At 63.7% G+C, this 111,474-nt stretch carries 113 protein-coding genes and 4 pseudogenes (2 of these 117 running past the window's edge); 55 read left to right on the top strand and 62 right to left on the bottom strand.

Going from position 1 to position 111,474, the window contains the following annotated elements; translation table 11 throughout:
• The first annotated feature begins 21 nt into the window (after positions 1-21).
• On the top strand, positions 22-4,449 hold the full coding sequence (locus QME24_RS04975) for an NEL-type E3 ubiquitin ligase domain-containing protein (RefSeq protein WP_280091481.1): 4,428 nt from the start codon (positions 22-24) through the stop codon (positions 4,447-4,449).
• Between the two features lie 206 nt (positions 4,450-4,655).
• Positions 4,656-5,207, top strand: a complete 552-nt coding sequence (locus tag QME24_RS04970) for a DUF4174 domain-containing protein (RefSeq protein WP_009682785.1) — start codon at positions 4,656-4,658, stop codon at positions 5,205-5,207.
• 53 nt (positions 5,208-5,260) lie between these two features.
• Here QME24_RS04970 and QME24_RS04965 read toward each other — a convergent pair whose 3' ends face one another.
• Positions 5,261-6,109: a shikimate dehydrogenase gene (locus QME24_RS04965; protein WP_009682786.1), complete on the bottom strand. Its 849-nt coding sequence runs from the start codon at positions 6,107-6,109 to the stop codon at positions 5,261-5,263.
• Positions 6,106-6,555, bottom strand: coding sequence for a type II 3-dehydroquinate dehydratase (gene aroQ, locus QME24_RS04960; protein ID WP_029884970.1), 450 nt, complete (start codon positions 6,553-6,555; stop codon positions 6,106-6,108). The genes QME24_RS04965 and aroQ overlap by 4 nt, the downstream gene beginning before the upstream one ends.
• 237 nt (positions 6,556-6,792) lie before the next feature.
• On the opposite strand from aroQ, the gene QME24_RS04955 reads away from it, so the two are divergent.
• The 3 genes from QME24_RS04955 to QME24_RS04945 are packed head-to-tail and all read left to right on the top strand — an operon-like array spanning position 6,793 to position 12,401.
• Complete coding sequence (locus QME24_RS04955; protein ID WP_054905225.1) at positions 6,793-8,046, top strand: TolC family protein; 1,254 nt, start codon at positions 6,793-6,795, stop codon at positions 8,044-8,046.
• Positions 8,039-9,238 (top strand): efflux RND transporter periplasmic adaptor subunit, encoded by a 1,200-nt coding sequence (locus QME24_RS04950; RefSeq protein ID WP_154211001.1) that lies wholly within the window; start codon positions 8,039-8,041, stop codon positions 9,236-9,238. The genes QME24_RS04955 and QME24_RS04950 overlap by 8 nt, the downstream gene beginning before the upstream one ends.
• Positions 9,239-9,254: 16 nt before the next feature.
• A complete protein-coding gene (locus tag QME24_RS04945) occupies positions 9,255-12,401 on the top strand; it encodes a CusA/CzcA family heavy metal efflux RND transporter (protein ID WP_232892480.1) in 3,147 nt (1,048 codons plus the stop codon).
• Between the two features lie 947 nt (positions 12,402-13,348).
• On the opposite strand, the gene cysS is transcribed toward QME24_RS04945, so the two are convergent.
• Entirely contained in the window at positions 13,349-14,731 is a 1,383-nt protein-coding gene (cysS, locus tag QME24_RS04940; protein WP_009682157.1) for a cysteine--tRNA ligase, read from the bottom strand.
• A 9-nt stretch (positions 14,732-14,740) separates the two neighbouring features.
• Entirely contained in the window at positions 14,741-16,444 is a 1,704-nt protein-coding gene (locus QME24_RS04935; protein ID WP_280091523.1) for a glutamine--tRNA ligase/YqeY domain fusion protein, read from the bottom strand.
• A 248-nt stretch (positions 16,445-16,692) separates the two neighbouring features.
• On the opposite strand from QME24_RS04935, the gene QME24_RS04930 reads away from it, so the two are divergent.
• Together QME24_RS04930 and QME24_RS04925 are read left to right on the top strand one after the other, a co-directional pair.
• Entirely contained in the window at positions 16,693-17,193 is a 501-nt protein-coding gene (locus tag QME24_RS04930; RefSeq protein WP_110675979.1) for a peptidylprolyl isomerase, read from the top strand.
• The gene (locus QME24_RS04925) at positions 17,190-17,912 is read left to right on the top strand and encodes a UDP-2,3-diacylglucosamine diphosphatase (RefSeq protein ID WP_054904397.1); all 723 of its coding nucleotides are present in this window, start codon (positions 17,190-17,192) and stop codon (positions 17,910-17,912) included. The genes QME24_RS04930 and QME24_RS04925 overlap by 4 nt, the downstream gene beginning before the upstream one ends.
• Before the next feature lie 99 nt (positions 17,913-18,011).
• On the opposite strand, the gene QME24_RS04920 is transcribed toward QME24_RS04925, so the two are convergent.
• The gene (locus QME24_RS04920) at positions 18,012-20,321 is read right to left on the bottom strand and encodes an acylase (RefSeq protein WP_280091522.1); all 2,310 of its coding nucleotides are present in this window, start codon (positions 20,319-20,321) and stop codon (positions 18,012-18,014) included.
• A 196-nt stretch (positions 20,322-20,517) separates the two neighbouring features.
• Here QME24_RS04920 and QME24_RS04915 point away from each other — a divergent pair, with 196 nt between their 5' ends.
• Positions 20,518-20,892 (top strand): hypothetical protein, encoded by a 375-nt coding sequence (locus QME24_RS04915; RefSeq protein WP_054904395.1) that lies wholly within the window; start codon positions 20,518-20,520, stop codon positions 20,890-20,892.
• A gap of 36 nt (positions 20,893-20,928) precedes the next feature.
• On the opposite strand, the gene QME24_RS04910 is transcribed toward QME24_RS04915, so the two are convergent.
• On the bottom strand, positions 20,929-21,117 hold the full coding sequence (locus tag QME24_RS04910; RefSeq protein WP_003248064.1) for a hypothetical protein: 189 nt from the start codon (positions 21,115-21,117) through the stop codon (positions 20,929-20,931).
• A 151-nt stretch (positions 21,118-21,268) separates the two neighbouring features.
• Here QME24_RS04910 and QME24_RS04905 point away from each other — a divergent pair, with 151 nt between their 5' ends.
• From QME24_RS04905 to QME24_RS04890, 4 genes are all read left to right on the top strand, one after another.
• On the top strand, positions 21,269-21,727 hold the full coding sequence (locus tag QME24_RS04905; protein ID WP_192439984.1) for a hypothetical protein: 459 nt from the start codon (positions 21,269-21,271) through the stop codon (positions 21,725-21,727).
• Positions 21,728-21,976: 249 nt separating this feature from the next.
• On the top strand, positions 21,977-22,357 hold the full coding sequence (locus tag QME24_RS04900; RefSeq protein WP_029884845.1) for a Mor transcription activator family protein: 381 nt from the start codon (positions 21,977-21,979) through the stop codon (positions 22,355-22,357).
• A gap of 59 nt (positions 22,358-22,416) precedes the next feature.
• Entirely contained in the window at positions 22,417-23,124 is a 708-nt protein-coding gene (locus QME24_RS04895) for a DUF2589 domain-containing protein (protein ID WP_054904393.1), read from the top strand.
• Between the two features lie 84 nt (positions 23,125-23,208).
• Entirely contained in the window at positions 23,209-23,763 is a 555-nt protein-coding gene (locus QME24_RS04890) for a DUF2589 domain-containing protein (RefSeq protein WP_009682168.1), read from the top strand.
• Between the two features lie 19 nt (positions 23,764-23,782).
• Here QME24_RS04890 and QME24_RS04885 read toward each other — a convergent pair whose 3' ends face one another.
• Genes QME24_RS04885 through QME24_RS04875 form a run of 3 tightly spaced genes read right to left on the bottom strand, consistent with a single transcriptional unit; the run spans position 23,783 to position 29,899 of the window.
• The gene (locus QME24_RS04885) at positions 23,783-27,457 is read right to left on the bottom strand and encodes a translocation/assembly module TamB domain-containing protein (RefSeq protein ID WP_280091521.1); all 3,675 of its coding nucleotides are present in this window, start codon (positions 27,455-27,457) and stop codon (positions 23,783-23,785) included.
• Entirely contained in the window at positions 27,454-29,196 is a 1,743-nt protein-coding gene (locus QME24_RS04880; protein WP_280091520.1) for an autotransporter assembly complex family protein, read from the bottom strand. Before QME24_RS04880 ends, QME24_RS04885 begins: the two co-directional genes overlap by 4 nt.
• 52 nt (positions 29,197-29,248) lie before the next feature.
• The gene (locus QME24_RS04875) at positions 29,249-29,899 is read right to left on the bottom strand and encodes a GNAT family N-acetyltransferase (protein WP_009682173.1); all 651 of its coding nucleotides are present in this window, start codon (positions 29,897-29,899) and stop codon (positions 29,249-29,251) included.
• Between the two features lie 162 nt (positions 29,900-30,061).
• Between QME24_RS04875 and xthA the strand changes: the two genes are divergently transcribed.
• The gene (gene xthA, locus QME24_RS04870; protein WP_054904390.1) at positions 30,062-30,874 is read left to right on the top strand and encodes an exodeoxyribonuclease III; all 813 of its coding nucleotides are present in this window, start codon (positions 30,062-30,064) and stop codon (positions 30,872-30,874) included.
• 69 nt (positions 30,875-30,943) lie between these two features.
• Here xthA and QME24_RS04865 read toward each other — a convergent pair whose 3' ends face one another.
• Together QME24_RS04865 and QME24_RS04860 are read right to left on the bottom strand one after the other, a co-directional pair.
• Positions 30,944-31,696, bottom strand: coding sequence for an anti-sigma factor (locus tag QME24_RS04865; protein WP_192439981.1), 753 nt, complete (start codon positions 31,694-31,696; stop codon positions 30,944-30,946).
• Complete coding sequence (locus QME24_RS04860; RefSeq protein ID WP_009685428.1) at positions 31,693-32,214, bottom strand: sigma-70 family RNA polymerase sigma factor; 522 nt, start codon at positions 32,212-32,214, stop codon at positions 31,693-31,695. Before QME24_RS04860 ends, QME24_RS04865 begins: the two co-directional genes overlap by 4 nt.
• Before the next feature lie 128 nt (positions 32,215-32,342).
• Here QME24_RS04860 and QME24_RS04855 point away from each other — a divergent pair, with 128 nt between their 5' ends.
• The 5 genes from QME24_RS04855 to QME24_RS04835 all read left to right on the top strand — a co-directional run bounded on the left by QME24_RS04855 (position 32,343) and on the right by QME24_RS04835 (position 36,146).
• A complete protein-coding gene (locus tag QME24_RS04855) occupies positions 32,343-33,389 on the top strand; it encodes a catalase family peroxidase (protein WP_192439980.1) in 1,047 nt (348 codons plus the stop codon).
• On the top strand, positions 33,386-33,919 hold the full coding sequence (locus QME24_RS04850; RefSeq protein WP_192439979.1) for a cytochrome b: 534 nt from the start codon (positions 33,386-33,388) through the stop codon (positions 33,917-33,919). The genes QME24_RS04855 and QME24_RS04850 overlap by 4 nt, the downstream gene beginning before the upstream one ends.
• Before the next feature lie 72 nt (positions 33,920-33,991).
• On the top strand, positions 33,992-35,197 hold the full coding sequence (locus QME24_RS04845; RefSeq protein WP_054904386.1) for an MFS transporter: 1,206 nt from the start codon (positions 33,992-33,994) through the stop codon (positions 35,195-35,197).
• Positions 35,198-35,278: 81 nt separating this feature from the next.
• Complete coding sequence (locus QME24_RS04840; RefSeq protein WP_003248033.1) at positions 35,279-35,824, top strand: cupin domain-containing protein; 546 nt, start codon at positions 35,279-35,281, stop codon at positions 35,822-35,824.
• A 4-nt stretch (positions 35,825-35,828) separates the two neighbouring features.
• Positions 35,829-36,146 (top strand): hypothetical protein, encoded by a 318-nt coding sequence (locus QME24_RS04835; RefSeq protein WP_154211170.1) that lies wholly within the window; start codon positions 35,829-35,831, stop codon positions 36,144-36,146.
• On the opposite strand, the gene QME24_RS04830 is transcribed toward QME24_RS04835, so the two are convergent.
• Positions 36,083-36,697, bottom strand: a complete 615-nt coding sequence (locus tag QME24_RS04830; RefSeq protein ID WP_280091519.1) for a 2-hydroxychromene-2-carboxylate isomerase — start codon at positions 36,695-36,697, stop codon at positions 36,083-36,085. The genes QME24_RS04835 and QME24_RS04830 overlap by 64 nt on opposite strands.
• 26 nt (positions 36,698-36,723) lie before the next feature.
• Positions 36,724-37,455 carry an SDR family NAD(P)-dependent oxidoreductase gene (locus tag QME24_RS04825; RefSeq protein WP_029884833.1) on the bottom strand — a complete coding sequence of 244 codons (732 nt, stop codon included), beginning with the start codon at positions 37,453-37,455 and terminating at the stop codon, positions 36,724-36,726.
• Between the two features lie 89 nt (positions 37,456-37,544).
• Between QME24_RS04825 and QME24_RS04820 the strand changes: the two genes are divergently transcribed.
• A complete protein-coding gene (locus tag QME24_RS04820; RefSeq protein WP_054904385.1) occupies positions 37,545-38,105 on the top strand; it encodes a TetR/AcrR family transcriptional regulator in 561 nt (186 codons plus the stop codon).
• On the opposite strand, the gene QME24_RS04815 is transcribed toward QME24_RS04820, so the two are convergent.
• Positions 38,106-39,140, bottom strand: coding sequence for a bile acid:sodium symporter family protein (locus QME24_RS04815; RefSeq protein WP_280091518.1), 1,035 nt, complete (start codon positions 39,138-39,140; stop codon positions 38,106-38,108).
• Between the two features lie 119 nt (positions 39,141-39,259).
• Between QME24_RS04815 and ampC the strand changes: the two genes are divergently transcribed.
• Both ampC and QME24_RS04805 read left to right on the top strand, forming a co-directional pair.
• Positions 39,260-40,402 (top strand): class C beta-lactamase, encoded by a 1,143-nt coding sequence (ampC, locus tag QME24_RS04810; RefSeq protein ID WP_192439978.1) that lies wholly within the window; start codon positions 39,260-39,262, stop codon positions 40,400-40,402.
• Positions 40,403-40,702: 300 nt separating this feature from the next.
• Positions 40,703-41,035: a hypothetical protein gene (locus QME24_RS04805; RefSeq protein ID WP_029884829.1), complete on the top strand. Its 333-nt coding sequence runs from the start codon at positions 40,703-40,705 to the stop codon at positions 41,033-41,035.
• Between the two features lie 45 nt (positions 41,036-41,080).
• Here QME24_RS04805 and QME24_RS04800 read toward each other — a convergent pair whose 3' ends face one another.
• The 5 genes from QME24_RS04800 to QME24_RS04780 form a co-directional block, all read right to left on the bottom strand.
• Entirely contained in the window at positions 41,081-41,392 is a 312-nt protein-coding gene (locus QME24_RS04800; RefSeq protein WP_054904382.1) for a hypothetical protein, read from the bottom strand.
• 129 nt (positions 41,393-41,521) lie between these two features.
• Positions 41,522-41,710: a hypothetical protein gene (locus tag QME24_RS04795; protein WP_003253897.1), complete on the bottom strand. Its 189-nt coding sequence runs from the start codon at positions 41,708-41,710 to the stop codon at positions 41,522-41,524.
• 137 nt (positions 41,711-41,847) lie between these two features.
• Entirely contained in the window at positions 41,848-42,168 is a 321-nt protein-coding gene (locus QME24_RS04790) for a YbjQ family protein (RefSeq protein WP_009685439.1), read from the bottom strand.
• Between the two features lie 130 nt (positions 42,169-42,298).
• Positions 42,299-43,183 carry an EamA family transporter gene (locus tag QME24_RS04785; RefSeq protein ID WP_054904381.1) on the bottom strand — a complete coding sequence of 295 codons (885 nt, stop codon included), beginning with the start codon at positions 43,181-43,183 and terminating at the stop codon, positions 42,299-42,301.
• 252 nt (positions 43,184-43,435) lie between these two features.
• Positions 43,436-44,047 (bottom strand): FMN-dependent NADH-azoreductase, encoded by a 612-nt coding sequence (locus tag QME24_RS04780; RefSeq protein ID WP_009685442.1) that lies wholly within the window; start codon positions 44,045-44,047, stop codon positions 43,436-43,438.
• 133 nt (positions 44,048-44,180) lie between these two features.
• On the opposite strand from QME24_RS04780, the gene QME24_RS04775 reads away from it, so the two are divergent.
• Entirely contained in the window at positions 44,181-45,083 is a 903-nt protein-coding gene (locus tag QME24_RS04775; RefSeq protein WP_009685443.1) for a LysR substrate-binding domain-containing protein, read from the top strand.
• A gap of 8 nt (positions 45,084-45,091) precedes the next feature.
• On the top strand, positions 45,092-45,436 hold the full coding sequence (locus QME24_RS04770; protein WP_009685444.1) for an MmcQ/YjbR family DNA-binding protein: 345 nt from the start codon (positions 45,092-45,094) through the stop codon (positions 45,434-45,436).
• A 31-nt stretch (positions 45,437-45,467) separates the two neighbouring features.
• On the opposite strand, the gene QME24_RS04765 is transcribed toward QME24_RS04770, so the two are convergent.
• The gene (locus QME24_RS04765; protein ID WP_054904379.1) at positions 45,468-45,881 is read right to left on the bottom strand and encodes a DUF1294 domain-containing protein; all 414 of its coding nucleotides are present in this window, start codon (positions 45,879-45,881) and stop codon (positions 45,468-45,470) included.
• A complete protein-coding gene (locus tag QME24_RS04760; RefSeq protein WP_054904406.1) occupies positions 45,874-46,704 on the bottom strand; it encodes an undecaprenyl-diphosphate phosphatase in 831 nt (276 codons plus the stop codon). Before QME24_RS04760 ends, QME24_RS04765 begins: the two co-directional genes overlap by 8 nt.
• Before the next feature lie 298 nt (positions 46,705-47,002).
• Between QME24_RS04760 and mcpP the strand changes: the two genes are divergently transcribed.
• The 10 genes from mcpP to QME24_RS04710 all read left to right on the top strand — a co-directional run bounded on the left by mcpP (position 47,003) and on the right by QME24_RS04710 (position 57,880).
• Positions 47,003-48,637: a methyl-accepting chemotaxis protein McpP gene (mcpP, locus tag QME24_RS04755; protein WP_192439976.1), complete on the top strand. Its 1,635-nt coding sequence runs from the start codon at positions 47,003-47,005 to the stop codon at positions 48,635-48,637.
• An 86-nt stretch (positions 48,638-48,723) separates the two neighbouring features.
• Positions 48,724-49,290, top strand: coding sequence for a nicotinamide riboside transporter PnuC (pnuC, locus tag QME24_RS04750; RefSeq protein WP_029884823.1), 567 nt, complete (start codon positions 48,724-48,726; stop codon positions 49,288-49,290).
• Positions 49,287-49,856: an AAA family ATPase gene (locus QME24_RS04745; protein ID WP_054904377.1), complete on the top strand. Its 570-nt coding sequence runs from the start codon at positions 49,287-49,289 to the stop codon at positions 49,854-49,856. The genes pnuC and QME24_RS04745 overlap by 4 nt, the downstream gene beginning before the upstream one ends.
• 332 nt (positions 49,857-50,188) lie before the next feature.
• Positions 50,189-50,596 carry a hypothetical protein gene (locus tag QME24_RS04740; protein WP_280091524.1) on the top strand — a complete coding sequence of 136 codons (408 nt, stop codon included), beginning with the start codon at positions 50,189-50,191 and terminating at the stop codon, positions 50,594-50,596.
• 1 nt (position 50,597) lies between these two features.
• Positions 50,598-51,176, top strand: a complete 579-nt coding sequence (locus tag QME24_RS04735; RefSeq protein ID WP_054904375.1) for a hypothetical protein — start codon at positions 50,598-50,600, stop codon at positions 51,174-51,176.
• Between the two features lie 50 nt (positions 51,177-51,226).
• Positions 51,227-52,675, top strand: a complete 1,449-nt coding sequence (locus QME24_RS04730) for a hypothetical protein (RefSeq protein ID WP_054904374.1) — start codon at positions 51,227-51,229, stop codon at positions 52,673-52,675.
• 61 nt (positions 52,676-52,736) lie between these two features.
• Entirely contained in the window at positions 52,737-53,417 is a 681-nt protein-coding gene (locus QME24_RS04725) for a C39 family peptidase (protein ID WP_009685453.1), read from the top strand.
• Between the two features lie 45 nt (positions 53,418-53,462).
• Complete coding sequence (locus QME24_RS04720) at positions 53,463-54,215, top strand: hypothetical protein (protein WP_054904373.1); 753 nt, start codon at positions 53,463-53,465, stop codon at positions 54,213-54,215.
• A gap of 46 nt (positions 54,216-54,261) precedes the next feature.
• Positions 54,262-55,542 carry a hypothetical protein gene (locus tag QME24_RS04715; protein ID WP_029884820.1) on the top strand — a complete coding sequence of 427 codons (1,281 nt, stop codon included), beginning with the start codon at positions 54,262-54,264 and terminating at the stop codon, positions 55,540-55,542.
• A gap of 136 nt (positions 55,543-55,678) precedes the next feature.
• Positions 55,679-57,880 (top strand): sulfatase-like hydrolase/transferase, encoded by a 2,202-nt coding sequence (locus QME24_RS04710; RefSeq protein ID WP_232892168.1) that lies wholly within the window; start codon positions 55,679-55,681, stop codon positions 57,878-57,880.
• Positions 57,881-57,934: 54 nt separating this feature from the next.
• Here the strand turns inward: QME24_RS04710 and ureG are convergent, their stop codons facing one another.
• The 14 genes from ureG to QME24_RS04640 form a co-directional block, all read right to left on the bottom strand.
• A complete protein-coding gene (ureG, locus tag QME24_RS04705; RefSeq protein ID WP_009685457.1) occupies positions 57,935-58,558 on the bottom strand; it encodes an urease accessory protein UreG in 624 nt (207 codons plus the stop codon).
• An 11-nt stretch (positions 58,559-58,569) separates the two neighbouring features.
• On the bottom strand, positions 58,570-59,244 hold the full coding sequence (locus QME24_RS04700) for an urease accessory UreF family protein (RefSeq protein WP_009685458.1): 675 nt from the start codon (positions 59,242-59,244) through the stop codon (positions 58,570-58,572).
• Complete coding sequence (locus QME24_RS04695) at positions 59,244-59,789, bottom strand: HupE/UreJ family protein (protein ID WP_009685459.1); 546 nt, start codon at positions 59,787-59,789, stop codon at positions 59,244-59,246. Before QME24_RS04695 ends, QME24_RS04700 begins: the two co-directional genes overlap by 1 nt.
• 18 nt (positions 59,790-59,807) lie before the next feature.
• Entirely contained in the window at positions 59,808-60,305 is a 498-nt protein-coding gene (gene ureE / locus QME24_RS04690; protein WP_029884816.1) for an urease accessory protein UreE, read from the bottom strand.
• A 10-nt stretch (positions 60,306-60,315) separates the two neighbouring features.
• Entirely contained in the window at positions 60,316-62,019 is a 1,704-nt protein-coding gene (ureC, locus tag QME24_RS04685) for an urease subunit alpha (RefSeq protein WP_009685461.1), read from the bottom strand.
• On the bottom strand, positions 62,016-62,333 hold the full coding sequence (locus QME24_RS04680) for an urease subunit beta (RefSeq protein ID WP_009685462.1): 318 nt from the start codon (positions 62,331-62,333) through the stop codon (positions 62,016-62,018). Before QME24_RS04680 ends, ureC begins: the two co-directional genes overlap by 4 nt.
• A 19-nt stretch (positions 62,334-62,352) precedes the next feature.
• Positions 62,353-62,655, bottom strand: a complete 303-nt coding sequence (locus QME24_RS04675) for an urease subunit gamma (protein ID WP_009685463.1) — start codon at positions 62,653-62,655, stop codon at positions 62,353-62,355.
• Positions 62,656-62,664: 9 nt separating this feature from the next.
• The gene (locus tag QME24_RS04670; RefSeq protein WP_054904368.1) at positions 62,665-63,498 is read right to left on the bottom strand and encodes an urease accessory protein UreD; all 834 of its coding nucleotides are present in this window, start codon (positions 63,496-63,498) and stop codon (positions 62,665-62,667) included.
• 255 nt (positions 63,499-63,753) lie between these two features.
• Positions 63,754-64,668 (bottom strand): tyrosine-type recombinase/integrase, encoded by a 915-nt coding sequence (locus tag QME24_RS04665; protein ID WP_054904367.1) that lies wholly within the window; start codon positions 64,666-64,668, stop codon positions 63,754-63,756.
• 242 nt (positions 64,669-64,910) lie between these two features.
• Entirely contained in the window at positions 64,911-67,178 is a 2,268-nt protein-coding gene (locus QME24_RS04660; RefSeq protein WP_182336391.1) for an ATP-dependent DNA helicase, read from the bottom strand.
• On the bottom strand, positions 67,175-68,824 hold the full coding sequence (locus QME24_RS04655) for a VRR-NUC domain-containing protein (protein WP_054912295.1): 1,650 nt from the start codon (positions 68,822-68,824) through the stop codon (positions 67,175-67,177). Before QME24_RS04655 ends, QME24_RS04660 begins: the two co-directional genes overlap by 4 nt.
• A 125-nt stretch (positions 68,825-68,949) precedes the next feature.
• Positions 68,950-70,311, bottom strand: coding sequence for an aminotransferase class I/II-fold pyridoxal phosphate-dependent enzyme (locus QME24_RS04650; RefSeq protein ID WP_054904292.1), 1,362 nt, complete (start codon positions 70,309-70,311; stop codon positions 68,950-68,952).
• A complete protein-coding gene (locus tag QME24_RS04645) occupies positions 70,311-71,699 on the bottom strand; it encodes a hypothetical protein (RefSeq protein WP_192439973.1) in 1,389 nt (462 codons plus the stop codon). Before QME24_RS04645 ends, QME24_RS04650 begins: the two co-directional genes overlap by 1 nt.
• Before the next feature lie 483 nt (positions 71,700-72,182).
• Positions 72,183-73,205, bottom strand: a complete 1,023-nt coding sequence (locus QME24_RS04640; protein ID WP_054904294.1) for a zinc-dependent alcohol dehydrogenase family protein — start codon at positions 73,203-73,205, stop codon at positions 72,183-72,185.
• A gap of 206 nt (positions 73,206-73,411) precedes the next feature.
• Here QME24_RS04640 and QME24_RS04635 point away from each other — a divergent pair, with 206 nt between their 5' ends.
• The 6 genes and pseudogenes from QME24_RS04635 to QME24_RS04610 all read left to right on the top strand — a co-directional run bounded on the left by QME24_RS04635 (position 73,412) and on the right by QME24_RS04610 (position 77,887).
• Entirely contained in the window at positions 73,412-74,326 is a 915-nt protein-coding gene (locus tag QME24_RS04635; RefSeq protein WP_029884809.1) for a LysR family transcriptional regulator, read from the top strand.
• A gap of 317 nt (positions 74,327-74,643) precedes the next feature.
• Positions 74,644-74,820: pseudogene (locus QME24_RS04630) on the top strand (AbrB family transcriptional regulator); the annotation flags it as partial.
• Positions 74,821-74,841: 21 nt separating this feature from the next.
• Positions 74,842-75,180: pseudogene (locus QME24_RS04625) on the top strand (aromatic alcohol reductase); the annotation flags it as partial.
• 174 nt (positions 75,181-75,354) lie between these two features.
• A complete protein-coding gene (locus QME24_RS04620; protein ID WP_225624672.1) occupies positions 75,355-76,698 on the top strand; it encodes a chloride channel protein in 1,344 nt (447 codons plus the stop codon).
• A 238-nt stretch (positions 76,699-76,936) separates the two neighbouring features.
• Positions 76,937-77,525: pseudogene (locus QME24_RS04615) on the top strand (N-acetyltransferase).
• 2 nt (positions 77,526-77,527) lie between these two features.
• A complete protein-coding gene (locus tag QME24_RS04610) occupies positions 77,528-77,887 on the top strand; it encodes a cupin domain-containing protein (RefSeq protein ID WP_054903858.1) in 360 nt (119 codons plus the stop codon).
• Positions 77,888-77,918: 31 nt separating this feature from the next.
• Here the strand turns inward: QME24_RS04610 and QME24_RS04605 are convergent, their stop codons facing one another.
• The 3 genes and pseudogenes from QME24_RS04605 to QME24_RS04595 all read right to left on the bottom strand — a co-directional run.
• Positions 77,919-78,335 carry a DUF6691 family protein gene (locus QME24_RS04605; RefSeq protein ID WP_009685506.1) on the bottom strand — a complete coding sequence of 139 codons (417 nt, stop codon included), beginning with the start codon at positions 78,333-78,335 and terminating at the stop codon, positions 77,919-77,921.
• Between the two features lies 1 nt (position 78,336).
• Positions 78,337-78,762 carry a YeeE/YedE family protein gene (locus tag QME24_RS04600; RefSeq protein ID WP_054903857.1) on the bottom strand — a complete coding sequence of 142 codons (426 nt, stop codon included), beginning with the start codon at positions 78,760-78,762 and terminating at the stop codon, positions 78,337-78,339.
• A gap of 147 nt (positions 78,763-78,909) precedes the next feature.
• Positions 78,910-79,380, bottom strand: a pseudogene (locus tag QME24_RS04595) (universal stress protein); the annotation flags it as partial.
• Between the two features lie 315 nt (positions 79,381-79,695).
• Here QME24_RS04595 and QME24_RS04590 point away from each other — a divergent pair.
• On the top strand, positions 79,696-79,932 hold the full coding sequence (locus tag QME24_RS04590) for a hypothetical protein (RefSeq protein ID WP_054903856.1): 237 nt from the start codon (positions 79,696-79,698) through the stop codon (positions 79,930-79,932).
• A 338-nt stretch (positions 79,933-80,270) separates the two neighbouring features.
• Here the strand turns inward: QME24_RS04590 and QME24_RS04585 are convergent, their stop codons facing one another.
• The 3 genes from QME24_RS04585 to QME24_RS04575 form a co-directional block, all read right to left on the bottom strand.
• Positions 80,271-81,818 carry a PAS domain-containing protein gene (locus tag QME24_RS04585; RefSeq protein ID WP_232892174.1) on the bottom strand — a complete coding sequence of 516 codons (1,548 nt, stop codon included), beginning with the start codon at positions 81,816-81,818 and terminating at the stop codon, positions 80,271-80,273.
• A 248-nt stretch (positions 81,819-82,066) separates the two neighbouring features.
• Complete coding sequence (locus QME24_RS04580) at positions 82,067-82,249, bottom strand: hypothetical protein (protein WP_009685512.1); 183 nt, start codon at positions 82,247-82,249, stop codon at positions 82,067-82,069.
• 38 nt (positions 82,250-82,287) lie between these two features.
• Positions 82,288-82,425 carry a hypothetical protein gene (locus tag QME24_RS04575; RefSeq protein ID WP_154211174.1) on the bottom strand — a complete coding sequence of 46 codons (138 nt, stop codon included), beginning with the start codon at positions 82,423-82,425 and terminating at the stop codon, positions 82,288-82,290.
• 192 nt (positions 82,426-82,617) lie between these two features.
• Between QME24_RS04575 and QME24_RS04570 the strand changes: the two genes are divergently transcribed.
• Both QME24_RS04570 and QME24_RS04565 read left to right on the top strand, forming a co-directional pair.
• Positions 82,618-83,625 carry a zinc-binding alcohol dehydrogenase family protein gene (locus tag QME24_RS04570; RefSeq protein ID WP_054903854.1) on the top strand — a complete coding sequence of 336 codons (1,008 nt, stop codon included), beginning with the start codon at positions 82,618-82,620 and terminating at the stop codon, positions 83,623-83,625.
• 139 nt (positions 83,626-83,764) lie between these two features.
• Positions 83,765-84,622 carry an SDR family oxidoreductase gene (locus tag QME24_RS04565; RefSeq protein ID WP_054903853.1) on the top strand — a complete coding sequence of 286 codons (858 nt, stop codon included), beginning with the start codon at positions 83,765-83,767 and terminating at the stop codon, positions 84,620-84,622.
• A gap of 28 nt (positions 84,623-84,650) precedes the next feature.
• On the opposite strand, the gene QME24_RS04560 is transcribed toward QME24_RS04565, so the two are convergent.
• Positions 84,651-86,723, bottom strand: a complete 2,073-nt coding sequence (locus tag QME24_RS04560; protein WP_235768817.1) for a PAS domain-containing sensor histidine kinase — start codon at positions 86,721-86,723, stop codon at positions 84,651-84,653.
• Between the two features lie 202 nt (positions 86,724-86,925).
• On the bottom strand, positions 86,926-88,524 hold the full coding sequence (locus QME24_RS04555) for a histidine kinase famiy protein (protein WP_280091812.1): 1,599 nt from the start codon (positions 88,522-88,524) through the stop codon (positions 86,926-86,928).
• 212 nt (positions 88,525-88,736) lie between these two features.
• Between QME24_RS04555 and QME24_RS04550 the strand changes: the two genes are divergently transcribed.
• A complete protein-coding gene (locus QME24_RS04550) occupies positions 88,737-89,960 on the top strand; it encodes a zinc-dependent alcohol dehydrogenase (RefSeq protein WP_054903851.1) in 1,224 nt (407 codons plus the stop codon).
• A 27-nt stretch (positions 89,961-89,987) separates the two neighbouring features.
• Here the strand turns inward: QME24_RS04550 and QME24_RS04545 are convergent, their stop codons facing one another.
• The 3 genes from QME24_RS04545 to QME24_RS04535 form a co-directional block, all read right to left on the bottom strand.
• Positions 89,988-90,512 carry a hypothetical protein gene (locus tag QME24_RS04545; RefSeq protein ID WP_054903850.1) on the bottom strand — a complete coding sequence of 175 codons (525 nt, stop codon included), beginning with the start codon at positions 90,510-90,512 and terminating at the stop codon, positions 89,988-89,990.
• 59 nt (positions 90,513-90,571) lie between these two features.
• Positions 90,572-90,730 carry a hypothetical protein gene (locus tag QME24_RS04540; RefSeq protein ID WP_009685520.1) on the bottom strand — a complete coding sequence of 53 codons (159 nt, stop codon included), beginning with the start codon at positions 90,728-90,730 and terminating at the stop codon, positions 90,572-90,574.
• A gap of 119 nt (positions 90,731-90,849) precedes the next feature.
• Positions 90,850-91,146 (bottom strand): DUF6555 family protein, encoded by a 297-nt coding sequence (locus tag QME24_RS04535; RefSeq protein ID WP_009685521.1) that lies wholly within the window; start codon positions 91,144-91,146, stop codon positions 90,850-90,852.
• A 188-nt stretch (positions 91,147-91,334) separates the two neighbouring features.
• On the opposite strand from QME24_RS04535, the gene QME24_RS04530 reads away from it, so the two are divergent.
• The gene (locus tag QME24_RS04530) at positions 91,335-91,799 is read left to right on the top strand and encodes a hemerythrin domain-containing protein (RefSeq protein ID WP_054903849.1); all 465 of its coding nucleotides are present in this window, start codon (positions 91,335-91,337) and stop codon (positions 91,797-91,799) included.
• Between the two features lie 41 nt (positions 91,800-91,840).
• On the opposite strand, the gene QME24_RS04525 is transcribed toward QME24_RS04530, so the two are convergent.
• Both QME24_RS04525 and QME24_RS04520 read right to left on the bottom strand, forming a co-directional pair.
• Complete coding sequence (locus QME24_RS04525; protein ID WP_054903848.1) at positions 91,841-92,950, bottom strand: Gfo/Idh/MocA family oxidoreductase; 1,110 nt, start codon at positions 92,948-92,950, stop codon at positions 91,841-91,843.
• A 138-nt stretch (positions 92,951-93,088) separates the two neighbouring features.
• Entirely contained in the window at positions 93,089-93,313 is a 225-nt protein-coding gene (locus QME24_RS04520) for a hypothetical protein (protein ID WP_280091286.1), read from the bottom strand.
• A 193-nt stretch (positions 93,314-93,506) separates the two neighbouring features.
• Between QME24_RS04520 and QME24_RS04515 the strand changes: the two genes are divergently transcribed.
• From QME24_RS04515 to QME24_RS04505, 3 genes are all read left to right on the top strand, one after another.
• Positions 93,507-93,650 carry a hypothetical protein gene (locus QME24_RS04515; protein WP_154211175.1) on the top strand — a complete coding sequence of 48 codons (144 nt, stop codon included), beginning with the start codon at positions 93,507-93,509 and terminating at the stop codon, positions 93,648-93,650.
• Positions 93,651-93,741: 91 nt separating this feature from the next.
• The gene (locus QME24_RS04510) at positions 93,742-94,083 is read left to right on the top strand and encodes a hypothetical protein (RefSeq protein ID WP_054903846.1); all 342 of its coding nucleotides are present in this window, start codon (positions 93,742-93,744) and stop codon (positions 94,081-94,083) included.
• A 116-nt stretch (positions 94,084-94,199) separates the two neighbouring features.
• Positions 94,200-95,987 carry a thiamine pyrophosphate-requiring protein gene (locus QME24_RS04505; RefSeq protein ID WP_054903845.1) on the top strand — a complete coding sequence of 596 codons (1,788 nt, stop codon included), beginning with the start codon at positions 94,200-94,202 and terminating at the stop codon, positions 95,985-95,987.
• Positions 95,988-96,065: 78 nt separating this feature from the next.
• Here the strand turns inward: QME24_RS04505 and xth are convergent, their stop codons facing one another.
• The 3 genes from xth to QME24_RS04490 all read right to left on the bottom strand — a co-directional run bounded on the left by xth (position 96,066) and on the right by QME24_RS04490 (position 97,550).
• The gene (xth, locus tag QME24_RS04500) at positions 96,066-96,860 is read right to left on the bottom strand and encodes an exodeoxyribonuclease III (protein WP_054903844.1); all 795 of its coding nucleotides are present in this window, start codon (positions 96,858-96,860) and stop codon (positions 96,066-96,068) included.
• Positions 96,857-97,099 carry a hypothetical protein gene (locus QME24_RS04495; RefSeq protein WP_009685528.1) on the bottom strand — a complete coding sequence of 81 codons (243 nt, stop codon included), beginning with the start codon at positions 97,097-97,099 and terminating at the stop codon, positions 96,857-96,859. The genes xth and QME24_RS04495 overlap by 4 nt, the downstream gene beginning before the upstream one ends.
• Positions 97,100-97,277: 178 nt before the next feature.
• Complete coding sequence (locus QME24_RS04490; RefSeq protein WP_047149911.1) at positions 97,278-97,550, bottom strand: PepSY domain-containing protein; 273 nt, start codon at positions 97,548-97,550, stop codon at positions 97,278-97,280.
• A 178-nt stretch (positions 97,551-97,728) separates the two neighbouring features.
• On the opposite strand from QME24_RS04490, the gene QME24_RS04485 reads away from it, so the two are divergent.
• The gene (locus QME24_RS04485; protein WP_280091287.1) at positions 97,729-98,268 is read left to right on the top strand and encodes a type 1 glutamine amidotransferase domain-containing protein; all 540 of its coding nucleotides are present in this window, start codon (positions 97,729-97,731) and stop codon (positions 98,266-98,268) included.
• A 73-nt stretch (positions 98,269-98,341) separates the two neighbouring features.
• On the opposite strand, the gene QME24_RS04480 is transcribed toward QME24_RS04485, so the two are convergent.
• Positions 98,342-99,229 carry a MerR family transcriptional regulator gene (locus tag QME24_RS04480; RefSeq protein WP_280091288.1) on the bottom strand — a complete coding sequence of 296 codons (888 nt, stop codon included), beginning with the start codon at positions 99,227-99,229 and terminating at the stop codon, positions 98,342-98,344.
• A gap of 153 nt (positions 99,230-99,382) precedes the next feature.
• Between QME24_RS04480 and QME24_RS04475 the strand changes: the two genes are divergently transcribed.
• The 7 genes from QME24_RS04475 (at position 99,383) to QME24_RS04445 (ending at position 104,883) form a co-directional block, all read left to right on the top strand.
• Positions 99,383-99,829, top strand: a complete 447-nt coding sequence (locus QME24_RS04475; protein ID WP_054903840.1) for a PAS sensor domain-containing protein — start codon at positions 99,383-99,385, stop codon at positions 99,827-99,829.
• A 100-nt stretch (positions 99,830-99,929) separates the two neighbouring features.
• Positions 99,930-100,352 carry a nuclear transport factor 2 family protein gene (locus tag QME24_RS04470; protein ID WP_029887149.1) on the top strand — a complete coding sequence of 141 codons (423 nt, stop codon included), beginning with the start codon at positions 99,930-99,932 and terminating at the stop codon, positions 100,350-100,352.
• Positions 100,349-101,101, top strand: a complete 753-nt coding sequence (locus QME24_RS04465) for an SDR family NAD(P)-dependent oxidoreductase (protein WP_280091289.1) — start codon at positions 100,349-100,351, stop codon at positions 101,099-101,101. The genes QME24_RS04470 and QME24_RS04465 overlap by 4 nt, the downstream gene beginning before the upstream one ends.
• Positions 101,102-101,104: 3 nt before the next feature.
• Entirely contained in the window at positions 101,105-102,352 is a 1,248-nt protein-coding gene (locus QME24_RS04460) for an FAD-dependent oxidoreductase (RefSeq protein WP_009685535.1), read from the top strand.
• Positions 102,349-103,158 (top strand): DUF1365 domain-containing protein, encoded by an 810-nt coding sequence (locus QME24_RS04455; RefSeq protein ID WP_054903837.1) that lies wholly within the window; start codon positions 102,349-102,351, stop codon positions 103,156-103,158. Before QME24_RS04460 ends, QME24_RS04455 begins: the two co-directional genes overlap by 4 nt.
• Positions 103,133-104,395, top strand: a complete 1,263-nt coding sequence (locus tag QME24_RS04450; RefSeq protein ID WP_280091290.1) for a cyclopropane-fatty-acyl-phospholipid synthase family protein — start codon at positions 103,133-103,135, stop codon at positions 104,393-104,395. The genes QME24_RS04455 and QME24_RS04450 overlap by 26 nt, the downstream gene beginning before the upstream one ends.
• The gene (locus QME24_RS04445; RefSeq protein ID WP_280091301.1) at positions 104,395-104,883 is read left to right on the top strand and encodes a DUF2878 domain-containing protein; all 489 of its coding nucleotides are present in this window, start codon (positions 104,395-104,397) and stop codon (positions 104,881-104,883) included. The genes QME24_RS04450 and QME24_RS04445 overlap by 1 nt, the downstream gene beginning before the upstream one ends.
• Here QME24_RS04445 and QME24_RS04440 read toward each other — a convergent pair.
• A complete protein-coding gene (locus QME24_RS04440; protein ID WP_082414515.1) occupies positions 104,824-105,003 on the bottom strand; it encodes a DUF2256 domain-containing protein in 180 nt (59 codons plus the stop codon). The genes QME24_RS04445 and QME24_RS04440 overlap by 60 nt on opposite strands.
• Complete coding sequence (locus QME24_RS04435) at positions 105,000-106,526, bottom strand: cryptochrome/photolyase family protein (RefSeq protein ID WP_260779445.1); 1,527 nt, start codon at positions 106,524-106,526, stop codon at positions 105,000-105,002. The genes QME24_RS04440 and QME24_RS04435 overlap by 4 nt, the downstream gene beginning before the upstream one ends.
• Before the next feature lie 8 nt (positions 106,527-106,534).
• On the bottom strand, positions 106,535-106,840 hold the full coding sequence (locus tag QME24_RS04430) for a DUF6482 family protein (RefSeq protein ID WP_054903835.1): 306 nt from the start codon (positions 106,838-106,840) through the stop codon (positions 106,535-106,537).
• Positions 106,837-107,379, bottom strand: coding sequence for a DUF3833 domain-containing protein (locus QME24_RS04425; RefSeq protein ID WP_029887143.1), 543 nt, complete (start codon positions 107,377-107,379; stop codon positions 106,837-106,839). The genes QME24_RS04430 and QME24_RS04425 overlap by 4 nt, the downstream gene beginning before the upstream one ends.
• Position 107,380: 1 nt before the next feature.
• Positions 107,381-107,923 carry a chalcone isomerase family protein gene (locus tag QME24_RS04420; protein WP_280091291.1) on the bottom strand — a complete coding sequence of 181 codons (543 nt, stop codon included), beginning with the start codon at positions 107,921-107,923 and terminating at the stop codon, positions 107,381-107,383.
• Positions 107,924-108,006: 83 nt separating this feature from the next.
• Positions 108,007-109,371, bottom strand: coding sequence for a sensor histidine kinase (locus QME24_RS04415; RefSeq protein WP_054903834.1), 1,365 nt, complete (start codon positions 109,369-109,371; stop codon positions 108,007-108,009).
• Complete coding sequence (locus QME24_RS04410; RefSeq protein WP_054903833.1) at positions 109,368-110,030, bottom strand: response regulator; 663 nt, start codon at positions 110,028-110,030, stop codon at positions 109,368-109,370. The genes QME24_RS04415 and QME24_RS04410 overlap by 4 nt, the downstream gene beginning before the upstream one ends.
• A gap of 2 nt (positions 110,031-110,032) precedes the next feature.
• Positions 110,033-110,674: a hypothetical protein gene (locus QME24_RS04405; RefSeq protein ID WP_235768813.1), complete on the bottom strand. Its 642-nt coding sequence runs from the start codon at positions 110,672-110,674 to the stop codon at positions 110,033-110,035.
• Positions 110,671-111,474 carry the 3' portion of an SDR family oxidoreductase gene (locus tag QME24_RS04400; protein ID WP_054903831.1) on the bottom strand. The gene runs 3 nt beyond the window's last position, so only the last 804 of its 807 coding nucleotides appear in the window; the start codon falls outside the window, past its right edge; the stop codon is at positions 110,671-110,673. Before QME24_RS04400 ends, QME24_RS04405 begins: the two co-directional genes overlap by 4 nt.
• A protein-coding gene (locus tag QME24_RS04395; RefSeq protein WP_029887138.1) for an iron-containing redox enzyme family protein crosses the window boundary here: on the bottom strand, positions 111,464-111,474 show its 3' end. The gene runs 670 nt beyond the window's last position; the window shows 11 of its 681 coding nt (coding positions 671-681); its start codon lies beyond the right edge, outside the window; it ends in the stop codon at positions 111,464-111,466. The genes QME24_RS04400 and QME24_RS04395 overlap by 14 nt, the downstream gene beginning before the upstream one ends.

The following is a 111,474-nucleotide window of genomic DNA, read 5'->3' as shown; positions in this document are numbered from 1 at the left end:
AACGCCATCGCGGAGGCACAGATGCAGGGCAAATCCACTTCACCTTCGAATGCGGTCGACGCGCTTGCCATCGCGCAAGCCTGCCAGGACCATTACATTGCACAGCGGCTGCCGGCCTGGATGGCGAAGCTGACGATGGCCGACTACCGGCTGCTGAGCCAGGCACTGTCGCAGTTGCTGGCTTGCCGGGAAGGGCTGACGCAAGCCCTGGCACAGGTGCGCAACCTGGATGATTTCAGCCGGCCTTTGCTGCAGCAGGCGCTGGCCCGGTTTGGCACCCTGGATGCCGACCGCGTGTGCCTGCGGCAATGGTATTACTTCACGTCGCCGACCATCAGTTATGTGACCGGTCGGCTGCCGGTCGCCGACAGCGATTACTACGATACGCCGCTGCTGGAGGCAGCGCTGGGCAACTTCACCGAGGCCGAGCAGCATGATCAGCCCCGCAAGAATTGCCTGGTGGATGCGCTGGGCGCCACGCGTACTGAGCTATCGGCAACGGCTTTCGTCAGGCTGTGCCGCACGCTGGACCTTGGCCAGCAGTACCAGGCGCACCTGGCGGGTGTTTTTCAGCCAAGCGTGCGCGAGCTGCTGGTTCGCCGCCAACGCTATGGCATGCTGGCCGATGCGCTTGCAGCCAGCGCACAGGGCGTGTTGAGCGCGGCCCAGCTGCACTGGGTGGTGCAACTGTGCATGCATGACACGCTTGGCACCCTCGCGGGATCGCCGGTCAGCGTCCGCCGGCTAGAACTGTTTGGTTGCCGCATGCAGCAGATCGTGGTGCTGGATGTCATTGCCGAGGGGACGTTCTACAACACCAGCAAGTACGTCCTGGTGTATGTACCTGGCGACCCCGCAGGCCCCTGGAGCGTGTGCAACGACCTGGAACACTACGCCCGCCGGGTGCTTGGCAAGCGTTTGCGCAAGAACGACTACCGGCGTTTCTTCAGCCGCTTCGTGCGCCGTCGCGACAGCCAGCGGTTTTTCTCTGCCGTGGGTGAGCGGCTCGACGATGTCACCCACTGGGCGACCCGCAGCCTTGATGAACAGACGCATGCCTATGGTTTACCGCTGTTCGATGCCCTGGCTGATGACTGGATTGGCCAGGTCAAGGATGACGCGGCGATCATCGCCCCGCCAGTGGCGATGCTCGATCGCCAGGCTCAGGCCGAGCATGCCCGCCGTTTACAGGCTGAAGGGCAAACCCTGCTCGGCATCGCAGGGCTTTTCGTGCCCGCAATTGGCGCGGTGATGCTGGGTGTGATGGCCTGGGAACTGCTTGAGCAAAGCTTCCAGGCGGTCAGTGACTGGCAACAGAACGAACGCAATGCTGCGCTGGCCCACCTGCTGAATGTGGGCAAAGGGTTGTTGACCGTCGGTGCAACCGTTGCTGTTGTCGCGGCGGCGCGACGTGCCTGGAGCGTGGTAGACCCACTGGTGCCGGCGCAGCTGCCAGGTGGCGAGGAAAAACTGTGGAACACCGACCTGGAACCCTACCGTTGTGGCACCCCGCCGCCTACCGCAGTGCGGGACGAGCAGGGGGTGTATCGCCTGGCCGAGCGCTGCTGGATCAGCATGGACGGTCACTGGTATGAAGTGGCGTGGCGCAAGAACGATGAACAATGGCAGTTGCTCCCTTACCAGGGCTATGCCCCCTTGCTCCGCCACAATGGCGCCGGTGCGTGGCGGCTGTGGTGCGAGCAGCCCGCCGAATGGGCAGACGCGCGCCAGCTGTTCCGCCGCCTGGGCAAGCCCTACAGCGACCTCGATGACCTGCAGATCGACCAGGCGCTGGCCATCCACGGGCTGGACGACCAGCACTTGCGGGCATGGCATGTGTATGGCCGAGCACCTGAGGCAGCGCTGGCTGACACGGTGCAGCGGCTGCTGTTCGCCGGGCGGATCCACACGTTGGTCGGTCAACTGCGCGAAGGTGCCGCCACCGCCGATCAGCAATTGCTGGCGCGGGTGCTGAGCCTTCCCCAGGCGGCAGGGCTGCACGGGCGCGCGCTGGCCGAAGTGGCCTGGGCCGGGCGCCGGGAGCTGCTGCAAGCCATGTACGAGGAGCACAACACCGGCCCGCAAACCCCTTGCCCGTTGCAACGGGCCTTCGCCAGCCTGCACCGCCTGGCGGCCAGGGAAGTGATGCGCAATGCCGGCGAGGACGACCTGCAGCACCTGCAAGAGACCGGGCGCGTGCCGCTGTTCATGGCCGAGGCGGCCAGGCTGCAGGTTACGCGGATTCGAACCGCGCGGGTCTTTGAGGCGCTGCGCATCGATACCCCACAGAATCTCGACCTGGCGCGGGTTGTGCTGAACCTGCTGGGGCAGGTGCCGGGGGCCGGAGGGCCAGGCTGGCGATTGTTCGACGGTGAGGCCAGCGAGCCGCTGCTGACAATCGAAGGCGCGGGCCCAACCTTCGATCTGCTGCACCAGCATGGGGTGTTTCGCTTGCACGACCGTGCCCGGCCCAACGCCGGTGCTGCCGGGGAGCTGTTCGAAACACTGGCGGCGGCGTACGACGCCGAGGCACGAGCGGCCAGCCGGCAGCCTGCTGTGTTCGCACCCGCCCTGCGCCAGGCGGTGGCAGACCTCGCCTTCAACCAGCGGCCAGCCGTGCTGGTCGCCCTTGGCATGGGCCAGCGCCGCGGCGCCTTCGTGGCACCGCTGCGGCTCGCTGACGGCCGCATTGGCTACCCCATGGCCGGCGGCAGGTTATGGGCTGCGTTCGGGCGGCTCAGGCCGCGGGCGCTGCAGGCACGCCTGCGCGACCTGTACCCGGCCTTCAGCGACGAGCAGGTTGGCCAATGGTTGGCGTCAGCCGATGCCCGGGCCAGGTTGAACGGCCTGGAGGCGCAATACCGACAGCTCAACAGCCACCTCGACAGGTGGGTATTCAATGCTGTTGCCACACCTGAACTGACTGCCCGACGTGAATTCAGAAAAGGCTTGATCGACTGCTGGCGCTTGCTCGTCCCCGAGTTGCAGGACCAGGCATCTGTGCAGGGCGGGCGCTTCATGCTGACCCAGACCCGCAGCCGTTTGCGCCAACTGCCTGGCCTGCCGGCCCAAGTGAGTTTCGCGCACGTGTCCATACTGGCCTTGCGCGCCATGCGGCTGGAGCAGGTGCCCGACGATTTCCTGCAGGCGTTTCCCAACTTGCGCAACCTGGAAATCACCAATTGCCGGCTCAGGCGCCTGCCGTTGCCTCAGATGCTGGCACAAAGGCTGGAGGTGCTCGACCTGTCAGGCAATCAGATCGAGCTCGACGAAAGCCAGGCGCTGGTCCTGGCCGGTTGCCGCTCCCTGGTGTACCTGAACCTTTCGGACAACCCGTTGCGCCGGGCATTTTCCGTGTTCGCCATGACCGAGCTCAACGCCTTGCACCTGTCACGCACGCGATTGCCGGAGTTTCCCTACGGCACGCTGGACGCGCCGCAACTGCACACGCTTGACCTCAGTGGCAACAGTATTTCAGTGCTGCCTGACGACCTGCATCAGTCACACTTGTGGCGCGCGGGCCGGGTCGAACTGTCGGGCAACCTGCTGGCGGCAGCATCGCAGGCGTCTTCCAGCTGGCATTGGCTCGAGGCAAGTCGCGTGCCGTATCGGTTCCGTTATCTGGACCTGGTGGCGGCAGAACGTCGCGATGAAATGGCCGCGTTGTGGGTTCATCTGGAAGCCGATGAGGTATCGGACGACTTCTTCAAGACGTTGTCCGTACTGACCACCTCCGGCGCATTCAAGTTTTCCTCCACCGCCTGCGCGCTGGCAGCCCGGGTACTGGAAATGTTCGAAGCAATGAGTGAAGACACTGCGCTGCGGCTGGAGCTGTTCAGGCACGCCGCGGCGACGGATTGCCAGGACAACGCCACTGCCCGTTTCGCTGACCTGGAAGTGCGCTTGATGATATGGCGTACGCGCCGCCAGCAGGGTGGGCGCCCCCCGGAGCAGGGCTTGTTGTGGCTCGGCGGGCAGTTATGGCGCTTGGCGTTGCTCGATCAGTTCGCGGCAGAACATGCCCGCCGGTTGGGGGCCGGCAGTGAGTCACTCGAATTCGCCCTGGCTTACCGTGTTGCCTTGCGCACGGCCCTGGATTTGCCCGCCCAGCCCGGGGAGATGTTGTATACCGATATTGCCCGGCTGCAGGACACCGACCTTCGTTCGGCGCGTGCCTTCGTGCTGGCAGCGCAAACCCGCGACGGCATGGCTGAATACCTTGCCAGGCAACGCTTCTGGCAGGATTACCTGCGGGGCAGTTTCCCCGATCGCCTGCAAGTGCCGCAGGACATGCATGATGAACTGGAGCGGCTGATGGCGCTGGGCAACCAGGAAGCGCAGGTCGAGCGGCTGCAGATTCGGAATCAGCAGCGTGAGCATGCCCTGCTGTTGCAACTGACCCTCGAAGCCCTGGACAGAAACGCGCCCGGCGACAGCACGACGGGGTGAAACGGCCAGCGCAGCGCTGCCAGCCGGTGGCTATGCGCTATGCTCAGAGCAGGCGGCGATGTTTGCACAGGCCTCGCCGCCCGGTCACGGAAATCGGAAGTTACCTTTGTGGCAAGCACGCCATGGGCTGTTGGTTTAGGCTCCCGCGTCGGATCTTTCTCCATGATCTGTAGTCTTTGGTTTATCGAGAGAATAAGGAGATATGCATGCTCGTCCGCTCACTGACCCTCGCCACCCTGCTCGCGCTTGCCGGCCCTTTGCATGCCGCTGACAGTGACGCACCGTTGGCCAAGGAACTGGGCAAGGCGCGGCCATTGGTGGTCATAGCGCCGAGCAGCGCCGACCCCACCCTGCGTGGGCTCAACAAAGCGCTCGAAGACCCGGCTACCCAGGCAAAATTCAAGGAGCGCAGCCTGGTGCTGTACAGCGTGGCGCAAATGATGGGCAAACGGGAGGACAAGAACCTCGAGCAGCAAACCACCATGGCGCTGATCCGCGAACTGAAGCTGGGGGCGAGCAAAGGCACCAAGGTGATTCTGGTGGGCAAGGATGGTGAGCGGCATGTGCTCAAGGATGACGAAGACAACACCGCCCTCGATCCCCAGGTGATCTTCGAGGCAGTCGATGCGCTGCCCGCGAGCGAGAAGGCGGTAACCGCACCAGAGCCGGTGGCGGCCGCACCGCAAACCAAGGCCAAAGACAGCAAACCTGCCAAACCGGCCAAGCCTGCCGCCCCGCCCAAGCCGCTGGAAGACTGACCGGGTGCGGCCCTGAGCTTGCTCAGGGCCGTTGCCACGCAGGCCTGGCTCAGTCAGGAGAAGCTGGCGAAATGTGCCTGCATCCGCGCGGCGTCAGCCTGCCGGCCGCTGAACAGTTCGAATGCCTTCACAGCCTGGAACACCGCCATGTTGCTACCGTCCAGTGTGCGGCAGCCCAGCGCCCGTGCAGCGCGCAGCAGTTCGGTTTCCAGCGGGAAGTAGATGATCTCCGCCACCCACAGCCGTGCATGCAGCAGCGCCACTGGCAGCGGCGTGCCGGGTAGCTTGGCCATGCCGACCGGGGTGGTGTTGACCAGCCCGTCCGCATCGGCCAGTGCCGTGGCCAAGTCACCGCCAAGCATTGCCCGCCCCGCACCGAAATGCGCATTCAGGTTGTCGACCAGTGCCTGAGCGCGGGCGGTATCCACTTCGAACAACACCAGCTGTTCAACCCCTTCGCCCAGCAAGGCATGCGCCACCGCCGAGCCCGCGCCGCCAGCCCCCATCTGCACCACCTTGCGGCGGGCCACATCGGGCAGGCCGCGGCGCAAACCTTCGGCAAAGCCCAGGCAATCGGTGTTGTGGCCAACCCGCTTGCCGTCCTTGAGTACCACGGTGTTGACCGCGCCGATGCCGCGTGCTTCATCCGACAGCTCGTCGAGCAACGGCAGGATCGCCTGCTTGAACGGGTAGGTGATGTTCAGGCCGGTAAAACCCGTGTGCTGCGCAGCGTCGAGCAGGCCGGGCAGGGCGCTGTCGTCCAGTTGCAACTGGTCGGCGTCGATCAGCCGGTACAGATAGCGCAGGGCCTGGGCATCGCCTTCGTGCTCGTGCAGGGCCGGGGTGCGCGACAGTTGGATACCCCGGCCGATCAGGCCGGCAAGGATGGCAGGCTGGCTCATGCTGCACGCTCCTTGAGCAGCTCGGCGAAGTGGCTGATGGCCATGCGGTAGCCGTGGCTTCCCAGGCCGCAAATGACGCCGACCGCGATCGACGAAACGAACGACACGTGGCGGAACGGTTCACGTTTGTGCACATTGGACAGGTGCACTTCGATGACCGGTACTTCGCTGGCCACCAGCGCATCGCGAATGGCTACCGAGGTGTGGGTCCAGGCACCTGGATTGATCACGATACCGGCGCAGCGATTGCGCGCGGCGTGGATCCAGTCGATCAGTTCACCTTCATGGTTGGTTTGCCGGAATTCGACTTCCAGGCCGTGGGCATTGGCAGTGTCGGCGCAGTGTTGGCCAAGGTCGGCAAGGGTTTCGTAACCATACTGGGCCGGCTCTCGGGTGCCCAGCATGTTCAGGTTGGGGCCGTTGAGCACGAGAATGAGGGGCGTCATGACGGGCTTCGCTTTGTTGTTGTTGGATGTGCCTAGTTTTGTACTGACTGGTTAGTTCCGTCAATTGAGGGGAGCCGCCGTGCTGGGAAAGTGGGCGATTATCGAACCGCGTTCGCCGCCAAGGCGCGCTGGCGCACAGGCTGCACGCCTTACAGAATTGTAATTTTCATGCCACCACCCCGATAACCAGCCTTCTCTACAGTCCCTCGCCACCCTTCGTCGACGAGGACCTGTTCCGTGCTCATCCCCCGCAAGTTCGCCTTGCTCTGCCTGCTGCTGGTTGGCGCCACGAGCGCCCACGCCAGCCAGCGCTTGAGCTTGCCCCAGGCGCTGGCCGCCGCTTTTGCCCAGAACCCGGAACTGGCTGCCACCAGCCGCGAAATCGGCATTGCCGACGGCGAGCGGCGCCAGGCCGGGTTACTGCCCAACCCCGAACTGGCGTGGGAGGTGGAGGACACGCGCCGGGACACCAGCACCACCACCATCACCCTCAGCCAGCCGCTGGAACTGGGCGGCAAGCGCGCTGCACGCATCGCCGCGGCCGGCGTCGGTCAGGCGATCGCCCAGCTTGACCTGGAACGCCAGCGCAATGGCCTGCGTGCCGATGTGGTCCAGGCGTTCCATGCCGCCTTGCGGGCACAGACCGCGCTGGAGCTGGCGCAGCAATCCCAGGCCTTGACCGCCCGCGGCTTGCGGGTGGTGCAGGGGCGGGTCACTGCCGGCCAGTCATCGCCCGTGGAGGCCACCCGCGCCCAGGTGCAACTGGCCCAGGCCGAGGCCCAACTGCGCCGCGCGCAAACCCAGCGTAGCGTGGCCTACCAGGCCTTGGCGCGTTTGACCGGCAGCCCGCTGGCCAGCTTCGACAGCTTGCAGGCGGCCAACCTTTCGCCTGGGGCCGCGCCCAGTCCTGACACCTTGCTCGCCCACGTCGAGCAAACGGTCGAGTGGCGCCTGGCCGCCGCCCAGGTCGAGCGTGGCGATGCGGCGTTGGGCACGGAAAAGGCTCAGCGCATTCCCAACCTCACCGTCAGCCTTGGCAGCCAGTACAGCCGCGAAGAGCGCGAGCGGGTGAACGTGGTTGGCCTGTCCATGCCGCTGCCGTTGTTTGACCGTAACCAGGGCAACGTGCTGGCGGCGGCGCGCCGTGCCGACCAGGCGCGTGACTTGCGCAATGCCGTGGCCCTGCGCTTGCGCAGCGAAACCCGCAGCGCCGTCGACCAATGGGCCACGGCCATGCAGGAGGTGGCGGCCTACGACCGCACCATCCTGCCGGCTGCACAGCAAGCCGTGGACACCGCCACCCGTGGTTTCGAAATGGGCAAGTTCGCTTTTCTCGATGTACTCGATGCCCAGCGCACGCTGATCGAGGCCCGTGGCCTGTACCTCGAGGCCCTGGCCACGGCGGCCGATGCACGCGGGCGGGTCGAGCGTATCTACGGCGACCTCGATGACCTGGGCAACCCAATGACCAGCAGGAGCAGCAATGACTAACCCACGCAAGTTGGCCCTTCTGGCAGCCACCCTGGCCGCGTTAGGCCTCGGTGGCCTGGCCTGGACCGGTACACTCGGCCAGGCAGCCACTGCCCAGCCAGCTGAAGACAGCCATGAGCATGGCGAGGCGGACGCCGCCGAAGGCCATGCAGAAACAGAGCACGACGATGAACAAGGGCAGGTGCACCTGTCCATCGCCCAGATCGAAGCTGCCGGGGTGCAGTTGGTTGCTGCCGGGCCGCGCGCGCTGGGTACAGCCATAAACTTCCCCGGTGAAATCCGTTTTGACGAGGACCGCACCGCCCACGTGGTACCGCGGGTGCCGGGTGTGGTCGAGGCAGTCCAGGCCGAATTGGGCCAGGCGGTCAAGCGCGGGCAGGTGCTGGCGGTAATCGCCAGCCAGCAGATCTCTGACCTGCGCAGCGAGCAGCAGGCTGCCCAACGCCGCCTTGAGCTGGCGCGCCTGACCTTGCGCCGCGAACAACAGCTGTGGCAGGAGCGCATCAGCGCCGAGCAGGATTACCTGCAAGCGCGCCAGGCGCTGCAGGAGGCCGAAATAGCCTTGGCCAATGCCCGGCAGAAGGTCGCGGCGGTGGGGCCGGCAGGTGCCGGCAACCGCTATGAACTGCGCGCACCGTTCGACGCCGTGGTCGTGGAGAAACACCTGAGCGTGGGTGAGGTGGTCGACGCGACCAGCAACGCCTTCACCCTGTCTGACCTGAGCCGGGTGTGGGCGACTTTCGCCGTGGCACCACGTGAGTTGGACAAGGTACGCACCGGCCGTACGGTCATGGTCAGCGCGCCAGACCTGGGGGCCCAGGTCGAAGGCAAGGTCAATTACGTTGGCAGCCTGCTCGGCGAACAGAACCGTGCCGCCACCGTCCGTGCCAGCCTGGCCAACCCTGACGGCGCCTGGCGCCCCGGTTTGTTCGTCAATGTTGCGGTCAGCATCGAACGTTTCGAGGCTGCGGTAGTGGTGCCTGAAATCGCCCTGCAAAGCCTGGACGCGCAGACCGTGGTATTCGCCCGTACCGAGCAGGGCTTCGAGGCCCGACCCGTAACCACCGGCCGTCGCGATGCCGGGCATGTGGAAATCACCAGCGGCCTGGCTGCCGGAACCCAGGTGGCTGCCGCCGGCAGCTTCGTTCTCAAGTCGGAGCTGGGCAAAGGCTCGGCCGAGCACAGCCATTGACCAGGGGGACGCCTGCATGTTCGAACGCCTGATCCAATTTGCCATCGAGCAGCGCCTGGTGGTGATGCTGGCTGTGGTCCTGATGGCCGCGGTGGGCATTCACAGCTACCGGCAGTTGCCGATCGACGCCGTACCGGATATCACCAACGTCCAGGTGCAAATCAACACGGCCGCACCCGGTTACTCGCCCCTGGAGACCGAGCAGCGCATCACCTTCGCCATCGAAACCGCCATGGCCGGCCTGCCCGGGCTCAAGCAGACGCGCTCGCTGTCGCGCTCGGGGTTGTCACAGGTCACGGTGATCTTCGAGGACGGCACCGACCTGTTCTTCGCCCGCCAGTTGGTCAACGAGCGCCTGCAAGTGGCGCGCGAGCAACTGCCCGAGGGCATCGAGGCTGGCATGGGGCCGATCTCCACCGGGCTGGGGGAGATTTTTCTGTGGACGGTGGAAGCCGAAGAGGGGGCCCTGAAGGAAGACGGCACCCCCTACAGCGCAACCGACCTGCGCGTGATCCAGGACTGGATCATCAAGCCGCAGTTGCGCAACGTGCCCGGGGTGGCAGAGGTCAACAGCATTGGCGGGTACGCCAAGCAGTACCTGATTGCGCCGGACCCCAAGCGCCTGGCGGCCTACACGCTCACCCTCAACGACCTGGTCGCGGCGCTGGAGCGTAACAACGCCAACGTCGGCGCGGGTTACATCGAACGTAACGGCGAGCAGTTGCTGATCCGCGCGCCTGGCCAGGTGGCCTCGGCCGATGATATCGCCAATATCGTCATCTCCAGCGTGGACAGCACCCCGATCCGCGTCAGCCACGTTGCCCAGGTAGGCCTCGGCGAAGCGTTGCGCTCGGGGGCGGCGACCGAAAACGGCCGCGAGGTGGTGCTGGGCACGGTATTCATGTTGATCGGCGAAAACAGCCGCACGGTATCCCAGGCAGTGGCTGCCAAGCTGGTGGAGATCAACCGCAGCCTGCCCGAAGGGGTGTCGGCGGTGACCGTGTACGACCGCACGAACCTGGTGGAAAAGGCCATCGCCACGGTGAAGAAGAACCTGATCGAGGGGGCCATTCTGGTGATCGCCGTGCTGTTCCTGTTCCTGGGGAACATTCGCGCGGCACTGATCACCGCCATGGTCATTCCATTGTCGATGCTGTTTACCTTCACGGGCATGTTCGCCAACAAGGTCAGCGCCAACCTGATGAGCCTGGGCGCGCTGGATTTCGGCATCATTGTCGACGGCGCGGTGGTGATCGTGGAAAACGCCATCCGCCGACTGGCGCATGCCCAGCAACGGCATGGCCGCATGCTGACGCGCAGCGAGCGCTTGCACGAGGTGTTTGCCGCCGCCCGTGAAGCACGGCGGCCACTGATCTACGGGCAGTTGATCATCATGGTGGTGTACCTGCCGATCTTTGCCCTGACCGGGGTCGAAGGCAAGATGTTCCACCCCATGGCCTTCACCGTGGTCATCGCCCTGCTTGGCGCGATGCTCCTTTCGGTGACCTTCGTACCCGCTGCGATCGCCCTGTTCGTCACCGGCAAGGTCAAGGAAGAAGAGGGCCTGGTAATGCGCACCGCGCGGCAGCGTTATGCGCCGGTGCTGGCCTGGGTGCTGGGCCGGCGCCGGCGTGCATTTGCCGGGGCAGCGGCCTTGGTGCTGTTGTCCGGGGTAATGGCCAGCCGCATGGGCAGTGAATTCATCCCCAGCCTCAGCGAGGGTGATTTTGCCCTGCAGGCCCTGCGTGTGCCGGGCACCAGCCTGTCGCAATCGGTGGACATGCAGCAGCGCCTGGAGCACGCCATCATCGCCCAGGTGCCCGAGGTGGAGCGGGTGTTTGCCCGTACCGGTACCGCCGAGATCGCTGCCGACCCGATGCCGCCGAATATTTCCGATGCCTATGTGATGCTGCGCCCGCGCGAGCAATGGGTCGACCCCGGTAAGTCACGCGAGGCGCTGATCGCCGACGTGCAACGTGCCGCCGCCAGTGTTCCCGGCAGCAATTATGAGTTGTCGCAGCCGATCCAGTTGCGTTTCAACGAGCTGATTTCCGGTGTGCGCAGTAATGTGGCGGTGAAGCTGTTCGGTGACGACATGCAGGTGCTCAACCGTACTGCCGCACAGATCGCCGGCAGCCTGCAGGGCGTACCCGGTGCGTCCGAGGTGAAGGTCGAGCAGACCACGGGCCTGCCGGTGCTGACCATCGACATCGACCGCGACAAGGCTGCCCGCCATGGCCTGAACGTGGGCGATGTGCAGGATGCCATCGCCACCGCGGTGGGCGGCCGCAAGGCGGGCACCTTGTATGAAGGTGACCGGCGATTCGATATGGTGGTGCGCCTGTCGGAAACCTTGCGTACCGACGTGGATGGGCTGGCCAGCCTGCTGATCCCGGTGCCGGCCAGTGGGGCTGCGGGCACCGGGCAGATCGGCTTCATCCCGCTGTCGCAGGTGGCCACCCTTGACCTGCAACTGGGGCCGAATCAGGTCAGCCGCGAAGACGGCAAGCGGGTGGTGGTGGTCAGCGCCAACGTGCGGGGGCGCGACCTGGGCTCGTTCGTGCAGGAGGCCGAGCAGGTATTGCGCGGCCAGGTGCCGATACCGCCTGGGTACTGGACACGCTGGGGTGGCCAGTTCGAACAGCTGCAATCGGCGGCCGAGCGCCTGCAAGTGGTGGTGCCAGTGGCCTTGCTGCTGGTCATGGCGTTGCTGTTGATGATGTTCAACAACCTCAGGGATGGCCTGCTGGTGTTCACTGGAATTCCGTTCGCCCTCACAGGGGGCGTCCTGGCCCTGTGGTTGCGCGACATTCCCTTGTCGATTTCCGCTGGCGTGGGCTTCATTGCCCTGTCGGGGGTGGCCGTGCTCAATGGCCTGGTGATGATTGCCTTCATCCGCGGCTTGCGTGAGCAGGGGCGAACGCTGCGGGCGGCGGTCGAGGAGGGCGCGCTGACCCGTTTGCGCCCGGTACTGATGACCGCGCTGGTGGCGTCACTGGGCTTCATTCCCATGGCCTTGGCGACGGGCACCGGGGCTGAGGTGCAGCGGCCGTTGGCGACCGTGGTGATTGGCGGAATCCTGTCTTCGACCGCCTTGACCTTGCTGGTATTGCCGGCGTTGTACCAATGGGCTTATCGACGCGAAGAGGCGCAGGAGGGGTAAAGCCCTGAGGCCGCTGAGGCGGCCCATCGCGGCACACCTCCACCCTGCAGGGTGTGCCTGGTGGGAGTAACTGTCTTTCTCAAAATTTGAAAAGCCTGCGCGATTCAACCTGTGGGAGCGGGCAAGCCCGCGAAGCAGGCGACGCGGTGTCTGGCACCGGCTGCGCCGGTGTTCGCGGGCATGCCCGCTCCCACAGGGGGTCTGCGCTGGCTTGGAGTGGCCGCCGTACTTGCAGCAGCAACTGTCTTTCTCAAAATTTGAAGCCTGCGCGATTCACCTGTGGGAGCGGGCAAGCCCGCGAAGCAGGCGACGCGGTGTCTGGCACCGGCTGCGCCGGTGTTCGCGGGCATGCCCGCTCCCACAGGGGGTCTGCGCTGGCTTGGAGTGGCCGCCGTACTTGCAGCAGCAACTGTCTTTCTCAAAATTTGAAGCCTGCGCGATTCACCTGTAGGAGCGGGCAAGCCCGCGAAGCAGGCGACGCGGTGTCTGGCACCGGCTGCGCCGGTGTTCGCGGGCATGCCCGCTCCCACAGGGGGTCTGCGCTGGCTTGGAGTGGCCGCCGTACCTGCAGGAGCAATTGTCTTTCTCAAAATTTGAAAAGCCTGCGCGATTCACCTGTGGGAGCGGGCAAGCCCGCGAAGCAGGCGACGCGGTGTCTGGCACCGGCTGCGCCGGTGTTCGCGGGCATGCCCGCTCCCACAGGGGGTCTGCGCTGGCTTGGAGTTGCCGCCGTACCTGCAGGAGCAACTGTCTTTCTCAAAATTTGAAAAGCCTGCGCGATTCACCTGTGGGAGCGGGCAAGCCCGCGAAGCAGGCGACGCGGTGTCTGGCACCGGCTGCGCCGGTGTTCGCGGGCACGCCCGCTCCCACAAGGACCGTGTAATCTTCGAGTTCAGCATTGCGGCCTTGTGTCGCAATGGGCCGCAAAGCGGCCCCAGTTGCACCGATCAGTCAGCCAGACGCCAGGTAGTGGCACCCTTGCTGTCTTCCAACACCACGCCCATGGCGGTCAGCTGGTCGCGAATGCGGTCGGACTCGGCCCAGTTCTTGTCTGCCCGCGCCTGCAGGCGCGCTTGGATCAAGCCCTCGACCTCGGCCGCATCGACCTTGCCTTCGGCGCCCGCACGCAGGAAGTCATCGGCGTCCAGTTGCAGCACACCCAGCACATCACCCAGCTCCCGCAGGCGACCGGCCAGGCCGGCAGCAGCGTCTACATCACTGTCGCGCAGGCGGTTGATCTCACGCACCAGGTCGAACAGCACAGCGCAGGCCTCGGGCGTGCCAAAGTCGTCATTCATCGCCACGCTGAAGCGCTCGACAAAGGCCTCGCCGCCCTTGGCCGCCACGCGCGGCAGGCCGCGCAAGGCATGGTAGAAGCGCTCCAGGGCGCCCTTGGCGTCGCGCAGGCTGTCTTCCGAGTAGTTGATGGCACTGCGGTAGTGGCTGGCCACCAGCAGGTAGCGAACCACCTCCGGGTGGTACTTCTCGAGCACATCACGGATGGTGAAGAAGTTGTTCAACGACTTCGACATCTTCTCGCCATTGATACGGATCATGCCGCAGTGCATCCAGGCGTTGGCGTACTGCTTGCCGGTGGCCGCCTCGCTCTGGGCAATCTCGTTCTCGTGGTGCGGGAACTCCAGGTCGCTGCCGCCACCATGAATGTCGAAGCTCTCACCCAGGCAGCAGGTGGACATCACCGAGCACTCGATGTGCCAGCCCGGACGGCCCGGGCCCCATGGCGACTCCCAGCTTGGCTCGCCCGGCTTGACGCCCTTCCACAGCACGAAATCGAGCGGGTCTTGCTTGGCCTCGTCGACCTCGATGCGGGCGCCGATGCGCAGGTCTTCGATCTTCTTGCGCGACAGCTTGCCGTAGCCCACGAACTTGCCGACGCGGTAGTACACGTCGCCATTGCCCGGCGCGTAGGCATACCCCTTGTCGATCAGGGTCTGGATCATCGCGTGCATGCCGGCGATATGGTCGGTGGCACGCGGTTCCTGGTCTGGCGGCAGGATGTTCAGGCGGCGCTCGTCTTCGTGCATCGCGTCGATCATGCGCGCCGTGAGGGCGTCGAAGCTTTCGCCGTTCTCGTTGGCCCGGTTGATGATCTTGTCATCGATGTCGGTGATATTGCGCACGTAGGTCAGTTCGTAACCGCTCTTGCGCAGCCAGCGGGTGACCAGGTCGAACGCTACCATGCTGCGGCCGTGGCCCAGGTGGCAGTAGTCGTATACGGTCATGCCGCAAACGTACATGCGCACCTTGTTGCCATCCAGCGGCTTGAAGGTTTCCTTGGCTTTGGTCAGGGTGTTGTAGATGGTTAGCACGGCGGTTCCTCAGCTGCCCCAGGAGTCACGCAGGGTGACGGTGCGGTTGAACACCGGGCGGCCCGGCTGGCTGTCTTTCAGGTCGGCGCAGAAGTAGCCTTCGCGCTCGAACTGGAAGCGGTCCTCGGGCTGCGCCTGGGCCAACGACGGCTCGGCACGGCAACCGCTGAGCACTTGCAGCGAGTCGGGGTTGATGTTGTCGAGGAAGCTGCCGCCCTCTTCGGTCTTTTCCGGGTTGGCCGAGCGGAACAGGCGATCGTACAGGCGCACTTCGCACTCGACGCTGCCTTCGGCCGGCACCCAGTGGATCACGCCTTTGACCTTGCGGCCTTCCGGGTTCTTGCCCAGGGTGTCCGGGTCGTACGAGCAATGCAGTTCGACGATGTTGCCGTCGGCGTCCTTGATGGCTTCGTCGGCACGGATCACGTAGCTTCCCCGCAGGCGCACCTCACCGGCTGGCTCGAGGCGCTTGTAGCCCTTGGGCGGGGTTTCCATGAAGTCGTCGCGGTCGATGTACAGCTCGCGGGAGAACGGCAGCACACGCACGCCCATGTCTTCCTTCGGGTGGCGTGGCAGCTCCAGTTGCTCGACCTGGCGCTGCGGGTAGTTGGTAATGACCACCTTCAGCGGGCGCAGCACGCACATGGCACGCGGTGCGGTGCGGTCCAGGTCGTCACGGATGCTGAACTCGAGCATCGACATGTCGACCACGCCGTCGGACCGGTTGGTGCCGATCATTTCGCAGAAGTTGCGGATCGAGGCCGGGGTGTAGCCACGGCGGCGGAAGCCGGACAAGGTCGACATGCGCGGGTCGTCCCAGGCGTCGACGTGCTTTTCGTCCACCAACTGCTTGAGCTTGCGCTTGGAGGTGATGGTGTAGTTGAGGTTCAGCCGGCTGAACTCGTACTGGCGCGGGTGTGCCGGCACAGGCAGGTTATCGAGGAACCAGTCGTACAGCGGGCGGTGGCCTTCGAACTCCAGGGTGCAAATCGAGTGGGTGATGCCCTCGATGGCGTCCGACTGGCCATGGGTGAAATCGTAGTTGGGGTAGATGCACCACTTGTCACCGGTCTGGTGGTGGTGGGCATGGCGGATGCGGTACAGGATCGGGTCGCGCAGGTTCATGTTCGGCGAGGCCATGTCGATCTTGGCCCGCAGCACGCGCTCGCCGTCCTGGAATTCACCGGCTTTCATACGGGCGAACAGGTCGAGGTTTTCTTCCACGCTGCGGTCGCGGAACGGGCTGTTCTTGCCTGGCTCCTTGAGGTTGCCGCGGTATTCCTTGGCCTGCTCGGGGGTGAGGTCGCAGACATAGGCCTTGCCGCGCTTGATCAGCTCGACCGCCCAGTCGTGCAACTGGTCGAAGTAGTCGGAGGCATAGCGCACATCACCGGCCCAGTCGAAACCCAGCCATTTCACGTCGCGCTGGATGGCGTCGATGTACTCCTGGTCTTCCTTGGCCGGGTTGGTGTCGTCGAAACGCAAGTGACAGGCGCCACCGAATTCCTTGGCCAGGCCAAAGTTGACGCAGATCGACTTGGCGTGACCGATGTGCAGGTAGCCATTGGGCTCCGGCGGGAAGCGGGTGACGATGCTGCTGTGCTTGCCCGAATCCAGGTCGGCCTGGATGATCGGCCGCAGGAAGTTCGCAGGGACAGCGGGGGCGCCTTTGGCAGCGGCGTTGGGCGCGTTGTCGGCAGTGGGCTTGCTCATAGGATCCTTGAATGCACGTGTCCGGCCTGGGTAGGCCGATTGAATCAAAGGGCCTATCATAGCCGAAGCAGTCAAGCTGCCGACAGTCGGGCCCGGATAAACTGGCGTGATTTATCACGGCTTTTTGCCGCGGCGTGGCAAAATGGCCGGTGCGCACCATGTGTCGCGAGCGCCCGAGCCTGCGTCAGGTGTAAGCACGCGCCCTGCGCGCCCTCATTCCCGTATGCCTTGAAAGAGCGAATTTCAGCATGTCCAAAGTCAAACTGAGCACCAACCACGGCGATATCGTCCTGCAACTGAACGCCGAGAAAGCTCCGCAAACTGTTGAGAACTTCGTTCAATACGTCAAAGACGGCCATTTCGACAACACCGTGTTCCACCGTGTGATCAAAGGTTTCATGATCCAGGGCGGCGGCTTCGAGCCTGGCATGACCCAGAAGAAAACCCGCGCCAGCATCCAGAACGAAGCTGACAACGGCCTGAAGAACACCAAGTACAGCATCGCCATGGCCCGTACCATGGAGCCGCACTCTGCCTCGGCCCAGTTCTTCATCAACGCTGCCGACAACGACTTCCTCAACCACAGCGGCAAGAACGTACAGGGCTGGGGCTACGCGGTGTTCGGTGAAGTGATCGAAGGCCGTGAAGTGGTCGATGCCATCGAGAAAGTCGCCACCGGTTCCAAAGCCGGCCACCAGGACGTGCCGAAAGACGACGTGGTCATCGAGAAAGCCGAGATCATTGAGTGATTCTGCTGATCTCTGATCTGCACCTGCAAGAAGAACGCCCGGACATTACCCGGGCGTTTCTTGATCTGCTCGATGGCCGCGCGCGCCACGCCCAGGCGCTGTACATTCTTGGCGATTTCTTCGAGGCCTGGATAGGCGACGATGCCATGACGCCGTTCCAGCAGTCGATCTGCCGTGCCCTGCGGCAGCTGGGCGACAGCGGCACGGCCATCTACCTGATGCATGGCAACCGTGACTTCCTGCTCGGCCAGCGCTTCTGCGAGGCGGCCGGCTGCACGTTGCTCGACGACCCCAGCGTGATCGAGCTGGGCGGTGAGCAGGTATTGCTGATGCACGGCGACACCTTGTGCACCCGCGACGTGGGCTACATGAAAATGCGCCGCCTGCTGCGCAACCCGCTGAGCCTGTGGGTTCTGCGCCACCTGCCGCTGTCGGCTCGCTACAAACTGGCACGCAAGCTGCGCAGCGAAAGCCGCACCCAGGGGCGGATGAAATCCACTGAAATCGTCGACGTCACGCCAGAGGAAGTGCCCAAGGTAATGGCGGCGCATGGCGTGCGTACCCTGGTGCATGGCCATACCCATCGGCCAGCGATTCACAAGCTGGTCGTGGACGGCCAACCGGCCCGGCGCATCGTGCTGGGCGACTGGGACCGCCGGGGCTGGGCCTTGCAAGTTGACGAGCAAGGGTTTCAGCTGGCGCCGTTCGACTTTTCCTGAAGGCAACGTCGCCGGCAAGCCGGCCCCAATTCCCACCAGGCCTTCAATTCGGAGGGGAGCTTGTGGGCGCTGGCTCGCCGGCGATCGAGCCAAACTGCCTTAGTGCTGTGCCATTGCGCCCTTGTCGGCTTCACTGATCACCACTTCGCGGTACTGCGGGTCAGCCTTGATCTGCGCCTCGGTAAAGGGAATTACCGCCAGCTGCTTGGCCGCGAAGGCCTTGGTCTGATCGCTGGCGTGTGCCGATGCCGCCTCGCTGGACTGCGAAAACGCCAGTAACCCGCGGGCCTCTGGCCCCTTGTCGGTGAAACTGACCAGTTGCAGATAACTGGTACCACTGACCACCAGGCGCTTGCCCTGCCCGTGCGGCACACTGTACATCGCGTTGTACACCCCCAAGGCCTGCGGGCCGCCCGGCACCGGCGTGCCATCGACTGCCTGCTGCACCTGCCCCCACTTCACCTGTGGCGCCATACCGCTCTCGGCCACCTGCTGCTGTGAGGCCAATGCCGCCTCGTGCACCCGCTTGCGCACGGCCGCCTGCTCCACGGCCAGCCCGCGCGGGGTGTGTTGCGGGTCGGCCGGGTCGAACGCAACCCGCCAGCTGTCCGGGTGCTCAGCCAAGGCGGTGAGCAGGTTGTGGAAATGCACCAGGCCCACGCCGCTCTCGAGATCGGCCTTGCCATCCCAGTTCGCCAGGCTGGTGCATAGGGCCTGCACGTCTGCACTGGCGCCCTGGCACCATTGCAGCAAGTCGGGCAGCACCAGGCTGGCCAGGTAGACTTCGTCGTCGGTGACCATGCGCTGCAGGTCATCGACGCCCAACCGCCCTTTGCCCTGCAAACGCTGCAGGGCAAAGCGGCCGCGCATGCCCAGCGGCTGGTCACTGCGGCTGACCAGCGGCGCAAACCCGGTCAGGGGCTGCGCCGGGTTGGCCAGCCAGGCCGGGTCGTTGGAGTTTTGCACGTAATCCTCGCGCTCAAGGCTTGGCAGCAGCCTTGCCGGGAAAATACCTGGTTGCGCCGCCTGGGCATCGACCTTCCACTGGCAGGCGCTGCGTGAGCCGTCCAGCACCACCAGGCTGCCCGGCGCTTGCGGGTTGCTGCAACTGTCGAGCATCTGCTGGTCCACATAAGGCACCACTGACTGGTTCAGGTACAAGGCCCTGCCCGCCTGGTCCACCGCAATGGTGTTGACCCACGGGATACCCTGCAATTGCTCGACCGAGCCGCGCAGGGCCGCCAGGCTTTCAGCGCGGTTGATCTGGTTCCACTGCTGCAGCACGCGGGTATTGTCCAGGTTGGCGTCACGCAGGCTGTAGGCCGCATGCGTGTCCCAGTTCAGGCGGCCAGGCCATTGCACCACCGGACCGAACTGCGAGCTGTACACCTCACGCTGTACCTGGCTCCGTCGCCCATCCTCACCTTTGACTGCCACGCTGACGGTTTGCCGGGCCAGCGGCAATGACTTGCCGTCGAGCAGGTAACGGGTCGGGTCCTTGGGATCGAGCTGCAGGCGATACAGGGTGAAGTGCGTGGAGGTATCGACGGTATGGGTCCACGCCAGGTGCTGGTTGAAACCGATATTGATCAGCGGCAGGCCTGGCAGCGCCGCGCCCATGACATTCAGCTGGCCGGGGATGGTCAAGTGCATCTGGTAGAAGCGCATGCCACCCATCCACGGGAAATGCGGATTGGCCAGCAACAGGCCATGGCCATTGGCCGAGCGCTGGGCACCCACCGCCACGGCATTGCTGCCACGCTCCGTGGCAAACCGCGCCTGCCGGGCCAGGGCGGTGGCATAGCCAGCGGCCGCGAGCTGGCTGCCGGCCCCTGGCGGTTGCGCCCCCGCCAGTGCCTCCACGAACTGCCCAACCCCGCCTTCGGCCAGCAAGCGGCGGGTCAGCTTGACCAGGTCCTGGCTGCTGATCGGCCGCACCCACTCACCCGTTCCGCACTCGGCAGGCAAGCCCTGGCGGCGGCGCTCGGCCAGCGCGCGGTTATAGCCACTGGCATAACCGGCCAGCAGTGCCTGTACTGGCGCCGGCTGCGCCTGGAGGAACGCGTCGACAGCGGCCTGGCTGTTGAGCCAGGTGAAGAACAGGTCGCTGCTGAGGTTGTCGCGTTGCTCCAAGGTCTTGCCCGTGGCGCCGTAGTACCGGGAGCGCTCGCCATTGACGGTCAACACTTCGTTGGCCAGCAGGCACAGGTTGTCCTGGGCGTAGGCATAGCCGACACCGTAGCCCAGGCCGCGCTCGTCCCTGGCCACGATGTGCGGCACGCCGAAGGTGGTGCGGCGGATCTGGGCGCTGGCGTCGGCTGCTGCAGGTTGAGCCGGCGCAGTGGCACTCCAGGCCACCAGGGCGGCCGCCAGGCTGGCGCAGGTCATGGGACGGGACAGTGAAAACACGGGCATTCCTCGGGGTCGCGGGTTATCCCGTTCAGACGAATGGCCAGATGAAAATTTTACGTTTTACAGGGCGATGGAACGTCTTGATGAAAAACAGCCATTTTTTTAACGCGTGCGTTGCAGTTTTTGCGATCTCATTCGTCCTAGTAAGTGAGGCAACCACATTTCGGGTTCGTCCACGAAAAGGAGCATTCACATGTACAACCCGCAACCCTCATTACTGGCTGGGCGCGCCCCAGGCAAGGCGCCCAAGGGACAGGGCGCATTTGCTGACGAGCGCACCGGCAACGAGCAGATCCGCGAATTGCTGCGCACCTTCGGCCTGCGCACCAGCCTGATCCGCCTGAAGGTGATCGACGCCCTGCACGCCGCCGACCGCAATGGCCGCAGCATTGGCGTGCGTGGCGTGCACGCGCAACTGGAGCAACTGGATATTCCGCTGTCGTTCCTCAGCGTGCGCGAAGTGCTCAAGCGCCTGTGCAGCGAGGGGGTGATCCAGCTGGGCAGCGACAAGTGCTACAGCCTTGCCCCCCAGGCGCGCGCCATACTGGAACAAGCGCCCGCGCGCTGAGCGCCTGGCCGGCCAGGCTTGGCCGGCCCGCGCAGGTCAGGGCTTGACCTTGCGCCGCAGGATGCCATTGATCACCACCACCACCACGGCAATGGCGATGGCCAGCATCTGGAACGTCTGTTCACTGATAGTCCCCTGCTTCTGCAGGTGGGACAGGCCCAGCATCAGGCCCAGTACGACCAGTATGATCAGAAGTGAATATTTGAGGCGCTGCACGTGTGTCATCGAAGGTTCCTTGCAACATCAGGGGCAAATGGCTCGCAATGAGCCGCGGCAATGATACAACGGTCACCGGCCCCGGCGCTGCATTTCCTGCTGGGTCAGGCGGTGACAGCCTGAAAGCATGAAACCTCCAAGCACCCATGCCGGAGGCACCGTGTACAAACCCTTGCTCCTCACTTCGCTGTTTTTCTCCCCCGTCTACGTTCACGCACTGGATACCCAGCAGGTACCCGCCGAGCACCTGCTGGAGCTGGGCCGCGAGCTCGCGACCCACGCCGGCACCAGCCAGTGGCAGCAACTGTGGCAACGGGTACGCCAGGCCGGCTACCTGGGCGGGGACAACAGGCCGCTGAACTTCACCGTGCCCACCACCCGCCTCCCCCACCTGGCCCAGGAAACCCTGGCCCAGGCCGACCAGGTGCAAGCCGTACGCCAGACCCAGGCCCTGTACCGGCGCAGCTTTGACGGGCAGGTGATCGGCCAGCGCGATGGGCAGCCCCTGTACACCCTGTGCCTGCTGGTGGATTGGCGAACGTTGCCTGCAAGCATGCGAACGGCGCCCCAAGCCTACCTGCACAGCGCCAGCTTGCTGAGCAGTTTCCCCTGCGACTAAGGGTTCAGCACCCTTTCGTTGAGAACGGCAGTGAGCGAGCGAGAAATCACCCTATGCAGCCTATCAGCAACGCCATTTCCTACATGCGCGGATATTGCTGCCTGCAAAACCTGTTCACCGAAGCTACAGCCGCCAACCCATATGCCGCCTAGCGACACGCCTCGGCTGTCGCACAGAATTTGCTCACACCCTCCGACATAACGCCACGGGTGATCGGGTCGCAAATCCCTTATCCCGAAGGAGCGCCATATGCAAACGCCAGACTTGAGCCAGATCGATATCAGCCAATTGCCCCACTCGTTGCAGGCACTGATCACCTGCATCGGCATCGACAACGCCTACCAGCTGACCTGCGCGTTCGGCGGCAGGCCCAAATACATCCCCAAACACCGCGAGCGCACCAAGCTCGCCGACGTCCTCCCGCCCGAAGCGCTCGATGCGCTGATCAAGCGCTTTGCCGGGGTAGCCCTGGAGATCCCCAAGGCGGACCACTTCCTGCGCCAACTGCGTAACCAGCAAATCCAGAAAGAAAGCGCCAATGGCCTGTCCCGCAGCCTGCTGGCCAACAAGTACGGCCTGAGCCTGCGCCAAATCGGCAACATCCGCCGCCAGGAGGCGTGCGCCCGCTGAACCCCCTGCCGCCCAGAGCACCCTCGGCGGCCCCAACCCACTAGAAAGAGCATCCCACTATGTCGATAGACAACAGCCTCATTGGCTCGGTCATCAATGCCCTGCCCATGGATCGCATGATCGCCGGCCCCCTGCAAGCCATGGTCCAGGCGCAGGTTACCGCGAGTAAATCGTACGCCGACTTCCTGATGCAGGTCTGCATCCAGAACGGCAAGGCCGTAGCCATCCAGTTCGACTATGACGAAACCATCGTCGACGAACAGGGCGAATACAAAGGTGTGGTCAGCAAGACCATGAAGGTGCCGCTGCTGGCGGCCATCACCCACCCGAACATTACCATCGAGGAGGGTAATGTCGAGTTCGAGCTGGTCATCAACCAGATGTCGGAGGACGTGACCAGCAAGGACATGAACGCCACCGCCAGCGGCTCGATCGGCTGGGGGCCGTTCAAGCTCAACGTCAGGGGCAGCGTCAGCCACAAATCCACGCAAACCCGCAAGACCGATACCCGCGCCCGTTATGCATTCAATACCACACTCAAACGCCAGGAGCCGCCGGAAGCGGTCATGCGCTTGATCGAGTTCCTCACCGACGCTGCGACCAAACCTACGGTGGTCAAAAACGCCGCCCTGGAAAGCCCCGACCAGATCTCGCAGCGCGATACCCTCAAGAACCCGGCAGCCGACACACCGGGGCTCAAGGTGGAAAACGACAAAGCACCCGGCGCTGCAAACAAACCCACGGACAAAGCTGACAAAAAAGGTTGAACCAAACCTTGATGTTTTTCGCTCACTTCCGCCTGGCCCCTTGATGAGCAACAAGGGGCCATTCTGGCCTGAGGAACCCACGCAATGGACAAGGCCCCCGCGCCCATGACTTCAATCGACCTGCGCGAGATCACTCGCGGCCTGCAAGAAGCCGCCAGTGCCACCAACAGCCTGATCGCGCAGCAGTACATCAACCTGTTCGACCAGTTCTTCGAGTGTGACAGCGAAGCGTTGGGCGCCCCCATGAAAGCCAAGATGGTGGAAGTGGCCATGGACGGCCAGCACATCATGCGTGTACCGCTGTTCGCCCTGGTGTCGCCCAAAGGCCTGGCGCTGGAGCGCATGCAGGTTGACCTGTCGGTGCGTGTCAAAGGCACCGAGGCACAGCCGGCATTACTGCCTACCAGCGAGAACAAGGCCGCCAGCTTCAAGGTCACCATCGGTGGCCAGGGTCGCCAAGGCGACAGCCGAGACCCTGACGAAGTGCAGATCCGCATGCAGTTCCAGGCCAGTGAGCCGCCTGAAGCGCTGAACCGGCTGATCGAGGAGTACACCAGCCTGATCACCCCGGTACGCGCCCCCACCCCGCCACCCTCACCCGACAGCAATGAGTTCATCGACGCGGCCACCGTCCGTTGACGGCGCCGCCGCGTTCAACCTAGAAGTCGCGCTTGTAGAAGATATCCAGGGAGCTGGCCAAACCGCTGGCCGCCTCCAGGTAGACCTTCTTGCTCAACTTGTAACGCAAAGCGATGGTGTTCGCTGGCTCGAACACCCCTACCCCGTAACGAAGGCTCAGCTTCTCGGTGAGGTTGCCACTGGCGACCACGCTGGTGGTATTGCCCGAGCCTTCGGTATCCAGCTGGAAGTCGTCGATGCCCAGGCTGGAGGCCAGGCTACCGGTGATACCGGCGCTGCCTGCCAGGCCGAGGCCCAGTGCCGCTTCGGCGAGCATGTTGTTGTCCTCGCCGGAGGTGCCCAATGGCCGCCCCAGCACCAGATAGGACAAGGCCTGCTCCTGGCTCATGGCCGGCTCCGAAAACACCTGGCTGGTCGGCTGTTCGGCACTGCCACTCAAGCGAATACCGGCAATCACATCGTCTACCTTGCGGATGGCTTCGATGTCCAGGTAAGGCTGGTCGATCGGCCCGGCGAACAGCAAGCGCGCGCGGCGGATGGTCAGGCGCTGGCCGTAGGCGCGGTAGCGACCGTCTGCCAGGCTCAATTCACCGCGGGTGTCGAGGTTGTCACCGATGTGCACATGGCCAAGCAGGTTGGCGGTAAGGCCAAAGCCGGTGAACGACAGCTTGTCCTGGCCCACTTCGACGTCAATGTCCATGGCCATCGCCATGGGTGGCTTGCCCTCATCGGTCTGGCGGCCAACGATGACGGTATCGTCCGAGACCTTGACGGTAGAGGGCGGTAATTCGCGCACGGTGATCTTGCCTTTGGGCACCAGCACTTTGCCGGTGACCGCCAGTTTGTCGTCGATCAGGCGCAAGGTCAGGTCCGGGGCGACCTCCAGCGTGGCATAGGGCTCCACCGTGATCGGCAGTTGCTGGCCTTGCAAGCGCACGTCCATGCCCAGCGCCTGGCCCCAGGTGAGGTTGCCGCTCAACTGCCCGCGCCCTGCTTCGCCACTGCGCCAATTGCCTTCCAGGCGCACCTGCTCACCGGCGATCTGCGCCTGCACAGACAGTGCCTGCAGGCTGGCTGGCAGCTCCGCGCCGCTGACTTCGCCGCCGCTGAGCGCCAGGTTGCCGTTGACCTGCGGTGCCAGCAAGGTACCCGAGAGCTGGCCGCTGCCATTGAGCTGGCCGGCCAACCGCTCGACCATCGGCACGAAGGGCCGGGCCACCGAGAGGTCCAGGCCCGCCAGGCGGAAATCACCCGACAGCGGCTTGTTCTTGCCCAGCGGGTCTAGCCGGGTGTTGACGTTCAGCTCACCCAGCCGCTCGCCACGGAATACCAGGCGCGTGTCGATACGCCGCGGTGCCAGGGTACTGTCCAGGCGCAGGGCCTGATACGGGAAGTCGATCCAGCGGCCTTTGTCGTGCACGCGCAGGGTGCCGCCACTGGCATCGACCACCACGCTACCCTTGGGGCCACTGGCCGGTATATCCAGGCTGATGTCGGCGTTGAGCAGCCCCTGCCAGGCGAAGTCCTTGGGCAGCCACTGCGCCAGGCTGCCCAGCGGGAACTGCTTGAGGTGGTAGCGCAAGCGCGGCTCCGGCGCCAGGCGTTGGTCATCGCCACACAGGCTGGCCTGGCCAGAGCGCCAGCAGTGGGCACCGAAATCGAGCTGGCCGTTGGCCAGCCGCTGCAACCGCGCCGGGGCCTGCAACTGCCAGTCCTGGCCACCGGCCTGGACTCGCCCGCTGGCCAGTCGCCCGCGCCAGTCGCCCTTGCTCAACTGGCCATCCAGCCCCAGGTCAAGCTTGAGCTGCGGGCCGTTCAGGGCCAGGTTCAGGGCCTGCTGGCGAATGTCACCCTTGCCGCTGGCCTGCAGCGTGCCCAGTGCCGTGTCACCCAGCTGAATGCCGGTGGCCTTGAGCTCGACCACCCCACGCTGGGCGCTGTCGAGCTTGGCATCCAGGTTCAGTTGTTGCAGGCGGTTCTCAGCCTGTGCCAGGCGCTGGCCCTGCAACGTCAGGGTGCCTTGGGGCGCCTGCAGCGTGCCGGCGACATCCACGCGCCCCTTGACCTGGCCTTGCAGCCGGGGCCACAGCTGGCCCAGGCGGGGCAAGTCGAGGTCGATGCGCCCGGCCAGGCGCTGCTGCAGGCTGCCACTGCCATTGATCCGGTTGTCCCCCAGCTGGATCGCCAGCGCACCCAGTGTCCAGCGCTGCCCGGCCCCTTGTGCCTCGGCCTTGAACACAGCCGGCTGGCCGCGCAAGCGGCCCTTGAGGTCAAGCTGGGCATCCAGGCTCAGCACGTCATCCTTCAGCTCGCCTTTGGTACGCAATGGCCCCGCCAGGGTGCCAGGCAGCTCGGCCAGCCAGTAGGCCGGGTCGAGTGCAGACAGTTGCAAGTCGACATCCCACGCCAGGGTATCGGCAAAGCGCACTGCAACACTGCCGGCAGCCTTGCCCTGGCCGGCGGTGAGCGCAAGTTGTGGCAGCCTGACCTGATCCAGGTCGCCTTCGAAAGGGCTGGCCAGGGTGAACGCCCCCGCCGGGCCGTCAAGATCACCGGCAAAGGTCCCCTGATACTTGCCATCACGGTAATGCACACGGGTATTGAAGCGTTTGAGGGTAACCTGTGGCGGCGTTTCCAGCGGATACAGGCGCAGCCAGGGAAAATCCTGCCAGTCCAGCTGAGCATCGGCGGTTAGGCCTTGCTGCCAGTCTGCCGTGGCTTGCAGCTTGACGCGCTGGGTGTCGCTGGCGGTAAGGTCGAGGGCATCGAGCCTGGCCCCCTTGCTGTCGACCAGGCCGGACAACGCCAGGGCGATCGGCGATTGTTCTGCGGGCAGGTTGGCGGTACCCGACAGCTGGTAGCCCTTGAGCAGGTCGCCCTTGGCTGCCAGGTCGAGCTGGTTCAACTGCAAGGTGTCAGGCAAGGAAGCGGTCGGCTTGAACGCTTCGGAACGGATCTGCAGCGTCGCAGGCAGGTGCTCGGCCAGGGCCTGCAGCGTGCCACTCAACGTGGCGTCCAGGTAGCCGCTGCTGGCTCCCGTGAGGTTCAAGGTCTTTTGCAGTTCACCCTCGGCGTTCAGCGCCAGCTGCCAGGGTTTGCCCCCTACAGCCGGCAGCTGCAGTTGCGCCTGCAGCGTTGTCGGCCAGTCGCCTTCGGGCTGGATATGGCCTTGCAGGTTCAGCAGCAGGTCGTCGCGCTGCAGGTGCAGGCTGTCGATCTGCATCCCGCCGCGGGTCCAGTGCGCTGCAAGCTGCAGGTCGCCCAGCAGGTCACTGCCGTCCAGGCGCAGTTGCCCCACCTTCACCTCGCCCAGTTCGATGGCCACCGGCAGGCGCAGTGCCGGCAATTGCAGGGGGCCGCTGTCGGCCGGCTCGGTGCTTGGGGCAAAGGCCATGTCGATGCGCTGGGCCTGCAAGCGGTCGATGCACAAGGTGGCGCGCAGCAGGCAGGCAGGCGACCAGGCCAACTGCGGGGCCTGCAGCTCGACCTTGCTGCCGGCGTCGGCCCAGCTTAACCGGCTTGCTTGCCAGCTGCCCCCCAGGCGGCCCTGGAAGTCGGTGACCTGCAAACCGGGAACCTTGCCCAGCGCCCAGCGGCTGCCGGCCTCGGTACCCAGCAGCAAGCCGAGGGCCAGGCCCAGGCCCGCCAGCAGTCCAGCCAGGCCCAACAGGGTATATCTGATTACGCGTTTCACAACTCGGGCCCCATGGAAAAGTGCAGGCGAATGCCACCGTCGTCATCCAGCGCTTTGGCCAGGTCCAGGCGCAGCGGCCCCACTGGCGACACCCAGCGCACACCAAAACCGACCCCAGTTTTCAGGCTGGGCAATTCCAGGTCGTTGAACGAGTTGCCTTGGTCGACGAATGTGGCAAGCCGCCACTTCTCGGTCAGCGAGTACTGGTACTCGACACTGCCGGCCACCAGGTAACGCCCGCCAATACGATCACCGTCGCTGTTTTCGGGCGACAGGGTCTGGTAGTCGTAACCGCGCACGCTCTGGTCGCCACCGGCGAAGAAGCGCAGCGACGGCGGGATATTGTTCTTGAAACCGTTGGTCGCGCTGCCGCCGAACTGCACGCGGCCAAGCAAGCGGTGGTTGTTGCCCAGGGTGGTCAGGCCCTTGAGCAGCACGTTGCCGTGCAGCAGGTTGGTGTCCGACACCAGCCCTTCCTTGGCCACCTGCACATCGAATTGCAGGCGGTAGCCATTGTGCGGGTCGATGCGGTTGTCACTGCGCAGGAACGAGTAGCTAACGCCGGGCATCAGCAGGTTGCTCAACCCGCTGTCGTCGCCCAGGCGGTACTCTTCGCGTTGGTATTTCAGCGAGATGACCCGTTGCCAACCGCTGGGCAGCTTGCTGTGCCACTCGGGGCCCACCGTCAGCAGCTTGCTGAGGGTGTCGGTACCGGCCAGTTCTTCATTCTGATAGCCGCCGGCAAAGCGCAATTTGTCGGTCAACGGCGGATCGAGGGGAATGTCGTACCACAACCCCACGTTCTGCCGCGGCGCCGACAGCTCGGTTTCCCAGCCATAGCTGTGGCCTTGCGGGTTGACCCAGTGGCGGGTCCAGTTGGCCTTGCCGCGCGGCCCGACGTCGGTGGAGTAACCCAGGCCCAGCCCCATGGTGCGGGGTTTGCGGGTTTCCAGGCGCACGTCCACCGGTATGTCTTCACCCACCGCGGCGGTGGGCGCCGCATCCACCCGTACCCCTTCGAAATAACCGCTCGACTGCAGGTCGTTGTTCAGTTCGGCGATCAGCTCCGAGTCGTACGGGGTACCTGGCTTGAACGGCACCATGCGCTGCAGCAGGTCCTCGTCCAGCGGCGTGTCGCCGCCAAAGGTGACTGCGCCAAGGCGGTAGCGCGGGCCACTCTGGTAGACCAGTTCGATATCGGCCACCCCGGCCTGCGGGTCCACCGCCAGGCGCTGGCGGCTGAAGCGCCCGCTGAAGAAGCCGTAACGCGACGCCTGGTTCTGGATCAGGCGCTTGGCATCCTCGTAGGTACCGTGGTTGAGCTGTTCACCCGGGCGCAACGCCCGGCTGTCGGGTACCCGAAAGGCCTTCATGTCACTGGCCGGGCCCTCGATGCGCACCGTGACGTTGCGCAGCCGAATCGGCTCCCCCGGGTTGATGCTGAGGATCAACTGCGGGGAATGGTCGGCATCGCTGGCAGGCTTGACCTCGCTGTCGATCTGCGCCTGATAGTAGCCAAGTGCCTGCGCGGCTTTGCGCGCCTGCTCCTCTGCACCACGACTGAAGCGCAACAGTGCTTCTTCATCGCGGTCACCCAGTGAGCCTATATAGCCTTCGACATTGGCCTTGAGCGCCTTGTTGGCCGGTTTCACCTGCACCAGCAACTCGCTCTGGCCCCATGCTGCAAAACTGGCGGCCCAGATAACCAAGCCCCAGGTCAATCTTCCTGAATACGTCATGCGGCGAATGCTACCAGACCCGAACGCTCAAGGGAGCCGCCTTGCGGCCTGTTCAGGCCAAAGCGGATGTCGAAGCCACCGGGTTGGGATGAAAGAATACCCGTTCCCGGATCGGCCCTATGGCCACCTCACCAATTTCCTCGTACCCCTGGCGCTGGTAAAACGCCAGATAGTGCTCATTGCCCGTGTCCAGCACCACGCCTTGGGTGCCCGGGTCTTCGGCGCACCAGTCATGCACAGCTTGTAACAATTGTTCGCCGTACTGCTTGCCTTGAAACTGCGGGTGCACCCCCAGCAGTGGCAGCACATGCACCTGATCACTGGGCAGGCAGGTCGACAAAGCGGCCTGGTAGTCCATGTAGCGCCGCGTGCAGCGCAGGCCGGTGCCGAGCATCATGCGCAGGCGCCAGGCCCAACTGTCCGCCACACCCAAGCGGCGCAGCGGCGGCACGATCAGGGCCACGGCCACCAGGCGATCGTCCACCAGCAAGCCGATCGCAGGCAGTTGCAGGTAGAAGTGCTGGCGTACCCATTCACGCACCATCACCCGCAGGCGCCGTTCATAGCCTGGGCGCTGGGCTTCGAAGATATAGGCAAAAGTGGGTTCGTGCCGGTAGGCGTTGTACAGCAGGGAACGTACCTCGCGGCTGTAACCATCATCGAGCAGGCAGACACGGGCCGGAGCGGCTGTGGTTTCGGGCATTGCGGGCAGACCTCCTGGAATGGGCGTTCAGAGCCTTGGAGGTTGCGCTCCGCGCTTCGTTCCACCCTTACAGCACGTTAGCAGCAGGCCTTTGGCCCCGCCACGCTGGTGATCGCCGGCGATGTCCGCTAGCATCGCGCCTTTTACCGGGATTGTCTTTCCATGAAGATCGTCTGTTTCAACATCAACGGCCTGCGAGCCCGCCCGCACCAGCTGGCAGCGCTGATCGAAAAGCACCAACCAGACGTGATCGGCCTGCAGGAAACCAAGGTCAGCGACGAGCAGTTCCCGTTGGCCGACGTACAGGCGCTGGGTTACCACGTGCACTACCACGGGCAGAAGGGCCACTACGGCGTCGCCCTGCTCTCGCGCCAGGCGCCGCTCAGCCTGCACAAAGGCTTTGCCGGCGATGAAGAAGACGCCCAGCGCCGCTTTATCTGGGGCACCTTCGCCGACGCCCAGGGCAACCCGATCACCATCATGAACGGCTACTTCCCCCAAGGCGAAAGCCGCGACCACCCCACCAAGTTTCCGGCCAAGCAGCGCTTCTACAGCGACCTGCAGGCACTGCTGGAAAGCCAGTTCCGCAACGACCAGCCAGTGCTGGTGATGGGCGACATGAACATCTCGCCGCAGGACTGCGACATCGGCATTGGCCCGGACAATGCCAAGCGCTGGCTGAAGACCGGCAAGTGCAGTTTCCTCCCGGAAGAGCGCGAATGGATGGAGCGCTTGAAAGGCTGGGGCCTGGTAGACAGTTTCCGCCACCTGTACCCGGACGTGAACGACCGTTTCAGCTGGTTCGATTACCGCAGCCGCGGCTTTGAAGACGAGCCCAAGCGCGGCCTGCGCATCGACCTGATCATGGCCTCGCACGCGCTGGTGCCGCGGATCAGGACAGCAGGCGTGGATTATGAACTGCGCGGGATGGAAAAGCCGTCCGATCATGCACCGATCTGGCTTGAGTTGAGCTGACCGTGTGAGCGCAACATGCCTGCCGGGGCGGCTCGATCGCGACACAAGGCCGCGCCGGCAAAGCCTGGGTTACAAGCCCAGGCGCAGCACCTCGCCTACCCCCGCCCCACGCACATCGTCCGCCGCGCTGACCAAGGCAAAGTTGTACGCCCCATGCGACCAGTACCGCGCCTCCAGCTGGCCATCGACCCGTTGCCCGTTCGGCATGCGCCGAAAGCCTTCGCTGGGTGAACGCATGAACAGGCTGATACGCTGGCCATTGCCGTCCTCGAACACCAACAAGGCTGCGGGCCCTTGCTCGTTGCTGAGCAACCGCGCCCCCACCGGCCTGAAGCCATAGCCCGCCAGGTCTGGCAACTGCCCGACACGGTTGAAGTGCCGGCCCAGCCAATCGCGCAACTGGGCCGGGTCGCTGGCCTGAATATCCAGCGCCTGGCTGGCGGCGAACAACTTGTGCGCCTGCACAGCATCGGCCATCGGCAGCTCGGCATTGGCCAGGGTGGCATCGCGGGCCTGCCAGCCGCCCAAGCCCCCTACACCCAGGGCCAGCACCATGGCCGCTGCCGCCGCCCAGCGCCGCTGCCGGCGTTGGCGCAGTTGCCGCCGCAGCTGGCCCAGCTCAAGCGCGGGGGCACCGGCTGGCTCGCCAAGCCCGGCCAGCGCCGTGCGCAGCCGCCGGGCATCGGTGCGCCAGCCTTCCACACGTGCCGCCGCCTGCGGGTTGGCCGCCAGCCAGGCTTGCACCTCGGCGCGCCGCGCCCGCTCCAGGCGCTCGTCGACGTAAGCGTGCAGTTCATCTTCGGTGGGGATAAGGCGCGTCATTTCAATCTCCGCAAGGCCGGTGGCTGGGGTGAGCCTTCGGTCAGTTCACGCAAGGCATTGCGCGCCCGCGAAAGGCGCGACATTACCGTGCCGATAGGAATGCCCAAGGCCTGGGCGGCCTCCTTGTAGCTCAGGCCCTCGACGCTGACCAGCAGCAGCAAGGCACGCTGCTCGGCACTCAGCCGGGAAAACGCTTGCAAGTCGGCCTGGGCCAGGATGATCGCTTCAAGGTTGTCACCAACGGGTTCGTCATCGCGCTCGGCACGGCCGAACCAGGACAGCCAGCGCGCATGCAGGCGCTCGCGGCGTTTACCGTCCAGGTACAAGCGATAAAGGATGGTGAACAGCCAGGCACGCAGCGCCTGCGCGTCGCGTTGCTGGTCTCGTCGGCTCAGCGCGCGCTCGACGGTAGCCTGCACCAGGTCGTCGGCGCTGCCCGGTTCACGGGTCAGCCATACGGCAAAGCGGCGCAAGCGGGCGAGCAGTTCGCGCCACTGCTGGTTGTCCAGGTCGTGCATGGTCAGGTCCGGCCTATGGGGCAGTCAGTGTAAGGGGCAGACGCGTGCAGGCCTATTTTATTCCCCCGTGGGAATAAATAGCGCGCTACCCCGTCGTACTCGCACCTTCACTGAACCGGACGCACACCATGAACTCACCTTTGCACGGCCCGGCCAAGGCCCTGCGCCTGGCCGCCATCGGCGCCGTGATGCTGGCCGCAGGTGCCGGCTTCGCGTATGCCGCTGGCTGGCTGGGCCAACCGCAGTTGACCCCGCAACGCATCATCGACACCTTCGAAGCCCAAGCCGGGCACTACCCCGGCTACCGCAAGAACCACGCCAAGGGGCTTTGCGTCAGTGGTTACTTCCAGCCCAGCGGCCAGGCAGCCAGCCTGTCCACGGCACGCGCATTCAGCCAGCCACGGGTGCCGGTCATTGGCCGTTTCGCCATCGGCGGGGCCAACCCGTTCGCCCCGGACACCAGCATACCGGTCCGCAGCCTGGCAATTGAGTTGAGCACCGATGACGGCCAGGTCTGGCGCACCGGCATGAACAACCCGCCGGTGCTTGCCGTCAGCAACCCCCAAGGGTTCTACGAACAGGTGCTGGCCAGCGCACCGGTCAAGGCCACCGGCAAACCCGACCCGGCCAAGCTGCAGGCGTTCTTCGCCGCACACCCGGAAAGCGCAGCGTTTCGTCAATGGGCGGCCAGTTACAAACCCAGTGACAGCTTCGCCAGCACGCAGTACCACAGCATCAATGCCTTCCGCCTGATCGACACAGCCGGCGCGGCCCACCCGGTACGCTGGCAGCTGGAGCCACAGGCGCCGTTCGCCGCGCTGCCTGGGCAGGTCGACGACAAGTTGTTCCTCCAGCACGACTTGCAGCAGCGCCTGGCCCAAGGCCCGTTGCGCTGGACCCTGCGCCTGGTGCTGGCGGAACCGGGCGATGCGGTGGATGACCCGGCCCGCCCCTGGCCTGCCGAGCGGCGCAGCGTGGACGCCGGCACCCTGGTGCTGGAGCAGGTCGATGGGCCCGAACAAGGGGCCTGCCGCGACATCAACTTCGACCCCCTGATCCTGCCGCAAGGTATCGAAGCCTCCAACGACCCGATCCTCGCCGCCCGTTCCGCCGCCTATTCGGAATCTTTCAACCGCCGCAGCCGTGAATCGCTCGGCACCGGAGCCCGCCCATGAAGCCCGAAGCCTTCCACCCCCTTGCCCGCGCGCTGCATTGGTTGATGGCCGTGCTGATCCTGGCCATGCTGTTCATCGGCGTGACCATGGTTGCCGACCTGTCGTTGCGCCACCCTGTACTGATCAGCCTGCACAAGGCCACCGGCCTGGCGTTGCTGGTGCTGGTCGTGCTGCGTATTGGCGTGCGCCTGGCCGTACCCCATCCGCCGCTGCCTGCAGACCTGCCAACCGTGCAGCGCTGGGCTGCCCGCACATCGCACCTGGCGCTTTATGGCCTGATGCTGGCGATGCCGCTGCTGGGCTGGGCCATGCTGTCCGCCGGCGACTACCCGCGCCCACTGGGCCTGCCCGCGATCGCGCCGCACAACCTGCAGCTGTATGCCGTGCTGCGCCAGGCCCATGGTTGGGCAGGCTACTTGCTGTTCGCCACCGTATTGGTGCATGTCGGTGCGGCGCTGATGCATGCCTGGGTGCGCCGCGACGGCGTGTTGCGTAGCATGTGGCCTGGCCCCCTGCGCCGCAATCAATGACCTGAGGCAGCCCAGGGCGGTCGACCTCCATCAATGACCGGCTGTCACCGGCCCTACTGCCCTGGAAACCCCATGACCCTCGCAAAGGATCCTGCAACGCTCAGCCCAGCCAGCACCCTCGATCTACGCCCGCTGCTGCTGGCCAACATGGCCTGTACGATGTCGATGATGGCCTTCGTCGCCTTGATCGGCCCGATCGCCCGCCAGTTGGGCATGGCCACCTGGCAAGCCGGCGCCGCCATTACCGTGGCCGGCGTGGTCTGGGTATTGCTGGCCCGCCCTTGGGGCCGCGCAGCTGACCGCCTTGGCCGTCGGCGCGTATTGCTGCTGGGTAGCGCGGGTTTCACCCTGGCCTACTGGCTGTTGTGCCTGTTTGTCGAAGGTGCACTGCGCTGGATGCCAGGTGCAACAATGGCCTTCATCGGCCTGATGGTCGCCCGCGGTTGCATCGGTGCCTTCTATGCCGCCATTCCGGTCGGCTGCAACGCCCTGATCGCCGACCATGTCGGGCCGCAGCAGCGGGCACGGGCCATGGCTTCGCTGGGGGCGGCCAACGCCGTGGGCCTGGTGGTCGGCCCAGCCCTGGCAGCCCTGCTGGCGCGGCATAGCCTGAGCCTGCCGTTTCTGGTCATGTCGCTACTCCCTGCCAGTGCCTTCGTGGTGCTGCTGTTGGCCCTGAAGCCACAGGCGCTTGCACACAGCCACGCACCCACCCCGGTCAGGCTCAACGACCCCCGCCTGCGCCGGCCGTTGCTGGTGGCATTCAGCGCCATGCTGAGTGTGACCGTGTCGCAGATCACCGTCGGCTTCTTCGCCCTTGACCGCCTGCACCTGGGGCCAGCCCAGGCCGCCCAGGCTGCCGGCATTGCCCTTACCACCGTGGGTGTGGCGCTGATGCTGGCCCAGGTCCTGCTGCGCCAGCTGCAGTGGCCACCGCTGAAGATGATCCGGGTCGGTGCCACGGTTTCGGCGCTGGGCTTTGCCAGCGGCGCGCTGGCGACCACGGCCCCTTGGCTATGGGCCTGCTACTTTGTGGCGGCGGCGGGCATGGGTTTTGTATTCCCGGCGTTTTCGGCCCTGGCCGCCAATGCCATGCAGGCCGGCGAGCAAGGCGCCACGGCCGGCTCCATAGGTGCAGCCCAGGGTATGGGCGCGGTCATCGGCCCGCTGGCCGGGACCTTGGTCTATGCCGTGGACCCGCGCTTGCCATTCCTGGCCGTGGCAACGCTGTTGTTGCTGGTCGGGCTGTGGCCAATCCCGCGTGAACAAAGGCGTTGAGAAGCACAGCGCGCAACGCGGCAGAGTATGTTTTAATGCGCATCGCTCGTTATTTTAAACACCTCTGATTACAAGGCGGCTATGGACACGGGGACGCGACTCAAACTGGTGCGGGAACGCAACAACCTCTCCCAACGGGAATTGGCCCGCCGTAGCGGGCTGACCAACTCGACGATCTCGCAGATCGAACAGAACCGCGTGAGCCCTTCGGTCAGCTCCTTGAAAAAGCTCCTCGAAGGCATTCCCATGAGCCTGGCGGAGTTTTTCAGCTTCGACGAGCCGGTACGTGAAGAGCGCTATGTGTTCCGCGGCGGCGAACAGCCAGACCTGGGCCGTAACGGCCTGCGTATGCTATTGGTCGGTGCCAGTGTCGAAGGCCGGCAGATGCGCATGTTGCGTGAGCTGTACGCGCCGGGCGCAGACTCCGGCGAACCGATCGTGCATGCCGAAGGCGAAGAATGCGGGCTGGTCACGCGGGGGACTGTGGAGCTGTGGGTCGACGGCCAGGTCAGCGTGCTCAACTCGGGTGATGGCTACTACATCCCCACCACCCTGCCGCACAGCTTCAAGAACATCGGCCCGGACGAGGCCGAGATCATCAGCGCCAATACCCCGGCGAACTTCTGACGGCATGAACAGCCGGGTGGTCTATCAACGCCTGCGTGACGCAGCGCTCGGTATCCATACCCTGTCGATAGCCCAGCGCCATGACCACGCCCTGGTGGACGTGATCATCGACGGCTGGCAACTGACCCTCGCGCTGGACAGCGAGGGCCTTGCCCAGTGCATCCACTGCACGGCCCCGTGCGGGGCGCAGGCGGGGCTCGATGCCTGGCAACGGTATGGCAGCAACCCCTGCGATCTGCTCAGCCAGTGGGAACGCACTCAGCTGGAAAGGCTGCTCGCCCCCTGCTGCAGCGCTGCCTCGACGAAGTCCAGGCGGTCCTGACCGAAGAACATGTCTTCGCCGACAAAGCACGTCGGCGCACCAAATACCCCCCGCTGCACCGCAACCTCGGTCGCCTGCCGCAGTGCTGCCTTGATTTCGTCATCTGCTGCCAGTGCGTGAAACGCGTGTGGGTCAAAGCCGCCTTCAGCCAGGGTGGCGTCCAGTACCGCCACATCGCTCAGGGTGCGCTGCTGGGCAAACAAACCCTTGAACAACACCGCCAGCAGCCCCTCGAAACGCTCCGGCGCGCGTAATTGCGTACCCATGACGCCTCGCATCAAGTGCAGCGTATTGACCGGAAAACCCGGCGGCAGCCCAAACAGCACCCCGTAGCGGGCGGCAAAGCGCGCCAGGTCGGTGAACATATAGCGCCCTTTGGCGGGGATCATCGCTGGCGAAGCGTTGCCCGTGGCCTGGAATACGCCGCCCAGGAGCATTGGCCGGTAGTGCAGCGTTGCGCCGTGGCGGGCGCATAGCGCCGGCAGCTGGGTCCAGGCCAGGTAACTGGCTGGGCTACCCAGGTCAAAGTAGAAATCGACGTGCTTGTGCATGGTCATGTCCTTGCAGGGAAAAGGGTTTACCAGCCTTCCATCCAGGGCCGCAGGTCCAGCTCGAAGGTCCAGGCGTCGCGGGGCTGGGCGTGCAGGAACCAATAGCTGTCGGCGATGTGTGCAGGGTTCAGGATGCCACCCTCACCCTTGAGGGCGTAGCGCTCGGGGAAGCTGTCGCGAATGAAGGCAGTGTCGATGGCCCCGTCCACCACCACATGGGCGACATGAATATTGCGCGGCCCCAACTCGCGGGCCATGCTCTGGGCCAATGCACGCAAGCCATGCTTGGCGCCGGCGAAGGCGGCAAAACCGGCCGCACCACGGGTTGCGGCGGTGGCGCCAGTGAACAGCAGCGTGCCGCGCTCGCGCCGGACCATGCGCCGCGCTACCGCCTGGGCAGTCAGAAAGCCGGCGAAGCAAGCCATTTCCCAGATCTTGAAATACTTGCGTGGGGTTTCGTCCAGAATGCTGCATGGCACATTGGCGCCGATATTGAACACAAAGGCTTCGATCGGGCCGATATCGCGCTCGATGGTTTCGACCAGTTCCGCCACGTCGTCTTCCTTGCGCGCATCGGAGCCGAACCCGTAGGCCTGGCCACCGGCAGCGCGTATTTCTTCCAGCAACGGCTGCAGCTTGTCAGCCTGGCGCCGGGTGACACAGGCGATATAGCCCTCGCGGGCAAAACGCTTGGCAATCTCGCCGCCGGTGGCATCCCCCGCACCAATCACCAGCACGACCTTTTGTTGTTCCGACATGGCTGCACCCATTGATGAATGATCGTTTAGTAAACGAACGCTATGCTACTATGCCGGCTTTCGTCAAGCCGTCTTGCAGAGGCACGCCCATGCGCTACCCAAACGAACACAAGCAGCAAACCCGTGAACGCTTGCTCGCCAGCAGCGGTGCGCTGGCCAAGCGCGGGGGCTTTGCCAGCACGGGCGTTGCCGGCTTGATGAAAGCCATTGGCCTGACCGGGGGGGCGTTCTACAACCACTTTCCGTCCAAGGATGACCTGTTCACCGAGGTGGTCCGGCAGGAACTCTGCAACAGCCCACTCGCCCGGCTGGCCAACCAAGGTGCCAGCCGCGAGCGCCTGGCCCGCTGCCTGCAGCAATACCTTAGCCTGGCGCACCTGCACAACGCCGAGCAGGGTTGCCCGTTGCCGCCGCTAGGGGTGGAGATAGCCCGCGCTGACACGCCTGTGCGGGAAGTGGCCGAGCACTGGTTAGTGCAGCTGCACCAGGCCTGGAGCGCCACCCTGGAGGATGAGCAGTTGGCCTGGGTATTGATCAGTCAGTGCGTGGGCGCGCTGCTGGTTGGCCGCATGCTGGTCAGCGAAAGCGTGCAAGGCCAGGTGCTTGGCGCCAGCCGCGCGTTTGTCGAACGCGCGCTGGAGGGCGACTGATCACGAGTTGGCTGGGGGTTGGCGGGGGCCCGCCGCAGCACGTTCAGCGCCTGCCAGAGCCTCTGGCAAACCTTGCTCACGGCTGGCATAACGCTGCGCCAGCACCGCGCACACCATCAACTGGATCTGGTGGAACAGCATCAGCGGCAGGATCATCGCGCCAATGCCACTGCCCACGAACAGCACCTGCGCCATGGGTACACCGGTGGCCAGGCTTTTCTTCGAGCCGGCGAACAGGATGGTGATACGGTCCTCGAGGTCGAAGCCCAGCGCCTTGCCCAACAAGCGGGTAGCGAACAACACCACCGCCAGCAGAATGCCGCATACCGCGAACAACCCCGCCAGGTGCTGCGACGAAACCGTGTGCCACAGGCCGGTCACCACTGCCTCGCTGAAGGCGGTATACACCACCAGCAGAATCGACCCCTGGTCGACCACCTTGAGCCAGCGGGCATTGCGCTTTACCCAGGCGCCAATCCAGCGCCGCGCGATCTGCCCGGCCACGAATGGCACCAGCAGTTGCAAGGTGATCTTGAGGACCGCATCCAGGCCGGAGCCAGTATCGCCACTGGCGCCCAGCAACATCACCACCAGCAATGGGGTGAGGAAGATACCCAGCAGGCTGGACGCCGCCGCACTGCAGATGGCCGCCGGCACATTGCCGCGGGCCAGCGAAGTGAAGGCGATGGCCGACTGCACGGTTGCGGGCAAGGCGCACAGGTACAGCACACCCAGGTACAGCTCAGTGCCTACAAGTGGCACGAACAGCGGCTTGAACGCCAACCCCAGCAGCGGGAACAGCACGAACGTGCAGGAGAACACCAGCAGGTGCAGGCGCCAATGCCCGGCGCCTGCGATGATCGCCTCACGCGACAGCTTGGCACCGTGCAGGAAGAACAGCAGGCCGATGGCGAGGTTGGTCAGCCAGCCGAAGTACACCGCGCCGTCGCCCGAACAAGGCAATACGGTGGCAATGCAGACCACCCCGAGCAAGGCCAGGGTGAAATTGTCGAACAGCATGCGCAAATACTTCATCACGGCTCCCGTCTTGTCATTGTGCAAGGGCAGACGATAAGGTTTCCGGCTTTTCAGCGCTAACGCCGGAACCCCCTGGGGTATCGCTCAACGGACACCATGCACACAAGGAATCGCTCATGCCGCGCTTGCGCAAGGCTTTGATTGCCACCACCATCACGCTTGCCTTGGGCCATACCACCGCCCAGGCTCACGACCCGTTGCAGGCCAAGGTCGACCAGGTCGTCCGCCCGCTGATGCAGGAGCAAGGCATCAGCGGCATGGCGGTGGCCATTTATGCCCACGGCCATGCGCACTATTTCAGTTACGGCGTGGCCAGCAAGGCCGACAACGTGCCGGTAAGCCGCGACACGCTGTTCGAAATCGGCTCGTTGAGCAAGACCTATACCGCCACCTTGGCCGCGCTGGCCAGCGCGCAGGGCAAGCTGGACCTGTCGGCGCCGGCCAAGCGTTACCACCCGGCGTTGGCAGGCGCCCCTATTGGCGAGGCGTCCGTTCGCGACCTCGGTGCCTACAGCGCGGACTGCCTGCCGCTGCAGTTCCCGGATGACGTCCAGACGCCGCAGCAGGTCGTCGATTTCTTCCGGCACTGGCAACCACGCGCCAAACCCGGCACCCAGCGCTGCTACTCCAACCCTAGCCTGGGCCTGTTCGGCGACCTGGCCGCCCGCGCACAACAGCAATCGTTTTCGACACTGATGAGCGAAGGGCTGTTGGCACCGATGGGCCTGCGCGCCACCTATCTGCAGGTGCCCGCCAGCGCCCAGGGCCTGTACGCACAAGGTTACGATGCCGCCGACAAGCCGGTACGCGTCGGCCCCGGCCCCTATGCCGACGAAGCCTACGGGATCAAGACCAGCGCCCGCGACCTGCTGCGCTACGTGCGCCTGCACCTGCAACCTCAGGGCCTGCCACCGGCGCTGCAGCAAGCCTTGAGCATTACCCGCCAAGGCTACTTTCAGGTCGGCGCCATGACCCAGGGCCTGGGTTGGGAGCGCTACCCCTCCCCGGTCGCACTGGACACGCTGGTCGATGGCAACAGCCCAAGGCTGATCCGTGAACCACAGCCAGTCACGCGCTTGCAGCCAGCCCAGCCGGCGCTGCCTGCGGCCTGGTACAACAAGACCGGCTCCACCAATGGCTTTGGTGCCTACGCTGCGTTCGTGCCCGCCGAACAGCTGGCGGTGGTGTTGCTGGCCAACCGCAATTACCCCAATGAGGCCCGGGTCCGTGCCGCCTTTGCGATCCTTTCCGGCCTGTAGAAAGGCCGCGGATTGTCGAACAAATCGGCACTTTGTAGTGAAAAAAAATATTCACTACAAAATGGTTGACGCCGTTCATCGCCCTTGTGCATGATGAAGCCGTCCCCCTGATCGGGGGCGGTGGCAAGGGTATTCCAGACGGTCTGCGCGGTAACGCGGGCCGTTCGTGGAGCGGGAAACTGTCCAAAAGGCAGCGTGAGAAAGCCCCTGTTGCGATGCTGCTGTAGCAGCGTTGGTAGTGCGCTACACCGTGGTAGCGCCAACTGTGAAAATCACCTACGAATGGGTAATGGGGGCTTTATGATGAACTTGAACAACAATCCGACCATCGACCAATTGGCCCAGCTGTTCGCCGGCCGCAAAGACAGCCTCGACGACCACCTGCTGTGGGTCAGCCAAACCGGTGAAGTGCGCCTCGATCGCCTGCCACCGAATACCGTCGAAGCTGAATTTGAAGAGCACCTGCCCAGCATGCGTGCCCGCTTTAAGGTCTACCGTCGTGGCCAAGGCTACGTTGGCAAGAAGGCCGCCGCCGACACCGAGTTCGTTGGCCGTGTGCTGCAGACCCTGCAACAGGAATGGCCCGCTGCCCGTGAGCAGCAGGCAGTCAAGGTGATCGAACCGCTCAATTGAGGTTGCCACCGTTAGCAAAGCCCGGCCTGAACAGGCCGGGCTTTTTCATGCCTGGCGCCGCTGGCGGCGGGCGGGCGGCAACGGCAGTGCCCCTGTCGCCATGGCCCTGGCGCGGTCGACACCCCAAACCATGGCACGGGTCATGGTCTCGCCCGGCCGCGCGGGGTAGTACTCCTCCACCAGCGCCCGCCCATCCCCGGCATACAACCCCAGGAACAATTGCGTTGCGCCCAGGCGCGACAAGCGCACCTGCACGTCCAGTGTGGTGCCATCGCTGAGCGCTTCGTCGTGGCTGCGGCTGTGTAGTTGGGCGTCCGCCCAGTGCCAATAAGTCTCTTCCCTGACGCGCATGAGCATCCAGTCCTCCGTTGCTCGAATGTGGCGTCAGCAAAGCACAGGCTTGGCGATCCGGCGAGTGTTACCCAATCATTTCATGAGGCGGGTCAACGAATGGCCATAAAAAGTCCGCCGTCGGGCAGCGCGGGGTTACTTCTTCAGCGGCACCCGTGGCATGAAGCGGCCCTTTTTGCTGCGCTGCAGATGGGCAGGCTGAAGCTGCTCGGAATCATCCAGGGTCATGTGGGCGAACCCAAGCCGGAATGCCGCCTGGCCGCAACGCACCTGGCTGTTGATCGGAAACGCATCGTTAAGGTCTTCGAAAAAAGATTCGCTCATGCCCTGTCTCCCTCAGCGGCAACGCGCCGGCAACCAGAAAAGTTGCCAAGTGACGCGGCCTGTAAAAGTGAGACTAGTCGGTCATTTACAGACCAGCCGGGCAAACCCCAGGCAGCCGACCAGTGGCAAACCGGCCTTCAGCGCAGGCGCACTGCGGTGCCGGTGACAAACACGACGACCATGCCGCCTTGTACCGAAGGCATGCTGATCTCGTAATCCACACCGACTACCGCGTCGGCTCGCAACTGCTGGGCGCGCGCCTTCAGCTCTTCGGTGGCCTGCTCGCGGGCCTCGCGCAGTGCGCTTTCCAGGGTCTGCGAGCGACCACCCAGCACGTCGCGAACACGGGTAAAAAAATCGCGGACGAAATTGATGCCCTGGACCGATTCGGCGCTGACCACGCCGAGGTATTCGGCAATCGGGCGGCCTTCAAGTTGACTGGTAGTGGAAATGATCATGCAAACGCTCCGTTGGCCTGGTCTCGAACAATGAGGCCGAGTCTAACAGAGCCGCACCTGAGCAACCGGCAATGGGGCCTTACCACCCGGTCAACGCTTCAGCCGTCACCCCCACCCCACTACCCTCCTGTCAGGCGCTGGCCGCACGCAAGCGCTGGCCGATCCGCGCGCCGAATACGTTCACCAGCAGCCCGGCCATCACCAACACGGCGCCCCAGCCCTGAATTGCGGTCAGCCGTTCGCCCAGCAGCAATGCCGACGAACTCAAGCCGATCACCGGCACCAGCAGCGAAAAAGGCGCGACCTTACCGGCCGGGTGGCGGGACAACAGCTTGCTCCACAGGCTGTAGCCGATCATGGTGGCGACAAAAGCCAGGTATGCCAGCGCCAGCACCGAGCTGAGGCTGATGTTGGCAAGCGCATGGCCAATACGCTCTGGGCCTTCCAGCCACCAGGACAACGCCAGGAACGGCAACGGCGGGATCAACCCACCCCAGATCACCAGCGCCACCAGGTCAACCGAGCCAAAGCGCCGGGTAATGATGTTGCCCAGCCCCCACATGGCCCCGCCACACAATGTCAGCAGCAGCGCCACCATCGGCACGTGGCCACCGTCTTCGCTGCCGATCAGGGCCAGGCCACTGGCCGCCACCAGTAGCCCCAGCACACTGGCCAGGCGCAGCCGTTCACCGAGGAACAGCGCGGCGAAGCCGAGCGTGAAGAATGCCTGCGATTGCAGAATCAGCGAAGCCAGCCCTGGTGGCATGCCGCTGTACATGGCCTGGAAGAGAAAGGCGAACTGGCCCAGAGAAATGGTTGCGCCGTAGGCGATGAGCCAGCGCCAGGGCAATTTGGGGCGCCTGACCAGCAACACCGCGGGAAACGCCACCAGCAAAAAGCGCAGTGCCCCCAACAGCATCGGCGGCAAGCCGTCGAGGCCAACCTTGATGACTACAAAGTTGACTCCCCAGGCAACAATCACCACCAGGGCGATGAGCAGGTCCTTGAGCGGCACGGCAGCTTCCTTCTTCAGGCGTTCTAGACATATTTCGTTACAGCATAAGGCTATAACTCTGAAGAGGACCAGCACAGTTGTGGCCTAGGGTGGCGCAACAGTCCGACTGTTGCGTCAACCTGTAACGTTGATGCATAACGCAGAAAACCCGCGAACACTGCGTATTCGCGGGTTTCCAGTGCCCTTGAGCAGGGCACGATCAGCAGCGCGGACTTGCCGGCACCTGAGCCTTGCAAGCCTTATCGCTGTGCATCAAGCCGCTGCAAACAGCTCATTGGCGATCTGCGCCTGTGCGGCGTCAAGCGCCTGTGTACGCTGCTCCGGGCCGTAGGCCAAGCCGTGAGCGCGGACGATTTCCAGGTCGGTGACACCAATGAAGCCCAGGAACACCTTGAGGAAGTCTTCATGCCCAGCACCCGTTGGCTGGCCAGCGTGCAGGCCACCCGCGGTGGAAACCAGCACTACCTTCTTGTTACCGCAAAGCCCCTCGGGGCCCGCCTCGGTGTAGCGGAAGGTCTTGCCGGCCACGGCAACGCGGTCGATCCAGGCCTTGAGCTGGGTCGGCACGCTGAAGTTGTACATCGGCGCGCCTATCACCACGGCGTCGGCGGCCAGGAATTCCTCCAGGGTCTCGGCACTGAGCTTGGCCTCGAATGCCTGGGCGGCGTCGCGTACGTCTTCCGGGGTGCCAGCGGCTACCAGCGTGGCAGCAGAGAAGTGTGCAATGGCATCGGCAGCCAGGTCGCGGTACACCACTTCAACGCTCGGGTCTGCGGCTTTCCAGGCTTCGACCACCTCGCGGCTCAACTGGCGGGATGCGGAATTGTCACCCAGGATGCTCGAATCGATGTGCAACAGTTTCATGGGACTCTCCTGTGAATGAAGACCGCATCACTTGGCGATCACGATGGGTAGAATCCTACCGGAGTGATTAATGACTGATAAGCCGCAGAAAATGCGTTAGTTTGTCTCATAAGTGGAACAATGAGACCTGTTCATGCAAGACCTCAATGACCTTTTCTATTTCGCCCGCGTAGTGGAAGCCGGCGGTTTTGCTGCAGCGGGGCGCCAGCTGGGCATTCCCAAGTCACGCTTGTCCCGGCGCATCGCCGAGCTCGAAGAGCGCCTGGGCACCCGCCTGCTGCAGCGCACCACCCGGCAGTTGAAACTCACCGCAGTGGGCGAGCGCTACCTGCATCACTGCCAGGCCATGCTGCTGGAGGCTGAAGCCGCCGATGAAACGGTGGCCAGCATGAGCAGCGAACCACGCGGGCGCTTGCGTGTGTCCTGCCCCGTGGCGCTGGCCCACGCGTTTCTGCCGCAGGTGATCAGCCGCTTTCTCGAGCAGTACCCGCTGGTGCAGTTGGACATGGTACTGCTCAACCGCCGGGTGGACCTGATTTCCGAAGGTATCGACGTTGCCCTGCGCGTGCGCGACCTGGGCGATGAAGACCCGGCCTTGGTCACCCGCCGCCTGCGCCAGGCGCAAATGCAGCTGGTTGCCGCCCCAGGCTTCGCCGACCACATCCGCGACCCTGCCGAACTGGCGACGTTGCCGGTACTGGGCGCCGCCGAGGCAGACCGGCTGGTGCACTTTCGCCTGCTGGGCCCCAACGGCAAGCAACAGGACCTGGCCCTGGAGCCACGCCTGGCGATCGACGATTTCGTAGTACGTAATGCCGCTGTACGGGCTGGCCTGGGCTTTACTGCATTACCCAGCATGTTTTGCGAGGCGGAGCTGGAACGCGGCGAGCTGGTACGCCTGCTGCCTGAATGGTCGCTGCCAGGTGGCTACCTGCAGGCGGTGTACCCGCACCGGCGCGGCCTGTTGCCGGCTGTACGGGTGTGGATCGACCACCTGGCGGCATCGTTCGAGGCGTGTGGGGAGCGATACGTATGAACGCGAACATGAGCGAAGCCGAAGTAGCGGCATTCTGCCTGGAGCTGCCGGGTGCCCAGGAAGACTACAAGTGGGGCGGTATCCGGGTGTTCTCGGTGGCCGGCAACAAGATGTTCGCGGTACTCGACCTGGCCGGCGCAGGGCTGTCGTTCAAGGTGGCCGACGATTTGTTTCTCGGCTATTGCGACCGCCCTGGAGTGCGACCTGCGCCTTACCTGGCACGGGCACGCTGGATCAGCATGGCGCCGCCCTACCCCATGGGCCGGGACGAATTGCGTGACTTGCTGCAGCGTTCGCACCAGCTGGTGGTGCGACGGTTGCCGAAGCGGTTACAGGTGGGTTTGCTGCTGTAATACCGCCTGCCCCCCGCTTCGGTGCCGCACTTCACCCTAAAGGCAGAAAGCGCCCATCGAAAAACAGCCAGTCGGCCCAGAACACCTGGTGCAACAGCACAATCGCCCAGAACAGCAGCTGGTACGAAAACTTGCGTGTCTTATGCCGGAACAGCTGCTGCGCCAGCAACGCACCCGGCCAGCCACCCAGCAGCTCGCTGGCATGCAGCACTTTCTCGGGCGTGCGCCAGGCCTGCTGACGTGCCTGGTGTTTGTCCTGCCAGTACAGCATGACGCTGACCAGGCTCATCGCCGGGTACAGCGCCAATGGCCACCAGGCCTGGTCGAGCCAGGCCATGCGAGCCGCGCCTAGCCCTGGCAGCACGCACAACACGGCCAGCACCAGCAGTTTCAGGCGCAGGTTGCGTACCCCGTCCAGCGGCGCGGCACGCCGCAGCTCAGCCATGAACCGAGGTCCAGTTGACCCAGCCGAACTGCCAGGTAGCCAGGATGAACAGGCCGAACACGATGCGATACCAGGCAAACGCGGCATAGCTGTGGTTGGCAATGAACTTGAGCAGCGCACGCACGGCGATCATGGCGAAAATGAACGACGTGACGAAACCGATGGCGAACACCGGCAAGTCTTCCGGCTGGAACAGGTGGCGGTACTTGTAGCCCGAATACACGGCCGCGCCGACCATGGTCGGCATGGCGAGAAAGAACGAGAACTCGGTGGCCGCTTTGCGCGACAGACCGAACAGCAGCCCGCCGATGATGGTCGAGCCCGAACGCGATGTGCCGGGGATCATCGCCAGGCACTGCACGAAGCCTATTTTCAGCGCATGGCTCCAACGCATGTCGTCGACATGGTCAACTTCTACCCGATGCGTGCGCCGCTCGGCCCACAACATGATCACCCCACCCACCACCAGCGCTGCCGCCACGGTGACCGGGTTGAACAGGTACTCGTGGATCAGGTCGGCGAACAGTACGCCCAGTACAACCGCAGGCAGGAATGCCAACAACAGGTTACCGGTAAAGCGCCGTGCCTTGGGTTGGCTGCGCAAGCCGAAAACCACTTCGCAGATCCTGCTGCGAAACTCCCACATCACGGCCAGGATCGCAGCCAGCTGGATGATGATGTTGAAAGCCATGGCCCGTTCACCGCCAAAACCGATCACGTCGGCGACGATGATCTGGTGGCCGGTACTGGAAATCGGCAGGAACTCCGTCAGCCCCTCTACTACGCCCAAGATGATTGCCTGGAAGGCAGTCCAAAAATCCATCATTCCCCCGGTGGAGCGCTGCTCGCAGCAGGCTCCTTGTTCTTGATCTATTGACGATTGCCGCACGCGGACCGGCTTTTTACAGCGACTGTTGGGACCAGCGCCAGTGGAAAAGTTCACGGCGGCTAAAGGTTTCATCTTGCGCGGCCGAAATCCTGTCAGAGCACCTTTGCAAATCCGTTACGCAACCTTCTGCAGACTGTGACAAAGATAGCACTTAGCCATTAGTCGAGTGGGGCATGGCTGCAAACCGTGCTTGGATGCAGCTGAATAAAAAGAACAATGGGGGAGCGGCTGGATGAACACTTTGAGATCAATGTCGATCAGCCAACGCCTGTGGCTGATCCTGGTGGTGGCGGTGGCCATGCTGGTGGTGCTGGGGCTGCTGATGCTGCGCCAGATCCACGGCGACCTGTACCAGGCCAAGGCCGAAAAGACCCGCCATGTGGTGGAAACCGCTGCAGGGGTACTGGCCTATTACCAAGGGCTGGAGGCAGCCGGCACGCTAAGCCGTGAAGCCGCCCAGCAGCAAGCGCTGCAAGTTGTCCGGGGGCTGCGCTACGACCACGACGATTATTTCTGGATCAACGACCTGGGGCCGAAGATGATCATGCATCCGACCAACCCCAAGCTCGACGGCCAGGACCTGTCAGCCATCCGCGACCCCGACGGCTTTGCCGTGTTCAATGAGATGGTCGCCCTGGCGCGCCAGCACGACGCGGGCCCGGTCAACTACCGCTGGCCCAAGCCCGGGGCGAGCGAGCCGGTGGCCAAGACCTCCTACATACAACTGTTCAAGCCATGGGGCTGGATCATCGGGTCGGGCGTGTACGTCGATGACGTGCAGGCCGAATTCGCCCGCCAGTTGCGCGATGCCTCGCTGGTTGGCCTGGGCATTGCCCTGCTGATGGCGCTGGTGGTGATGCTGATCGCCCGCAGCATTGCCCGCCCCCTTCAGGAAGCGGTGCAGGCCATGGGCAACATCGCCAGTGGTGAAAGTGACCTGACCCGGCGCCTGGACACCCATGGTCGCGACGAAATCACCCGCCTTGGTGAACACTTCAACCGCTTCAATGGCAAGCTGCAGGGCGTGGTCGGCCAATTGCAAGGGGCCGCCCATGCGCTGGCCCAGTCGGCCGGGCACGTGGGTGACAATGCCGGGGCCGCCGAGCAGCGCAGTGCCCAGCAGTCGTTGCAGATGGACCAGGTGGCTACCGCCGTGAACGAAGTGACCTACGCCGTGCAGGACGTGGCCAAGACGGCCGAGCAGGCTGCCGGGGAAATGCACAGCGCCCAACTGCAGGTCACGCAGGGCCAGCAAGCCATCCACGGCAGCCTGGCGCAGATCGACCGGCTGTCCCTGACCATCGACCAGGCTGTGCAAGTGATCCGCGACCTGGCCGCGCACAGCACGCGCATCGGCGGCGTGCTCGACGTGATCCGTTCGATTGCCGAGCAAACCAACCTGCTGGCGCTGAACGCCGCCATCGAGGCGGCCCGGGCCGGGGAGCAAGGCCGCGGCTTTGCCGTGGTCGCCGACGAGGTGCGCCTGCTGGCACAGCGCACCGCGCAGTCCACGGCCGAGATCCATACCATGATCGAGCACCTGCAAAGCCAGTCGGACGCCGCTGTGCGGGCAATCGACACCAGCAGCGAGGCCTCGCGCCAGACCGTCGAACAGGCCCGCGAGGCCGGCGCCAGCCTGGACGCCATCAACCAGGCGCTGAACAACCTCACCGCCTTGAATGCGTCCATTGCCAGTGCCACCCTGCAGCAGGCGCATGTGGTCGAAGAGATCAACCGCAACGTACTGGACACTGCCGGGCTGTCCCAGCAAACCGCCGATGCGGCGCGCCAGTCCAGCGATGCGGGGGTGGCCTTGGGCCAGTTGAGCGAAGAACTGGAGCAGTTACTGCGCCAGTTCCGCGTGTAGTACGGGCTGCCGGCGGGCGCGGCTACACCTTCGCCCGCCGAACAGCTACAATCGCGCCCCTTCCCCGCAGCCTCCAAGGATCGCCGATGTCCGGCCTTGAACTCATCGCCGCCGTCCTCGGCGTCATCGCTGTCTGGCTCACGGTCAAGCAGAACGCCTGGTGCTGGCCGATCGGCCTGGTCATGGTGCTTATCTATGGCTGGCTGTTCTATGAGGTGAAGCTGTATTCGGGCATGTTGCTGCAACTGGCCTACGCCCTCCTGCAACTGTACGGCTGGTGGCAATGGCAACGCCCCGACCGCGCTGAAGACGCCCGCCAGGTCTCGCGCTTGCAAGGCCCGGCGCTATTTGCCGGCCTGGCCGTCGGGGTGCTGCTGAGTGCCGCCCTGGGCGCGGCCATGGCCCACTGGACCGACGCCGCCATGCCGTGGCTGGACGCAACCCTGACCGGCTTCAGCTTGGTGGCACAACTGTGGATGGCGCAGAAGCGCCTGCAATGCTGGGCCCTCTGGGTGGTGGTCGACACCCTGTATGTCGGCCTGTACCTGCACCAGCAGCTGTATTTCACGGCAGGCTTGTTCGCCGTTTTGACCCTCATAGCCGTACGCGGCTGGCTGGAATGGCGGCGAGACCCGGCATTGGTGCAGCCATGAGCACGGTGCAGGCGACGAAAGTACTGGTGCTGTGCGGCCCCGAGTCCAGCGGCAAAAGCTGGCTCAGCGGGGTGATCCAGGCGCATTTTGGCGGTTTGGTGGTGGCCGAATACGTGCGTCACTTCATCGAGCAGGAGCGCCGCGATACCTGCTACGCCGATATCCCCAGCATTGCCCGTGGCCAACTGGCATGGGAAGACCAGGCCCGCGAGCAGGCGCCCCCCTTGCTGATCCTCGACACCCACCTGCTCAGCAACATGCTCTGGAGCCATGCCCTGTTCGGCGACTGCCCAGCCTGGCTGGAACAGGCCCTGCTCGCCCGGCATTACGACCTGCACCTTTTGCTAAGCCCACAAGGCGTGGAATGGGTCGCCGACGGCCAGCGCAGCCAGCCGGACGTGCGCGATCGGCAACGCTTTTTCGAAGACAGCCGGGCCTGGTTGCAGCAGCATGGCCAGCCCCACCAGATAATTGAAGGGAGTTGGCCACAGCGCCAGTTGTTGGCCCTGGAAGCGGTGGCTAGGCTCCTTGATAGCGATAAGCCAGCCTGCCGTGCCGAGTGTTAAGCCACTGACACAGCCCCCTGCGGTACAACCCCCGAAACCAGGCGGCTGCTCCCACTAGCAGGGTGAGTGTCAAGCGGGTGAAACACCGCTGCGAAATCTCCCTTCAAGCGACGCCACAGCAGGCCCGCCCGGCCATGCCGGTGTGCAACTGTTTCACGGCTGAAACACCACACCCCACCTACGTCTCAGCTGTCATCGCCAAGCGCCTGATTTTCATACCAATTCAAAAAGCGGCACACCTTCTGCTCTGTCCTTCGCATCGCTGATCAGGCCCAGTGTTCAAAGAAGGAAGTGCCGTCGTGAGGAAACCAGCCAACCACCTTTATCACGCCATGCTGATGGGCTGCGTACTGGGGTCACTGAGCCTGACGGCGCAGGCCGACAAGGGGATCATCACCATCACCCGTGACGTGCAGGTGCGCAACGCAACCGTGCCCCCCCTGCGGCCCGATCCCAATCCGACCACGGTCAACGCCAACCCCTCTGCCTATGTGCTCAAGCAGACCAACGAGCTGAGCGACGGCGACTTCGCCGCCATCAGCAGCGGCGCTGGCATCAGCAACATGATCACCCAGCAGACCAACAACCTGGGCGGCAACCTCGGCAACCAGAACCAGTTGCCCAACCTGGCCGGCGGCCGCGGTACCGGTGGTTCCGGTAACGGCATCGCCAACATGGTCAACTCCAGCGTGCAACGTGGCCTGGCGCCGCTGCAAATCCTGACCGGCGGGGGCAAGTGAGATGAAGTACATGCTGCTGATGCTGGCTGCGGTGTGCAGTGCGCCCGCCTTCGCCCAGTCCCCCGTTCCGGTCATCAACAACGCTGACATCGACAGTTCCGGCAGCCGCTACCAAGGCAACCTCAGCGTCAACCAGGCCGCCGGGGACCAGCAGCAGCAGGCCAATGCCCGCGCCATCGCCGTTGGCCCCGAGGCCAACGCCAGTACCCAGATCCGCCAACAGCTCAACACCCCCGCCGACCCGAGGATGGACGCCCGCGCGACCATTCAGGGCAACGCTTTCAGTAATGCCAGCGGCGCCCTGGGGGTGAACCAGAGCGCAGGCGCCAACACCCAGCAAGCCAATGCCATGCGCATCAGCATTGGCGCACAACCGCAAAGCATCGACGACAGCGTCCTCATGCAACAGAACGTGACGCTGCTCAACAACTCCGGAGCAACGGATATCCCAGCCGGCTATCGCCAGGTCACCACCAGTGACCAGGCCTTCACCGGTAGCCGTGGGGTGATCCAGTTGAACCAGAGTGCCGGGGTGGGAAACCGCATGGCCAACACCTTGAGCATCCGGGTCGCGGACTGACCCTTTCAGTTAAGAACGACACTTAACCTACTAGAGTACGGAGAATCACCATGAAACCCTCGATGGCAATCAAGCCTCTGGTTTTCGCAATTGCTGCGGTCATGGCTGTTGCTGTACAAGCTGGGCAAAACGACCGGCGCGGTGACTACCATAATGGCAACAACAATGGCCAGCACACGCCTCCTGCCACCAAGATCCCGGTGTATGCAACCGCCAATGCCTGGGACACTCAAACCAGTACCAACAACCGCATCACCAACCAAGGCACCATCAACGAAGCCGAGATGAGCGACTCGGGCACCGGCTCCAGCGGCAACGTCGGCATCAACGTCGCGGCCGGTAATGGCAACCAGCAGGACAACGCTGCAGCCATCGCCAACGCCGGCTCCGAATCGAGCCTGGACAACAGCTTCGTGTTCGGCATGGCCAACGCCACGGCCGACGTGGTGCAAACCAGCCGCAGCAACCGGGTAGACAACTACTCGACGCAATCGTCGGCGCTGATGAGCGGCTCGGCCAGCGGGGCTGAAGGCAACATCGGCATCAACGTGGCCGGTGGCGACCTCAACCAGCAGAAAAACACCATGGCCATCGCCAACACCGGCGCTCCATTGGGCAACGCCACGGCGACCGCCTCCGCCAACCAGTCCGGCCCAGGCCTGACGGTGAACAACAGCGCCGACCGCACCTACCGGGTAGACACGCTGACCTTCACCACTTCGGCCAGCGGCTCGAGCTCGCGTGATGGCACCTTCAACTCGAGCGACGACCGCAGCGCGTCGTCGAGCTTCAGCGTGGCCGGCTCGCAAAGCGCCAGCAACAGCGGCTCCAGCGGCTGGAACTCCAGTGGTTCGAGCAGCGCCAATGCCAGTGGCTCCAACAGTGCCAGCGCCAGCGGTTCCAACAGCTGGGGCATGAGCGGTTCGGCCAGCGGTTCCAACAGCTCGTCCAGCAGTGCCAGCCTGAACGCCAGCCTGGCTGCAGCAGCCGACGCGACCCGCACGGTCACCACCGACGACGGCCGCCGCGAACGCTCGCGCACCAGCAGCTTCGATGGTTCGCTGAACGCCTCGCTGAACGCCTCGATCGACAAGTCGCACGAAAGTGCCTATGACTCGTCCTTCGAGAAGGCATTCGACTCGAACTACGACAAGTCGCACCAGTCCTCCTACGACAAGTCGCGCGATTCTTCGTACACCAAGTCTCATGAGTCCTCGTACGAAAATGCTTCCGCCTCTGACTTCTCCAAGTCTGGCGAGCAATCGCATCAGTCCTCCAACGACGTCGCCAAGAGCTACAGCGAAAGCAGTGCTTACGACTTGAGCAATACCGTGTCCTTCCAAGTGCTGACCCCGACCGGCTGGGCCAACCCTGTTACCAACACTGCAACCCTTAGCGGTTCGGTCAACGGTGGCAGCGGTAACCTGGGCGTGAACGTGGCCGCCGGTGTAGGCAACCAGCAGAGCAACTCGCTGGCCATCTCCAACACCTCGTTCTAACGCTGCAATCAAGGCCCCCTTCGGGGGGCCTTTCTTCAACAGAACAAGAAGGCATCCGATCATGCGCATTATCGCCTTGGCGTTTTTACTGTGCCTGGCCAGCGTGAGCGAAGCTGCACAAATGCCGCTGGCGGTATTGCCGGGCGGCGCCGTGGTGTTCAAACCCCTGCAAAGCGTGCGCGAGCGCAAGTTCGCCGACCTGGTGCAACAGAAAACCGACTTCAGCTGCGGTGCTGCTGCCCTGGCGACCATCCTGCGCCAGGCCTACTGGCTGGATGTGGACGAACACCAGATCATCGAAGGCATGCTGGCCCACGCCGACCAGGACCTGGTGCGCACCCAGGGCTTTTCGATGCTCGACATGAAGCGCTACGTGGAAAGCCTGGGCATGCGTGCCCGCGGCTACCGTGTAGCGCCCGATACCCTGCACAGCGTGCGCATTCCGGTGGTGGTGTTGATGGATGTGCGTGGCTACAAGCACTTCGTGGTCATGCAGAAAGTCGACAAGGGCTGGGTGTATGTCGGTGACCCAGTGCTGGGCCACAGGCGCTACAAGGTAGACGACTTCCTCAAGGGCTGGAACGGCATCATCTTCGCCGTGATCGGCCAGGGTTATGACAAGAACAATGTCTTGCTCGACCCGCCTCTGCCGCTGACCGCCAAGGGTCGAGTGAACAACTTCACCCCGGTGCAGGACGCAGAGCTGCTGGACTTTGGCTTCATCAAAAGCGACTTCTTCTAACGATACGTCCAATGATAAGGAGCATGACGCTCCCGGGAGCCCGCCATGAACAACCCCTTCCTGCTGGCATTGGCCTGCCTGGCTGCCAGCCTGCCGGTTCATGCAGAAACGTTCAAACCCATCGAACTGAAGGACCAGGAACTGGCAACTTTGCGTGGTCGTTACGTGATGCCGGGGCGCATCGTGAGCTTCGGCATCGTCATGAGCAGCACCTGGCAAAATGCCAAAGGCGACGTGATTGGCGCCAGCAGCAGCCTGCAGGTGCAAGCGTCGACAATCAAGCCACAATTCTACGTGTCGACGATCAATGAAAAAGGCACCGGCAGCGCGGCTGGGGCGGCCGCTGCGTCCGGGACCGGCAGCGTGACCGGCGGTGCCGGGCTGGCCACCAGCGAGGGCGTCACCCAGGTAGTGCGCGCCGCCGGTGATAACAACGGCGCATACAACAACGTCGACATCAACGTCACCAAGGCCAACCAGGCACCGGTGGTGCAACAGCAGGGCCAGGCGCTGGCCGCAGGCCAGACGCTGAACGCAGAAAACGGCGCCGGTTCGCTGAGCGTATCGGCCAGCGGCGTGGGCGTGCAGCTGAACATCAACGCCAGCAACAACCAGGGCAGCAGCATGCAACGCCTGGCCCAGGGCGGCCTGATGCAGAACACCACGCTGCTGGGCAACGGCAACCTGGTCAGCAATGTCACCTCCCTCAACGTGGTCATGCGCGAGAGCATGCCGACAGCGGCTTCGCTCAATGGCAGCCTTGATCAGCTTAAAGGCCTTCGCACTTTCGGATACTGATCTACGCTCAGTCTCATCAAAAGTAGTTGGAAGGGACGGCAACTCCATGCACCGATCTTTTACGCTCAAGGCTTTTGTTTGTCTGACTACCCTGGCTCCGGCCACATTGCTGTATGCCGCTGCCGACCCGCAGGTCGAGGCACTGAAGCAGGAACTGACCGAACTCAAGCGCCGGTATGAGGCCCAGCAGCAAGCGTTGATGGTGCTGGAACAACGCGTGCGGCAGGTTGAAGAAGCCCCGGCGGCGGCCCCACCCAAACGCCTGGTCAAGTCGCCTGCCGAAGGCGTGAAGGGTGGCCAGACGGTAGCGTCCGGCGCCCCTGGCACCACCGGCAGTTCCTATGGCCAGGCCCTGGCTGCCGACTCGGAGCCGGCGCAGAGCGTGTCCAACCTGTATGACGAGGCCAGCGGCTTCTTCGGTGGCGGCAAGTTCAGCTTCGAGACCGGCCTGACCTATACCCACTACGACACCCGTGCACTGACCCTCAACGGGTTCCTGGCGCTGGACTCGATTTTCCTGGGCAGCATCAACCTCGACCGCATCAAGGCCGACAACTGGACCTTGGACATGACCGCGCGCTACAACCTGGCGCAACGTTGGCAGTTCGACATCAACGTGCCGGTGGTGTACCGCGAATCCACCTACTCGTCCGGCGGTGCCGGCGGCTCGGGCGCGGCCACCTCCGATGCCACCGTCACGCGTGACCCGGAAATCGGCGATATCAACGTTGGCGTGGCCTACAAGTTCCTCGACGAAGACGAAACCTGGCCGGATGCCGTGGCCACCCTGCGGGTCAAGGCCCCGACCGGCAAGGACCCCTATGGCATCAAGCTGCGCGAGGTGGACGGCAACAACAACCTGGCGGTACCGGACAGCCTGCCGACGGGCAACGGCGTGTGGTCGATCACCCCAGGCATCTCGCTGGTCAAGACCTTTGACCCGGCCGTGCTGTTCGGCAGCCTGTCCTACACCTACAACATGCAGGACTCGTTCAGCGACATCAGCCCGCAGGTCAACAGCAAGGTGCCGGGCGACGTCAAGCTTGGCGACTCCTGGCAAATCGGCGGGGGCATCGCGTTCGCGCTCAACGAAAAGATGAGCATGTCGTTCTCGGTGTCGGACCAGTTTGCCCGCAAGAGCAAGATCAAACCGGATGGCGGTGACTGGCAGTCGATTTCCAACAGTGACTACAACGCCGCCAACTTCAACATCGGCCTGACCTTCGCCGCCAGCAACAACCTCACCATCGTGCCCAACTTGTCCATTGGCCTGACCGACGACGCCCCGGACTTTTCCTTCAGCCTGAAATTCCCCTACTACTTCTGACCTATGCCATCAGCCGGGCCCGCGACTACGGGCCCGGCTTTTGGTAACCACCCTTGTAGCGCCCGCCTTCCCGCCCGCCCGCCTGTTATCATTCAGCACAGTTTCATGACGATTCAATGGCAAAAGGGAAGTTTTTGTGAAGAACCTGTCCGACCACCCACAGGCCCGGCTTGCCGCTCTGGCAGGCCTGCTGTTGGTGATCCCACTGGGTGCGCGCGCCATGCTGGGTTGGTCCAACCCACTGGGTTACCTGTCAGACCTCGCCCTTGGCAGCCTGCTGCTGTTACTGCTGCAGCGCCGCCCGTGGTGGCTGGCACTGCCGGTGTTGCTGGCCTGGGCGGCCCTGTGGGTCGCCTCGGCCGAACTGGTCAGCGCGGTGGGCCGCTTGCCCACCAGCGCCGACCTGGCCTACCTGGCCGACCCGCAGTTCATGGAAAACTCCACCGGCGGCGGCCTGGCCCATGCCTGGCTGCCCTGGCTGATGGGCGGCGGCCTGCTGGCCTGGCTGGTTCTCGCCTGGCGCTGCCGCGCGCAGCGCGGCCTGGCGCTGCCGCGCAAGGCCTGGGCCATCCCGGTCGTGCTGTTCGGCGCCCACTGGGGCAGCCAGCAACTGGCCCCTTCCGATGCCGACCAATGGCGGCAATACAACCTGGGCCATCAGTTGCTGTCTGCCGGGGTGGGCCAGGTACAGCGCCAGGCCGATGAGTGGCTGGGCACTTCCATGCCCTTCACCCCCCTGCCCAGCACCGGCCTGACGCAATCCGACCTGCACGGGCAACGCCTGCTGGACGGCCCGGGCCGTGCGCGCAATTTGCTGGTGATCACCCTCGAAGGCATCCCCGGCGCTTACCTGCGGCCCAACCGTCAGGCGTTGAACAGCCCCTTCGACGAAGAGCTCATGCCCAAGCTCAGCAGGTGGGCCGAGCGCGGCATGAATACCCCGGACTACGTACTGCACACCCACCAGACCATTCGTGGGCTGTACGCCATGCTGTGTGGCGACTATGACAAGCTGGCCAACGGCACCCCCAAGGGGGTTGAGCTGCTGACCCAGAACGAACGTAACCAGGCCTGCCTGCCGGCGCAGTTGCGCCAGGCCGGGTTCACCACCCATTACCTCCAAGGTGCGGGCCTGCGCTTCATGGCCAAGGACCGCATCATGCCGCATGTCGGTTTCGAGGCTGTACATGGCTTGGAGTGGTTTGCCAACAAGAACTACCTGGACTTCCCCTGGGGCAAGGACGACCGCGCGTTCTTCGAGGGCGCATTGAGCTACGTGGGCCATTTGCAGCAGCAGGACAAACCCTGGATGCTCACGTTGCTGACCGTCGGTACCCACCAGCCCTATTCCGCGCCGGCGGAGTACCTCGAACGGTTCGACACGCCGAAACAGGCGGCAGTGGCCTACCTGGACGACGCGGTTGCGGCGTTCCTCGACAGCCTCGAACGCCAGGGGGTACTCAAGGACACGCTGGTGGTGCTGACCTCCGACGAGTCGCATGGCATCGACGGCGTGCGCCTGGCGTCCTCCTGGGGCTTCAACCTGACCCTGGCCCCGGAGCAGGCCCAATTGCCACGGCTCAAGCAAGGGACTTATGGCCACATCGACCTTGCCGCTTCACTGCTCGACTACTTCTCGCTGCCGATCCCCATGGCCCTGGGCGGTCGCTCGCTGTACCGCGACTACGACACCGGCCGCGAAATGATCGCCTACACCAACGGCATGCTGCGCTACCACAACGGCCAAGGGGTGTTTACCGAGTGCGATTTTCAACAACGGTGCCGGCGTTACGCCAGTGAGGGCTTCATCGCCGGGCAGGCCCGCTACCTTGGCAGCGGCGATAACCTGCTCGGGCAGCAGATCGGTGCCCTGGCCGGCGTGCTCGACCAGTCGCTGCTGCAGACGCCGCTGAACCTGCGCTACCAGTTTGGCGGCCCTGCGCCGATCAGGCTGCGCAAGCACATTCAGGATGATTGGGCCGACAACCTGATCGGTGCCCAATACCTGGAAATGCCAGGGGGCTCGCGTACCCGGGTACGCATCAAGGTCCGGTCGCTGGACCCAAGGCACGTGGCCTATATCCAGCTCAAGGCCAAGCAACTGGAACAGGACGTACCGCTGGGTCTGCCTGCCGAGGTGCAAGTCACCACCGATCAGCCACTAGAGATGGACTTCCGCTTCGACAACCCGACCGATCGCAAGGCGTTTTCCTTCCACTTGCTGGGTTATGGCGGCGGCCAGGTGGAAGTCAGCGACTTCAGCGTGATAACCGCGCTGCCTGGCGATGAAGAGGCAGCCGAGGAACTGGGTGACGAGCCTATCGCCCATTCTGGCTGAACAGGCGACAGCTCTGCGGTGCGTGGCACCGCCTACGCCGGTGTGCGCGGCGGTTTAACCGCGCACACCCAGCATTCCGCGTTCGACAATGAAATCGATCACTGCCTGCAGCCCCTCACCTTTCTTCAGGTTGCTGAAGGTCCATGGGCGCTGTGGGCGCATGCGCTGGGTATCGCGCTCCATCACCTCCAGCGAAGCCCCCACATACGGTGCCAGGTCGGTCTTGTTGATCACCAGGAAGTCGGACTTGGTGATGCCCGGGCCACCCTTGCGCGGAATCTTCTCGCCCTCGGCTACGTCGATCACGTAGATGGTCAGGTCGGCCAGCTCCGGGCTGAATGTGGCGCTGAGGTTGTCACCGCCGCTTTCCACGAAAATGACTTCGAGGTTGCCGAACTTGCGCGCCAGCGCCTCGACCGCCGCCAGGTTCATGGAGGCGTCTTCGCGAATCGCCGTGTGCGGGCAGCCGCCGGTTTCCACCCCGACGATGCGCTCCGGCTCCAGCGCGCCGGCTTCGGTGAGGATGCGCTGGTCTTCCTTGGTGTAGATGTCGTTGGTGACCACGGCAATCTGGTAGTGATCGCGCATGGCTTTGCACAGGGCTTCGAGCAGTGCGGTCTTGCCGGAGCCGACCGGGCCGCCGACACCGACGCGCAGGGGTTGTTGATAGCTATGCATGCAGGCAGTCCTCAGGAACGGAACAAACGGGTGTATTGGGTTTCGTGACGCGATGAGGCAATGGCCAGCAACGGCAGGCCACCCCCGAGCTGGTCGTCACCCAGGGTCAGGGCCTGGTCGATGGCTGCGGGCAAATCGGTGGCCAGGTCACGCAGCAGGGTCTGGGCCGCCTGCTGGCCGAACGGCACCAACTTGACACCGGCCATGACCGCGCCCTCCAGCCAGGCAAAGCCATGCCCCAGGGCCAGTTGGCGCAAGGGGATGGCCCAGTGCACAGCCAACCAGGCCATGCCGCCCAACTGGGTCAGCTCGAGGCTGGTACGCCACGCCGGCGCCTGGCCCAGCTGCCAGCCGTCGAGTAGCCGTGCCAGGGCCGCCCCGCGCTGCTGTTCTTCCAGGCGCAACTCGGCGGTTTCACGGTTGGCCAGCAAAAAGCGGCTCCAATGAGCAAAGGCTTGCGCATCCTCGGCCTGGCAGGCCTGGTACAAGCGGGCGAGCACCGGCCAGTCCAGGCCGACCAGGGTGTCGTGCAACTGCTCACGCTGCCACGCAGTGAACCCGTGCACATCCCTTACCCAGCCCGCCTCCACGGCCCACTCCAGGCCCTGTGAATAGGTGAAGCCACCTACCGGCAGGCCTGGGCTGGCCAGTTGCAGCAGGCGCAGCAACGCCAGATCGCTGTTCATCAGCCGGCTAGTACCAGCGCGGCGCCGGCCAGCAGGCCACCGCCGAAAGCTTTTTGCAGGCCAGCATGGCGGCGCAGCAGGCAACCGACCGCAAAGCCGGCGGCCAGCAACAGCCCGCTGACCGTGACAAAGCCGGCGCTGAACTGCCAGAACGCGCTTGGCGTGGCCTCGACGCCATGCGCCCAGCCATGGAACAGCGCGAACACCGGCATCGCCAAGGCCAGCAGTTGTTGCCGGCCAGGCAGCAGCACGGCACCTGCGGCCACCAGCAGCGACACAGCGATCAGCGTTTCCATGCCCAGCACGTCCCCGAACAGATGCCCACATACCGCCCCGCCGAACATCGCGGCCAGGGTCGCCAGTGGCAAGGTCAGGTTGCGCCGGGTCAGCGCCGCCAGTACGCCGGTGCCCAGCAGCATCAGCAGGTGGTCGAGCCCGGTCAGCGGGTGCAGAAGGCCGTCATGCAAGGGGTTGCTGTCATGCCCGGGGTGGGCGAAAGCCGGCACGGCCAGCATCAGCAGAAACAGGGCGAAAGTCTTTTTCATCGGTTGCTCCAGGGCAGTTCAGGAATGGGCAGGCAAGCGCACGAACGGGTGATCGTGGCCGTGAGCGTGGCTGTGGCTGTGTGGCGCACTTTGGTAGGCACCCGCTTCGGGCTCGAACGGGGCCTGCTCGGCCTCGACAGTCAGGCCCAGGCCACGCAGCATCTCGTCCAGCACATGGTCGTGCTGGAAGCGCAACAGGCCGGGCTCGATCTGCAGCGGGACATGGCGGTTGCCCAGGTGGTAGGCCGCGCGCGCCAGCAGGTGCGGGTCGGCACAGCGCACGGTGGACACCGCCTCTGGCGCTGCCAGCACGCGGATCAGCTGGGTGCCCTCGGCATCGGCCAACAGCTCGCCGCCACGCAGCAGGTGGCCACGCTCCAGCATCAGGCCGGCTTCCCGACCATCGTCCAGCGTCACCCGCAGGCGGCTCTTGATGCGGCTGTCCACATCGAGGGTGACGGTACCCGTGACAGCACGTGCGCCGGGTTCGGTAATCCGCTGGGTCAAGACAATCATCGGTGCTCCTTCAGAACAGGAAATAGCGCTGGGCCAGCGGCAGTTCACTGGCCGGTTCGCAGACCAGCAGCTCGCCATCAGCACGCACCTGGTAGGTTTGCGCGTCGACCTCGATCAGCGGTTGCAGGGTGTTGTGGACCATGTCCGGCTTGCGCACCCGGCGGCACCCGTCCACCACGCCGATCAGGCTGCGCAGGTTCAATTGCTCGACCAGGCCACGGTCCATGGCGGCCTTGGGCAGGAAGGTCATGCGCGTGGCATGGCGGGCTGCGCCCAACGCGCCGAACATTGGGCGGTAATGCACCGGCTGGGGCGTAGGGATGGACCCGTTGATATCGCCCATGGGCGCGGTGACGATCATGCCGCCCTTCAGTACCAAGGCGGGCTTGACCGCGAAAAATGCCGGCGACCACAGCACCAGGTCTGCCAGCTTGCCCACTTCGACCGAGCCCACCTCGTGGCCGATGCCATGGGTGAGCGCCGGGTTGATGGTGTATTTGGCGATGTAGCGCTTGACCCGGAAGTTGTCGCTGTAGTGGGTATCCGGTGCCAGTGGGCCACGGCGCAGCTTCATCTGGTGCGCCACCTGCCAGGTGCGCAGCACCACCTCGCCCACCCGGCCCATGGCCTGGGAGTCGGACGAGGTCATGGCGAAAGCGCCCATGTCGTGGAGGATGTCTTCGGCAGCGATGGTTTCACGGCGGATGCGCGACTCGGCAAACGCCACGTCCTCGGCAATGCTTGGGTCCAGGTGGTGGCAGACCATGAGCATGTCCAGGTGCTCGTCCACCGTGTTGATGGTGTACGGCAGTGTCGGGTTGGTCGAGGACGGCAGCACGTTGGCCTGCCCGGCCGCACGGATGATGTCGGGGGCATGGCCGCCACCGGCACCTTCGGTGTGGAAGGTGTGGATGGTGCGGTCACCGATCGCCGCCAGCGTGTCTTCGATACAGCCGGATTCGTTGAGTGTGTCGGTATGGATCGCCACCTGGATATCCATTTCTTCGGCTACGCCCAGGCAACAGTCGATGGCCGCCGGTGTCGAGCCCCAGTCCTCGTGCAGCTTGAGCCCGACCGCCCCGGCAGCGATCTGCTCGCGCAACGCCTCAGGGCGCGAGGCGTTGCCCTTGCCCAGCAAACCGATGTTGATCGGCAGGCTGTCGGCAGCCTGCAGCATGCGCGCCAGGTACCACGGGCCCGGGGTGCAGGTGGTGGCGTTGGTTCCGGTAGCCGGGCCAGTGCCGCCACCGATGAAGGTGGTTACACCGCTGTTGAGCGCCTCGTCCACCTGCTGCGGGCAGATGAAATGGATGTGCGAGTCGACCCCCCCGGCAGTGACGATCTTGCCCTCGGCGGCGATCACTTCGGTGCCTGGCCCTACGGGTATGTTGACGCCTGGTTGCACGTCGGGGTTGCCGGCCTTGCCGATCACGGCAATACGCCCGTGCTTGATGCCGATATCGGCCTTGACGATACCCCAGTGGTCGATGATCAACGCGTTGGTCAACACCAGGTCCATGGCCTCGGCGGCCAGCATCTGGCCCTGCCCCATGCCATCGCGGATGACCTTGCCGCCGCCGAACTTCACTTCTTCGCCGTAAACGGTGTAGTCCTTCTCTACTTCGACCCACAATGCCGTGTCGGCCAAGCGCACACGGTCACCCACGGTAGGGCCGAACATGTCGGCATAGGCCTGGCGGGAAATTCGGCTCATGCCCTGCCCTCCAGTGCGCCCATCACCTTGCCCTGAAAGCCGTAGACTTCGCGCTTGCCAGCGTAGGCCACCAGTTGCACGGTACGGGCCTGGCCCGGCTCGAAGCGCACGGCAGTGCCGGCCGGGATATCCAGGCGAAAGCCCAGGGTTGGCCCGCGCTCGAACACCAGCGCCTCGTTGACTTCGTAGAAGTGGTAATGCGAGCCGACCTGCACCGGGCGGTCGCCATGGTTGGCTACGCTGACACTGACCGTGGCGCGGCCACTGTTCAATTCGATGTCGCCAGCGGCGACCTGGATTTCACCTGGGATCATGCGGCGTTCCTCGGCAGGTTCAGACGATCGGGTCATGCACGGTCACCAACTTGGTGCCATCCGGAAAAGTCGCTTCGACCTGTACGTCGTGAAGCATCTCGGCGATGCCAGGCATGACCTGGTCACGGCTCAACACCTCGCGGCCCATGCTCATCAGCTCAGCGACGGTGCGCCCATCTCGGGCCCCTTCCAGCACGGCGGCGCTGATCAGCGCTACGGCCTCCGGGTAGTTGAGTTTCAGGCCACGGGCCAGGCGCCGTTCTGCCAACAAGGCGGCAGTGAACAGCAGCAGTTTGTCTTTCTCTCTTGGGGTCAGCTCCATGGCGCTCTCTCAGGTGGCCCAGATACGTGGCGGGCAGGCAGGCAGGCCGAGAACGGCCGGGCGCAGCACATGCCACAGGCGTTGCAGGGTGCGTTGCAAATGTTGGTTGTCATGGTCGAGCAGGCGGATCACCAGCAGCGAACCGAGCAGCGTCGCGCCGGCAGGGGTGCCCAGCTCATCGAGCATGGGCCTTACCTGCTCCAGCAATGCCTGATCGGCCGGCGCGGCACAGAAGGTGGCTAGCAGTGGGTGGCCACCGAGCTTGCCCAGCTGGCCGCCTTCGATACGCAGGCGCTCATGCAGGCCCGTTTCGCCGGCCAGGGTGATGTGCAACAGGCTGTCGAGGGCACCCTGGTCGAACCGTTCGAGCATCACCGGGCGGCCCAGGCACAGCGTTTCCCAGGCCAGCAACCGGGCGCCGGGCTCAAGGATGAAGTGGCTGGCGAGCCTGGCACGGGCACCGGAGAAGAAAATGCTGTCCTGGGGCAACCATTCCAGGGTGCTGCCAGCGGCCAGGTGGAAGCGCTGGGTCAGCCGTGCGGTCGGGCCGATGCTGCGGTAAAACTTGCTGGCACCGGGCATGGTCAGCAGGGCGTGGCTGCCAGCTTCCAGCTGAATGTCGAGCTCCAGGCGATCGCCGGCAACGATGCCACCCGGCGGGTGCAGAACATACACATGGCAGGGTGCACCTTCCGGGTAGAACGGGCGCTGCACCAAAAGAGGTCCGAAATGTTTCCATGCACCAAGGCGGGTCGTGCCCGCACGCTGGACAAAGCGCAATTGCAGGTGGGCGCTCCAGCCTGCATCGTCTTGGTGGTGTTCGATCTGCTCCGCGAGCGACATCCTGCGGCCCCTAAAATTCGTGGCCTTCTGGCCGGTAAGAGGGTCAGCGGCGGGCGCCGGTTAGTGCGCACGGCCTGACCACTCGATCAAATTCGCAGGCTGGATATAGCAGGTTGCGGGCCAACTCCGCAGGTGAAGGCAGATGAATTATTTTTACCGCTCGCTCCGCCATCGGGCACCGCCGCGGGGGCCGCACAAAGCGGGGGCGTGCCCAGGCCCTGTTTCGGTGCTGGCGAGGCCTACGCTGGTCGGCGCTCAGTAGTCGAAACGGTCTACCGCACGGCGGCGTTCGTTGTCGTCACGCCGGTCGTAGATCGCCGTGGTCTGGATGTTGGCATGGTGTGCCAGCTTTTGCGCAATCGACAGGTCGTGCTCCTCGATCACCCGGGTGATGAACGCGCGGCGGAAGTCGTGCGGCATGATCTTGACCCCCACCTGCGCGCCGCGCTGGCGGGCGATGTAGTAGATGGCATGCTTGGTGATACGCGCCCGGGTGATGTGGTTGCCGCGGCGGATGCGGTTGAACAGGAACGGGTCATCTTCGGCACCGGCCGGCAGGGCCTGGCGACGCAGGTCGAGCCACGCCTGCAGCTTCTCGAACGCCCAGGGCGGCGCGTACTTGATCAACTGGTGGTTGCCCTTGCCCACCACTTGCAGGCTGCGCGCGGCGAAGTCAACCTGGGCAAGGTCGATGTCGACCGATTCCGACTTGCGCATGCCTGTGCCATACAGCAAGGCAATGATCGCCGCGTCGCGCACCCCTTGCGGCCGCGGGTCGGCAGCGCACACGTCCATCAGTTCGCGAATCAGGCTACGCCGCAGGTTGCGCCCGGGCGGCAGGCGGGTGCCGGTTGCCGGCTTGACCTCGCGGATGCGTAGCAACTGCTCGTGGTCGATCAGGCCCTGGCGCCAGGCCTCGTTCATCACCCCGCGGATGGCGTTGACGTACAGCGAAGAGCTGTTCGGCGCGTAACCATCGGCCCGCAGGGCGGCCACCAGGGCGATCACATGGCCGGGCTCGAGCCGATGCCAGAGAACGTCGACGATATTGCAGTCGACGAACCCCAAGCGGTCGGCGGCGTCCTGAAGGATGTAGCGCATGGTTTGCTGGCTGGATGGGGCCAGGCGGGCCATGTACTGCAGCAGCGGATTTTTCGAGAGGTCGGACAAAACGTGAATCCTGTAGCGGGGCGTTGGCCGGCAGCACAGCGGGCCGACGCTGGAGCAGATCAAAACGGCGTGCCGGCGAGTCTGCATGACAAACTAACGGTCGGGCCATTCTGGCCCAAGACAGTGCCATCACCTTGATATACAAGGACTTTGTATCAGGCATGGAAGGTGATCTTACCCCAATCGAGCCCCCTGAACGACCTTGGGCCTGCCTGCGCAGTGCCAGGTGCTGAACGCAGCGGTCAGGTACACTGCTCACCTTGCGGCCACCAGCCCGGGAACATCTGCTGCACCCTCGGCTCGGCGAAACGCTCATCGATCAATACCAGTACGCCACGGTCCTGGTCCCCCCGGATCACCCTCCCCGCTGCCTGGATCACTTTGCGCACCCCGGGGTAGAGATAGGCATAATCGAAACCCGCGCCAAATTGCCGACCCAGGCGCTGCTTGAACTGCTCGTTCACCGGGTTGACCTGGGGCAGCCCGAGCGTGGCGACGAAGGCGCCGATCAGGCGGGTGCCGGGCAAGTCCACCCCTTCACCGAACGCACCACCCAGCACGGCAAAGCCGATGCCTTGGCCGTCGGCGACAAAGCGGTCGAGGAACGCCTGCCGGGCCGCCTCGTCCATGCCCGGGGCCTGGGCCCACAATGGGATCTGCGCGTGGCGCTCGGCCAGCAGCCCGGCGACCTGCTGCAGGTACTCGAAACTGCTGAAGAACGCCAGGTAATTACCCGGCTGGCGCTCATACTGCCGGGCAATCAACTCGACGATCGGCGCCAGCGAAGCCTGGCGCTGCTGGTACCGGGTAGACACCTGGCTGGCAATGCGCACCTGCAGTTGTTCGGCACGAAACGGCGCTGCCACTTCCAGCCACGCCGTATCGGCCGGCATGCCCAGCAGGTCGCTGTAGAACTGCCGCGGGCTCAGCGTGGCAGAGAACAGGGTGACACTGCGCGCCGCGCGCATGCGCGGTGCCAGCAGCCGTGCCGGGGTGACGTTGCGCAGGCACAAGGTCGCCAGCCGGCGCTTGCGCGGCCCTTGGCGCTGGCTGATATCGAACAGGAAATGCTCGTCGAACAGTTCGGCTACCCGGCTGAACTGCAAGGCCTGGTAGAAGAACTGCAGCACCTGCGGGTCGATGTGCGTGGGCGCCTGGTTCATCTGCTCCTGGATCAGCCCGATACACTGCTGCAGGGCGCGCAAAAGGTCATGCGGCAGCGCTTCGCTGGCCTGGTACGGTGCCCGTTGCTCTTTATACAGGGCGTTCCACTGGCGGTTTAGGCGGTCCAGCGCACTGCCCAGCCCATGGGGTTTGCTTTGGCGCAACGCCAGCAACTGCCCCTGATCGAGGCTGGCGCTGTACATGCCCCGCCCGCGCTCGACCAGGTTGTGAGCCTCGTCGACCAGAACCGCGACCCGCCACTGGTTGAGCTGTGTCAGCCCGAACAGCAAGGCGTGGGCGTCGAAGTAATAGTTGTAATCGGCAACCAGAACGTCGGCCCAGCGGGCCATCTCCTGGCCCAGGTAGTACGGGCACACCTGATGCGCCAAGGCCACTTCGCGCAGCTGGGTACGGTCCAGCATCGGCACGGCCGCAGCGGCCGTGCGCGCGGCCGGCAAGCGGTCGTAGAAGCCGGCCGCCAGCGGGCAGGACTCGCCATGGCAGGCTTTGTCCGGGTACTCGCAGGCTTTGTCGCGAGCGATCAGTTCCAGGGTGCGTAGCCCGGGCTGATTATCGCCCGTGGTGATCTGCCGCATGGCATCCAGCGCCAGCGCACGGCCCGGGGTCTTGGCCGTGAGGAAGAACAGTTTGTCCAGTTGCTGGGGCACCATGGCTTTGAGCAACGGAAACAAGGTACCCAGGGTTTTGCCGATGCCGGTGCTGGCCTGGGCCATCAGGCAACGGCCAGTGCTCACCGCCTTGTACAGGGTTTCTGCCAGTTGCCGTTGGCCTTGGCGGAACGCTGGGTAGGGAAAGCGCAGCGCCTGAAGGCCGTGGTCACGTTCGGCAAGGCGCTGCTGCTGGAACTGGGCCCAGCCCAGAAAGCGCTGGCACTGGACCTGGAAGAATGCCTGCAACTCAGCGGCCGTGCAGTGCTCACTGAACAGGGTCTGGCTATCGCTGTCGACGTCCAGGTACACCAAAGCCACCTCGATGCTCGCCAGTTGCCGGGCCTGGCACATCAGCCAGCCGTACACCTTGGCCTGCGCCCAGTGCAGCTGGCGGTGGTTGGCCGGTTGCCGGGCCAGGTCGCCACGGTGAGTCTTGATCTCTTCCAGCCGATTGCAGGCAGGGTCGTACCCGTCGGCACGCCCCCGCACCCGAAGGCCTTCAAACTGGCCCTCCAGGGTAATTTCCGACTCGTAGCCGGCCGCACGCCGGGCCACTACCCGCTGGTGGCCCTCGATGCCCTCCTGGGCGGTGGGCGACGGCGTGAAGCGCAGGTCGAGGTCGCCGACCTTGGCACTGAACTCGCACAAGGCACGCACCGCCACGCTGTAGCTCAAGCGGCGTCACTCCAACGCACATGGCAGACCGCGACGGGCAGGCCGTGCTCCTGGCAGAATGCCAGCCAGCGCAGCTGGTTGTCCTGCAGGCGGTCACCGGGGCCTTTGACCTCGACCATGCGATAACGCCCCTGCTCGGGCCAGAACTGGATAAGGTCGGGCATGCCCGCACGGTTGCTGCGAATGTCCTGCAGCAGGCGCACGAAGCAGTGCTTCAACTGCGCAGCCGGCAGGCAGGCCAGGGCCTGCTGCAGCAGCGCCTCGCTGAGCATCGACCAGAACACGAACGGTGACTGCAGCCCGTGTTTGGCTGCATAGCAATCCAGGATCGCCTGGTGGTGGCTACCATCGTCGAGCCGCGCCAGGCATTGCTCGAACAGGGCACTGCGGCGCTGCTGGAAGTCGCTGTCGTGCAGGTCTTGCGGCGCGGCCTGGAACGGGTTGAAGAACGCGCCAGGCACAGGGGCGAAGATCGCCTCCCAGCACAGCAGGCCAAACAGGCTGTTGAACAGCGTGTTCTCCACATAGTGGGCTTGCCCGCCCTCGGCGGCCAGGTGCTGGCGCACGGCCTCTTCAACGCCTAGCGCGGCGTGCTCGCGGGGCAATTCCAGTTCGATCAGTGCCAGCGGCGCCACGCGCTGGCGGCGCTGTGGCGGGCCACCGAGCTTGCGCGCCAGGCGCGGCAGCATACGTTCCAGCGCCTGGACCTCCAGTGCATTGGCCGGTGCCGCTGCCAGTTGCAACGCCAGGGCATGGGCCTGCGGCCAACGTTCGCTGCGCTCCAGCACCCGCACCTGGCGAATACGCGCCTGGGCATGGCTGCACTGCGCATAAACCGCCATGGCCTGGTCCCAGTCACCCAGGCGCTCGCATTGCTGGCCCAGGGCGAACTGCAACCGCGCACGGCGCCGGGCCAGCCAAGGGTTGTCGCAGTGCAGGTGCTGTATTGCCGTGATTACCGACTGAGGGTGTTCGCCCTGCTCCAGGCGCTCGGCACACTCATGCAGCACCATGGCCAGGTCGATATCGGCGCGTTGCTGCAGGGCACGCGAATCGGCGCTGAAGGGCACCTGCTCGTAGCGCAGCAGCCCCAGGTCGGCAAGCACGAACTCTGACCAGTCCTGGTAGAGGTTGCCGAAGAACAGCAGCCGCATGCGGTCGCAGAGCGGTTGCAGGCACCACTGCAAGATGCGCAACTCACTGCCCGGGTACCACTCGGCCAGAGACCGGGCGGCCAGTTGCAGCGGCTGCAGCTGGGCCAGCAAGTCATGCTTGGCAGCACGCGGGCGGCTCAATTGGGCGGCGAAACAGCACGCCAGTTCGTCTTTGCGCAGCAAGGCGAACAGTTGCTCCAAGTGCAGTTGCTCGGGCTCGCGGACCCAGCCCAGGGCCTTGAGTGGCTGCAGGGCGAGTTCGGTGTCGCCTATTTCCTCATAGACGAGGCGGTCGCTGCGAAACAGTTCGCCCTTGCGCATCACCATGCGCACCATCAAGGCCTGGGCTGGCGCGCTCAGTTGGCCGAAGGCATGGATGAACGCCAGTTCCTGTTCATCGAGCAGGTCCTGGTAGCGCTGTTCGACCCACAGCAGTACCTGGCGGAAGTTGTGCAGGTAATAGAACGGGTCGTCGACGGAGTGGGCAATCACGGGCTGGGTCAGGTAGCGGGAACAAGGCACTGGTTATACATACAGACCCAGGGGCCTGGCAAGAGCCGTGGGTCAGCTCGCCCCTGCAAGAACCGCCGCGATCGCGCCCTTGGGCATGCAGTGCCCTATGATTCAGCGGGGAACCGCCGCACCCGCCTGCGGCGAAGTTCCAGGGCCTGGGCCAGGCGCTGCACGGCTTGTTGCAGGTCGCCTGGGCAGTCGCCCAGCCACATCAGCGCCAGGTGCTGCCGGTAGCGGCCGTGCAAGCTGAACTGTTCCCCCGGCAATGCATGCAATGCGCAACCTGCCAAGGCCTTGGCAATGGCATCCCAGGCCAGCGGCTGCTCGAAGCGCACCCACAGCATGCGCCCGCCTTGCGGGGGCTCCAGCACCACCCGCTGGGCAAACTGCGCGGTCAGCGCGCAGGCGAGGTTTTGCGTGCGCTGCTGCAGGTTGCTGCGCAACGCCACCAGTTGCGCTTCGATATCACCCTTGGCCAACAGGTGGGCCAGCGCCAGCAGCCGCAGCGGCGCAAGGCGGAACGCCCGCTCGCAGAACGCCTTGGCCAGGGCGGTATCCAGGCTCAGTACGTAGGCATACGGCGCTTCGGGCCCTACTGCAGCCTCGAACGCCCCCATAATCATCAACCTGCGCGGATCGACCCAATCGCGCAGGCGGGTCACGGGTGGGCCACTGTAGCAAAGCTCGCTGTCCAGGTCGTTCTCCAGCAGCCATACGCTGTGCTGGCTCAACAGCAGGCCAAGCTGCTGCTGGTAATGCAGGGAGACCAGCCGCCCTTGCGGCAGGCCAAGGCAGGACGGCATCACCAGCAGGCGGACCGGCTCGCAGCCCAACAGCCTGGCCACGGCCTGCAGGTCCGGGTTGCCACGTGGATCGGGTGGCACCTCCAACACCCGCATGCCAGCGCGCGCCAAAGCACGCAGCACGTGCCCGCAACAGGGCGACTGTACCAGCACCGTGGTGCCCCTTTGCAGGGCCAGCGCTGCAAGCAGCGTTTCCAGCAACGCCGGAACATCCGGGGCCAACTGAACGTCATCGGCCCGCCAGTACTGGCGCGAGCAACGGGTGTAACGCTCCGCCAGCGCGTCGCGCAGGCGCGCACTGCCCTGCACTTCCCAAGGGCCAGCGCCGCGCTCGCGCTGGCGGGCCAGGCGCCGCTCGTGGGTGAACAAGGCGCGCTCCAGCAACGGTTGTGCGAGCTGGGGCGCCTGCCGGGGCATGCCACCTTGCTGCAGGTCAGCCAGGCGAACGAAATAGCCCGAGCGTGGCAGGCAGTGCACGCGACCCTCCTCCTCCAGCAGGCTGTAGGCGCTCTGCACCGTTGCCAGCGATACCCGCAGCCGCCGCGACAGCTCACGCAAGGACGGCAGCCGGTTCGGACCACCAGCCGTCGCCTGACCAATCAACGCTTCCAGGTAGCGGTAGACCCGCCTATAAGCGAACTCGCCGGCCGCTGTTCGCGCCATCAAGGTTGCCTCATGGGGCTGTGCCGCCGTTCGGCGGCGTGGCGCGGCAACAGCCGCAAGTGCGCGTCGCGGCGCGCCAACGCACTGAGCAGGCGCCACGCAGGTAGCGGCATCTTACCGCCGTAGACTGCCCGCAGTTGCGCCAGTGATAGCCCACTGGTGTTCACCAGCCAGGCTTTGACCGCCGCGGGGCAAGGTTTGCCTTGCATGGCCCGGTGCAGGTAAGGCAGCGCCACCAGCATGTCGGCATGGCGAGCGCGCAGAAAACGCTCGAGGTTCTTGCCCTGCCTGGCGAACGGTTTGCACAGCAGGCATTCCAGTTGGGCCTGGCTGAGGCCATAGGCCTTGCCAAACTGCAGCACAGGTTCGTCGGCAGGCTTGCTGTCGCCCGGCGCCCCCGCCAGCCTCAAGGCCGGCCGGGTGGCTTGAGGCTCCAGGCTGTGGGCCCGCAGTTCCTGCAACTGGGCCAAGGCCAGTGGGTCGACGAACGCGGCCAACGGCGAGCAGCCCGTCTCGGCCGCCGCGAAGTGCCAGCCCAGCATGGCATCCAACTGCTGCCCGCCCAGCAACGGCGGCAGCAGGTCATCAATGGCTATCAGCCGCACCGGCCCCCCCTTGAGCGCGGCCCCCGCAGGCTGATCCGCCGGGTTGCCGGGCGCCAGCCCCGTGGCCCCTTGCAAGCGCGCCAGGCCCTCGGCCAGCGTCGACAGGCAATGATGCGCCAGGTAAGGGCCACGTTGCCCCGCCAGGCGCTGGCTACGCAGCGCCCACGCCAGGTACCGGCGGCGCTGCCCTGCGGGCAAGGCGGTGACCATTGCGTCGGCGGGCGCCTGAGCCTGCAGCGCGAAGCTTACGGCCGCCGCCAGTTCCAGGTGCAGGCGGCTACCCAGCAACGCTTCTGGCCTGGCATCGATCAGGTGGCCAAACATCAGCAGCGCTTCCCTGGTCGGCAACCAGCGCTCGGACGCCACACGGGGGCGGCAACTGAACGGCACCACTTCGCGCCCCTCGATCATTTGCAGTTGCACCCGCGGGTCATCCTGCATGAACAGCGCACTGAAGCCTCGATCGAGCCCTTGCAGCGTAGGGCTGCCGGCCACCGGCAAGCTCACCACCAGCACGCGCAGTTGAAAAGTAACCGGTGCACGCATGGCGATGCTCAGCTGCGCAGCACGCAACATCGCCAGCAGCCGCGCACCCTGGCGGTCACTGCCTTGCAATACCTGCAGGCGAAAGGTGCCGATATATTCAGGCCCGCCTGCGGCTACCAATAAACGTTGTATCAACAACTGCAAGGAGGCCCGTTGCGCCTGTGACATATGGGCGAGCAAGCGTTCGAGTACTTGCTGGTAGATATAATGCATTGCCTGGTCGTGAATAGCAGTCACGGATCACCTCACCACTTCAAGTCGCCGGCGCACGACCAAGCAAGTTGTTCAGGCTTACTCTGCGCCAGGCTTTTACAGAAGAAACTTCCTACAATTGAATAAAGTGACGTGAGCCTTCACTGTCGCCAGGCCATGGAGAAGAATTCACCCCTGCAATGCTCTGATTCAGGCCTAGCCGTACGCATCCCTTACTCCTTGCACAAAGTATCATTGCGCCATTATCGAGTGATGCGAAGCGAATTGAAGACACAGATCACGGTAAAAAAACCATTCAGCAAAGCGACAAATTCACCTTGACCCTCTAACCACGCACATGCAACCGCAAATGATTGGCGGCATGTTTCCATTGGCATTTAATTAATGAATTATATGTAGTCCGCTTCGTCTTTTATTGTAGGAATATTCCCACTTTAACGATGACGTTACTTTATTCCGCGCACAAAAAACCCGGGGCTGGCCCGGGTTCACGGTGAAATTCAGTGGTCAATGCTGCGCCATATCCAACACCACGCGCCCACCGCAGGGGCACTGGTCCATGTAGCGATGCGCCTCCACCACCTGCTCGAACGGGTACACCTTGATGATCTGCGGGGTCAGCAACTGGTCGGCGGTGAACTGGTTGATGTCACGCAAGGCACGCTGCAGCGCCACCTGGTCCTGGCTGATACCCAGTTCCGGCTTGCCAGTGAAGTTACCGATGCAGTGCACGTAGAACTGGATGTTCTTCTGGAAGGCCGCGCAGGCTGGGAACGGCGTCTGGTTGCCGCCTTGAAGGCCATACAGTACCAGGCTGCCCCGCGGTGCCAGCACATCGCCCAGCAACGACATCTGCGGCCCGCCCATGCCGTCCAGAACCATGTCCACGCCGCGCCCATCGGTGTACTTGCCGACCTGCATCAGCAGGTCCTGCTCTTCGGTGACGATTACCTTGTCGGCGCCCAGGCCCAGCAGGTAGTCACGCTGCTCGGCATCCTTGGTGGCGGCGAACACTTTAAGCCCCAGCGCCTTGCCCAACTGCACGAAAGCGGGGCCGGCACAGTGGCTGGCGTCGGTAACAAGCGCAGTCTGCCCGGCCTTGGCCCGTGCCAGGTCCACGTAGGCGAAATAGGCAATCAGCAGCGGCGTATAGTGCACGCTGGCCTCGATCGGGGTGAGCACCTGCGGATAGCGTGTGATCGCGGTCCGTGGCAGCACGATGACATCCCCGTATACCGGGTGGTCATTGGCGCTGGTAGCGGGAAAACTGGCAACCCGGTCACCCACGGCAATGTCTTCGATCCCTTCACCAACCGCCGTCACCACACCGGCCATCTCATGGCCGATACCGGCCGGCAGGCGTGCCTGCGAGGGCGCCAGGTTCTGCCGCCAGAGCACGTCATACCAGCTGACGCCAACCGCCTCGACGCGAATTTGCACTTCGTCGACAGCGGGAGACGGTTCGGCCTGCTCCTCGCAACGGAGCACATCGGCAGCGCCGAACTTGTGGAAACGGATCATGCGGGACATCGCAAACCTCGCCTTTGTGAACCTCTAATTACCACTGACTCTATCCGGGCTTTTGCAGTTAGACCACCAGTGGTCATTAATAGTCGACATGCCTGTCATCGATTGGGCACCTGACATTCCCTGCAATTGGCTCCCGTAAACCCGTGCAGGGTAACAGCCTTTGGCCTTAAGATTCACCCCTGCCCCCCTTCAGGCGAAGCGCACCGATGAATCGAAACGACCTGCGTCGTGTAGACCTCAACTTGCTGATTGTGTTCGAAACGCTGATGCACGAGCGCAGCGTGACCCGTGCGGCGGAAAAACTGTTCCTGGGCCAGCCGGCCATCAGCGCGGCCTTGTCGCGCCTGCGCAACCTGTTCGACGACCCGCTATTCGTACGCACAGGCCGCAGCATGGAACCCTCGGCGCGGGCCCACGAAATCTTCGCGCTGTTATCGCCCGCGCTGGATTCGATTTCCACCGCGGTGAGCCGCGCAGCCGAATTCGACCCTGCCACCAGCAATGCCGTATTCCGCATCGGCCTGTCGGACGACGCCGAATTCGCCCTGCTGCCGCAACTGCTCAAGCGCATTCGCGCCGAGGCCCCTGGCATCGTGCTGGTGGTGCGCCGGGTGAACTACCTGCTGATGCCGACCCTGCTGGCCTCAGGGGAAATCTCGGTGGGCGTCAGCTACACCAGCGAACTGCCCGCCAACGCCAAGCGCAAGGTGCTGCGCCGCAGCGCGCCGAAACTGCTGCGCGCCGACAGCGTGCCTGGCAGCATCACCCTGGACGACTTCTGCGCGCGGCCACATGCATTGGTGTCGTTTGCCGGGGACTTGTCGGGCTTTATCGACGAGGCGCTTGACGAGCTGGGTCGCAAGCGCCATGTCGTGCTGGCGGTACCGCAATTCAACGGGTTGGGCAGCTTGCTGGCGGGGACCGATATCGTGGCGACGGTACCGGACTACACCGCCGATGCGCTGACGGCTGCCGGCGGGTTGCGGGCGGAGGACTTGCCGATACCGGTACGTAGTTTCGAGCTGCACATGGCCTGGCGTGGCGCGCAGGATAACGACCCGGCGGAGCGCTGGCTGCGGTCACGGATACAGATGTTTTTTGGGGATCCGGACAGTCTTTAGGGGCGACGAATCCGGTTAATGGCTGAGCTTCACTACAAGACTCGACACATCGCTTGCACAGTTCTCACTACCTTGGCGATCACACAGCCCTACGGGTTGCGCTGTCGCGCAGAGATCCCAATTCGTAAGCGCCTCGCGGGCTGTATGGGAGCGGGCGTGTCGAGGCGTTGAACCGCCGCGACTAATCCAACGCGGTGGCTGGCACCGGCTACGCCGGTATTCGCGGCGGTTCGACGCCTCGACATGCCCGCTCCCACAAGCCCCCGCTAAATCAATAAGTTGTGGATTGTTATATGAGAGAGCGCCGATTCAGCTGCGTAGACACCACCCATGAAGACCCTGCCATCGGTGCGTTCCTGGGTTTGCTGGAGGCTGATATCCGAAGCGGACGCAACCTCACCACCCTGCCGGAAAACTTGGGGCAAACCATGCTCGCCAACGCAAACCACTCCGTAAACCTGGACCAAGATATCGACGGTGAGGTCGCGCTCTGATGGTGCGACATAGCTGGACCCCCAGACGACATCGGCGCTCTCACGGCGGAAATCGTCTTCTTCGAACCTCGCTTGCGCAACGAGATTGTCTATCTTGCAGGCGACACGGTTTCGTATGGGCAAGTCGCACACATCCTCGAGCACGCGCTGGGTCGTTCTTTCAAAACCAGCGTGTGGACTGTCCCGCACCTGATGGACGAATTGAGAAAAGACCCTACTCATCACATCAAAAAGTACCGTGCTGTATTCGCTCAAGGCAGAGGGGTGGCTTGGCCAAAAGCGGGAACCTTCAACGAACAGCAGGGGATTCCAGTAACCACCGCAGAGCAGTGGGCTCGGGCGAATCTTGCGAGCAAGTGAGCGCGACGACAGAAGCTGGCTTGCGAGAAACGCCTTGGCTCGACAGGGGATGCTGAACGACGAAAAGCGCAAGGCTATCCATACAGCACATCCGATCCCTGCGCCGTATTCGAGTAGGCCAGCCTGCGAAAACACGCCATACTCACGGCTTTACAACTCAGCCGTGTGTGGCCAATGTCCGAACCGAGTCGTCCAGTCCCTACCCTCTTTCGTCATTCACGCTGGCGAGAATGGCGTCAGCGGCTGGCGTTCTGGATCGGGGCGCTGCTGGTAGGGCTGGTTGCGCTGGCTTTCGCTTGGCTGGCCGACGAGGCCTTCGCCTCGTTCAAGCGTTTGGTGGTCCGGGCACCCTGGGCTCCCCTGCTGATAACCCCAGTGGGTTTTGCCCTGCTGGCCTATCTGACGCAACGCTGGTTTGAGAATGCCAAAGGCAGTGGTATTCCCCAAGTCATCGCTGCCCTGGAAATACCCTCTCGACGGCTGCGAGCCCGATTACTCTCGCTCCCTGTGGCTGCCGCACGCATGAGCCTGACTTTGGGCGCGCTGCTGGTCGGAGGCTCGGTTGGCCGCGAAGGCCCCACCGTGCATATCGGCGCGGCTGTGCTCTATACCTTTGGCCGGCGCCTGGGCCTGCATGGCCGGCGAACAATCGCAGGCCTGGTGCTCGCCGGCGGCGCAGCAGGTATCGCAGCGGCCTTCAATACCCCATTGGCGGGCATTGTGTTTGCCATCGAGGAATTGAGCCGCACGTTCGAGCAACGATTTAGCGGGCTGGTGCTCACTGCGGTACTGATCGGCGGCGCCGTCACCCTCGGCTTGATGGGGCATTACGCCTATTTTGGCGAAATCAGCGGTCGTGTGCCGACGGGCTGGGGCTGGAGCGTCGTACCGGCTTGTGCAGTGCTGGGTGGGCTGCTGGGTGGCTTTTACGCCAAGCTTGTGCTGCCAACCGACAAGGGATTGCTAGGCCGCCTATGTGCGGCACGCGGGCGTTATCCCGTGCGTTTCGCTGCGTTCTGTGGGCTGTTGCTGGCCACTTTGGGGCTCGTGTCTGGCAATCATGTATTTGGCACTGGGTACGAAGAAACACGCGCTTTGCTTGAAGGCCAGCCCATCACGGACTCAAGCTTTCTGCTGTGGAAGTTCTTGGCCAATGTCGTTTCCTACCTCTCCGGTATCCCTGGCGGTCTGTTTTCGCCCTCGCTCAGCATAGGTGCGGCATTTGCGCCCGTGTTGGGTTTGATCCCCAGTGTCGACCCGCAAGCATGCGCACTGCTCGGCATGGGTGCCTACCTGGCGGGTGTCACGCGCTCACCACTCACTGCCTCGGTCATCGTGCTTGAACTGACGCACAGCCCGGACCTGGCCATTCCCATGCTGGCAGCGACACTGATGGCCGCCGCCATCTCTGGCTGGGTATCGCCCGTCTCGCTCTATCATGCGCTGGCCAGGCAGATCATCGACAAGCTGCAGGTTCCGGCGCCGGCCGTTTCCAAACCTGGCGCTCGCGAGCAGTGAATAATCCTGCTTTTCCCGCCTGATGACACGCGCCTGGGACTCGAGCATCCGGGCCGAAAAATGGGTGTTGGCCAAGGTTCTGACCAGCGGATGCACCCAAGTGCATGTTCATACCGTCGCGCATTGTGCCGACAGTGTTCGCCTGGAGCATCATGCCCGCCCTGCAAAGCACCTACCCTCCCCCGGTCAACGGTGTAAACCCGCCACCCCGCCACCCGATCCCATGGAAGCCCTGGACATGCTTACCCACTTCAGACCTGCCGAGGCCTCGGACGCGCCCGATATCGCGCGCTTCTTTCAACTGACATCAGAAGGCATGGCCGATTACATATGGAGCAAGCTGGCCGCGCCGGGAGAAGCATTGCTGAGTGTGGGTGCGGCTCGCTATGCCAGGGAACAGGGCGATTTTTCATACAAGAACTGCCTGATGGCCACCTGCGAAGGTCGCGTCATCGGCATGATGCACAGCTATGCACTGCATGCGGCCCCTGACCGGCAGGTCGAGACAGATCCGGTACTCGCGCCTTACGCCGACATGGAAATACCCGACACCCTGTACATCTCCAGCCTGGCCCTGGATGAGGCCTGGCGCAGCCAGGGCCTGGGCGTGCAGTTCCTTCGCCACGCCCAGCAACGCGCCGAGGACCTCGGCTTGCAGGGCCTGTGCCTGATCGACTACGCGGAAAACCACGGTGCACGGCGCTTCTACGAACGCCATGGCTTCAAGATCGTGAAAACCTGCCAGATCGTGCCGCACCCGATGCTCGCCGTCACCGGCGAAGCCTATTTGATGTATCGCCCTAACCCCCAACCCGCTCGAGAAATAACCATGACCCAGAAACTGACCGTGTTCCGCGAGATGGATATCCAACCGGTGCGCGACCTGCCCTTCTTCGAAGAGGTGGTGGAAGGCGACCCGCACACGCTGACGTCCAAGTACTACCACGATGAACAGCAGGGTCGTATTTCCGGCGAATGGGAGGCCAGTACCGGAGCGTGGCGTATCGACTACAAAGTCTGGGAATTCTGCCATGTGTTAAGCGGGCGCTGCGTGATCGAGCTCGACGGCTGTGCGCCGGTCACCCTCGCCGCTGGCGACACGTTCATCATCGAGCCCGGCGCCAAAGGCAAGTGGACTGTGCTGGAGGACATGAAAAAGAACTTCGTGATCCTCGTGCCCGCAAACTAGTCGGCGCAGGCGCGTGGGCGCGCCTGTCAATTCAGCGGCGTGACGCTTCCACGGCGCTGAATACCAGCATGCCCACGAGCATGGCCGCCACGAACAGCCAGGCTTGCCAGTAACCGCCTACCAGCAGCACCAGTGCCGGGCCCGGGCAGATGCCAGCGATCCCCCAACCGACCCCAAACATGAGGCTGCCGCCCACCAGCCGCCGGTCGATGTCGCGCCGCGTCGGCAACTGCATCCGGCCACCCAGCAACGCCACGCTGTGCCGCCGCGCCCAGGTCATGGGCAGCAAAGCGATGCCGATGGCGCCAACCATGACCAGCGCCAGCGAGGCATCCCAGCGCCCGGCCAGGTCGAGAAACCCGAGCACTTTCGCGGGGTTTGCCATGCCGGATAGCAACAACCCCAGGCCAAACAACACGCCAGCCAGAAAACCACTGAGCCGCTGCATGTCAGTTACCTGCCAGCACATGACGAAGGATATAGACGGTGGCAAACCCGGCCACCATGAAACTCAGCGTTGCTACTGCCGAGCGCGGCGACAATCGGGAAAGGCCACACACACCATGGCCGCTGGTGCAGCCTGCAGCGTAACGGGTGCCGAGGCCGACCAGCAGCCCGGCGACCACCAGCCACCCGGGCGAAACCGTAAAGTGCGCAGACGGCAGGGCCGTAAACAGTTGCCACAGCAACGGCGCGGCGAGGATGCCGAGCAGGAATGACGCTTTCTCGCCACGCCCCTCCCCGCCACGTTGCAGCAACGACCCGAGCAGGCCGCTGATACCCGCGATACGCCCATTGGCCACGGCAAACAGCGCAGCAGCCAGGCCAATCAAGGCGCCGCCTGCCAGCGCCGTCCAAGGGGTGAAATCGTTCATGCACAACGCCTCGAAAAATGCCACGTAAGGGAAACACCGACGTCGACATTATGGCATTGCTGGCAGGCAGCCTCCATTGACGGTCGCGAACAGTGCCTGTGCCAACGCACCGCAGGTGCTGTCGTGCAGCCCATCACAACTGCCAAGTCAACCTTGAGAACGCTCAGGCGAGATCACCAGCACACTGGACGACAAGCGATGCAGTACCCGTTCGGCCGTACTGCCAATGAACCAGCCGATACCACGGTGGTGATAACTGCCCATCACCAGCACGTCGGTGTCATGGTTGTCCATGAACAGGGCCAGCGCCTTGGCCGGGTCACCGATGCGCATATGACGGTGCTCGACCGCTATGCCGTTACGCTCGGCCAGCGCCTGGAAGGCATCGCTCTGGGCTTCATGAAGTGTGTGCGCCAAGTTGGAGTCGAACAGGAAGGCGTGTTCCCGACTACCGTCGGCGTCCAGGTACATCGAGCCCAGGTCGTAGGCATAGAGCAACTCGATTTGCGCATTGCACTGCAAGGCCAGTTTCAGCGCCTCGCTGATGATCTGGTCATTGAAACCCTCGATCTGATCCTCTGGCCTGGACAAGTCCACCGCCGCCAGGATGGTGCGGGGCCATGCTCGGCAGACTTGACGTTAGTCAACTGACGCGCTCACGACAACGGCATTCATCCCAACGCGGGTATTTGACGCAGATCAACCGGTTGCCGGACGCCAGGCACAACCTGACCCCATCGCAACGCCCTCACCCGTCAGGCAAGGTATCGTCAACCTGCGCGGCAGCCTGGTGGAAACACTCGACATGCCGGCTCTGCTGGCCCTGGAGAAAGGCGAGCCTGCCAATGGAAGACTGCAAGCCCTGACCGTGCCATGCTAGATACGCTGATGGCAGTAGCGCCGCTGCTGCGCAATCGATAGAGGTTCACTAGCATGGACGACACACTCGCCAAACTCGACCACTACATCGAAACCCTCGGCCCCATCGCCGATGCCCTCGAGCAGCAGGTTGGCCCCTGCCCCGGTACGCGCCCAGCGCTGATCGCGTGGCTGATGGAATGGAAGGGCAGCCACCCGGCACACAGTAAAATCGAGGGTGATCCGCCCTGCTTGCCTGCCAGCCTGAAAGCGGCCTACCGCCAATGGGCGAAACTGCCGGCCAGCGAATAAAGGTAATCAGCCCGCTTAGCGATTGCCGCAGGCCGCTGCGCACGGAGCATTGCGAGGTTACCTGCGGTCGAACGCTGCTGGAGACCGATGGCGACCTCAGCCAGTACCTGTACCCTGCCGAGGTCACCCGCCCGGGCTTGTCAGTACTGCCCGCCGAACACCGGCCCGAATACAGCTCGCCGCCTGCGGCCGGGCTATATAGCTGCGGGGGCTGCGGCTTTGCGACCTACCATGAGGCTGAAGATACGCGCTGCTGCAAACGTTGTGGCCATGGCGTCTGGTCGCCGGCCCTGGACGCCTTGCCCAGCCGATAAGGCAGGCTGCCAAAGCCGGCAAGGCTAGAGCTTGAAGCGGACATGAATACAGCTCTTGCTGGCCTGGCGGTCGATGGTCACCGCGGCGCTACCATACCCGGAATAGCTTTTGACCAGGCGCATACCCAGGCCGGTGCCCGTCGGCTTGGGGTAGTTGTCCGGGAAGCCATCGCCTTCATCGCGAACGGTGAGCAATGCATGGTCGCCTGCATGCTTGACCAGCACCTCAATGGTGCCTTTGCCGTACTTGAGCGCGTTGGTGATCAGCTCGGAGATGACCAGGCCCAGGGGCGCCATACGTTCAGGCGGCAGCACGAAATCATCTGCCTCCAGAACGATCTTGCGGTCTGCCAAGGCCTTGCCCAAATCGCCGAGCAATGCATTCAGATATTCTTCAGCATGCACGTCTTGGTCTTCAGCGGTCTGGTACAGCCGCTCGTGAACACTGGCAATGGTGACTACCCGGCCAGCCGCGGTTTCAAGCTGCAGCTTGACCGCCGCGTCGGCTGCCAGGTTTGCCTGCAGCAGCAGCAGTGTGTTCACCAGGTGCAAACTGTTCTTGACCCGATGATGAATCTCCTCCAGATAGAGGTCGCTGCGGTCTTGCCTGGTGTTCTGCGCCTCGATCAGGGACAGCAGTTGGGCCTCGTACTGATGCCGTGCGGTGATGTCGCGCGAAACGGCGATCACTCGCTCAACCTGGCCATTCACGCCCATGATCGGCGCCACCGTCACATCCCACCATCTCGGCTCAGTAGCCGATAACGGGCAATACGCTTCGAACCGAATGGTCTCGCCAGCGCCGACTTTACCCAGCGCCTCCCACACAATCGACCTCGATTCCTCTGGCCACAGCTCATGCCAGCCCTGGCCTGTGACTTCGGCAGCGCTGGCGTTCATGAAGGTCAGGCCAGCTTCGTTCATGAATTCGATGTGCCCGTCGGCAGACATGATCTCCACCCAGTCAGGGCTGGCATTGAGGATCGTCTCGGAATAGGGGTCGGGGTGAGGCGCCTCGACCCCTGCGGCAATCCGTTCGGCAGCCAGTGAAATGACGGTAGCGATCCCTTCCAGGAACACCAGGTCGCTTTCCACGAAATCCTCACCGTTGCTGCTGTCGGCCTCAAGCACGCCGAATGGGCCGAGTACACCGCGAATCGGTACATTGATCGCGCGCTCGATACCGTATTTTTTCAGCAGCTCAGGGGTGCGGAACCTATTTTCCATGCCCAGATGGTTCGACAGTACCGGCCTGTAGGTGGCCAGCGCATACCCTGCCGGGCTGGCTTCATCTGCACCCACGGTAGCCCTGCCGATGTCTGCAGCATCCCAGCCAACCCCATGGGACAGGACGAAACCGTCGCCGTCCAATTCAGGCTGGAGCACCTTGGCGTAGCGCGTATTCATGCCCTCGGCAACCACTTCACAGGCGCGCGTCAGCAGCAGGTCGAGTCCTGTGACCTGCAACGACACCACGCCAAACTCGACAACCAGCTCATGTTGTCGGTGAAGGCGTGCATGGGTTCGATTCAAGGCTGCACGGATCGTTTCGTCCGTAGGTAGCTGCTGCATAGGGTTCCCTTTGTAGTGTGCAGGAACGCGTCCAGCCTCCATACGCAGCGAAGGCGGTTCGCTTACCGCCCTCCTACAATAGCCGCTAATCGATGTACGCGCGCCAGTGCTCGCCCCGCTGCGCCAGCGTAGGGCTGGACGTCAATGGTCACTTTACGCGGTAAATTCAGGGGGCGGTGCATATTATGACGAGGCGTGCAGCAGCGCTGTGCCTGTTCAGCCGGTGGGTGGCGCCCCCTGCAGCGTTGCTACAGCTCATACGGGGTGGCCATGGGCCGCGTAGCACGCTGGCTCAAACCTTCTACCGCGGTAACCCGGGCAATTTCAATACCATTGCGCACGATGACAACCACCGTGCCATAGATGACTTGTTCGAGGATGTACTCAAGGCTGGTCTGGGCTTCGGACAGGTCATATTTGACGTGGTGCACGATGGCGTTCCTTTTGGGAGGTTCGATTGGGGTGAGGTTCACCCCGCAGGCAAGCGGCCCGTGTAAGGCCAGATGCTGGTCAATATGATGATGCGCCCGCCGGGGAATGTGCTGCCTAAAAACGCCACCGCTGAAAAGATTTTCGATTGTTTATTCTGATTTTCCAGAATTTGCACATTATCTATTCATTGAGGTGAATGTCTGATCACTTCACAGCCCCATCAGGGCAAGCGCAAACCGGGGCCGGGTCGCGAGGCCCTCAATGCATTTTCACGCCTGCAGAGAAAGTCTTGCTTCATGCAGGCTGTTTTTCCAATCACTTGAAATGCTTAGCCTGCACCCACTTTCCCAGCCTCTGGATACAACCCATGAAAGCCGTCGTCTATACCCAACCCGGTTTGCCCATTCAGGACCCACAGTCGCTCTACGACACAGAATTGCCCGCGCCCCAGGCGGGTGCCAGGGATCTGCTGGTCGAGGTCAAGGCCATTGCGGTAAACCCGGTCGACACGAAAATACGGGCAAGCCGTGGCGGCCAACAGCCACAGGTGCTCGGCTGGGACGCTGTCGGGGTTGTGCGCGAGGTAGGCCCTGAAGTGACGTTGTTCCGGCCCGGCGACGAAGTGTTCTACGCCGGTGCCATCGACCGCCCGGGCAGCTACAGCGAGCTGCATGTAGTTGACGAGCGTATCGTCGGGCACAAGCCCCGTAGTCTGAATAACGCTGATGCTGCGGCGTTGCCGTTGACCTCCATCACCGCCTGGGAGTTGCTGTTCGACCGCCTGGGCATCGCAGAGCAGGCTGGCCAAGGGCAAAGCCTGCTGGTGGTCGGCGCTGCCGGCGGGGTGGGCTCCATCCTGATCCAGCTTGCCAGCAAGCTTACGCAATTGACGGTGATCGGTACCGCCTCCAGGGCTGAAAGCCAAAAGTGGATCGAGGAACTGGGTGCGGATCATGTCATCGACCACACCCGGCCGATCGCCGCTCAGCTTGCAGCGCATGAACTCGAGTGCGTGGACTATGTGATCAGCCTGACGCACACCGATACCTACCTGGACCAGTTGGTAGAAGTGCTTCGCCCTCAAGGCAAGCTGGCGCTGATCGACGATCCGGCGCAGCTGGATGTCGTGCCCCTCAAGCGCAAGTCACTGTCGCTGCACTGGGAGCTCATGTTCACCCGCTCGCTGTACCAGACCGACGACATGATCAAGCAACATCATCTGCTCGAACGCGTCTCCAGCCTGGTCGACAAGGGCGTGCTGCGGACTACCCTGGGCGAGCACTTCGGTGCAATCAATGCCGAGAACCTCCGGCGTGCGCACGCCGTCATCGAGAGCGGCAAGGCCCGGGGCAAGATCGTGTTGGAAAGCTTCTGACCGGAGCGCGAAGCAATCGCGCCTTGGTTCACGAGCGGGGGTGGCACCGCTCGTCGCTTCCTCGGCGCATTGGAACCAACGCGCAGGTACCAGCCTCCTCGAACCGGTATGAGCATTCTCAACTGCAGGAGCTTTTACCATGCGCGACTACCCTACCCCGCCGTTCCCGTCTCAACCGCAGAGCGTTCCTGGTACGCAGCGCAAGATGGAGCCATACCCGGATTGCGGCGAGCAGTCCTATACCGGCCATGGCCGGCTTGCAGGCAAGATCGCCCTGATTACAGGGGCCGACAGTGGCATCGGCCGGGCGGTGGCCATCGCTTATGCCCGGGAAGGTGCAGATGTTGCCATCAGCTACCTCGACGAGCATGAGGATGCGCAGGAAACCGCACGCTGGGTCGAGGCGGCAGGCCGCCAATGCCTGATGCTGCCTGGTGACCTGGCGCACAAGCAACACTGCCAGGCCATCGTGGCCAAGACCGTCGAGCGGTTTGGCCGCATCGATGTCCTGGTGAACAATGCCGCGTTCCAGATGGCCCACGAAACCCTGGAGGAAATTGACGATGATGAATGGGTGAAAACCTTCGATATCAACATCACCGCCATTTTCCGCATTTGCAAGGCGGCGTTGCCTTCCATGCCCAAGGGCAGCTCGATCATCAATACCAGTTCGGTGAACTCCGACGACCCCTCCCCCAGCTTGCTGCCGTATGCGGCGACCAAAGGTGCCATCGCCAACTTCACGGCCGGCCTGGCGCAGTTGCTGGGCAAAAAGGGCATTCGCGTGAACAGCGTAGCCCCGGGGCCCATCTGGACCCCGTTGATTCCGGCGACCATGCCCGACGAGGCGGTCCGGAACTTCGGCTCCGGCTACCCCATGGGCCGCCCTGGGCAACCCGTCGAGGTTGCGCCGATCTACGTGCTGCTGGCATCTGACGAAGCCAGCTACATCAGCGGGTCGCGCTATGCCGTGACAGGTGGTAAACCGATTCTTTGACGGCAGAGCCGCCCTGCCAACCCCGGCATTATCGTTCGGGCTGCGCGCCTAGCATGGCATGTACCCTGGCCACCAGTTCGTCTACGGCGAAAGGCTTGGTCAGTAAAGCCGATGGGTCGCGCAGAAGCTCGTGCTCGAACAAGGCCGGGTTGGTGAAACCCGTCATGAAGATAACGGGCAGCGCCTTGCGAATCTGGCGGCTGGACGACGCCATCTGAAGACCGTCAATGCCGCCAGGCAGCCCGACATCCGTTACCAGCAAATCGATGCGTGTGTCGGAAGACAGCAGCTGCAAGCCAGCCTGGCTATCCGCCGCCTCGATGACCGTACACCCCAAACCGCCGAGCACATCACTGACGAACAGGCGCACGGAGGGTTCATCGTCAACGACCAGTACAGTACGGTCAGACCACCGGCCACACAGGCCATGCTCGAGTGCTGCGCGGCCCGCCAACTGCGGCTGGCCCCTCTCTGCCGGCAGGGACAATTCAACCCGCGTCCCTACCCCCTCCTCAGAACTGATCCTTACCTGGCCACCCGACTGCTTGGCAAAACCGTAGACCATCGACAAGCCCAGCCCAGTGCCTTCGCCTATCGACTTGGTGGTGAAGAACGGCTCGCACGCCTTGGCGAGCGTATCTGCACACATGCCCATACCGTTGTCGGTGACGCTGATGGTCAGGTACTCGCCTGGCTGCAGTTCGGCATCCAGCCCAGGGCCTGCCTCCAAGGTATGGTTGGCCGTAGCGATCGTGATCGTGCCAGGCTTCTGCGCCAGGGCATCGCGGGCATTGATGCAAAGGTTCAACAGGGAGTTTTCGACCTGTACCGGGTCAACCAGGCACGCGGCCAACTGCGCGTTCAGATTGACCTTGAGGGCAATCGACGGTCCGACCGTGCGGCTGATAAGGTCCTTCAAACCCTCGACCAGCTCATTGACATCGGTGCGCACGGGCAGCAACGGCTGCCGACGGGAAAACGCCAGTAACCGGTGGGTCAACGCTGCGGCCTTCTGCGCTGCCCGGTGCGCGACTTCGAGGTACCGCTCAACGTCTGCAGTGCGCCCAGCCTTGCCGCGCATCCGGGCAAGGTCAAGGCTGCCAATGATGCCTGCCAGCAGGTTGTTGAAATCGTGGGCGATGCCACCAGTGAGCTGACCGATGGCCTCCATTTTTTGCGCCTGGCGCAGTGCCTCCTGCGCCGCCTCACGCTCGGCAACCGCTTCGCTGACCCGCTTTTCCAGCGTGCGGTTCAGCTCCAGCAGTTCAGCTTCCGCCTGCTTGCGCCCGGAAACGTCAATCGATGAGCCGATCAGGCCGATGATCTGCCCGGCTTCATCGACCAGCGGGGCCTTGACTGACAACCAGGTGGTTGCCGAGCCATCGGGCATGTCGACCCGCTCTTCAACCTGCACGGTCTTGCCGCTGCCCATCACCAGCCGATCCGTTTCCATCACCTGGCGCGCCTGGTCCTTGTCTTCCAGGAACTCCAGGTCGGTCTTGCCCAGGTAGAATTCGGGCGGTTTGCCAATCAGCTGCGTCGCGCCGTGGTTGGCAATCAGCATCCTGCCGTCGAGATCCTTGGCGTAGACCACGCCCGGCACGGCGGCCGTAAACGTGCGCAACAGCGCCGAGACCCGATCGCGTTCCGCTTCGGCGGCCCTGCGCGCTTCGATGTCCATGAGCACACCCGGGAACCGCACGGCTCGCCCGCTATGGTCCAGCTCGGCATGGCCGTTGGCTTCGATCCAGTGGTAGACACCGTCCTCGTTACGCACGCGGTATTCACAGCGAAACGCTCCGCCGTTGGCCACTGCCCGCTGGATATCCTGATGCACCCGCGCACGGTCATCGGGGTAAATCGCCGAAAACGCTTCAGCCAAGGGGATGCCGGCCTGACACTGCTGCGCAGGAATGCCGAACGAACGGGAGAAACGCTCGTCTGCAGTGACCCGATCGTTGGGAATATCCCAGACCCAGGTACCGACGATAGCGGCTGCCTCCAGCACAAGTCGCAATTTTTCCGAGGAATCATCTGCAATAGAGAGTAATTCAGAACGGGTATTCAATGCCGACGGTGCGGCAACCCCCTCTTTATTCATGATCCACCTCTGTGGGAGCCTCATAATCCTGGCAATGTCGGCAGCCGCTGCTCACCGACATGTGACGCTGGTATAGGTCACGGACCAAGCTGTAGACGAAGGTGTACAGAGCCTATGACCCTAGCGCAAGTGTTGGACCACAAGCAGGTGCAAACAATTCAATAACTTGGAAGGGCTCAGTCGTGCAGCCGCTGGCCGCGGCTCAGGTAACGCCGGTAGGCCCATCCAGCACCTGCCTGACCCGGCGGGCCAGGTCATGGGGCTGGCAAGGCTTGGATATCACCTCGAACTCCGAGCCGCCGATGTCGGTGCGCTCGATCGAATTTTCAGCATAGCCAGTCGTGAGCAACACCTTGATCTGCGGTTGCAGCCTGCGCACCTCCCGGGCAAGCATGACGCCGTTCATGCCGCCTGGCATGATCAGGTCGGTGAACAACAGGTCGTAGCGCTCGCCAGCCTGGATAAGCTTCAACGCTTCCCGCGCATTGAGCACCATGTCGGCAGCGTAGCCGTAGTCCTCGAGCACCATTTTTGCCAGCTCTGCCACATCCGGGCGGTCTTCCACGATGAGGATACGCTCTGAGCCCCCACCGCGTTCGGCGGTCTTCACGGCGGGCTGCTGGACGACCTTGGCGTCGTCGACGGGGAAGTACAGGCGCAGGGTCGTGCCTTCCCCCTCTTCGGTGTAGATGCGCGCAGCACCCCCGGATTGCCTGGCGAAGCCGTAGACCATCGACAGGCCCAGCCCCGAGCCCTTGCCCTCTTCCTTGGTGGTGAAAAACGGGTCCATGACGCGGTCACGGATGCTGGCCGGCATGCCTATACCATTGTCGGTCACGGACAGGCTGACATAGTTGCCGGGCAAAAGGCCGTCGAAGGAATGGTTGATGTCGGTGACCAGCACATTGCGGGTTTCAATGAACACGTGCGGGCGCTTGCGCCCTATCAGCGCGTCGCGCGCGTTCATGAAGATATTGAGCAGTGCCACTTCGGCCTGCGTGGGGTCGATGCGGCAATTGCGCAGGTCGGCCTCGAAGTCGAACTCCACCAGAACATCGGCGCCGAAGGTCCGCTCCATCATGGGCCGCAGGTCATCGACCAGGTGGTTGAGGTTGAGCACGCGCCCATGCAGTTTCTGCTTGCGGGCGAAGGCCAGCAACTGCTTGGTCAGGGTGCTGGCGCGCTCCACCGCCGTCTGCGCGTGCCCCACACTGCGGCGGATGCGATTGAGGTCGACCTGAGTCTTGTCAGCCTCATTGGCGATCAGCCCCAGGTACCCACTCATCACCTGCAACAGGTTGTTGAAATCGTGGGCGATACCGCCTGTGAGCTGGCCCAGCGCCTCCATTTTCTGGGCCTGGCGCAAGGCGTCCTCGGCATCGCGACGGCGGCTGACGTCCAGCTGCGAGGCAAAGTGATAGATCAGGTCGCCGCGCTCATTGAAGATCGGCGAGATGAACAGCGCGTTCCAGAAGCTGGAGCCATCCTTGCGGTAATTGAGAATTTCCGTGGCGATATCCACACGCTGTTCGATGCTATCGCGCAAGGTTGCGACCACCTCGGTATCGGTTTCCGGGCCCTGCAGGAACCGGCAATTGCGCCCGAGGATCTCTGCCAGCTCATAGCCGGTCATGTCGAGGAACGCCCGGTTGGCGAAAATGATGGGGTTATCGTCACGGTTGGGATCGGTGACGATCATGGGCATCCGCGTGGTTTCCACGGCCGCGAAGAACATGTCGTGGGGCAGCTCGGAAATATCCCCTGAAGCCTGGTTACTGACGCGGGCCTTTTTACTGCTCACGGAAAACTCCTCGATCATTACCGATGCAGGTCCAATCTGGACAACGACAGCGGGCAGATTGCTCAATGCAGACAGCAGCGCTGCCAGGCCTGCGCTGCCGGCGCATGTGGCCCACCGAATTTGCCAATAAATTGCCGTTTCTGAACGTTGCCGACTTGCCGAGTTCCCCGGCATGGACCATCTTGAAAGCAGCCACCGCAGGAGTCGTATCCATGAGAGCACTGACTTACCACGGGCCGCAGGACGTTCGCGTCGACAATGTTCCGGATCCCATCCTCGAGCACGACGACGACGTCATCTTGCGAGTCACCGCCACAGCCATTTGCGGTTCTGACTTGCACCTGTACCACGGCAGGATCCCGGAGACCAAACCTGGCGACATTTTCGGCCACGAATTCATGGGCATCGTCGAAGAAACCGGGCGCGGGGTTACCCACTTGCAGGTCGGTGACCGCGTGGTGATCCCGTTCGTGATCGCCTGTGGTAGCTGCTTCTTCTGCCAGCTCGACCAGTTCGCCGCCTGCGAAACCACCAACCGAGGCCGCGGCGCCATCGTCAACAAGAAAAGCATCCCACCCGGCGCCGCCCTGTTCGGTTACAGCCACCTCTACGGTGGCGTGCCCGGCGGCCAGGCCGAGTATGTGCGCGTGCCGAAGGCCAATGTCGGCCCGTTCAAGGTGCCGACAGCGCTGCCCGACGACAAGGTGTTGTTCCTCTCCGATATCCTGCCCACCGCCTGGCAAGCAGTTACCAACGCCCAGGTGGGCCAGGGTTCGACGCTGGCGATCTACGGTGCCGGCCCGGTCGGGCTGCTGAGTGCCGCCTGTGCGCGGATGCTGGGCGCCCAGACCATCTTCATGGTAGATGCCAACCAGCACCGCCTGGCCTTCGCCCACGACACCTATGGCGTAGTGCCGATCAATATCGAGGACGACGACGACCCGGCCGACAGCATCATCCGCCTCACCCCGGGTATGCGTGGGGTAGATGCCGTGATTGACGCGGTAGGTTTCGAAGCCAAAGGCAGTACCGCCGAAGCGGTGTTGACCGCACTGAAGATCGAGGGCAGTAACGGCAAGGCACTGCGCCAGAGCATTGCCGCCGTACGCCGCGGGGGCATCGTCAGTGTGCCGGGGGTATACGCCGGGTACGTACACGGGTTCATGTTCGGCGATGCCTTCGACAAAGGCCTGACCTTCAAGATGGGCCAGACCCATGTGCAGAAGTTCCTGCCCGAACTGCTCGCCTGTATCGAGAACGGGCGCCTGCAACCCGAACTCATCGTGACACATCGCATGGCCCTGGAGGAGGCGGCCTTCGCCTACAAGATGTTCGATCAGAAGAGCCACGACTGCCGCAAGGTCATACTGGTTCCAGGTGCTGCGCCAAGTAACCTGGCCGCGAGCGTTGGCACAGGGTTACCACGCCATCGTTGAGGCGAGGTCTGCTACCGGCGGCGTTGCTCAGGCCAGCTGGATGAACACCGCATAGGCACCCAGGATCAGCCAGAACACCAGGAATATCCACGGTGTACGCAGCGAGAACAGCAGCGACTTGCGGTGCCCGGCCTGTGATGTTTCCGCCTCACTGAACAGAGGCGACTCGTCATAGGCCAGGCCCATCAACGGCTCGCTGCGCAGCAAATGGCTCTGTTTGAGTTGCCAGTGCTCGATGATGCGATAGGCCGCGCGGATACCGGGCCAGGCATTGAGCGAGCTGAGTATGCCAAGCAAGGCCAGAAACGGCGGGACCATCAGGGTGAACATTTCGCCCCAGCTCTGGTTGAGGTTACCCATCGATGACACGAACGCGATGACCAGAAATGACTGTGCGGCCAGGTAGGCGTCGGTGCGGTTGGCAAGAATACTGGTCTCATACTGGATTTCACCGCGATAGAAATCCAGCCGCTCCTTGGGTGAGCCGAACATATGGGCGTTGTGTGCGCTGACCTCATGCTCCGGCGTGGTGGGGGTTATGATGCGCGGCACAGGTCGGCTCCTGATGGGTGAGATCTGATGAACCCTGGCGGTTGCAAGCACGCCCAGCCTCAGGCGCCGTGCTCACCCTTCTCGCGCGCTTCCTTCTGGGCGGTGGAGTCATGCGAAGTGCCCCCGGAGCCATCCGGGCGCTGGGCATCGTTGTCGCGCTCCTGTTCGCCTGTGGTTTCGGCCTGCTCGGTGGCTTTGTCCTTCTCTGACGCTGTCATGGTGCTTATCCTCTGCTGTGTGGTGTTAATGAGGGCCGGTAACATGAATCTGTAGCCCCCGACGAAGTTCAGCGGGTCTTGCCAAAGCAGGATCAACGGCAGGCGGCGTGCGGGCGGTCTCAGCTTTTGCCCGGCCCGCCATTCGAGAACTTCTTCACATCAATGGGCTGGGCAACGAACTCCGGGCCATCCCCCGAGGCGCGCCAGCGCACATTCCCGATGCCATAGCGCTCAGCCATGGGGCGGCTGACCTTCTTGATCGTGTGCTGGCCAAAGCGGGGAATAATTCCTACGCCTGCATCACAGCTCGCCCAGTGCCAGGCCTCGGCGTTGTCCATACGCCCCAGGCGGATGATGAAGGTGCGAAATTCACCGTGAAGCTCATACTCGATCACATACAACTGCTGCCCTGCCATTGGACTCTCCTCCATCGATTCAGACTAATGGAGTGAACCGACGCTAGAAAATTCAGAAATTTTTGACCACTTGGTCATTCCCCTGCTCAGTACGCCGGTTCGCTGATCAACCGCATTGAACCTTGCCGCTTGGCGCTGGCTCAACACTTCACGACCGTGACCTTTTTCCCGCCTATGAGGGGTACCACATGAACGCAATCGAACTGTTGATCCAGGACCACCAGTTGGTGAAGAAACTGCTCGAAGAACTGTCCTCGACTACCGAGCGCGCGGTAAAGAAGCGTGCCGAGCTGCTTGCACGGATCAAGCAGGAACTCGACATCCACACGGCCCTGGAAGAAGAGATCCTGTACCCGGCGATCAAGCAGGCCGGCGGCAAGGAAGAGGCCAAGATGTATTACGAGGCCAAAGAGGAACACCGCACTGTCGACTCGCTGGTCATCCCGGACTTGCTGCACACCGAAACCGGCACTGTGGAGTTCGCCGGCAGGGTCAAAGTGATGAAGGAGCTGCTCGAACACCATATTGAGGAGGAAGAAAGCGAGCTGTTCCCCACTGCCCGCAAGCTGTTGGGCAAGCAGGAGCTGGAGGAAATGGGGCGGGCCATGGAGGCGCAGAAGAAATTGCTCAAGGAAGAGCAGCGAGCGGCATGACCTTGGCCTGCGCGCCCTCCCCGGGCGCGCAGCCACCGGCTTTATTCAGTAGGCGATTCAGTGTTGATCATAGGTGCCGCCTCTGCCAGCGCAAAGGCCCGGCGCTGCTCACGCCGACGGGCGAACGCACGCGCAGGCAACGGCTCCAGGCGTTGTGGCTGGCCAGTCAGCAAGGCGCGCTCGATTGCCGCCACTACCCGCACGTCGCGCCAGCCTTCGTCACCGTCAGGTTCCGGCATTTCGTTGCGCAGAATGCAGTCGGAGAAATAAGCGGTCTCCCCGGCAAACTGGTCGACAATCGGGTTGACGTGCACACGCGTTTCGCCACCGATCGTGGCACGGTAACTGATAGCGACCCCTTCCCCGTAGCCGAAGCAAGGCGAAGCTTCGATCTCGCCTTCTGTACCCAACAGCTGGAAGCGTTCGGTGTCTGGCAACGTGTAGCTGACGGTGAACTGCGCCAGCCGCTCTTCGGGAAAGCGCAGGCTCACAGTGACCGTGTCCCAGGTTTGCAGGGTGCTGCCCGGCGAGTGGACCCCCACTGCGCTGACCTCGATCGGTTCGGCATTGAACAACTGGCGGACCATGTTCAGCGGATAAGGGCCCATGTCGGGCACCGGCCCGGCAGCAAAACCGTTCTGTGCCCGGTGGTTGCCAGGTTTGACCCGTTGGGTGAAGGTCGAGGTAAACAACCGCGGGTCGCCGAAATGGCCAGCATGCACACGCTCGATCATGTCCAGCGTGCCAGGCTCGCAGTGCAAGCGGTAGGCAATCATCAGCTTTGCCCCCGAGCGGTTCGCCGCCTCGATCATCGCTTTGCAATCCGCCTCGCTGGTGCCCATCGGCTTTTCCAGCAGCACGTGGATACCGGCCTCCAGTGCGGGGATCACAAACTCGCGATGGCGGAAATTAGGTGTAGCAACATACACCGCGTCCACCTCACCGGCGCTTAACAGCGTCGCATACTCCTCGTAGGCATAGGCTTTGAGCCCATATTGGGCGGCCAGGTGAGATGCCTTCTGCGCATCGCCGGTGACCAGTGCGGTGATTACCGAGTTGTCGGTCTGGCCGATGCCGGGCATGAACGCGCCTTGGGAAATCGAACCACCGGCCACTACGCCATAGCGAATCTTGCCTGCTGCGGTAGGCATTGAGCTGTTCCTTTTCATCGGGATGGTTGAGCGCTTGAGCCATCAATTCGGGCGAGCCGATGGGTGGAGAAAATCCAGATATCGGCCTGCCCCAGGGCTGGATACGTGGTCCTGATCAGAACCGTGACGTGCGTTTGATCATTCGCGCAGCTTTCCATCGACCTGCGCCAACTGCCGCTTGATGGCCTCGGTTTCTGCTTCCTGCTCTTTGATGGACGTGGGCGTAATCACCTTGTCTACCGCTTCGATCTTGGGGTCGGGTTTCTCAAGCACAGGGCCAGGCACCTGCTCGCCACGTTGTGCCTCTTCCGAGGAAACGGCGCGTGGAACCTTGTCGCCGGTCTTGCCATCGGTGTGTTTCATGAGTTTCTCCTCAGCTACGTCAGGTGTATTCAGAAGAGCATGCAGGCTGGCAAAAGTTTGATTTGCCTTCCCTCAAGGCCCAGTGCCGGCGTTGCCGAGTGGTCAGTTTGTGTTCCCATGGGCAGATTGAATGGAACGGTCAACGCGGCCACACCGCCTAACGCCGTACCCACTCACCCTCAGGAGAACCACCATGATCGACCCTTCTCATCCCGACCCCTATGTTGACGAGATACCCCACAACCCCGGCGAGCCAGTACCCGAACCCGAGCCACCGGTGCAAGCGCCCGATTGGCCGGAAGGCCAGGTTCCGCCTGAGGAGCAGTCCGACGGTTGAACCCAGCCATGCACCATCCGTCGCGCGCTACGCACGGAGGGTGCGCCGACCAGGACCAATTAGAGGTGATCAACCTTGCTGGAGACTCACCATGAAGACTTTCAAGCCCCACGCGCTGTTTTTGGCACTATGCCTTGGAGCCAGTGCGCCGCTGGCCCTGGCCGCCACCGACATGAATGACCAGCGTGCCCCTGCTACCCACACGGATGACAGCGGCCACATGAACGGCAACGGCGGCGCTACCGGGTCCGGCACACCAAGCGATGGCATGGGTACCGGCGCCGGCGGTACCGACAGCAATGACACGGATAAAACAGGTGGAGATGGCACCACCCAGGGCTCGGGTAGTGGCGGGACAGGGAACGGCACCGGAACGGGTCAGGGTGGCGGATCTGGAACAGGTGGCAGCGGCGGGAATGGCGCCGGTGGTTGAGCCAGCCAGCCGTAGCGCGGTATGTGCCCACTCGGGTGGCCCGCGCGCACTCACTTGAAACTTTACCGCCCGCTGCCCAGTCCAGACCCCTATCGATCACGCCTAGGGGGAACATGATGAGCAGCACAGTGGGTGACTTTCTGGTGGAGCGTCTGTACCAATGGGGTGTGCGGCGTATTTTTGGCTACCCTGGCGACGGTATCAACGGGGTGTTCGGTGCCTTGCGGCGGGCTGAGGGCAAGATCCAGTTCGTGCAGGCACGCCATGAGGAAATGGCCGCATTCATGGCCAGTGCACACGCCAAGTTCACCGGTGAACTTGGCGTGTGCATCGCAACTTCCGGCCCAGGCGCTTCGCACCTGCTGACGGGCTTGTATGATGCGCGCATGGATCACCAGCCGGTTCTGGCGATTGTAGGCCAGCAGGCGCGCGCCGCGCTCGGCGGGCACTATCAGCAGGAGCTGGACCTGGTGTCGATGTTCAAGGACGTTGCCGGGGCCTTCGTGCAGCAGGCGTCAACCCCAGCGCAAGTGCGGCACCTGCTTGACCGCGCGGTACGCACTGCCGTCGGCGAGCGCCGGGTTACCGCTGTCATTCTCCCCAACGACTTGCAGGACCTGCCTTATGAGGACCCACCGCGGGCCCACGGCACCGTGCACTCCGGCGTTGGCTACAGCAAGCCCAAGGTGGTCCCGTTCGCAGCCGACCTGCAGCGCGCCGCCGAGGTGCTGAACGCGGGGCGCAAGGTGGCGATACTGGTGGGTGCAGGCGCGCTGCAGGCCAGCGAACAGGTGGTGGCGGTGGCTGAAGCACTGGGTGCTGGCGTGGCCAAGGCGCTGTTGGGCAAGGCGGTATTGCCCGACGATCTGCCGTGGGTGACCGGGGCGATAGGCCTGCTAGGCACCGAGCCCAGTGCGCACCTGATGAACGAATGCGACACTTTGCTGATGATCGGTTCCGGCTTCCCCTACGCCGAATTCATGCCCAAGGAAGGCCAGGCCCGTGGCGTGCAGATCGACCTGCAGCCAGACATGCTCAGCTTGCGCTACCCGATGGAAGTCAACTTGGTGGGGGATGCCAGCGAAACACTGCAGGCCCTGCTGCCGCTACTGGAGCACAAGACCGATCGGCGCTGGCGGGCCAAGGTCGAAGGCTGGCGCGGCAAGTGGGACAAGACCTTGGCCAAGCGGGCCATGGCCAAGGCAGACCCCATCAACCCGCAGCGGGTCGTGCACGAACTCTCCCCGCGCCTGCCCGACCATGCCATTGTCACCAGCGACTCGGGTTCCTGCGCCAACTGGTATGCCCGCGACCTCATGGTGCGCCAAGGCATGCAGTGTTCGTTGTCAGGGGGCCTGGCGAGCATGGGCGCGGCGGTACCTTATGCCATCGCCGCCAAGTTCGCCCACCCGCAGCGTGGCGTGATCGCGCTGGTAGGTGACGGCGCGATGCAGATGAGCAACCTGGCCGAGCTGATTACCGTTGCCAAGTACTGGCAGCAATGGGACAACCCCCAGTGGATCTGCGCGGTGTTCAACAACGAAGACCTCAACCAGGTCACCTGGGAACAACGGGTCATGGAAGGCGACCCGAAGTTCGAGGCTTCACAGTCAATTCCTGATGTGCCTTATCACCTGTTCGCCATCTCCATCGGCCTGCAGGGTATCTACGTGGAGCGAGAGGAGGATATCGCCGACGCGTGGGAGCGGGCGCTGGCGGCTGACCGGCCTGTGCTGATCGAGTTCAAGACCGACCCGAATGTGCCTCCCCTGCCCCCACACATCAAGTTGGAGCAGGCCAAGAACTTCGCCAGCAGCCTGCTCAAGGGCGACCCTGACCAGGCCGGGGTCATCGTGCAGGCGGCCAAACAGGTGCTCAGCTCGGTGCTGCCGGGCAAGAAGTAACGCACCACAAGACTGCGCTACCGGAATGGGCCTCGGCTGTTCCGGTAGCCACCGAGGCAGAGCGCTTTGCCCGTTGCCTCAGTTGCGGCGGCGGCCGCCCAATTCGACCCACACAGGGGCGTGATCGCTGGCCTTGGCCTCATTGCGCACCCAGGCATCTACCCCCGCCCCTTTCAGGTAAGGGGCGAGCTCGCGGTTGAGCAGCAGGTGGTCGATGCGCAGCCCGGCGTTACGTGCCCAGTGATTGCGGAAGTAATCCCAGAAGGTGTACACGCGCTCGTCCGGGTACAGGTGGCGAACGGCATCCGTCCAACCTTGCGTCAGCAGACGCTCGAAACAGGCACGAGACTCTGGCTGCAACAAGGCATCCTTGAGCCAGGAACGTGTGTCGTAAATGTCCAGGTCCGTGGGCACCACGTTGAAATCACCCGCCAGGAGCGCTGGGTGCCCATTGGCATACAGCGTTTGCGCATGCTGGATCAGGCATTCGAACCAGCGCAACTTGTAATCGAATTTCGGCCCAGGCTGCGGATTACCGTTGGGCAGATACAAGCACCCGACCAGCAGCCCATGCGCCGCTGCTTCCAGGTAACGGCTCTGGGTGTCGTCCTCCATGCCTGGCAGGCCACGTCGCACCTCCAGCGGCTCGCTGTCACGCGCCAGAATGGCCACGCCGTTCCAGGCGGGCTGGCCCTGATAAACACAGCCGTAACCTGCCGCTTCAATTTCCTGGCGCGGAAACTTGTGATCGGCGGCCTTCAACTCCTGCAGGCAGGCGATGTCGGGCCGTTCGCGCTTCAACCACTCCAGCAACGCAGGCAAGCGACTGCTGATGCCATTGATGTTGAACGTGGCGATGCGGAGGCTTTTCATGCGTCAGGGTCATTCACATGGGCCTGAACTGCGTCTTCCAGCGCTCGCACATGGGCTTCGTCAGCCAGTGCCTTGAGCGCCAGCCAGTCGTCCCAGTCGAGTGTGCCATCGTCGCGCAGTGCCTCGGCGGTGCGCAGCAGTTCATGGTGGTAGGCGTCTGGCGATTCGCTGCGGTAACTGACGTCGTCGTACTGCGCGTACCACGCTGCCAGCTCGGGAATGCTGCGTTCGATACTCATGGCGCTGCCCTCGCTCAATCATTAAGGGTGAGAGCACCTCGAGCGCGCGATGTTCAGTCCGGGTGCATCGGCGGTAGAGCGCGGCCGGCCACTGCGCAACAGAACGACGCAGGAACCGGCCCCAAAAAAAACCCGTGCGCCAGGCATGGGCCGCTCAGTGAGCAACACCCGCTCTGGATCAGTTATCCAGTTCGTCCTTGACGACCTTGCCGTCGCGCGGATCGACCTTGAACTCGTACTGCTTGCCATCGGCTTTGATGCCCTCACCTTCCCAATGGCCGTCATCGGCCTCGATCTTGGTGATTTGCGTGTAGCCAGCGCCCTTCAGCGTCGCTTCCGCCTGGTCTTTGCTCACCTTCCAGTCAGCACCAGGCTGGTCCGCCCACGCCGCCGTACTGCCCAGCGCGGTCGCCAGCGCCAGGCCAGTGAACAGTCGAGTCATCGTCTTCATCGCCAACATCCTTTTTCATGAAAGTTAGCGGTACGACTGGCGGCCGCACCTCAGCGTTCAGTTTTGTTTCGGGGGCATGGATGCGATGTCATCAGCCAGCACCGCCGGTGTATTGCGTTGGAACTTCACGGCGTGACGATGGCCTCCTTCTCAGGCCTATCGAAAACGGAGAATCACGATGTACGACAAACTGAATGGCAAACGCGTGGCATTCCTGGTAACTGACGGTTTTGAACAGGTCGAGTTGACCGGCCCACGTGAAGCCCTGGAACAAACAGGCGCGGTGGTCGATATCCTGAGCGAAAAGGACGGCACGGTACGCGGCTGGAACCATGACAAACCGGCTGACGAGTTTACCGTGGATGCCACCTTCGACAGCGCGCAGGTGGACCTGTACGACGCCATTGTGTTGCCGGGCGGGGTGCAGAACTCCGATACCATCCGCCTGATCGAGGGCGCGCAAACGCTGGTAAAAAGCCACGCTGCGGCAAACAAGCCACTGGCAGTGATCTGCCACGGGGCCTGGCTGCTGATATCGGCGGGCCTGGTAAAGGGCAAGCGGATGACCAGCTACCAGACCTTGCAGGACGATATTCGCAACGCCGGGGGCGAGTGGGTGGATGAGAAGGTGGTGGTAGACGGCCACCTGATCAGCAGCCGCAAGCCGGACGATATCCCAGCCTTCAACGATCAGTTGATCAAAGCACTGAGCGAATGAACCGCGTCAGCCAAGGCAGGCTGAGGTCGCGTTGATGCTGTGAGTTTTGCGCACCCGGTCATGCAGCGGGTGCTCAAAGCTCCAACCGGCCTGCCAGCAAGGCACTCAGCACCCCGGCAAGGTCATCGCCCTGTTCATCCAGCAGCCGCAGGGGTATGCCTTGCAAGACCGATTGTGACCCGGCTAGGTCCGCACCGACCAACGCCAGCGGGCACGCGACATCCATCTGCAAGGCGCGCAGCTGGCGGGCCATTGTTGCGCTCACCGAGCCCTGTGCGGCAATCACCAACGCTGCAGGCTGCACGGCGGCGCAGACCAGCGCCAGCTCTTCCAGTGGCTGATCACAGCCAAGCACGTCAATGCGCTGTTGCTCGCTGCTCAGCAACAGACCGGTGCACAGCAACTGCGCTTCAGCATGCCCTTCAGTGCCCGCCATTATCACGCGCGGCGCATTGGCCTGGTTCATCTGCAGGCGCATCAGTAGGCGCGCACGCAAGAAATTATCGAAGAACACCCATTGGCTGCGTTGGCCGAAGGCTCGCCCGGCAGCCAGTTGCTGCCAGACCGGCATCAGCACTTCGCGCAGCACCGTCGCCTTGGGCAACAACGTGAACAACTGGCCATGCAGCGCATCCAGCGCTTGGGCATCGAACGCCTGGGTAGCACGCAGCAGCGCTGCGCGCCATTCGGCAAAGGCCGAATCCGACTGCATGGCGGCTTTCGGCTGGGCGGCGAGGCGCTCACCGACCTTGCTGATCGGCAGCCCATGGTTGGTCCAGTGCAGAATGTCGCGGATACGCTGCACATCCTCGGCCGTGTACAGCCGGTGACCACCGTCGGTGCGCTGCGGGCGGAGCAAGCCGTGGCGCCGCTCCCAGGCGCGCAGGGTCACCGGGTTGATGCCCGTCAGGGTAACCACATCGCGCATGGGCAGCAGGTCGGCTTGAGTAGTATCAGTCATTGCACGGGTCGTCCGGGAAGTGCCCCATTCTAAACCGATACACACCTTCTGCGCAGTGCCGAACTGGGTCATCATGCAGCAAACTGCGCGCGAAGCCCTGCACAAAGGCTACGCTGCGCTTACTGAACATGACATTTGCGTAGGTAGCGCTACATGATCACTGCAAAACTCCTGCAACTGATGGTCGAGCAATCCAACGACGGCATCGTCGTAGCCGAGCAGGAAGGCGAAGACAGCATCCTCATCTATGCCAACACAGCTTTCGAGCGGCTGACGGGCTACCAGGCCAGGGACATCCTGTACCAGGACTGCCGCTTCTTGCAGGGCGCCGACCATGACCAGGAAGCCGTACAGCGCATCCGCGAGGCGATTCGTGACGGCAAGCCGTGCCGGGAAGTCCTGCGCAACTACCGCAAGGACGGCAGCCCGTTCTGGAACGAATTGTCCATCAGCCCAGTATTCAACCAAGCGGATCAACTGACCTACTACATCGGCATTCAGCACGATGTTTCCCGGCAGGTAGAGGCCGAGGCGCGGATCAAGGCGCTGGAAGCCGAGGTCGCTGAACTGCGGCAACAGCTGGCGCAACGCGAAAGCTGAAATAGCTATACAAAAACTTTGACTTGTACAATTTTTGTCGTAGGCTTCGAGTATACCTGTACAACAATCGGGTGTTGTACAGGATTGTCCGGAGCCGAGCATGTCCGCTTACCTGCAGCAGTTCGCCGAACGCTTTGCCCACCTTGACGTGGACAGCCTCGATTCACTGAACACCCTGTACAGCGAAGACGTTGTCTTCCGCGACCCCCTGCATCAAATTCACGGGCTCGACGCCCTGCAGGCCTATTTCGCCCAGTTGTACGCCAATGCCCGCGATATCCGCTATGCCTTCGCCGCGGCGGACGAGGTGCTACCTGGCCAGGGTTACCTGCGCTGGACCCTCGAGTTTCGTCACCCACGGCTGGCACGGGGGGCACCGATAACGGTGCAAGGCTGCAGTTTTCTGCAGTGGCGTGACCGCGTCCATTTTCACCAGGATTTCTTCGACGCCGGCGCCCTGTTGTATGAGCACGTTCCACTGATGGGCGGGGCCATTCGCTGGCTCAAAGGCAGGCTGGCATGAGCCGCTGCTGGTTGACAGGCGCTAGCAGCGGCCTTGGCGCAGCCCTGGCGCAAGCGCTGCTGGAACAAGGGCACCAGGTCGCGTTGGGTGGCCGTCGCAGCCAGGCACTGCTGCCGTTGGCCGAGCGGTATCCGGGGCAGGTGCTGTTGGCCGAGGGCGACATTGCCGACGCTGCACAAGTGGCACAGATGGCCGCCCGCATCGAGCAAGCCTGGGGTGGGCTGGACATGGCGGTCTTCAATGCAGGCACTTGTGAATACCTGGAGCCCGGCCACTTCGACCCGGCGCTTGTCGAACGCGTGGTACGCACCAACCTGCTGGGCGTGAGCAACTGCCTGGCCGCCGCCCTGCCCTTGCTGCGGGCAGGCGTGCGCCCGCACCTGGTGGTGGTCGGCAGTTCGGTAACCTGGCTGGCCTTGCCCCGTGCCGGAGCCTACGGGGCGTCCAAGGCAGCCGTGCGTTACCTGGTGGAGTCGCAGCTGATCGACTTGGCACGCGAGGGTATCGACGTGACGTTGGTCAGCCCGGGCTTTGTCGATACGCCGTTGACCCGCCGCAACGACTTCCCCATGCCGCAACTGTGGTCTGCCGAGCGCGCGGCACAACATATTGCCAAGCGCTTGCCCCGGCGCCCGCTTGAAATCAACTTCCCGAGCCTTTTCACCTGGGGCCTGCGTGTGCTCGGGGCCCTGCCCCCGCGTCTGCGCCTGGCCCTGGGCCTGCGCTTGGCCCGCCACGAACAGGACTGACCCATGCGCATCGCCATTATTGGAAGCGGCATTGCCGGCCTCACCTGTGCCTACCTGCTCTCCCGTCGCCACGCGGTCACGGTGTTCGAAGCCGCGAGCTGGGTCGGCGGCCACACCCACACCGTGGACGTGGACTGGGCAGGCGAGCGCTATGCCATCGATACTGGCTTCATCGTGTTCAACGACTGGACCTACCCGAACTTCATTCGTTTGCTCGAGCAACTGGATGTGGGCTCACAACCCACGCAGATGAGCTTCTCCGTAAACGACCCGCTCAGCGGCCTGGAATACAACGGTCATAGCCTCGACACCCTGTTCGCACAACGCAGCAACCTGCTGTCACCGGGTTTCTGGGGGATGCTGCGCGAAATCCTGCGCTTCAACCGGCAGGCTATCGCCGACCTGGATGCAGGGCGAATAGACGATCACACCACGCTGGGCAGCTATCTTCAGGCGCAAGGCTACGGGCAACGTTTTGTCGATCACTACGTGGTGCCCATGGGCTCGGCGATCTGGTCGATGTCCCGGGCCGACATGCTGGCTTTTCCGTTGCAGTTCTTCGTGCGCTTTTGCCGCAACCACGGCCTGCTGTCGGTCAATAAGCGGCCGCAATGGCGGGTGATAGAAGGTGGTTCACGCAGCTATATCGGCCCGCTGAGCCGGCGGTTTGCCGAACAGGTACGGCTTGACTGCAAGGTTCACCGGGTCGACCGAGACCAGGATGGGGTGACCCTGCACAGCGCTGCCGGCACCGAGCGCTTCGACAAAGTGGTATTCGCCTGTCACAGCGACCAGGCCCTTGCCCTGCTGCAGGCACCGAGTACACAGGAGCAGGCAGTACTGGGCGCCATCGGCTACGCCGACAATGATGTGGTGCTGCACACCGACACCCGCCTGCTGCCCCGCCGGCGCAAAGCCTGGGCCAGTTGGAACTACCGCCTGGCCGGCGACGGTCAGGCACCGGCCGCGCTGACCTACAACATGAATATCCTGCAAGGCCTGCAGGCGCCGGTGACGTTCTGCGTGAGCCTGAACCAGACCGCCCTGATCGACCCCGCCCAGATCATCGCCCGCTTCAGTTACGCCCACCCGCAATACAGCCTGGCGGCGCTGGCCGCACAGGCCCGGCATGCGCAGCTGCAAGGCGGTCAGCACAGCTATTTCTGCGGGGCCTACTGGGGCAACGGCTTTCACGAGGACGGCGTCACCAGCGCGCTGCAGGTGGCCAGCCATTTCGGGGAACAGCTATGAACAGCGGTCTGTGCCTGGGCTGGCTCAGCCACCGGCGCCTGAGCCCGCGGCCGCACGCCTTCCGCTACCAAGTCGGCATGTTCTACCTGGACCTGGACGAGCAAGCCTGGCTGATGACCCTGTCGCGCTGGTTACGGCGCTCGCGCCTGGCGCCGCTGAGCTTCCGTGAAACCGATTACCTGCCGGCCTTTACCGGCCAAGGGCAATCGCTGGCCGGCGCCGCGCGGCGGTTGGTGGGCCGAGCCACGGGCCAGGTGCCGGAAGGGCCGGTACGCCTGCTGACCCAGCTGCGTTGCTGGGGACTGGCGTTCAACCCGGTGAGTTTCTACTTCTGCCACGACCGCGATGGGCACCTGGCGGCAATCCTGCTGGAAGTACGCAACACCCCTTGGCGAGAGCGCTTCCACTATGTGCTGCCCGTACAGGGCGGGCTGGCGCAGCCGTTCGCGGTGAACAAGGCCTTTCACGTGTCGCCGTTCATGCCGCTGGACATGGACTACCGCTTGCGCTTCCACCTCGACGAGAGCCGGGTGCGCATCCACATGGAAAACTGGCAAAGCGGCCACAAGGTCTTCGAAGCCGACCTGGCACTACGGCGCCAACCCTTGGACCGTCCCGCCTTGCACCGCTACATCCTAGCCTTCCCCTGGATGAGCCTGCGCACCCTGACGGGCATCTACTGGCAAGCCCTGCGCCTGTTCTGCAAGCGCACGCCTATTCACGACCACACCGCCAGCCAGGGCGACCTGGCACTTGGCCAACCTTGCGAGGACTCCGATCATGTCCAATCCCACCCTGAGCGTTAGCAAGTCAGCAGGCATCGCCCCTTGGTTGGGGGCGCTGGCGCGCAACGCTGTGCTGGCACAACTGGGCAAGTTGCGCCATGGCCACCTGCGTGTGCTCTGCCATGGTCAACAATGGGCCTTCGGTGATGCCGCCAGTGCCCTGCAGGCGGAGGTGGAAATTCTCGATGATGCTGCCTGGAACCTGCTGGCGAGCAATGGTTCGATCGGTGCCGGTGAGGGCTATATCCATGGTTACTGGCGCAGCCCGGACCTGGCACTGGTCACGCGGTTGTTCGTCGCCAACCTCGAGGTGCTCGACGCCCTCGAAGGGGGCCTGGCGCGGTTGGGCCGGCCTGCCCTGCGCCTGCTGCACCGGCTCAACCGCAACAGCAGGCGCGGTGCGCGACGCAACATACTGGCCCATTATGACTTGGGCAACGCATTGTTCGAACAGCTGCTGGACCCGACCATGATGTACTCGGCTGCCCAGTTCGAGCACCCCGACCAACCCCTTGAACACGCCCAGCTTCGCAAGCTGCAACGCATCTGCGAAAAGCTTGAACTGGGCCCGGAAGACCACCTGCTGGAGATCGGCACTGGCTGGGGCAGCCTTGCCATCCATGCGGCCAGCCATCATGGTTGCCGGGTCACCACCACCACCCTGTCCCAGGCGCAATACAGCCATACCCTGCAACGGGTCAAAGACCTGGGGCTGGAGCGGCAGATCACGGTGCTGCAGGAGGACTACCGAGACCTGCGCGGCACATTCGACAAGCTGGTGTCGATCGAGATGATCGAGGCTGTAGGCCACCGCTACCTGCCCACGTACTTCCGCCAGTGTGGAGCGTTGCTCAAGCCCGATGGCCTGATGCTGATCCAGGCGATCACCATTCGCGACCAGCGCTATGCTCAGGCACGGCGCTCGGTGGACTTCATCCAGCGCTATATTTTCCCCGGCGGCGCCCTGCCCTCGCTCAGCGTGCTGGTCGATACGGCCAGCCGCCAGACAGCGCTGAACCTGGTTCACATGGAGGATTTCGGTGTCGACTATGCTCTGACGCTGCGGCACTGGCACGACAATCTGAAGCAGTCGCGCGCCGCGCTCGCGGCGTTGGGTTATGACGAGACGTTCCAGCGCCTGTGGGAGTTTTATCTGTGCTACTGCCAGGGCGGTTTCGAGGAGCGTGCCATTGGCGTGGCGCAGCTGTTGTGGGCGGCGCCGAACGCGCGTCGCGCGCCGCTGCCTGTACCAGCGTGATGGTTACCCGCGGCCAGGTTGCCAATGCGCTGTGGCTGCAATTGGGCTGGTGGTTGTGCATATGGGGCGCCAGCACACCTTGGGTGCCGGTGCTGGTACCTGTGGGCCTGGCGCTACACCTGTGGACATGCACACAGCCGCGGGCAGAAGCTTGGGCGCTGTTACGCGTAACCCTGATTGGCTGCCTGCTGGACAGCCTGCTAGGCAGTTTTGGCGTATTTGATTTTCATGCCTGGCCGTTACCCTTGTGGCTGGCATCGATGTGGTTGGTGCTGGCCAGCGGTTTGCGCCATAGCCTGGCCTGGGCAGGCCGGCCGTTTTTGCGCGGTGCCGTGGTCGGCGCGGTTGCCGGCCCCCTGGCGTATCTGGGCGGCGCGAGGCTGGCCGATGTCACGCTGCCCCTGGGGCCTTTGGCAACCACCCTGATTCTAGTGCCGATCTGGGCCTTGGCCCTGCCCTTGCTGGTGCGCCTGGCCGCGTGGCGCTGATCGGCGACAGCGCTCGGAACAATAACGCACCTCGTCCCAGCAACGCGCCCAGCGCTTGCGCCAGGCGAATGGCCGGCCACACACCACGCACAGCTTGCTTGGCAGGTTTTGCTTCTTCACAGCGGCCTGCCTGCATCCAGCTCGGCGAGCAACTGCTCTCCACGTTGCCACACACCATCACGGCGCGCGGCAGCCATGCGGTCGAGGTTGCGGTAGACCATTGCCAGGCGCGGGTTGGCCGACAGGCGTTGACGGTGGCGCATAAGAAAATGCCAGTACAGCGCATTGAACGGGCAGGCATCGGCTTCCACCACCTTGTCTACCCGATAGCTGCAGGCCTTGCAGTGGTCGGACATCCGCTGGATGTAGCGCCCGCTGGCGCAATACGGTTTGGAGCCCAGGTAGCCACCGTCGGCATGCATCACCATGCCAAGCGTGTTGGGCAGTTCGACCCAGTCGAACGCATCGATGTAAACCGCCAGGTACCATTCACAGATGGCGGCAGGCGCGATGCCTGCCAACAGCGCAAAGTTGCCGGTCACCATCAGCCGCTGCACGTGGTGCGCGTACCCAAGCCGCAGCGTTTGCCCTATCGCTTGCGCCATGCAGCGCATGCGGGTGTTACCGGTCCAGTAGAACTCGGGCAAGGCGCGGGCGTTGCCGAAGTGGTTCAATGTGGCGTAGTCGGGCATGCGCAGCCAATACACGCCGCGGACATATTCACGCCAACCGATCAGTTGGCGGATGAAGCCTTCGGCGGCGTTCAGCGGCACCCTGCCTTCGCGCCAGGCCTGTTGCACGTCTTCGCACAACTGCCGCACATCGAGCAAGCCGATGTTCAGGGCCGCGCTGATGCGTGAATGGAAAAGATACGGCTCACCTTCGGCCATGGCGTCCTGGTAGTCACCGAATGCCGCCAGACCGAAGTCGAGAAAGTGCTGCCACAGTTCAAGCGCCTGCTGATGGGTGACGGGGTACTCGAACCCGTCTATCTCGCCGTAGTGGTCGCCGAAGCGCTGGCGTACCAGCGCCATCACCGCCAGGGTAATGGCATCGGGCGTAAAGCGCGCCGCGAACGGAGCGCCCAGGTAGCGAGGCAGTGGTTTACGGTTTTCACTGTCGAAGTTCCAAGTGCCCCCGGCAGGGCTGCCATCGGGCTCCAGCAGCAGGCCGCACCGCTTGCGCATACCGCGATAGAAATGCTCCATGCGCAGTTGCCGGCGACCCTCGGCCCAGCGCGCGAAGGCCTCACGCGAGCACAGAAAGCGGGTGTCGCGGTGCCACGTCAAGGGCAGCCCGGACTCGCGCAACGCGTGCTCGAGCCGCCACTCGCCACATTCGGTGAGGTCGATCTGCGCCGCGCCAAGCCGTTCTCGCCAGCGGCGCAGCTCACCGACGATGGTGCCGCTGTTGTCGCTGTCATCGATCGGTACGTAGTGCACTTGCCAGCCGCGCTCGCGCAGCGCCTGGGCAAAGTGGCGCATGGCGCTGAAAACGAGCACGATCTTTTGCGGGTGATGGGGCACATAGCGCGCTTCGCCCTCCACCTCTGCCATCAGGATAGCGTCCTGGGCAGGGTTCAGTGCCTTCAGGCTTGGCAGCTCCAGCGACAACTGGTCACCCAGCACCAGGCCCAGGCGCACGGGGCGGCCTACCACTGGCTGGCCAGGGTAATCGGCACCCGCAACGGTACAATGGGGCCGTCACGTTGCCCGCACATCTCATCATGCACCGACTGCTGCACCAGCACGCATGGCACCTCGGCCATGTCGGCCAGCAAATCGCGCAGTTCGGTTGTGGAGCGCAGCCGCACAGGCTGCCCTTGTGCATCGCTCAGGGTAACCGGGCCGGTTGCGGTGATGGCACGCAAAACGTAGAAGCCGCCTTCCAGCGACAGCACTTCAAGCTCTTCGATTTCGCCAGCATCCACGTGCTGGGCCAATGCATTCAGGTTCATGGCGTAGCCTCCGGCAGGCGGCGGAAGAACAGCGTGATCTGGCCGATCTCCACACCTAGTTTGCTCATGCTCGAGCGGTTGATCAGCGTGTCGTCATCCATCAGGTACATCCAGTCGTCCAGGTCCACCTCCCAGTGCTTGCCGTCCACCGGCAAGTCCAGCCGGTAACGCCAGCGCAGCGCATTGCCCGCCACTTCGCCGCGGGCCTCGCCGATCACGTCGCCGGCCGTGCCCCGCCAGCGCCCAGGCCCGTCCGGCACCAAGGTCCAAGTGCGCTGCTGGCGCGTGCCGTCGCTGTACACGAAGTGCTCGTCGAGAATCAGCCGCTCACCTTCCCGGCGGCTGTCAATGCGCACATGAAACCGCTTGACCACCTCGCCGGAACGCTTCTGGAACATGCCCCAGGCCTGAACCGGCCGGGAGAAGAACGCCGCCAGGTCGAGCTTGGGTTGCTCACCGGCATAATGCTCGACCCCCACGTTGCCGCAACTGCCCAACAGCAGGCAGCCAACCAGTAACAGCGCTTTGCCAACGTTCATGTCACGGCTCTCCATCGGTGCCGGCCAGCCCAAGCAAGCGCTGCCGTAATTGTGGGTCCCTGGCATTCGGGCCGAGCCAGATGGCGAAGAATGCCCGGGCAAAGACAGGGTCGGTGATTTCGCGGCTGAGTTTGCCGTCAACGTAAAAACGGCAGCCTTGGCCCGGCAGGTAAACACCCGTGATGCGCATGCCAGGGTGCACGTCAACGAATGCCTGTTGCAGCAGCGCGGTCAGTTGCGCGCTGCGTTGCGCCGTCATGCTGCCCCCGTCGAGCCTGCGCATTTCTGCAAGGCTGGCTTCGACCAAAGTGTCTCTCGACAGCGAGCGGTGGTAACGCAGCTCCAGCGCGAACGGCTCATCCCAGCGCTGCACGGGGCCGGCAGCCCACAGCCGCGCACTGTACAAACGCAGGCCCCACCAGCTGAAATCGCCTTCTCCCAGCCGTTGTGCGGCCGGCACATCCGAGCGCCAGTCCGCCACAGCCGCCGTGGCCAGAGCGGTCAGCAACAGACACAGGGATGTGAATCGGGCTGGGACTGCCATGCTGGCCTCGGCTGCCATGACTAATATTGTACAAACATAGCATCTTGTACAGGTTTGTCACCCTCAATGTACAGCTTTTTGTATCAGTTAAAAGGCAACCGCAGGGTTGCTGCCAAGCCCCCGCTCGGTCGGTTCTCAAGGTGAACATGCCCGCCCAGGCGGTCAATGATGGTGGCGACAATGGACAGCCCCAGCCCGGCACCGTTGGGGCTGTTACGGCTGTAGAAGCGCTCGAACACGCGCGCTATGTCAGCCGGCTCGATACCTGGGCCTTCATCCTCCACGATCAGCTCGAAACGGTTTTCCCGGCGCCTGAGCAGTACGCTGATGCGCCCTCCCGGGGGCGAGTGCTCGACGGCGTTGGAAACCAGGTTCTGGAACGCGATGGTCAACGCACCGGCGTCGATGCCCAGGTGGTGATCACCCTCACCGATATCCAGCGATGGCTCCAGGCCGCGGTCGAGTATCCAGGGAGTCAGCTCGGCCATGGTGTCGGTGACCACCTCACCCAGGTCGACCTTGACCGCGGCGTGCTGGCCCAGGCGCGGCTCGACACGGGCCAGGGTCAGCAACTGGTTGACCACCCGGGTCAGCCGGTCCACACCGCCAATCAGAAAGCCCAGCGCCTTGCGCCGTTCGGCCTCGCTCGCGGCCTCGAGTGCGTTCTGGGCATGCAGGCGCAACACCGCCAGCGGCGTGCGCATTTCATGGGCGGCGTCGGCAATGAAGCGGTGCTCGCGCCGCAGCATGTCTTCGATCTGCGCCAGCAGGCGGTTGATGGCCGCTTGCATGGGTTCCAGCTCCGAGGGCAATGGCGCCAGGCGCAAGGGTTCGAGTGAATCGGCGTGGCGCGCGCGAATGACCGTGGCCATGTTCTGCAAGGGGCGCAGCCCCCAGCCGATCGCGACCCATACCAGCAACACCAGGGCCAGGCTGCCGAGCAGGAAGGGGAACAAGGTATGGCGCACGATCCGGTCGATCAGGTCGTAGCGCACATCATCGCGTTCACCCACCCAGATGACCCAGTGCTTTTCCGGCACCGGTAACACGAAGCCGCGCCATTGCCGGTCACCACTGGAAAAGTCGTAGAACCCGGGTTCGGACGGCGGCAGCGACAGCTGCGGGGCACTGGGTGTATGCACCAGCAAGACGCCCCCCTCACCCCATACCTGGAATGCCAGCTTGCTCTCGTAGGGGTGGCCAACCCGGTGGTGGCCGGCCTGGGCCAAGGCGTCGTTGAACGCCTGGTACATGGCCTCGCGCGAGCCGCCCTGGACCGGCAGGCTCATGACCCCCTGCAGCAGGCGGGCATTCTGCGCCAGGTGGGCGTCGTACACTTCGTTGATCTCATGGCGACTGTCATGATAGTTGTACAACGTCAGCAGGCCTGTCCCCAGCAGCAACAGCAGCATGACCCGCCACAACGTCCTTCGCCGCAACGAGGTCATGCCTTGCCCTCGACCAGGTAGCCAATGCCCCGCACCGTGCGGATCAGGCCGTTGTTGAGCTTTTTGCGCAGGTGGTAGATGTGCACTTCCAGGGTATTGCTCTCGGGCTCTTCATCCCAGCCATACAGCAGCTGGGTCAGGCGTTCACGGGTGAACACCTTGCCCGGCTGGGCCAGCAATTCATGCAGCAAGCGGTACTCCTTGGGGGTCAATATCACTTCCAGCCCTTGGTAATGCACCTGCTGGGTAGCGGGGTCGAGCATGACCCCCGCATGCTCGATCAATACTTTGGCACGCCCGGCGCTGCGCCTGAGCAAAGCCCGCAAGCGGGCCTTCAGCTCGTTGAGGTCGAACGGCTTGATCAGGTAGTCGTCAGCGCCAGCATCCAGCCCGGCGATGCGATCATCCAGGGCGTCCCGCGCGGTGAGGATCAGTACCGGCAAGCTATTGCCAGCGCCTCTCACGCGCCGCAGTACCTCGATGCCATCCAGGCGCGGCAAGCCCAGGTCCAGGATGGCCAGGTCGAATGTTTCATGCAGCAGCGCGTGCACCCCATTCTGGCCGTCGCGCAACCAGTCGAGTGTATAACCCTCCTGGCGCAAGCCATCGCAGATCCCCTCCCCCAGTGCGGTATCGTCCTCAACCAGCAGTAGCCGCATGTTCAGTCCTGTTTGTCCTTGATTGCCTTGAGTAAAGCCGCGATATCCGCCCGCCGGCCTTGGTCCGCCAGCTCACGCCCCGGCCGCGGCGGCGCCTGCATGGCCTTTTGCAAGGCAGCAGTGGCTTCAGCGTAGCGCTTTTGCCGGTACAAGTGGTCGGCCCAGAAATAGTTGCTGTCGATGCCGTTGGGGTTGATCTTCAGGGCTTCGCGCAACAGCTTGTCCGCCTTGTCGCCGTCACCGAACCCTATCGGCCAGCCCGGCACCTGGTCGTAAAGCGTGCCAAGGCTGGTATAGGCCGAGCCCTGCAGGGCATCAGGGTCCAGCTTGATGGCCTGCTCCAGGCTGGCCTTGGCTGACTTGACCTTGCCCAGCGCACCGAGCCCACCCACGGCGCCAGCCCAGCTGCTGTTGATGATGCCTTCCCAGATCAGCGGCTCGGGGGTGCCGGGGTGCTGCCTGACGAATGCCGCCGCCTCACCGGACAACTTCTCGAAAGCATCGGCACGCTGGGCCTTGGGCGTCTGATACTGGATTTGTGCCCAACGCTGTTGCAGCGCGCTGAGCTGCTGGTTTCCGGCTGGATCCAGTGCCCAGGTGAACGGGGTGAACGCCAGCAGGCTGACGAAGGCCAGTCGCTTCATTTGCTCGACTCCTTGATATGGCCGCCAATGTAGCGGCGAATGACAGGCAATTGCTTGCGCAGGGCACGGTCGACCACCCCTGGCAACATGCCGTTGATGCGTACGAAGAGCTTTTCCGGCCACCCCAGGTACAGCTCGCTGCGCTCCGACTGGACGGCTACGAGCACGGCGCGGGCGACATCGGCCGGGTCGTCCATGCCGACCTTCAGCGCCTGGTTGAGCGCGGTGGCGGCGCTGCTGTTCATGGTGGTGCGGGTGGCCCGCGGGGCGGCATACAGCACATTCACCGTGGTATCGGCCAACTCACGGCGCAACGCCTCGGAAAAACCGCGCAGGGCGAACTTGCTGGCACAGTAGGTGGCGTAGCCGGGGTAGCCGATCGAGCCGTAAGTGGAACCGACATTCACCACCAGCGCCTTGGGTTGCTCGCGCAGCAGGGGCAGGCAGGCACGGGTCAGATGCAGGGGCGCCTTGATGTTGATGTCGAGCAATTCATCCAGCGCGTACTCGTCCAGCTGGTCCAGCAAGGCAAAACGGTTCACACCGGCGGCATTGATCAGCACATTGACCCCGCCCATTTCACGGGCGCGGCTGACCACCTGTTCACGCCCGGTCGGCGTACGCAGGTCGGCCGTTTGCCAACGCAGGCGCTCAGGGTAGCGGTTCATCAGCCCCGCCAGCTTGCCCATGTGCCGGCTTACCGCCAGGACCCGGGCACCGGCTGCACACAATTGCTCGGCCAGTTCCAGGCCGATGCCGCCACTGGCCCCGGTCAGCACCACCACCGACTCATGCAAGCG

The organism is Pseudomonas sp. PARCl1 (genome assembly GCF_947311875.1).
Taxonomy (GTDB): Bacteria; Pseudomonadota; Gammaproteobacteria; order Pseudomonadales; family Pseudomonadaceae; genus Aquipseudomonas; species Aquipseudomonas juntendi.
The sequence above is the reverse complement of the archived record's forward strand: the minus strand, read 5'-3'. Positions and strand labels throughout refer to the sequence as shown.

Coding starts and splice junctions, on each gene's coding strand:
- QME24_RS04795 (WP_003253897.1), bottom strand. CDS start 41,710: ATGAGCGAATCTTTTTTCGAAGACCTTAACGATGCGTTTCCGATCAAC.
- QME24_RS04670 (WP_054904368.1), bottom strand. CDS start 63,498: ATGTCGCTCGCGGAGCAGATCGAACACCACCAAGACGATGCAGGCTGG.
- QME24_RS04550 (WP_054903851.1), top strand. CDS start 88,737: ATGAGAGCACTGACTTACCACGGGCCGCAGGACGTTCGCGTCGACAAT.
- QME24_RS04490 (WP_047149911.1), bottom strand. CDS start 97,550: ATGAAGACGATGACTCGACTGTTCACTGGCCTGGCGCTGGCGACCGCG.
- QME24_RS04830 (WP_280091519.1), bottom strand. CDS start 36,697: ATGCACAAGCACGTCGATTTCTACTTTGACCTGGGTAGCCCAGCCAGT.
- QME24_RS04950 (WP_154211001.1), top strand. CDS start 8,039: ATGACTAACCCACGCAAGTTGGCCCTTCTGGCAGCCACCCTGGCCGCG.
- QME24_RS04745 (WP_054904377.1), top strand. CDS start 49,287: ATGAGCACGGTGCAGGCGACGAAAGTACTGGTGCTGTGCGGCCCCGAG.
- QME24_RS04640 (WP_054904294.1), bottom strand. CDS start 73,205: ATGTCCCGCATGATCCGTTTCCACAAGTTCGGCGCTGCCGATGTGCTC.
- QME24_RS04840 (WP_003248033.1), top strand. CDS start 35,279: ATGGACACGGGGACGCGACTCAAACTGGTGCGGGAACGCAACAACCTC.
- pnuC (WP_029884823.1), top strand. CDS start 48,724: ATGTCCGGCCTTGAACTCATCGCCGCCGTCCTCGGCGTCATCGCTGTC.
- QME24_RS04495 (WP_009685528.1), bottom strand. CDS start 97,099: ATGAGTATCGAACGCAGCATTCCCGAGCTGGCAGCGTGGTACGCGCAG.
- QME24_RS04680 (WP_009685462.1), bottom strand. CDS start 62,333: ATGATCCCAGGTGAAATCCAGGTCGCCGCTGGCGACATCGAATTGAAC.
- QME24_RS04855 (WP_192439980.1), top strand. CDS start 32,343: ATGAACTCACCTTTGCACGGCCCGGCCAAGGCCCTGCGCCTGGCCGCC.
- QME24_RS04910 (WP_003248064.1), bottom strand. CDS start 21,117: ATGACACACGTGCAGCGCCTCAAATATTCACTTCTGATCATACTGGTC.
- QME24_RS04460 (WP_009685535.1), top strand. CDS start 101,105: ATGCGCATCGCCATTATTGGAAGCGGCATTGCCGGCCTCACCTGTGCC.
- QME24_RS04845 (WP_054904386.1), top strand. CDS start 33,992: ATGACCCTCGCAAAGGATCCTGCAACGCTCAGCCCAGCCAGCACCCTC.
- QME24_RS04860 (WP_009685428.1), bottom strand. CDS start 32,214: ATGCACGACCTGGACAACCAGCAGTGGCGCGAACTGCTCGCCCGCTTG.
- aroQ (WP_029884970.1), bottom strand. CDS start 6,555: ATGACGCCCCTCATTCTCGTGCTCAACGGCCCCAACCTGAACATGCTG.
- QME24_RS04635 (WP_029884809.1), top strand. CDS start 73,412: ATGAATCGAAACGACCTGCGTCGTGTAGACCTCAACTTGCTGATTGTG.
- xth (WP_054903844.1), bottom strand. CDS start 96,860: ATGAAAAGCCTCCGCATCGCCACGTTCAACATCAATGGCATCAGCAGT.
- QME24_RS04935 (WP_280091523.1), bottom strand. CDS start 16,444: ATGAGCAAGCCCACTGCCGACAACGCGCCCAACGCCGCTGCCAAAGGC.
- QME24_RS04415 (WP_054903834.1), bottom strand. CDS start 109,371: ATGACCTCGTTGCGGCGAAGGACGTTGTGGCGGGTCATGCTGCTGTTG.
- ureC (WP_009685461.1), bottom strand. CDS start 62,019: ATGAGCCGAATTTCCCGCCAGGCCTATGCCGACATGTTCGGCCCTACC.
- QME24_RS04760 (WP_054904406.1), bottom strand. CDS start 46,704: ATGGATTTTTGGACTGCCTTCCAGGCAATCATCTTGGGCGTAGTAGAG.
- QME24_RS04900 (WP_029884845.1), top strand. CDS start 21,977: ATGCAAACGCCAGACTTGAGCCAGATCGATATCAGCCAATTGCCCCAC.
- QME24_RS04510 (WP_054903846.1), top strand. CDS start 93,742: ATGAAGACTTTCAAGCCCCACGCGCTGTTTTTGGCACTATGCCTTGGA.
- QME24_RS04850 (WP_192439979.1), top strand. CDS start 33,386: ATGAAGCCCGAAGCCTTCCACCCCCTTGCCCGCGCGCTGCATTGGTTG.
- QME24_RS04590 (WP_054903856.1), top strand. CDS start 79,696: ATGGACGACACACTCGCCAAACTCGACCACTACATCGAAACCCTCGGC.
- QME24_RS04530 (WP_054903849.1), top strand. CDS start 91,335: ATGAACGCAATCGAACTGTTGATCCAGGACCACCAGTTGGTGAAGAAA.
- QME24_RS04475 (WP_054903840.1), top strand. CDS start 99,383: ATGATCACTGCAAAACTCCTGCAACTGATGGTCGAGCAATCCAACGAC.
- QME24_RS04825 (WP_029884833.1), bottom strand. CDS start 37,455: ATGTCGGAACAACAAAAGGTCGTGCTGGTGATTGGTGCGGGGGATGCC.
- QME24_RS04915 (WP_054904395.1), top strand. CDS start 20,518: ATGTACAACCCGCAACCCTCATTACTGGCTGGGCGCGCCCCAGGCAAG.
- QME24_RS04815 (WP_280091518.1), bottom strand. CDS start 39,140: ATGAAGTATTTGCGCATGCTGTTCGACAATTTCACCCTGGCCTTGCTC.
- QME24_RS04600 (WP_054903857.1), bottom strand. CDS start 78,762: ATGAACGATTTCACCCCTTGGACGGCGCTGGCAGGCGGCGCCTTGATT.
- mcpP (WP_192439976.1), top strand. CDS start 47,003: ATGAACACTTTGAGATCAATGTCGATCAGCCAACGCCTGTGGCTGATC.
- QME24_RS04525 (WP_054903848.1), bottom strand. CDS start 92,950: ATGCCTACCGCAGCAGGCAAGATTCGCTATGGCGTAGTGGCCGGTGGT.
- QME24_RS04765 (WP_054904379.1), bottom strand. CDS start 45,881: ATGGCTGAGCTGCGGCGTGCCGCGCCGCTGGACGGGGTACGCAACCTG.
- QME24_RS04430 (WP_054903835.1), bottom strand. CDS start 106,840: ATGAACCTGAATGCATTGGCCCAGCACGTGGATGCTGGCGAAATCGAA.
- QME24_RS04605 (WP_009685506.1), bottom strand. CDS start 78,335: ATGCAGCGGCTCAGTGGTTTTCTGGCTGGCGTGTTGTTTGGCCTGGGG.
- QME24_RS04740 (WP_280091524.1), top strand. CDS start 50,189: ATGCTGATGGGCTGCGTACTGGGGTCACTGAGCCTGACGGCGCAGGCC.
- QME24_RS04970 (WP_009682785.1), top strand. CDS start 4,656: ATGCTCGTCCGCTCACTGACCCTCGCCACCCTGCTCGCGCTTGCCGGC.
- QME24_RS04725 (WP_009685453.1), top strand. CDS start 52,737: ATGCGCATTATCGCCTTGGCGTTTTTACTGTGCCTGGCCAGCGTGAGC.
- QME24_RS04865 (WP_192439981.1), bottom strand. CDS start 31,696: ATGACGCGCCTTATCCCCACCGAAGATGAACTGCACGCTTACGTCGAC.
- QME24_RS04965 (WP_009682786.1), bottom strand. CDS start 6,109: ATGAGCCAGCCTGCCATCCTTGCCGGCCTGATCGGCCGGGGTATCCAA.
- QME24_RS04975 (WP_280091481.1), top strand. CDS start 22: ATGCAGGGCAAATCCACTTCACCTTCGAATGCGGTCGACGCGCTTGCC.
- QME24_RS04450 (WP_280091290.1), top strand. CDS start 103,133: ATGTCCAATCCCACCCTGAGCGTTAGCAAGTCAGCAGGCATCGCCCCT.
- QME24_RS04770 (WP_009685444.1), top strand. CDS start 45,092: ATGAGCGAAGCCGAAGTAGCGGCATTCTGCCTGGAGCTGCCGGGTGCC.
- QME24_RS04560 (WP_235768817.1), bottom strand. CDS start 86,723: ATGAATAAAGAGGGGGTTGCCGCACCGTCGGCATTGAATACCCGTTCT.
- QME24_RS04895 (WP_054904393.1), top strand. CDS start 22,417: ATGTCGATAGACAACAGCCTCATTGGCTCGGTCATCAATGCCCTGCCC.
- QME24_RS04835 (WP_154211170.1), top strand. CDS start 35,829: ATGAACAGCCGGGTGGTCTATCAACGCCTGCGTGACGCAGCGCTCGGT.
- QME24_RS04675 (WP_009685463.1), bottom strand. CDS start 62,655: ATGGAGCTGACCCCAAGAGAGAAAGACAAACTGCTGCTGTTCACTGCC.
- QME24_RS04610 (WP_054903858.1), top strand. CDS start 77,528: ATGACCCAGAAACTGACCGTGTTCCGCGAGATGGATATCCAACCGGTG.
- QME24_RS04890 (WP_009682168.1), top strand. CDS start 23,209: ATGGACAAGGCCCCCGCGCCCATGACTTCAATCGACCTGCGCGAGATC.
- QME24_RS04735 (WP_054904375.1), top strand. CDS start 50,598: ATGAAGTACATGCTGCTGATGCTGGCTGCGGTGTGCAGTGCGCCCGCC.
- QME24_RS04715 (WP_029884820.1), top strand. CDS start 54,262: ATGCACCGATCTTTTACGCTCAAGGCTTTTGTTTGTCTGACTACCCTG.
- QME24_RS04540 (WP_009685520.1), bottom strand. CDS start 90,730: ATGACAGCGTCAGAGAAGGACAAAGCCACCGAGCAGGCCGAAACCACA.
- QME24_RS04790 (WP_009685439.1), bottom strand. CDS start 42,168: ATGATCATTTCCACTACCAGTCAACTTGAAGGCCGCCCGATTGCCGAA.
- QME24_RS04480 (WP_280091288.1), bottom strand. CDS start 99,229: ATGACTGATACTACTCAAGCCGACCTGCTGCCCATGCGCGATGTGGTT.
- QME24_RS04875 (WP_009682173.1), bottom strand. CDS start 29,899: ATGCCCGAAACCACAGCCGCTCCGGCCCGTGTCTGCCTGCTCGATGAT.
- QME24_RS04880 (WP_280091520.1), bottom strand. CDS start 29,196: ATGACGTATTCAGGAAGATTGACCTGGGGCTTGGTTATCTGGGCCGCC.
- QME24_RS04465 (WP_280091289.1), top strand. CDS start 100,349: ATGAGCCGCTGCTGGTTGACAGGCGCTAGCAGCGGCCTTGGCGCAGCC.
- QME24_RS04565 (WP_054903853.1), top strand. CDS start 83,765: ATGCGCGACTACCCTACCCCGCCGTTCCCGTCTCAACCGCAGAGCGTT.
- QME24_RS04930 (WP_110675979.1), top strand. CDS start 16,693: ATGTCCAAAGTCAAACTGAGCACCAACCACGGCGATATCGTCCTGCAA.
- QME24_RS04410 (WP_054903833.1), bottom strand. CDS start 110,030: ATGCGGCTACTGCTGGTTGAGGACGATACCGCACTGGGGGAGGGGATC.
- QME24_RS04535 (WP_009685521.1), bottom strand. CDS start 91,146: ATGGCAGGGCAGCAGTTGTATGTGATCGAGTATGAGCTTCACGGTGAA.
- QME24_RS04455 (WP_054903837.1), top strand. CDS start 102,349: ATGAACAGCGGTCTGTGCCTGGGCTGGCTCAGCCACCGGCGCCTGAGC.
- QME24_RS04720 (WP_054904373.1), top strand. CDS start 53,463: ATGAACAACCCCTTCCTGCTGGCATTGGCCTGCCTGGCTGCCAGCCTG.
- QME24_RS04405 (WP_235768813.1), bottom strand. CDS start 110,674: ATGAAGCGACTGGCCTTCGTCAGCCTGCTGGCGTTCACCCCGTTCACC.
- QME24_RS04505 (WP_054903845.1), top strand. CDS start 94,200: ATGAGCAGCACAGTGGGTGACTTTCTGGTGGAGCGTCTGTACCAATGG.
- ampC (WP_192439978.1), top strand. CDS start 39,260: ATGCCGCGCTTGCGCAAGGCTTTGATTGCCACCACCATCACGCTTGCC.
- QME24_RS04800 (WP_054904382.1), bottom strand. CDS start 41,392: ATGCTCATGCGCGTCAGGGAAGAGACTTATTGGCACTGGGCGGACGCC.
- QME24_RS04780 (WP_009685442.1), bottom strand. CDS start 44,047: ATGAAACTGTTGCACATCGATTCGAGCATCCTGGGTGACAATTCCGCA.
- QME24_RS04585 (WP_232892174.1), bottom strand. CDS start 81,818: ATGCAGCAGCTACCTACGGACGAAACGATCCGTGCAGCCTTGAATCGA.
- QME24_RS04570 (WP_054903854.1), top strand. CDS start 82,618: ATGAAAGCCGTCGTCTATACCCAACCCGGTTTGCCCATTCAGGACCCA.
- ureE (WP_029884816.1), bottom strand. CDS start 60,305: ATGATTGTCTTGACCCAGCGGATTACCGAACCCGGCGCACGTGCTGTC.
- QME24_RS04700 (WP_009685458.1), bottom strand. CDS start 59,244: ATGAACAGCGATCTGGCGTTGCTGCGCCTGCTGCAACTGGCCAGCCCA.
- QME24_RS04620 (WP_225624672.1), top strand. CDS start 75,355: ATGTCCGAACCGAGTCGTCCAGTCCCTACCCTCTTTCGTCATTCACGC.
- QME24_RS04515 (WP_154211175.1), top strand. CDS start 93,507: ATGATCGACCCTTCTCATCCCGACCCCTATGTTGACGAGATACCCCAC.
- xthA (WP_054904390.1), top strand. CDS start 30,062: ATGAAGATCGTCTGTTTCAACATCAACGGCCTGCGAGCCCGCCCGCAC.
- QME24_RS04520 (WP_280091286.1), bottom strand. CDS start 93,313: ATGAAACACACCGATGGCAAGACCGGCGACAAGGTTCCACGCGCCGTT.
- QME24_RS04730 (WP_054904374.1), top strand. CDS start 51,227: ATGAAACCCTCGATGGCAATCAAGCCTCTGGTTTTCGCAATTGCTGCG.
- QME24_RS04420 (WP_280091291.1), bottom strand. CDS start 107,923: ATGGCAGTCCCAGCCCGATTCACATCCCTGTGTCTGTTGCTGACCGCT.
- QME24_RS04695 (WP_009685459.1), bottom strand. CDS start 59,789: ATGAAAAAGACTTTCGCCCTGTTTCTGCTGATGCTGGCCGTGCCGGCT.
- QME24_RS04650 (WP_054904292.1), bottom strand. CDS start 70,311: ATGGCGCGAACAGCGGCCGGCGAGTTCGCTTATAGGCGGGTCTACCGC.
- QME24_RS04470 (WP_029887149.1), top strand. CDS start 99,930: ATGTCCGCTTACCTGCAGCAGTTCGCCGAACGCTTTGCCCACCTTGAC.
- QME24_RS04425 (WP_029887143.1), bottom strand. CDS start 107,379: ATGAACGTTGGCAAAGCGCTGTTACTGGTTGGCTGCCTGCTGTTGGGC.
- QME24_RS04820 (WP_054904385.1), top strand. CDS start 37,545: ATGCGCTACCCAAACGAACACAAGCAGCAAACCCGTGAACGCTTGCTC.
- QME24_RS04485 (WP_280091287.1), top strand. CDS start 97,729: ATGTACGACAAACTGAATGGCAAACGCGTGGCATTCCTGGTAACTGAC.
- ureG (WP_009685457.1), bottom strand. CDS start 58,558: ATGCATAGCTATCAACAACCCCTGCGCGTCGGTGTCGGCGGCCCGGTC.
- QME24_RS04805 (WP_029884829.1), top strand. CDS start 40,703: ATGATGAACTTGAACAACAATCCGACCATCGACCAATTGGCCCAGCTG.
- QME24_RS04775 (WP_009685443.1), top strand. CDS start 44,181: ATGCAAGACCTCAATGACCTTTTCTATTTCGCCCGCGTAGTGGAAGCC.
- QME24_RS04445 (WP_280091301.1), top strand. CDS start 104,395: ATGGTTACCCGCGGCCAGGTTGCCAATGCGCTGTGGCTGCAATTGGGC.
- QME24_RS04945 (WP_232892480.1), top strand. CDS start 9,255: ATGTTCGAACGCCTGATCCAATTTGCCATCGAGCAGCGCCTGGTGGTG.